Here is a 92,539-nt window from a genome sequence, read left to right on the forward strand (position 1 = left end):
TTTCGCTATCCCTCTCGGAGTTCTGATCTGTCGCGCCCCGTCGGCACGACAACCGTGCGGAGCCTATAGCGCGCCGGATGCCGCCCGCAGGATCGGTTGTCGCCCGCCGGTTATCGCTGTGCACAGCGCGACGGCGGAACCTTCACGGCCACCTCGACGAACCGCAGGATGTCCGGTCCGAGGCGCCACCCGGGTCGCACCGTCGCGTCGATCGTGTTCTCGTCGGCCGGCGATGACGCCGGGACGAGTGAGACCGCGCGATGCTGCGTCGGATCGAAGGCAATGCCGGGTGGCGCATCGAGGCGTTCGACGCCGAGCGTGGCCAGACGCTCGATCACGACGCCACGTTCCCGATCGTCGGCGGCCACATCCGCCGCCGCGATGAGATCGTCGATGTTCTCGCCGGTCACCATGGTGTGCCCCTTTGCACTCGGGTCGGATCGGCTCAGGCCGGATCGACGATGCCGTCAGCGGACGTGTAGCTCTCGTCGGCCACGCCGTCACCGTCGGTGTCGACGGAGACCGTCGCGTTGTACTCCTCGTCGAACGTGATGACGGTGTCGATCTGCCCGTCGCCGTCGGCGTCGCTCTCCACCTGGTACGTCCGGAAATCGGCGCTCTCGTAGCGGACCGTGTCGAACGACCCGTCGAGATCGGTGTCCGCGTAGACCACCCGGTTTCCGTCGGCGAGCTCGACCTCGACCGATTCCACCACTCCGTCACCGTTCAGGTCGTTCGCGGTCTGCACGACACCGTCCGGGGTGACGGTGGTCGACGACAGCTCGCCGTCCCGCGGTGCGTCGACCGTGCCGTAGCCGGTGTGGATCCGATCCTGCGCGTTGGGTGAGTCCGGTGACGGCACCGGAACGGAGCCCGGTTGCGGCGCAGCAGGTTCGGAGGCCGGAAGGGACTCGGGCGCGCGCAGCTGGTCGGTCAGTGATACAAGCGGCGACGCGGGCGGTTCGGATTCCGTTGCGGCCGTTCCGGGTTGCGTCCGCAGTCCCTCGGCCGGAGAACTCGGCGAGTCCGGCGAGGGCTGCTCGGATTCGTCCGGGACGGAAGAGCTTCCGGCGCCGGATGCGGTGTCGAGTGCGGACAGGTCCACGCCGAACGGATCGGTTGAAGCGGCCACGGGGAACTCCTCGGGTTCGGATGGATCGGGGTGTCAGACCAGGTCGGCGTGGTCCCCGCCCGAGGACGCACCGGAATCGAACGCGCTGGTGTCGACGTAGTCGTCGGCGATGCCGTCACCGTCGAAGTCGACCGCACCGGTGTGCAGGTCCACCATCGCGTCGACCGAACCGTCTGCGTCCAGATCGAAGACGGCTTCGTCGAAGGTACCGTCACCGTCGATGTCGACGGCGTTGGCGTCGACGAGGCCGTCGCCGTCGGTGTCCATCCCGATCACATCGACGGTGCCGTCGGCGTCGAGGTCGACGAGTCCGGTGTCGGCGATGCCGTCACCATCGGTGTCGTACTCCTGGACGAGGACGCCGTTGGGATCGGTGAACTCGTCGAGCAGGACGGGCCCGGACGGGGTGCCCTGGGCGCTCCGGCCGGCGTCGAGGCTGTCGGTCGAGGTGGAGCCCGTGCTGACCGCGTTGCTGTTCGAGGCGGAGGCCGACGACGCGCTGTCGGAGGAATCGGAGGCGGACGAGTTGCTGCCGTAGGACGAATCCGAGCCGGAGGCCGCCGAGGAGCCGTAGGACGAGTCCGAGCTGGACGAGCCGGACGAGTCGTAACGCTCGTACCGTTCGTAGGACTCGTAGCTGGTCGAGCCTTCCTGAGCGGCCGAGGACGAGCCGTAGGAGGCGTCGCTGTCGAAGGACGAGTTGTTGCCGTAGGAGGAGTCCGAGCGGTCGCTCGCCGTGGACTGCGAGTCCTGGCGGTTCGCGTTGCTCGAGCCGGTGATGTCGGAGAAGGATCCGCGGTTCGCCATGTCGGTGTTGCCTTTCGCTCGTCGGGTGTTGCAGATATGAGCGCTCGGACAGCGGGAAGGTTCCGGGAAAGCGCCGACTTTTTCGCCGCGACCGCGTCCGAGTGGGGAAACCGCAGCTGACACCGGGTCGGCACAGTCATGAATGTGACGCGGATCACTTCAATGACCTTGTCGGTCGGACTGTTTCGCAACGGTCCGGAACATTCCGGGTATCCCGCGCATCGAACCCGAGACGTGAATGCGACCGCGTTCATCCGTACGACTGCACCAGGGGTGTCCGTGCGGACCCTGCACATCCGGGGTCCCGTGTGGCATCGGGAAAGGGGGGAGCGATGACCGGCAAACAGGATCCGTCGCTGTGGGAGATGCTCGGTCTGGATCGCAACGACACGATCCCGGTACTGCTGGAGGAGTTGTGGGAGCGCATCCTCGAGATCGCCACGGATCCGGACACTCCGGAAATCGGCATCGACCTGATTCCCGACGACGACATCGACATCGGCAACATCGATGACGACGACCTCGACTCCGGCTCGATTCTGCTCGGGGACGACACCGACACGGACCCGCTCGGTTCGCACGGCGACTACAGCTGGACCGGCGTCGAAGGCCTCGAACACGACGGCCTCGATCCGGGCGCTCACGACGCGACGCTCGATCCCGGGACGGGTAGCGACGACCTGGCCTTCTGACGTGGCACTGCTCGGGACCCACCGGCCGGCCGTCTGCGACCCGTCCGGGGACTCGGTAGCGTCGTGTCATGAATTTCGAGGAGGGTTCGCCGCCCGGACCTGCACGCGTCACCCGTTCGACACTCGCCGCTGCACTTGCGACGGCCGTCTCGCTGGCCCTCCTCGCCCTCGTCGCCGTCCCGCTCAGGGACTCCGTCTATCGTGCGGTCGCCGGCACGATCGAGCCCTCACCCCTCGCGCCGTTCGCCGCCGTCGTCGCGGAGAAGGGACCGCTCGTCCTGGTCGCGACCTTCGTGGTCCTGGCCGCCTGGACGTGGCAGCGTGATCGCCGGGCCTTCGGGACACTCGTCGCCGGCGGAGCCGGGGCGGTCGTCGCGTACCTGACCAGTGAGGCCGTGAAACTGGTCATCACCGAACCCCGTCCTTGCCGGGCGGCGGACGTGACCACGGTCCTCGAGTGTCCTGCGATCGGGGACTGGTCGTGGCCGTCGAACCATTCGGTGATCGCCGCGTCCCTCGCAACCGCCTGCATTCTCGCGGTACCCCGCATCTTCTGGTTCGCGGCGCCGGTCGCTGTACTCCTCGGTTTTTCACGGGTCATGGTGGGCGTGCACTACGCGCACGACGTGCTGTCCGGCTTCGCTCTCGGGGTTCTGGTCGTGACGACGGCGGTCGTCGTGTTGCAGCCAGTCGTCGATCGGGTGTTCACCGTGCCGCGGGAACCCCAGCGGGTCGGCTGACGCTTCGGGCGCCGGAAGTGCTACGCCGCGCGCGAATTCCGGTGTCCGGTTAGCATGAGCGCTCGTCGTAGGTCGGGGGGACTGATGGTGCGTGCGCTGATCGTCGGATTGTCGTCGGCTCTGGTGGCCGGGGTGCTGGTCGGTGTCGTGTCCCGAATCCTGATGCGTGCGGCCACCGTTGCGGTCGGGGGAGAGCCGCACTTCTCGTGGGACGGGTCGTTGTTCATCGTGCTGCTCTACGCGGCCGCAATGGTTCCCGGCGGCCTGCTGGCGGCAACCCGGCATCGCTATCGGTGGCTGTCTGCGGCCGGGGTGCTTTTCCTGTTCGTGCCCGCGACCGGCATTGCGAGCGAGGAACTCACGAATCTCGACCGGTTGAGCACGCTGCGCCTGTGTCTCGTGGGGGTGCTGGGCTTGTCGATCTATGCGAGCCTGGTGGTGCTGCCGTTCGTCACGGTCCTGGTGTTGCGGCGCCTCGAGCGAATCTTCGGGTCGCCCCGGCGTTTTCCCGACCCCGCGCCGGTCGGGATGCAAAGATGACGTCGCCAAACCGAAACGGTCGCGAGGAGCCACGGATGGAGCCCATCGTCGAGACAACGCTGGGGCGGGTGCGTGGGACGACCAGCAGCGGAATTTCCGTGTTCAAGGGGATCCCGTACGCGGCCCCGCCGTTCGGCGATCTGCGGTTCGCGGCGCCCGCACCCGCACGGCCCTGGGACGGGGTGCGGGACGCGTTCGAGTTCGGTCCGACCGCGCCGAAACCGCCCTACCACCCGCCGCTGGACCGGCTGCTGCCGGACCCGTCGATTCCGGGCGAGGACATCCTCAGCCTCAACATCTGGACTCCCGACCTCGAGATGTCGTTGCCGGTGCTCGTGTGGATCCACGGCGGTGCCTTCGTCCACGGCAGCAGCGCGGTGCCGGTCTACGACGGCGGCTCGTTCGCGCGCGACGGTGTGGTGTTCGTGTCGATCAACTACCGGCTCGGCGTGGAAGGCTTCGCCTACCTCGAGGGCGCTCCCGCCAACCGGGGGCTGCTCGATCAGGTCGCGGCGCTGCGCTGGGTGCGCGAGAACATCGCCTCCTTCGGCGGCAACCCGGACCTGGTGACCGTCGCCGGGGAGTCGGCGGGGGCGATGAGCGCGGTGTCGCTGGTGGCGATGCCGGACGCCGAGGGCCTGTTCCGGCGTGTCATCGCGCAGAGCGGCGCCGGGCACTCCGCGATGTCTCTTGCCACGGCCAAGCGGATCTCCACCGCGCTCGCGGAGGACCTGGGGGTCGAACCGACCCGCGAGGGCTTCGCGAGCATCGACCCCACCGACCTGGTGGTGGCGCAGGACGCGCTGTCCCGCCGGATCCTCGCCCAGCCGGACCCGCAGCAGTGGGGTGAGGTGGCCGCCGACTCGATGGCGTTCGAACCGTGTGTGGACGGGACGGTGCTGCCGGGACGGCCGATCGACCGGATCGTGGCCGGCGCGTCGTCCGACATCGATGTCCTGATCGGAACGAACGCCGACGAGTACAGCCTGTTCCTCGTGCCGGGCGGTGTCGATCAGGGCATCGACGAGAACGTGCTGCGGATGATGATCGGAGCGTACGGACTCGACGTGGAGGCCGCCCTCGCCGCCTACCGGGAGTCGCGGCCGGATGCGACGCCGGGGCAATTGATGACCGCGGTCCTCGGTGACTGGATGTTCCTGATCCCGGCGCTGCGTGTCGCGGAGGCACGCGCGGTGCAGCTCCTGTCGACCTATGTGTACCGGTTCGAGTGGCCGTCGAGCCTGTTCGAGGGCCGGTTGGGTGCGACCCATGCGCTCGAGCTCGGTTTCACGTTCGACAACCTCGGGGTCGAGGGAGCCGAGCGGCTCGCCGGACCGCATCCGCCGCAGGTGCTGGCCGACGACATGCACCGGGCGTGGGTGTCGTTCGTGAGCACGGGTGGGCCGGGCTGGAGTCCGTACGGCGAGTCCCGCACGGTGATGTGCTTCGGCGCGGAGTCCGGGCAGCTGGAGGATCCGGGTGCCGACGTTCGCGTGCTCTGGGAGGGAATCCGGTAGTCCTACCCGGAAGCCGAGCCCACAAACTTAGGTGTGACTCACTTCACGGGTCATCAGGTTCCGTCGTCGGGAGGGCACCTGTTACCGTATCGATACCGCTGACCGCAGCTGAATCAATCGCTGCGGTCAGTTGTTATTTGAGGGGTATTTTTCGTCAGATCCCGGTTGTCGCACGCGGATACGCGGCCTCGACGTCGGTCAGCACGTTGATCAGATACGGCACGTCCGCCGCGAAACCCCGATCCAGCGCCGGCCCGATCCGCCGCGGGTCACGAACCGGTTCACCGGCCGCACCGAGCGCCGTCGCCACCTCGTCGTACCGGGTGTCCGGCGCCAGATCCGCGGCCACGTCGTAGCCGTACAGCAACCGCATGGGTCCCTTCTCCAGCCCCCACGCCGAGTTGTTGCCGACGACGATCACCACCGGCAGCCTGTGCCGGACGAGTGTGTCGACGTCCATCAGCGACAGGCCGGCGGCACCGTCGCCGAGCAACAGGACCACCTGGCTCGACGGGCGCGCGATGCGCGCGGCGATCGCCGCACCCAGGCCGGCGCCGAGACACCCGTACGGGCCCGGATCGAGCCACTGGCCGGGCCGCTTCGGTTCGACGAATTTGCCTGCGAACGAGACGAAGTCGCCGCCGTCGCCGATGACGACCGCGTCCTCGGCCAGTCGCGGCAGCAGCTCCCCGTAGATACGGGCCGGGTGGATCGGGTCGGAATCGGCGCCGAGCAACACCGCGTCCCGGGCCGTCGCCGCGTCGACCTCGCTGCGCAGCCGGCTCACCCAGTCGCCGGTGTCGGGCCGGGCGGGCAATGCGGCGAGGATTCCGTCCAGGCACGCGGTGAGGTCGCCGGACGCCGAGCCCGCGAGGCTCGCGTGCGCCGACACCTGACCCGGGCTGTCGGCGATGTGCACGACCTGCGCGTCGGGTGCCCCGTCCCGACCCCCGAACCGGCCGTAACCGAGCCGGAAATCCAGCGGCGTTCCGACGACGATCGCCAGGTCACAGGTGCCGACGGCGGTCCCGCGCGCTTTCGTCACCAGCAGCGGGTGCCCACCGGGGATCGTGCCGCGACCCATGCCGTTGGTGATGGCGGGGACCTGGAGTTCCTCGACGAACCGCAGCGCGGCCGCCTCGGCTCCGTCCGACCACACGTCGGTGCCGAACACTACGAGCGGTCGCGACGCGGCGGCCAGCAGGACGGCGATCTCGGCCAGCGAATCGGGGTCGGGGTCGATCCGAACATGTTGGGGCGGTGCTATTTTCGCCGAAGTTCGGCCGAACAGTTCGTCCATGGGGACGTCGACGAACGCCGGTCCGCGATGCGACGAACCGGCCGCGGTGAACGCAGCGTCCACGGTCGGGACGATCCGGTCGACGGTGCGCGCGGTCTCGGACAGCTTCGTGACGGTGTGCAGCAGCGGCGGCTGGTCGAGTTCCTGCAGGCTGCCCGTACCCCAGCGGCCGTTGGGTGCGCGTCCGCCGAGCACCACCAGTGGCGATCCGGAGAAGTGCGCCTGGGTGACGGCGCTGATCCCGTTCGTGACTCCCGGGCCCGCGGTGAGGACCGCGAGCCCGGGGTGGCGTTCGAGTTTTCCGGTGGCCTCCGCGGCGAACACCGCGGTCTGCTCGTGCCGGACATCGATCAGCCGCATCGGCGACTCGCCTTTGACGACGGCGTCGTACAGCGGGAAGACGTGTGCGCCGGACAGGGTGAACATCGTCCGGACACCGTGGGCGTGGGCCACCGCCGCGGCGAGATCGCCGCCGTGTCCCTCGATTCCGTCGTGTCCCTCGATTTCACCGCGTCCCTCGGTTTCCGGGGCCATGCCGGAAGGCTACGGGCGCATCCGGCGCGATGCGGCCGATTTCGGGGGAACGCCGATGTCGGGGGGACACAGCGCCCTGCCCGTTCGGGTCACCACCCGGGGAGGGCCGGCAACACACTCGGGGGAGTGTTGCTCGTGTCGGAGTCGGCTCTTTCCGTCTGGATGCTGCGACCCCACGCCTGGCACCGCTGCCGGGTGCCGGCCGGGTCGGCGGCGAAGTCGACGGTCCATCCGGATCCGGTGAACAGATCGGTCGCGGGCGACTGCCATTGCCGTTGGCTCGACGTCTGTTTCGAATCGGCCGCCGCGTCGGCCGCTGCCGGCTCGATGGCATCCGCGGGCGCCATGGTTCGCGCGAACCGGACCAAGGACTCGATCTCCGTCGTCTTCGTGAAGTGGTATCGCCCGTCGGGCCACTTCTCCGCGAGTTCGGACCGCTCCGTGCACACGGCAGCCTCGAAACCGGTGTCGGTCGGTGTGATGGACAGGACATGCGCGCGGAGCGTCCCGACGGGCTGCCGGTCCCGCAGCGGTGTGATCATGCCCGCGGAGGCGGGATTCAGTGCCGCCGCGAATCCGGGATAGGAGTTCTCGATGCCCACGTAGCGGGCGACGAACCTTGCTTCCTCGGCGGCACGCACGAGTGTGCCGTGTTCGTCCTGCAGGTAGACGCCGGGCTCTGCCGACCACACGACGGTCGCGCCCTGGATCTGCTCGGGTGGCCGATACTGCTCGGCCGCCTCGGCCGGTGCCGCGTCCCCGGGTTCACCACCCGAGCAGGACACCACCATCAGGGACGCGCCCACCGCGAGCGTCGCGCAGCCCGTCATCCGGCGGAGCGACCGCCCCCGGCGCGCTGGTGCGGACTTCGACCTGTCCATTCGACCCCTCTCCACATCGCAGTCGGATCACCGCGGTTGATTACGCAGTTGGATTCCTCGGAGGGATTGGACGCATCGGCGAACCGAATGGTTCCGCGCGCCGGCCGGATTTTTTCGGCGGTCGTCCGGGACGGTGTTCTCCTCACGCGAACCGCGCCGCGCCGGCGAGGATCGCGTCGCGGATGCCGGTGGCGCGGTGCGCGGTGCCGATCCGGCTCATGAGGTGCGAGGCCGTCACCAGCCGCTGGGTGCGGCGGCGGCGCTCGCGGTCGTAGCGGCGGAGCGCGTCCGGCACCGGATGCCGGGTGAGCAGGGTCGCGAGCGTGGCTCCGTCGACCATCGCTTCGCACGCACCGCGACCCAGGTTCGGTGCCATGGCGTGGGCCGCGTCGCCGATCAGTGCGACGGTGCCGGACACGTAGGACGGCAGCCTCGGCGACTCGTACAGGTCGTGATGGAGCACCGTGCCCGGCTCGACGCGGTCGAGCACGTCGCGCACCGCGGGATGCCAGTGCCGGTAGCGCTCGCGCAGGTCGTCGAGGCCGCCCGTGGATCCGGCAGGGGCGCGGACGGCGGCGAACCAGTTGGTGAGGTCGCCGTCGCGTGGGGTGATGCCGAAGAGCGCGCCCGGCCCCCAGCTTTCGCTCGTGTCGTCGGTGGTGCCGGCTACCCAGCCGCGCCACGCGGTCAGCCCGGTGTACACGGGCCGGTACGCGGGCCCGAACAGAAGGTCGCGGGTGGGACTGCCGATGCCGTCCGCCGCGATCACGACGTCGTAGCCGGCGAGGTCGCCGGGTGCAGGCGCCGGCCGGCCGAAACGGATCGTCCCGGAGGGGACGCCGCCCGCGAGGAGACCGAGGAGGACCGGGCGCGAGAGCAGCACCGCGGACCGGCGGATCCCCTCGAGCCGTGCGATGACCCGCCCGTCCCACCTGCGGAACGTCCCCGACGCCTGCAGCACACCCTGCGACTCCGCGGCACCGCCGAGGCCCGCGGTCTCCAGAGCGTCGAGGGCCTCGGGCCACAGCCCCAGCGCGGTGCCGGATTCCGGCAGCGCGTCGGAGCGTTCGAACACGTCGACGCGCCAGCCGTGGCGCAGGAGTGTGTTCGCGGCGGTGAGACCGCCGATGCCGCCGCCCAGAACTGCTGCTTTCCCGCTTCTCGGAGTGGTCATGGACCGAACGTACTACATCTGTAGTGTTCAGTCACTACTGTTGTAGTGTCGCGGTGTAGTGTCACGCTGTGTCCGACAAACGCAGCACCGTCCTCGACGCGGCGATCGACCTGCTCGGCAGGGAAGGAATGCGCGGCCTGACCCACCGGGGTGTGGACGCGACCGCGGGTGTCCCGGCCGGCTCGACGTCCAACTACTTCCGCACCCGGCGCGCCCTGCTCGAAGGTGTGCTCGACCGGCTCGTCGACCGCGACCGTGCCGACGCGGCCGCGCTGGTCGGGCCGGCACCGCGGACCACCGACGAACTCGTGGAGCTGCTGGTCGGCTACGTGCTCACCGCGACCGGACCCGACGTGGTGCGCACCCGGGCCCGCTACGCGCTGTTCGTCGAGGCGGCCGCGGTCGCGGAGTTGCGCGCGGCGGTGCAGCTGCGGCGCGACGAACTGCGGGCCTGGGGAACGGGCATGCTCACGGCGCTGGGGGTCGGGACCGACGACGCCGAAACCTGTGCGCGGGTGCTCATGGACTATCTCGACGGGGTGATCCTGCATCGGCTCACGTCGGACGACGACTCCGACCCGCGCGAGGGCATCCGCCGGGTACTCGGGTCGCTGTTGTGAGCGGCGGTTGTGCTCCGTTTCGCCGTGTCACCGCCGCGCTACGGCCGTGTTAACGAAACATCACCGCAGCTCAGGGGATAGGTAGGGCAGCCTTCCTTGCATTACACCCGCATTGTTGACATATCGTCTGTCCGAGACGGTGGACGCACAACGTCCCCACCGGCCGGAAGTTCCAGGGCCCGAGCTGCCGAAAAAAAGGCACCCGCATCGTCGCGGAAGGGCGGATACTGACGGTTATCGGTGCCGATCCACCTCGTGTCGGTACTTGCTCAGAGCAAGTAGATGGCCATCAGCGCTGCTGGTCGTCGGTGCTATCACATGCAACGAAGGCTAGGTATGAAGCATCTTCCCGGGCCTCAAGGGCTCTACCACCCGGCGAACGAGCACGACTCCTGCGGCGTCGCTTTCGTCGTCGACATGCACGGCCGCAAGAGCCGCGACATCGTCTCCAAGGCGATCACCGCGCTCGTGAACCTGGAGCACCGCGGCGCGGCGGGTGCCGAGACGAATACCGGCGACGGTGCCGGCATTCTCATCCAGGTTCCGGACCGGTACTTCCGTGAAGTCGTCGACTTCGAGCTGCCCGAAGCCGGTGCGTACGCGACCGGTATCGCGTTCCTGCCTCAGGACGCTGCCGCGGCCGACGCCGCGCAGGCGGCCGTCGACAAGATCGTCGCGGAGGAGGGCCTCGAGGTCCTCGGCTGGCGCGAGGTTCCCGTCGACGACTCCGACCTGGGGTCGATGGCCAAGTCCGCCATGCCGACGTTCCGGCAGATCTTCATCGCTTCCGGCGCCCGCACCCTGACCGGGCTCGAGCTCGAGCGCCGCGCCTACGTCGTGCGCAAGCGCACCGAGCACGAACTCGGCAACGAGGGTCCCGGCGAGGACGGTCCCGGCAGCGAGACCGTGTACTTCCCGAGCCTGTCGCCGTCGACGTTCGTCTACAAGGGCATGCTCACCACCCCGCAGCTCGAGGGCTTCTACCTCGACCTGCAGGACGAGCGCGTCGAGTCGGCCCTGGGCCTGGTGCACTCGCGCTTCTCCACCAACACGTTCCCGTCGTGGCCCCTGGCGCATCCGTTCCGCCGCGTCGCGCACAACGGTGAGATCAACACCGTCACGGGTAACGCGAACTGGATGCGTGCCCGCGAGGCGCTCATCGAGTCCGAGATCTTCGGCGGCCGGGACAAGCTCGACAAGATCTTCCCGATCTGCACCGAGGGCGCGTCCGACACCGCGCGTTTCGACGAGGTGCTCGAGATGCTGCACCTCGGCGGCCGCAGCCTTCCGCACGCCGTGCTCATGATGATCCCCGAGGCGTGGGAACGTCACGAGAGCATGGATCCGAAGCGCAAGGCGTTCTACGAGTACCACTCGGCGCTCATGGAGCCGTGGGACGGCCCGGCGTCGGTGTGCTTCACCGACGGCACCGTCGTCGGCGCCGTGCTCGACCGCAACGGCCTGCGTCCGTCCCGCGTGTGGGTCACCGACGACGGCCTCGTCGTCATGGCCTCCGAGGTCGGCGTGCTCGACATCGCCCCGGAGAAGGTCGTGCGCAAGATGCGCATGCAGCCGGGCCGCATGTTCCTCGTCGACACCGCGCAGGGCCGCATCATCGACGACAACGAGATCAAGAACGAGCTCGCGTCCGAGCACCCCTACCAGGAGTGGATCGACCAGGGCATCGCCCGGCTCGAGGATCTGCCGCCGAGCAAGTACACCTACATGTCGCACGAGCGTGTCGTGCTGCGTCAGCAGGTCTTCGGCTACACCAACGAAGAGGTCAACCTCCTCGTCAAGCCGATGGCCGCCACCGGTGGCGAAGCCCTCGGCTCGATGGGCACCGACACCCCGATCGCGGTGCTGTCGTCGCGTCCGCGGATGCTGTTCGACTTCTTCCAGCAGCTGTTCGCCCAGGTGACCAACCCGCCGCTCGACGCCATCCGCGAGGAGATCGTCACGAGCCTCGGCGGCATGCTCGGTCCCGAGGGCGACCTGCTGAACCCGACCGCCGACTCGTGCCGTCAGATCCTGGTGTCCGCACCCGTGATCGACAACGACGACCTGCAGAAGCTCATCCACGTCAACGACGACGGGCAGTTCCCGGGCTTCAACAGCGTCATCATCCGCGGCCTCTACAAGGTCGCCGACGGTGGCGAGGGCCTGAAGGCCGCGCTCGACTCGATCCGCAGCCAGGTGTCGGAGGCGATCGCGGGCGGCGCCCGCCTGATCGTGCTCTCGGACCGCGAGTCCGACGAGACGATGGCCCCGATCCCGTCGCTGCTGCTCACCTCCGCGGTGCACCACCACCTCGTCCGCGAGAAGACCCGCACCCAGGCGGGCCTGCTCGTCGAGGCCGGCGACGCCCGCGAGGTGCACCACATCGCCGCGCTGTGCGGTTTCGGTGCCGCCGTGGTCAACCCGTACATGGCGTTCGAGACGATCGACGAGCTGCTGCAGAACGGTGACCTGCCCGAGGGCATGACCCTCGAGAAGGCGATCCAGAACTACATCAAGGCCGCCTCGAAGGGTGTGCTGAAGGTGATGTCCAAGATGGGCATCTCCACGCTCGCGTCCTACACCGGTGCGCAGCTGTTCCAGGTGATCGGCCTGTCCCAGGAGCTCGTCGACGAGTACTTCACCGGCCTGCAGTCGCAGCTCGGTGGTGTCGGCCTCGACGAGATCGCGCACGACGTCGCGGTCCGGCACGCCGCCGCGTTCCTGGATCGCCCGTCCGAGCATGCGCATCGCGAGCTCGAGGTCGGTGGCGAGTACCAGTGGCGCCGCGAGGGCGAGTACCACCTGTTCAACCCGGACACGGTATTCAAGCTCCAGCACGCCACCCGCACCGGCCAGTACTCGATCTTCAAGGAGTACACCCGCCTCGTCGACGACCAGTCGAAGCAGCTCGCGTCGCTGCGCGGCCTGTTCGAGTTCCGCAAGGGCCTGCGCCCGGCGGTGCCGATCGAGGAGGTCGAACCGGCCAGCGAGATCGTCAAGCGGTTCTCGACCGGCGCGATGAGCTACGGCTCCATCTCCGCCGAGGCCCACGAGACCCTCGCGATCGCCATGAACCGTCTCGGCGCCCGCTCCAACTCCGGTGAGGGCGGCGAGGATCCGGCGCGCTTCACGCCGGACGAGAACGGCGACTGGCGGCGCTCGGCGATCAAGCAGGTCGCGTCGGGTCGCTTCGGTGTCACCGCGCACTACCTGACCAACTGCACCGACATCCAGATCAAGATGGCGCAGGGTGCCAAGCCCGGTGAGGGCGGCCAGCTTCCGCCGCACAAGGTGTACCCGTGGGTTGCCGAGGTGCGTGGTTCGACGCCGGGCGTCGGCCTGATCTCGCCGCCGCCGCACCACGACATCTACTCGATCGAGGATCTCGCGCAGCTCATCCACGATCTGAAGAACGCCAACCCGCAGGCCCGGATCCACGTGAAGCTGGTGTCCGAGCTCGGTGTCGGCACCGTCGCGGCGGGTGTCTCCAAGGCGCACGCCGACGTGGTGCTCATCTCCGGTCACGACGGCGGCACCGGTGCCTCCCCGCTGACCTCGCTCAAGCACGCGGGTGCCCCGTGGGAGATCGGCCTGGCCGAGACCCAGCAGACGCTGATGCTCAACGGTCTGCGCGACCGCATCGTCGTGCAGGTCGACGGCCAGATGAAGACCGGCCGTGACGTGATGATCGCGGCGCTGCTCGGTGGTGAGGAGTTCGGTTTCGCGACCGCTCCGCTGGTGGTGTCCGGCTGCATCATGATGCGCGTGTGCCACCTCGACACCTGCCCCGTCGGTGTGGCGACGCAGAACCCGGTGCTGCGCAAGCGATTCACCGGCAAGCCGGAGTTCGTCGAGAACTTCATGCTCTTCATCGCCGAGGAGGTGCGTGAGCTGCTCGCCGAGCTGGGCTTCCGCACGCTCGACGAGGCCATCGGCCAGGTCGAGTTCCTCGACACCACCAAGGCCGTCGAGCACTACCGGGCGTCGAAGCTGGACCTGTCGCCGCTGCTGACCAAGGTCACGTCGCCGATCTTCCCGGAGCAGGACCTGCACTGCACCAAGGAACAGGATCACGCTCTGGACAAGGCGCTCGACAACGAGCTGATCGCCAAGGCGCAGCCCGCGCTCGAGAGCGGCGAGAAGGTCGTCATCGAGACGCAGGTGACCAACGTCAACCGCACCGTCGGCACCATGCTCGGCCACGAGGTCACCAAGGTGTACGGCGGAGAAGGCCTGCCGGACAACACGATCGACATCACCCTCACCGGCTCGGCCGGTAACAGCTTCGGTGCGTTCGTGCCCAAGGGCGTCACGCTCCGCCTGTTCGGTGATGCCAACGACTTCGTCGGCAAGGGCCTGTCGGGTGGCCGCATCATCGTGCGCCCGCCGCACAGCGCCGCACCGGGATTCGTCGCCGAGGACAACATCGTCGCCGGCAACGTCATCCTGTTCGGTGCCACCGGTGGCGAGGTGCTCATCCGAGGTATCGCGGGCGAGCGGTTCGCGGTCCGCAACTCGGGTGCCACGGCCGTCGTCGAAGGCGTCGGCGACCACGGCTGCGAGTACATGACCGGCGGTAAGGTCGTCATCCTCGGCAAGACGGGCCGCAACTTCGGTGCGGGTATGTCCGGCGGTGTCGCGTTCGTGTACAACCCCGATCGCGACTTCGAGGACAACCTCAATACAGAACTGGTCGATCTCGAGGACCTCGAGGGCGAGGACTTCGCCTGGCTCAAGGGTGTCATCGAGCGCCATCGTGACGAGACGGGCTCCGAGGTCGCAGCCCGCATCCTGGCCGACTGGTCGCAGCAGGTCAGCCATTTCGCGAAGGCCATGCCTCGCGATTACAAGAAGGTACTCATGGCAATCAAGGACGCCACCATTCGTGGTGCGAACGTTGACGAGGCGATCATGGAGGCGGCTCGTGGGTGATCCAAGCGGCTTCCTCAAGCACGGTTCGCGTGAAACGCCGGTTCGCCGGCCGGTTCCGCTGCGGCTTCTCGACTGGAAGGAGGTGTACGAGCCCTTCTCTCGTGACACCCTCCAGGTCCAGGCGAGCCGCTGCATGGACTGCGGTATTCCCTTCTGCCACAACGGTTGTCCCCTCGGGAACCTGATTCCCGAGTGGAACGACCTGGTGTACAAGGGCAAGTGGAACGACGGCATCGAGCGTCTGCACGCCACCAACAACTTCCCGGAATTCACCGGGCGGCTGTGCCCGGCCCCCTGCGAGGCGTCGTGCGTCCTGGGCATCAACCAGGATCCGGTGACCATCAAGCAGGTCGAGGTCGAGCTGATCGAGAAGGCGTTCGAGGACAATCGCGTCGTCCCCGTTCCGCCGTCGAAGCTGACCGGCAAGAAGGTCGCGGTCGTCGGTTCCGGCCCCGCGGGTCTGGCTGCGGCGCAGCAGCTCACCCGCGCCGGCCACACCGTGACGGTGTTCGAGCGCGAGGACCGCATCGGCGGCCTCCTCCGCTACGGCATCCCGGAATTCAAGATGGAGAAGCACTTCATCGACCGCCGTCTGGCACAGATGGAGGCCGAGGGCACCATCTTCAAGCCGGGCGTGAACGTGGGCGTGGACATCAGCGCCGACGAACTGCGCGAGCAGTTCGACGCCGTGGTCCTCGCCGGTGGCTCCACCGTCGCGCGCGACCTGCCGATCCCGGGTCGCGAACTCGACGGCATCCATCAGGCGATGGAGTTCCTGCCGCAGGCGAACCGGGTGCAGCTCGGCGACCCGATCACCGACGAGAACGGCCTGCCGCCCATCAACGCGAAGGGCAAGAAGGTCGTCATCATCGGCGGTGGCGACACCGGCGCCGACTGCCTGGGCACCTCGCACCGCCAGGGCGCGGTCAGCGTGCACCAGTTCGAGATCATGCCGCGTCCGCCGGAGCAGCGCGCCGAATCGACGCCGTGGCCGACCTACCCGCTGATGTACCGGGTGTCGTCCGCGCACGAAGAGGGCGGCGAGCGCGTGTTCTCCGTCAACACCGAGCAATTCGTCGGTGTCGACGGCAAGGTCACTGCCCTCGAGGCGCACGAGGTGAAGATGGTCGCCGGGCGCTTCGAGAAGGTCGACGGCACGGATTTCGAGCTCGAGGCCGACCTGGTTCTTCTCGCGATGGGCTTCGTCGGCCCGGAGAAGCCGGGCCTGCTCACCGATCTCGGGGTGGACTTCAACGAGCGCGGCAACGTCGCCCGCTCGACCGAGTGGTCCACCAACGTCGACGGCGTGTTCGTCGCCGGCGACATGGGCCGCGGTCAGTCCCTGATCGTCTGGGCCATCGCAGAGGGCCGCTCCTGCGCGGCGGCGGTCGATCGGTACCTCGAGGGAGCAACGGCGCTTCCCGCACCGATCACCACCAGCACGATGCCGCAGCGCTGAGGTAGCAACTCGCCGATCAGGGCGCGTACCCGGGAATCCCGGGGACGCGCCCTGATCGTTTTGCAGGCCGTTCGGTCACCGGGCCGTTATCCTCGAGCGCATGACCGTGAGGCACAGGATCACGAAGCGATCACTGTCGGGTGCGGTGACCCTGCTCGGTGCGGCGGCCGTGGCCGTGGTCACCGGTGCACCCGCCTCGGCAGACGCTGCCGAGCCCGCCTCCGGCGATTGCGTGCAGAACCTCGGCGGACCGGTGGTCGTGGACGGCGGCGACCCGGTCGCGCCGATCTCCAGATTCGAGGACTTCCGCCTCCTCGGACTCGACGGCGGCGCCGGTAACGCGTGCATCACGAACCTGGGACCCGGCACGGTCTCGGTGACGCGACCGGTGGGACGTGTGGACGGCCGCACCACCGTCTCCTCGGCACCGGTCGAGATGCGGGTCGACGGCGGCGTCGGCAACGTCGCGGTCACCAACGTGGGCGTGGGCGTGGTCACGGTGAACCGCCGCTGGATCGCGCCGGGCCCCGCCGCGGTGCACGAACCTGCGCCCGAAGGGATTCCGGAACTGATTCTCGACGCAGGGCGCGGAGGCGTGTTCGTCACGAACATCGGCGCCGGCTCGGTGACGGTCGCGGACTGGAACGCCGCCGACGGGCCGCTGCCCGCCGAGATCCCGGCGCCGCCCGGCACGGTCGTCACCGACCCGATCACCGGCAACGTCTACGTCACGAACCTGTTCGGACCGGCCGTCACGGTCGTGCACCGTGCCGGCGCCCAGGCCCGCGTCGTCGACCGCAGCGTCGTCGGAAACACCCTCGACTACGGAACCGGGAACGTGTTCGTCACGAACATCGGAGGAGGTCCGGTAACCGTAATCCGGGAATGACATTCCGGGTCACGTCCTGTTCACGGCCGTGACATGTCGGGTCGGGACAATCGGCCCGGAGCACAGCGAACGAGTCGACAGGGGGAGCCGCGTTGAGGCTGAATCGAATGTTGACGATGATGACGGCCGCAGTGGGGACCGTGCTGGCGTCGGTCATGACAGTACCTGCGGCACAAGCAGATCCGGGTTGGTGTCCGACGTTGAACGTCGTCGCGGTGCCGGGGACGTGGGAGACGTCCAGCACTCCGGATCCGGCGCGCGGCAACGGTATGCTCGCCGCTGTCACCACCGGCCTGCCCCCGGGCACGCGAGTCGACTACGTGCAGTATCCGGCGACCGCGTTCCCGTGGGAAGGCGACGTGTACGGCGCGTCCCGTCAGCGTGCCGTCGACAATGCGCGCGGTCTGATCGCGGCGACCGCCGCTCAGTGCGCCTCCACCCGCTTCGCACTCGTCGGCTACAGCCAGGGCGCCGACGCCGCAGGCGATCTCGCCGCGGAGATCGGGACGGGACTCGGGGTGGTGCCGCCGCACCGGCTCGCCGCGGTCGGGTTGCTCTCGGATCCGCGACGTTCCGAAACCGACATCCTGGTCGGCCCGCCGGTCGCCGGTAACGGTGCCGGAGGCCCCCGCCTCGGCGGGTTCGGATTCGTGACCCCGAACGTGCGGACGATCTGCGCGGTCGGCGACCTGTACTGCTCGACGCCGAAGGACGACTTCGTCACGCGCCTGGCGGGTTTCCTCGCAGTCGCCGCCGGCAGCACCCCGGATCGCTTGGAGAGCTACCGGCGCGAGGCGGAGGGTCTGTACAACGACATCATGTCTGCGGGCGGGCTACCGACCCTGCAGTTGCAGATCACCCCAGAGGCCAACGACGAGCGTGAGGACGAGATCCGCCGGTTCTTCGAATCGCAGGTGCACCAGGACTACGGCACCTACATCGTCGACGGCCGCGGCACGACCGCGACCACCTGGCTACGGAACTGGCTCGCCTCGAAGGCGTAGGGCGGCTGCGCCGCCCGTGTGCCTTTGTGGCGGCCCCGACCGCCACAAAGGCACACCGGCTCAGTCGATTTCGAACCGCGAACCGACGCGCATCGCACGCGGGGCGAGGCGGCTGATCCACTTACGGGCCTTGGCTTCCGGCGCGACCGTCACGATCGGCTGATTGTGACGGACCGCCGCGACCATGGCGTTCGCGACCCGCTCGGGCGGGACGCCGAGTTTGCGGTATATCGCGGACGTCCGCGAGCGCCGTGCCTTCCGGACCTCCGGATTGGGCTCGACGAACGCGATGCTGCTGTTGAAGTTCGTCGAGACCAGGCTCGGGCACACCGCGGTCACACCGATGCCGTATTCGAGCAGTTCGGCACGGAGGCAGTCGGAGAGCATCAGCACTGCAGCCTTGCTCGTGGCGTACGCGGCGATGCGCTTCTGCGGCATGAACGCCGCCGCGGACGACACGTTCACGATGTGCCCGCCGGTGCCGCGTTCGATCATCTGCTTCGCGAACACGCGGCTCCCGTAGACGACGCCCCAGAAGTTGACGTCCATGACGTGCTCGAACACTTCCTGCGGCGTGTCGACGAACGATCCGATCATGCCCAGTCCGGCGTTGTTGACGAGGACGTCCGGCACGCCGTGACGCTCACGGACCTTCCTTGCGAACTCCTGGACCTGTTCCTCGTCGGTCACATCGACGAGGTAGGCGTGGGCGCCGCCGCCGAACACCGCCGCGGCACCACCGGCGCGTGGGTCCGGGGTGTTCACGAGGTCGACGGTCTCGCGCGCGGCCTCGAGGTCGATGTCTGCGACGACGACGATCGCACCGGCTGCCGAGAACGCCTGAGCGGCGGCCCGGCCGATGCCGCTGCCGCCGCCCGTGACCACGACGAGAGTCCCGGTCAGATCGCGCAGGCGCAGGTGCAGGGCCGCGCCTTTGCGCCAGCGTCGAATCTGGGACGTACGCGGTGTCATGCGTCCATCTTCCCGTGGCCGGCCGATCTTGGCAGGCGTGACGGAAAGCTGCGTTATCCGGACTGCAGGGAAGGCGAAAGCGCCGGCAGTCGCGTGGACTGCCGGCGCTTTCGTTCACCGACGGGGGCGGGTGCAACCCGCCGATGTCAGCGGTTGTCGTCGTAGCGGTTGTCGTCGTAGCGCGGTGGCGACCCGAGGTCCATCGGCCCGCTCCGGAACTGGTCCTGCTGCGTGGGAATGGGCTGCGACGGCCACTGCGTCCCCGGCGGCACCGGCTGTTGATGCTGTGCCGGTTGCTGGTGCTGTGCCGGTTGCTGGTGCTGTGTTGCCTGCTGCGCCCACGCGGTGGCCTGATCGACGTGCCGTGCAGGCTCGTCCGGCGACCGCAGACGTCGCGGACGCTCCGTCATCGGCTCGGGAGTGCTCTGCTGCACATCGGTGAGCAGGGACGCGGGGAAGTAGATCGACGCGGTGATGCCGGCGTTCGTCTCCGAATCGAAGGTCGGACGCAGACGCACGCTGATGCCGTTGCGGGCCGCGAGGCGACCCACCACGAACAGACCCATCTGACGCGGTGCGTGGATCTCGGCGCTGTCACCGGCGGCGAGACGCGAATTGATCTCGTTGAGGATCTCCGGGGAGGCGCCGATACCGCAGTCGGCGATCTCGAGCAGCAGACCGCCACCGACCGCAGCGGAGAACTCGAACGTGACGGTGCTGTTCGGCGGAGAGGCCCGCAGCGCGTTGTCGACGAGTTCGGCCAGCAGGTGGACGACGTCGGAGACCGCGCTGCCGACGAGGTACCCGTGCGGAGTGTTGCCGATCCGCACCCGCTGGTAGTTCTCGACCTGGGAGACCGCACCGCGCAGAACGTCGCCGAGCGGAGCCGGGGCGCTGCGGGTACGGGGACGGGTGCCGGAGAGCACGAGGAGCGAGTCGCCGGTGCGTCGCATGCGCGCGGCGAGGTGGTCGAGCGCGAACAGGCTCTGCAGCCGGACCGGGTCCTTCTCCTCGTACTCGAGCGAGTCGATGAGCGACAACTGCTGCTCGACGAGCGTCTTGTTCCGCCTCGCAAGGGTTTCGAGCATCGTGGAAACCTGCTGCCGCAGATGCGCCTGCTCACCGGCGAGCCGCAGCGCCTCGGAGTTCATCGAGTCCACGGCGCGGGCGAGCTCACCGAACTCCTCGTCGGTGTGCACATCGATCGGTGCCAGTTCCACGGAGGTGACGTCCGCGCCGTCCTTGACCGCGGCGATCGCGGCGGGCAGTTCGTGGTTCGCGGCGCCGAGCACACCGTCACGCAGGCGGCGCATCGGCACGGACAGGGCTCGTGCCACCAGGAGCGCGACCGCGAGCGCGACCGCGAGGATCGCGAGAACGATGATGCTGTCGCGAATGGCGGCGGACCGTGCGTCGGAGGTGAGCCGGTCCAGTGTCGCGGTCATGCGCTGGATGGCCACGTCGTTCGTTTCCTGATACGGCGCGTACGCATTGAGCATGGAGTCGCGCAGTTCGAGGCCGGCCTTGAGGCTGGGTACGAAATTGGTGATCAGGGACCGTTTCTGGGCGACGTTCCCGAGCATGACGTCGACCTGGCCCGTGTCGAGGGAGGTTCCCCGGAGCAGCCCGAGCGTGCCCTCCTCGATGTTCAGGGCGTTGAGCGCCATGAGCTTGGCCGCGTCGGGGTTGGTCGCGAAGACGGCGAGCGAGGTCATCTGGTCGAGCATCGTCCGCTGGGCGTTCCAGGCGGTGAGCATGTTCGTGCCGTCGGTGAGCACCTCGGTGTTCTCGGTGAGGTCGAGCAGCATGCGGAAGGTCGCTTCACATTTGATGAGGAAGTCGACGGTGCGCTTCTTGAGCTCGTCCCGCGAGATGGAGCCGTCCTGGATCGTGTTGTAGAGCGCCTGCCCGTCGTCGGCGACCGTGGTCAGCCTCTCGGTGACATTCGGATCGAAATTACCTGCGACCGTGAGGTTCCGGACGTTGGCGATCGCCGCCGTGACGTTCTCGGGGCTGAATTCCTCCTCGATGGCCAGGCCGAGACTGGTCGCGGTCGCCGGGGCGACGACGATGTTCGAGAAGTCGAACAGCACCGGGATGATTTCCATCTGCTCCGACAACGAGTCGAAGCGGCGCGCTTCGTCGAGCTGCGTCGACACGCGCAGCGCACCGAGCGCGACGGCTGCGAGGAGAGGAATCGCGAGCACGACGGCGAGCTTGTAGGACAAGCGCCAGTTCATCAGGCTGAGGGAGCGGCTCTTTCGTTGCCCCATTGATTGCGTCATCCTTCCCCGGGGGATGCGTCTCGGGTAGGCAGTGGGCGCACCCTTCGGCATGTCAGGTGCTCGTTATACAGGATGACAATGCCTGTTGTACATACGATTTATAGGTTCGCTTACGGCGACCTCGCAGAATCCCGTTCTGGCGGAGTGACGCCCGTCACAGCAGTTCACACCCGGAGCAGATCCCGCACGTGTCCGGTCTCGTTGATCGACGCCGCGCGGCGGGCTCCGTTGCGGGAGACCAGGACCCGGGTCACCGAGGTGTACTCGATCGGGAACTCTAGCGGTCGCGCGAGGCCGAGGATGTTCTGCAGCACGGCATTGACCACACCGCCGTGCGCGAACACCGCGACCGTGTCCTCGTGTGCGCACGTGCCGACGATCCGGTCCACCCCGCGCAGGACGCGCGTGCGGAAGGCTTCCTCGTCGACGAATTCGGGCAGCAGCCCCGCACGGATCCGTTCGAAGGCCGCGGGTGCGAGCTCGCGGGCGTCGTCGAACGGGATGTAGTGGTCGAGGTCGTAGTCGTACTCGGCGAGGTCGCCGATCTGCTCCACCGGAAGGTCGCGTTCGACCGCGAGCGGTGCGGCGGTTTCGAGCGCGCGGCGCTGCGGACTGCTGAAGATCCGGCGGATGCGATAGGGCGAGAGGGCCTCGGGGAGGCGGGCGGCCTGAACGTGGCCCTCTTCGGCGAGCGCCGGGTCGGCGCGGCCTTCGGTGACCCGGCTGTGCACGGGAAGAGCATGGCGAATCAGAAGCAACTGCACACACCCACAGTGCCACGAGGGCCGAGCGATCGCTCGGTGAGGTCCGTGTTTCACGTGAAACCCGGCGATCACCGTCCGCGGGGTTTGGCGAGCGGGAAGGCCAGCGATTCGCGGATGCTGCCGCCGGTGATGAGCATGACGATGCGGTCCACGCCCATGCCCAGTCCGCCGGTCGGGGGCATCGCGTGCTCGAGTGCCTGGAGGAAGTCCTCGTCCAGTTCCATGGCCTCCTCGTCACCACCCGCCGCGAGCAGTGACTGCTCGGTGAGCCGGGCCCGCTGATCGATCGGGTCCGTCAGCTCGCTGTAGGCGGTGCCCAGTTCGATGCCCCACGCGACGAGATCCCATTTCGCGGCTACGCCCGACTTCGTCGGGTGCGGCCGGGTCAGCGGCGAGACCGACGTCGGGAAGTCGGTGTAGAACGTCGGGAATTCGGTGCGGGACTCGACGAGATGCTCGTACATCTCCTGCGCGGTGGCGCCGGCGTCCCACGCCGGGTTGTAGGGGATCTCGCGGTTGTCGCACAGCCGTCGCAGTTCCTCCACCGGTGTGCTCGCGTCGATGTCGACGCCGAGCGCCTCCGAGATCGCCCCGTGGAAGGTCTTCACCGGCCACTCTCCGGAGATGTCGATCTCCACCGGCTTCCCGTCCGGACCGGGCCGGACCAGGATCTCGCGACCGTGCGCCGCGACCGCGGCATGCTGGACGAGCTCGCGTGCCATCACCCGCATCTGCTCGTAGTCGCTGTGCGCCTCGTACGCCTCGAGGATCGTGAACTCGGGATTGTGCTTGAAATCCGCGCCCTCGTTGCGGAACACCCGGCCGATTTCGAAGACCTTCTCCATGCCCGCGACGCACAGCCGCTTGAGATACAGCTCCGGGGCGATCCGGAGATACAGGTCCAGGTCGTAGGCGTTGATGTGGGTGACGAACGGCGCGGCGTTGGCACCTCCGTGCACCGACTGCAGGATCGGGGTCTCCACTTCCAGGTATCCGCGCGCAGCGAGTTGGTCGCGCAGGGACCGCACGACGGCGCTGCGCGCGGTCAGCAGCCGCCGCGCACCCGGATTGATCGCGAGGTCGACGTAGCGTTGCCGCACCCGAGCCTCGGGGTCGACGAGCCCGCGCCACTTGTCGGGCAGCGGATGCAGGCACTTGCCGTCGAGGCGCCAGTCGTCGACGAGCAGCGCGACGTCTCCGTTGCGGCTGCGTCCCATCGTCCCGCTGACCTCGACGAGGTCGCCGAGGTCGAACCTGAACCTGCGGCCGCCGACGGCGCCGCGGTCGACGAGGAGCTGGACGTCGCCGGACCAGTCCCGCAGCACCGCGAACAGCACCCCGCCGAAGTCGCGGATCCGCAGCAGCCGGCCCGCGACGCGGACCGCCGTCCCGGCGGGTGCGTCGTGGGCGGTGACCGCGGTGTGGGTGGGACGTACGGCCACCGGATACGGATCGATGCCCGCGTCGGCCAGCGGTGCGAGTTTCGCCATCCGCACCCGGACCTGCTCGGGGCGGCGGGGCCCGACGGGCGCGGCGGCGACGGGGGGAGCGGCGACGGCGGCAGCAGTGGTGGGGGCACTGCCGTCGTCGTGCAGCGTCCCGGATTCGGCGAGCGCGGCCGGGGCGTGGTCGTGGGTGCCGGTGTGGTGCACGGCCTTCTGCCGCCGGAAGCTGGGGACGGTGAGGAAACCCTCGGCGATCGCGGAGGCGATGCCCACACGGGGCAGCTCACGGTTCTCCCGGAAGCACAGGTACCGGGGCGCCCACTGCGGACGGTATTTCAGGTTGGAGCGGTACAGGGCCTCGAGCTGCCACCAGCGGGAGAAGAACAGCAGGATCGACCGCCACAGGCGCAGGATCGGGCCCGCCCCGATCCGCGACCCCTCCTCGAACACCGACCGGAACACCGCGAAGTTCAACGAGATTCGGGTGACACCGAATTCGTTGCCGTGGGTGGCCAGTTCCGACACCATCAGCTCCACCACGCCGTTCGGGGCGGACGGGCTGCGCCGCATCAGGTCCAGCGAGATGCCGTCGGTGCCCCACGGCACGAGCGACAGCAGCCCGACGGTCTCGCCGTGGATGTGCGCCTCGACGAGCAGGCAGTTGCCGTCGAGGGGATCACCGAGCCGGCCGAGCGCCATGGAGAAGCCGCGTTCGGTCTCGGTGTCGCGCCACTCGTCCGCCAGCCGGATCACCTCGGCCATCTCGTCGTCCGTCAGATCGCGGTGCCGCCGGATTCGTACCGCCACGCCCTGTTTCCGCGCGCGGCTGACGGCCTGGCGGACGGGCCGCATCTCCCTGCCGGAGAGCGTGAACTCCGAAGTGTGCAGGATCGCTTCGTCGCCGAGTTCGAGCACCGACAGCCCGGCCCGGTTGTACGCCGTCGCGCCGGCTCGGCTCGCTCCCATCACCGCCGGTGCCCAGCCGTAGCCGCGGGCCAGCGCGAGCCACTCGTCGATCGCGTGCGGCCAGGCCTCGGGGTTGCCGATGGGGTCACCGCTGGCCAGGCACACCCCGACCTCGACGCGATAGGTGACGGCGGCCTTCCCGCTCGGGGCGAACACCACGGCCTTGTCCCGGCGGGTCGCGAAGTAGCCGAGCGAATCGTCGCCGTCGCGGTCGAGCAGACCGCGGATCGCGGATTCGTCGCTGCCGGTGAGCGCGTTCTCCGCGCGTTGCGAGCGGAACAGGACGACGACCGCCGCCAGCAGCGCCAGCGCACCGAGCAGGCCCAGCAGGGTGTTGACGAAACCGTTTGGGCGACCGCTGAACTGGTCGTTGTCGAGGATCGTCAGCGCGGTCACGCGGTTGAACGCCCACAGCAGTCGTTCGTCGCCCGGCAGCGAGCCGGGGAACAGTTCGACCAGACCCCAGCCGATCAGGGTCCCGAGTGCGAGTCCGCCGACGAGCACCGCGAGTGCCTTCCACACCGCTCCGCGCCGGACCCGCGTGTAGAACTGCGGGTATGCGGCGATGAGGATTCCGACGACGGCGAGATGCACGACGAGCGCGACGGCTGCGTTCGGGTTGCGTTCGGTCACCGCGACCACGGCGTTGTCGATCGTGAAGGCGATGAGGTAGACGGTCAGGATCCACCAGGCGATGCGTTTTCGTCCGGCCAGAGCCGCCGCGAGCAGACCGACGACCAGTGCGTACGAGAGGCTGGTGTCCGGTGCATCGAAGTAGTAGGTGTCGATGTACTCGCGCGGCACGTGGATCCAGTAGCGCAGGGTCGGCGAGATCGACCACAGGGCCACCAGTACGGCGAAGACGCCCAGGACCGTTCCGGTTACGTGTGGGACAGAAGCGAGTCGCCCCCCGGTGGTCGCGGCGGGCAGTCGCGTGGAGACGGCCGGTGGGACGGTGACATCCGCAGGCATGATCACGACGTTAGCCGCGCTGCCGGAAGTGGGCTGTGAAACCAGAGGATTCGGGCGCATGTGCCGGGGTGGGCGTCGCCACGACGCCCACCCCGGGGGTGATGGAGTTCCGGTGGTCAGACCCGGCTGCGGCCGGTCACGAGCTTGACGAGGAACAGGAGGATGCACGCACCGACCAGGCAGGTGACGAAGCTGAACAACCAGCCGCCGCTCTCGACGTCGGCGCCGAGGAGGCTGAAGATCCAGCCCCCGAGCAGGCCGCCGACGATGCCGACGACGATGTTGAGCAGGATGCCCTGCTGGGCGTCGGTACCCATCAGTTTCGAACCGATCCAGCCGGCCAGGCCGCCGATGATGATCCAGGCGATGATGCTCATTGACAACATAGCGTCGAGTCTCCTTTTTCCGTTATCGGTGTCGCGTCGGGGATTCCCCGGCCGAAGCGTCGATATACCTTGTGATGCAATATATTTCGAGTTTCATTCGGATGGTGGTCAACCGCCGATCATCACCGACGCGGTGAGGATGCATCCGGCGGTGGCGAGCGCGACCAGGGCGCCGAGGGGCGCCGAGTGGGTGAGGACGGCGGCCGGGATTCCCGTCACGCCGATCCCGGCGAGAGCGAGTGAACCCGAGAAGCCAATGGGGTGATCTGCGAGGCGGGTGGGGGATCCGTCCGGGCGGGCTTCGACATCGTTCCCGCGTGAGGTGATCGGGCGTCCGGCGATTTCGGCGTGCATAGTCGTCCTCTCATGCACGGCGCTCGTGTGCGCCATCGGGGGCGTACCTGCTGTATGACCGGAGGGATGCCCGTTTCGTGACGGATCGATACCTGCGGGAAGGCCGATGCGTTCGAATTCAGGCGGAGGCCGGGCGCAGTGCCTGACGTTCCGTCTCGGACAGTCCTCCCCACACGCCGTGCGGTTCCCGGACGGCGAGTGCGTGTTTCAGGCAGGCCACTCGCACCGGGCAGCTGATGCACACGGTCTTCGCGGCGATCTCGCGGCGGCGGCGCTCACGGCGGGACTCGCCGGTAGGGGCGAAGAACACTGCCGAGTCCGTGCCGCGGCAGGCCGCGCGCAGCTGCCATTCCCACTCGCTTTCGACGGGTCGCAGACGGGGATTTCGATACTGTCCGATTCGCTTGCTGCGACCGGTGTTCTCGGCCATTTCCATACCTCCGGCTCGATGGGGAAATCGAAATTCGCTTTCGAACAGGTGATTACTTGTAGGGCACTCGCCGTCGGCATGTCAAGCTCGAAAAATAGGTTTGAAGTGCAGAAACAGGGGTACGGGCCCGTCGTCGAATTTCGATGTGTGGAACGGCCGCGAGCGGGGTAAACGGCGATGATCACGTGTAGCCTTCAGCGAATGGAATACCCGGATGTTGCACCCGAATCGCATCTCGGACTCGCCGTGGAGGTCACGGACAGTGTGGTCGTGCTGCACGTGAGTGGGGAGATCGACATCGTCACCGCGCCGGCGTTCGAGCAGAAACTCGCCGAGTTGGCCTCTCTGTCCGGTACCTCCGCGTCCGATACCTCGGTACTGGTGGTCGACCTGCTCGGCGTCCGGTTCCTGTCCTCCGCGGGTCTGGCCGTGCTGATGCGCACAGCCGACGAACTCGAAGGCCGTTCCCGGTTCCTGATCGCCGCTACCGGCCCGGCGACCGCGCGGCCGATGACGCTCGTGGGCATGGCCGAGACTCTCGAGATATTCCCGACGGTGGAAGCGGCACTGACGACGGTATGAACGAGTGCGAAAGGCGGGTCGTGGCGGCTACGGCGGATCGGCACCTGGTGATCGAAGGCGAACGCGCCGACCCACACGTGCTCGCGACGGTGCGGCGGCAACTCGCGGAATTCGCGCGGGTGATCGGGTTGCCGCCGGACACCACCGGCGATGTCCTGCTCGCCACCTACGAGGCGCTGGCGAACATCGTCGAACATGCCTATTCGCCCGGCGACCCGGGCACGTTCGATCTCGTCGTCGAACACAGTGACGAGGACGCGGCGCTCACCGTCACCGTCGTCGATCGAGGGTCCTGGAAGCCGGAGGCCGACAACAGCGTGACGAGGCGCGGTCAGGGACTCCGGCTGATCAACGCCCTCAGTGAGTCCGTGCGGGTCGACCGTGGAGACGGGGGAACGCAGATCCGGATGCAGTGGCACTACAGGCCGACGCGGGGCGGTTGAGACGGGCGGCGTCGGGGTACGAGTTCACATAATCTCGACTCGAGGAGGGCCCATGAAGAAGATCATCGCTGCTGCACTGGTCGCATCCGGAGCCGTACTGTCACTGGCCGCCTGCGGCGACGACGACTCCGACTCCGCATCGGTCACCACCGACAATTCCGTCGAAATGCAGACCCCCACGGAGGAGGAGACCACTGCCGGCGAGACCACCGCCGACGAGACCACGGTGACGTCCACGGACGAGCTGGGCGCGTTCGACCAGGCCAAGCTGAGCGCCTTCGTCGTCGCGTTCCGCACGGGCTACTCGGACCTGTCGGAGAACCGGGACGACGCCAGCATCGAGAACATCGTGATCACCTCGTGCAACGATCTGGCGAGCGGTGCCGACGAGCAGCAGGTCACACAGCAGATCATGACGCTGGCCGCCAACAACGACGTCCAGCCGACGCCCGAGCAGGCCGAGCAGATCTACGACCTGGTCACGCCTGCCTGTCCCTGACCTTCGCTTTTGCCTCGGCCGCGCGGCCGTCTCCGGTCATGTCCGCTTCCTGACGCGCCCGGAGGCGGTCGCGTTCTGCCGTGAGCGCGGTGTTCGTGTCTTCGAGCTCGAGAATGCGGGAGATGCCGGCGAGGTTGATGCCCTGGGCGACCAGCGCGACGATCCGTTCCAGCCGGGCGAGGTCGTCCCCGCTGTAGCGGCGGGTGCCGCCGGCGCTGCGGGCCGGGGTGAGCAGACCGTGCTGTTCGTACAGCCGCAGGGTCTGGACTCCCACTCCGGCCAACTCGGCCGCGACCGAGATTGCATACACCGCCTGGGACGAACCGGGCAGGTGGTCGCGTCGATCCGAGTTCATGACATCCCTTTCTGATCGAACTGTCAGATTACCTGATGCCATCCCTTGCGCTCTTCTATCTTCGGTGGTACATAATATCTATGTCAGATGACATAGGTTATCTGAGTTCCTTCAAGTGAGAATGGAGTGAACCGGAGGTGGCGACCATGTTGATGCGCACCGATCCCTTCCGCGAGCTGGACCGCCTGACCCAGCAGGTATTCGGTACGCCGGCACGCCCGGCGGTCATGCCGATGGATGCTTGGCGGGAAGGTGACGAATTCTTCGTGGAGTTCGATCTGCCGGGTATCGACGCGGACTCCCTCGATCTCGACGTCGAACGCAACGTGGTCACCGTGCGGGCGTCGCGTCCCGAGCTGGATGAGGGACGAACCATGATCGCCGCGGAACGCACGCGCGGTGTCTTCAGCCGGCAGCTGTTCCTCGGGGAGAATCTCGACACCGACCGGATTCGTGCGGAATATCGTAACGGCGTGCTGCGACTGGCGATCCCGGTGGCCGAGCAGGCGAAGCCCCGCAAGATCGAGATCGCGCGGGACAGCGAGCGCCAGGCGATCAGCGCCTGATCGCCCCCGGTTGCTTCGGGAGATCCGATGACGACCGTTGCAGTTCCTGATCTGTCATCGCTCGACAACCGGTTGCTCGTGCCCGACCTGGATCTTTCCGGGTTGCTCGGCGAGATCGAGACCTTCGACCGAGAGATCCCGGCACCGCCGGAACGATCCATGAGAGTGTCCACCGCGCTGCGGGATCGCGACGGGGAAACCGGATTGCGGTATCCCCCCGTCCTGCAGGGCAGACGACCGAGGGGGATACCACCCACCCAGCGGAGCCCTCCGGAGGGGTGACGGCCTTCGGCCCGTACGAAGGCCCAGCCCCGAAGAGGAGCGCCGGTATCGGCTCGACCGAGAGTGAGGTGATGCCAGTCGCCGGCCAATGCGTACCTCATTCGTCTTGCCTCTCCTCCCACGGGTGGGCCCGGACGACATCGTGTCTCCGGGTCCACCCGATTTTTCTGCCGGAGCGCCACCGTGCGGACGGGGCCCGGAGCGAGGAAAACGGAAATTTCCGAAAAAGGAGGAATAAGTGGCCCGGAATGGGGGTATCAGGGGGCGTTCCTGTGGCACAGAAGGGAGGCGAACGATGCAGACGAGGCAGGGGAAGGCGCCGTGGAAGACCGCTCGGAAGTCGGTGGTGAAAAGCATGTACGCGCTGTACGGGATCTCGTACTTCCGCGGTCACGGTCCGGAAGCGGGTGCGCGGGCGCGCACGGAGCGAGCAGGAGGGGCGATCTCGTGGGCGTAGCGGATCCCGAAAAGGTAGCAACTGGCGACTTGCCCGAAATCACACCGGGCTCGCAGTTGAGGCTCGATGTCGACTTCACCGAGGGTGTCGCCGTGCTGCACGCGGCCGGCGAGATCGATGTCGTCACCGCCCCGGCGTTCGAACGGAAACTGACCGAGTTGGCCGCGCTGTGCGGCACGTCCACACTGGTGGCCGACCTGCTGGATGTCCAGTTCCTCTCGTCGGCCGGGCTCGCGGTGCTCATGCGCACAGCCGACGAACTCGAGGGCAGATCCCGGTTCCTGATCGTCGCCGACGGTCCGGCGACCGCGCGGCCGATGGTCCTGGTGGGGCTGGCCGAGGCTCTGGAGATCTTCCCGACCGTCGAAGCTGCCTTATCGACCGTATGAGCCACCAGGGACGACAGGCTCCACCACCGGCGTCGGTTCACACCGGCGGCGGTGATCGATGCCTCTGCCTCGACAGGCTTCCCGCCGACCTGACCGCGCTCGCCCCGATCCGGCACCGGTTGGCACAGTTCGCCCGCGAGATCGGCCTCCCCGCGGACACGACCGGCGACATGCTCCTGGCGACCTACGAGGCGCTGGCCAACGTCGCCGAGCACGCCTACCCGCCGGGAGAGCCGGGCACCTACGATCTGCATGCGGTCGATCGTCCGGAGGGCGTTCTGACGGTCTCGATCGTCGATCGGGGGACGTGGAAACCGGAAGCCGACAACAGTCGTACGCGTCGCGGTCGGGGCATACGCCTGATGCACGCCTGCAGCGACAGCGCCCGCGTCGAAACGGGCGACGAAGGAACCCGAATTCATCTGCAGTGGAACTACGGGACGGACCGCACTTCCCTGCCCGAGTCAGAACAGCAGGTAGAACCTTGACACAGACCGCATCTCGTCCGATGCCGTCCGCACCCGAACCGGAGCCGGGCGGCGCCGCGATTCCGACGACATTGTCGGTGCCCGCGCTGCACGCCCAGCTGCCCGTCATCCGCATGCTCACCGAGGTGGTGGCGATGCACAGCGGGTGCACCCTCGATCAGGTCTCCGATCTCAAGCTGGCGGTCGACCAGATCTGCACGCTCCTCATCGACGCGGCCGCACCGGCGACCGAGATCACCTGCCGATTCCACGGGGGTCGCGAGGTGTTCGACATCGAGGTCACCGCGACGACCGTGCGATCCTGGCGACCGGAACCCGACAGCCTCGACTGGCGGATCGTGGAATTGCTCGCGGACACCGTGTCTGCGAGCGAAACCCCTGCGCCGAACGGGGAAACCGCGGAATCGACGGTGAAGTTGAGCATCGGGATGCCGACATGACGCTTGCCGAAATCGATTCTCCCTCTGCCGGAGCCGGTCCGGCGAACACCCGAAGAATCGACGAAGTGGAACTCGCGGAGCTGTTCGTCGCCCTGCGTGGATGCACCCCCGGTTCCGCCGAGGCCACCGCCCTTCACGAGAAGATCGTCACGGCCGCGATGCCGCTGGCGCAGAACATCGCTCAGCGATTCGCCGGCCGCGGTGAGGACATCGACGATCTGAACCAGGTCGCCTATGTGGGGTTGCTCCACGCGATCGACCGGTTCGACGCCGAGAAGGGACGCGGTTTCGCCGCGTACGCGGTCCCCACCGTCATGGGCGAGATCCGTCGCTACTTCCGTGACCACGCCTGGTCCACGCGCGTACCGCGGCGGCTCAAGGACCTGACCGTGTCCATCAACAAGGTCACCGACGACCTCTCGCAGCGGCTGGGCCGGTCACCGACGGCAGCGGAGATCGCGGCCGAGATCGGTGCCGATACCGGCGAGGTCATCGAGGCGCTCGCCGCCCGCAGTGCATATCAGCCCGCCTCCCTGGACACGCCCCTCGATCTGTCCGACGACGGTTCGGGTGCGACGCTGGCGGACACGCTCGGCGAGGAGGACGAGCAGCTCGCGAAGTCCGAGCGCTATCTCCTCCTGAAGCCGCTGCTCGAGCGCGTCCCGGAGCGCGAGCGGCACATCCTGATGCTGCGGTTCTTCGAGGAGAAGAGCCAGTCGGAGATCGCGCGGGAGATCGGTGTCTCCCAGGTGCACGTCTCCCGGTTGCTGGCCAGGACCCTGGCGGACATGCGGTCCCGGCTGTCCGAGGAGTAGGCGACCGTCCGGTTCGGATGTGCCGGGCCGGGGTACCCCCGTCACCGAAGAATGCTGCTCTCACGGAGGCTGTCGTGACCGCTGACTCGCACCGCGACGAATCGGACTTCGTCGTGGTGGCCAACCGTCTTCCGGTGGACCTGGAGGAGCAGCCCGACGGTTCGAGAGCGTGGCGGCGCAGCCCCGGCGGCCTCGTGACGGCCCTCGAACCGGTTCTCCGGAGTCGGAACGGAACCTGGGTGGGATGGCCCGGTGCCTCGAAAGGCGAGATCGAGCCGTTCGTCCTCGACGGGCTGCGGATGTATCCGATCCACCTGAGCAAGGACGAGGTCGAGGGCTACTACCACCGATTCTCGAACAGCACGCTGTGGCCGCTGTACCACGACGTCGTGGTCAAACCGACCTTCGACCGCAGCTGGTGGGGCACCTATCGGGAGGTGAACCTCCGATTCGCCGAAGCCACGGCGCGCGCGGCCGCACCTGGAGCCACGGTATGGGTGCACGACTACCAGCTCCAACTGGTGCCGGCGATGCTCCGGGAGCTGCGGCCGGACCTCAAGATCGGTTTCTTCCTGCACATTCCGTTCCCACCGTCCGAGCTCTTCGCGCAGTTGCCGTGGCGGGTCGGCGTGCTGCAGGGGATGCTCGGCGCCGATCTGGTCGGATTCCATCTGCCCGGCGGCGCGGAGAACTTCCTGGCGCTCGCGCACCGTCTGCTCGGTCTCGAGACCCAGCCGATCCGCGACGGTGTGGGCAGCGTGGAGTGCGGCGACCGGACCGTGCGGGTGGGCGCATTCCCCATCTCCATCGACTCCGCGGAACTCGTGGAGCAGGCACGCAGCGAGAAGATCCGTGCCCGGGCCGCCGAGATCCGGGAGGAACTCGGGGACCCCGAGCACCTTATGCTGGGGGTGGACCGCCTGGACTACACGAAGGGCATCGATCTGCGCCTGCAGGCGATCGGCGAGCTCTACGACGACGGTCGGCTCGATCCGGCGAAGCAGGTGATGATCCAGCTCGCCACCCCCAGCCGGGAGCAGGTGGAGCAGTACGCACTGATGCGCGACGCGGTCGAGCTGCAAGTGGGCCGGATCAACGGTGAGCACGGACAGCTGCACCGTCCCCCGGTGCACTATCTCTACCAGCCCGTCGACCGCGAGGAGCTGATCGCCCTGTTCGTAGCTGCGGACCTCATGCTCGTCACCCCGCTGCGGGACGGAATGAACCTCGTCGCAAAGGAATACGTGGCCTGTCATCCTGACCACACCGGCGCGCTCGTGCTGAGCGAATTCACCGGGGCGGCACACGAACTGCACCAGGCGTACCTGGTCAATCCGCACGACCTCGACATGGTCGAGGACGTCATCGTCGAGGCGCTCGACGCCGACCCGGCCGCGCGCGAGGAACGGATGGCCGCGATGCACGAGCAGGTGGTCGAGAACGACGTCCATCGGTGGGCGGCAAGGTTCCTCGACGCCCTGCGCCGCTCCGGTGACTGACGGTCCGGCGATCACCGGGACCGTGACGTCGCGTCAGTGCCGGGGCAGGCGCACGACCTGGACGAAGAAGTTGTCGATCTGCCGCACCGCCGCGATGAACTGGTCCAGATCGACCGGCTTCGTGACGTAGGCGTTGGCGTGGAGCTTGTAACTCCTCACGATGTCTTCCTCGGCACCGGACGTGGTGAGGATGACGACCGGGATGTCCGCCAGGTCCGGGTCGGACTTGATCTTCTCGAGGACCTGGCGGCCGTCGTACTTGGGCAGATTCAGATCGAGCAGGATCAGATCGGGACGGACGGCGTCGGCGTATTCGCCTCTGCGGTACAGGAAATCGAGCGCCTGTTCCCCGTCGCGCACGACGTGCAGCGTGTTACCGACCTTGTTGAATTCGAAGGCCTCCTGGGTCATCAGGATGTCTCCCGGGTCGTCCTCGACGAGCAGGACGTCGATGGCGTGGCCTACGGGGTTCATGGGTTCGTTCCTTCGGTCGGTGTGGCAGCGACGGGCTGCGCGTCATCGGTGGGTGGGTTCTCGGCGACCGGCCGGGCGACCGGAAGGGTGAAACAGAAGCGGGCGCCGGTTCCGGAACTCGGGTCGAGCCGGATCTCACCACCGTGGTACTCGACGATCTTCTTGCACAGGGACAGCCCGATCCCGGTCCCCGAGTACTCCTCGCGGGCGTGCAGTCGCTGGAAGATGACGAAGATCTTCTCGGCGAATTCTTCGGGGATACCGATTCCGTTGTCCTGCACACATATCCGCCACATGTTGCCGTCCTGATCCACGGTGATGACAACCCGCGGTTCAGTATCGGGGCGGCTGAACTTGAGCGCGTTGCCGATCAGGTTCTGCCAGAGCATCGACAGCAGGGTCGGGTCCCCGTCGACCTCCGGCAGCCGCTCGGGCCGCTCGATCCGCGCGCCGGTGTCCTCGACAACAGCGGTGAGGTTCGCCAGCGCCTTGTCGAGCGGGCGGTCCAGGGGGAGTCGCACGAATCCGTCACCGACGCGGCCGACCCGGGAGAACGCCAGCAGGTCGTTGATCAGTGCTTGCATCCGGCGCGCGCCGTCGACGGCGAAATCGATGTATTGCCGGCCGCGGTCGTCGAGTACATCGCCGTAGCGTTTCTCGAGCAACTGGCAGAACGAGGCGACCTTACGCAGCGGCTCCTGCAGGTCGTGGGACGCGACGTAGGCGAACTGCTCGAGATCCGCGTTGGATCGACGCAACTCCTCCGCGGTCGCATCGAGCTGGCGGGTCTGCTCCTCGAGCTGCCGCTGACGATCACGGACGACGTCGAGTTCGGTGACGATGCGGCGGCGCATTCCCTCGATGTCGGTCGCGAGGGATCGGATGTCGGCGGGCCCGCGGCCGGCGTCGACCCGATGCTCGAATTCGCCCTGCGCGACCCGGCGTGAGGACGCGGCCAGCCGCGCCAGCGGCTCGGTGACCGCAACGCGCACGAGCACGGCGAAGATGCCTGCCGCGACCACCAGCACGATGGCCAGGGCCGCGTACACGACGTTGCGCATCGTGCGCGCGCGATCGATCTGCGCCCGCGCGTCGTCCACCGCCTCGGCCAGGTGCCGGTTCTGCTGGTCGAAACTCGCGCGGACCTCGTCGAACAGGTCCCGGCCGCGCTCGTAGAACGCCGGATCGGGCGCCGGAGTGGCGAGCAGAGGTTCCGCGAAGGTGGACTGCCATTCCTGTGCGGTCCGTTCGAGGGCGTCGAGATCGGCGAGCAGGTCGGCCCGGTCCTCGAGCAGTTCCCGGATCCGGTTCTCGGACTGCTGCTCGATCTGCAGGCCGTCCCGATAGGGGGCGAGGAAGGTGTCGTCCGCGGTGAGGGCGTAGCCGCGCACGCCGGTCTCCTGATTCACCAGTGCACTCTGCAGCTGATAGGCGGCCGAGCGGGCCGGCATGAGGCGGTCCGTCAGGTCGTCGGTGACGCGCGAGTTCGCGCCGAGCGCCGCGGCGCCCGCTATGGCGCCGGCGATGACGAGCAGCGTCATGATCGCCAGGATCAGATTGAACCAGGCCTGCACCGTCAGTTTCGTGCCCGCGGCGGCCTGTGGGGTCGGAATCGTCACGAGCGGCCGTCTCCGTCCGCCCATTGCACGTGCAGGACCGCGACATCGTCGCTCAGCCCGCCGTGCGGTGCCGCGAGCGCCTCCACGCGGGCGATCAAGGAATCTACGAATTTCTCTCCACTGCAGTCGCTTCCGAGTTCGCGGGCGAACTCGAGCAGGCCGTCCTCGCCGAGCCGGTCCAGTTCGTCGATCCTCGCCTCGAACAGTCCGTCGGTGAACAGCACCAGTCCGGTCCGTTCGTCGATCTCGATCGTGGTCTTCCGCCACGTGCCGCTCTGCTTGCGCAGGCCCAGCGCCGGTCCGCCGGGTACCTCGAGCCACTGGACGTCGTCCGGGGTGCGCAACAGGATCCCCGGATGCCCGGCACGCACCACCTCGATCGAACGGCGGTCGGCGGAGAGGACCACGCTGGTCGCGGTCGCGAAGATGTGCGACCGCGGGCGTTCGGCGACGAGCAGTTGTTCCAGTGTGTTCATCTTCGTCTCGACATCGACACCGCCGAGAACCATTGTGCGCCAGCCTATTCGCAGGTTGACACCGAGCGCCGCCTCGTCGGCGCCGTGGCCGCAGACGTCGCCGATCAGCACGTGGACGGCGCCGTCACGGGTTTCGACGACATCGTAGAAGTCGCCACCCAGCAGACCGCCGGCCCGGCCCGTCCGGTACCGGGTCACCACATCCACACTTTCGCTGCGCAGCAACGGAACCGGAAGCAGACCGCGTTCGAGCCGGGCGTTCTCGCGGGAGCGTTGTTCACTCGCCTGCAGCGCGGCGGCCGCGTGTTCGGCCCGTTTGCGTTCGATCGCGTAGCGCACCGAGCGGGTGAGCAGCTCCGCGTCGACGACACCCTTGATCAGATAGTCCTGGGCGCCCTCGGCGACCGCGGTGAGTCCGGCCTGTTCCGCGGCGAGGCCCGTCATCACGATCACCGGCACACCGGGCGCGTACTTCAGCACGGCCTCGAGAGCATCGAGACCGTGGGCGTCGGGCAGGTTCAGATCCAGCACGATGCAGTCGGGCCGGGTTGTGCCGAGCCGGGTGCGGGCCTCGTCGAGCGACTGTGCCCAGACGATGCCGAAGTCGATCACCGCGTCCGAGGCCATCTCCTCGACGAGCAGAGCGTCGCCGGGATCGTCCTCGATCAGGAGCAGGGACACCACGGCAGCTTCGGACCTGCCCAAGCTGCCATCGGTGTTCAACACATGTCCTCCTGCGCTCGTCGCGTGACGCCCGCCGGGCCCTTCCGGACCCGGCGGACATGGTGAACCTTTATCGAATCTAGCCGTTGACGGCCGGTTCGGGATCGCGAGTTCCCGTCCCGGAGTCCGCCCCGTCCCGCGACGCGAGCTTGCTGGGCCACCAGATCCGCTTGCCGATGTCGATCGTCAGCGCCGGTACCAGCAACGATCGCACGAGCAGCGCATCGAGGAGCACACCGAACGCGACGATGAAGGCGATCTGTCCGAGGAACAGCAGCGGGATCACCGCGAGCGCCGAGAACGTGGCGGCCAGGACGACACCGGCCGACGTGATGACGCCACCGGTCACCGTCAGCGCACGCAGCGTGCCCTCCCGGGTACCGACCCGCGCGCTCTCCTCACGGACTCGGGTCATGAGGAAGATGTTGTAGTCGATCCCGAGTGCGACGAGGAACACGAACCCGAACAGCGGCACGACCGGGTCCGCGCCGGGGAAGTCGAGCACGTGGTTGAACAGCAGCGACGACACCCCGAGCGTTGCCGCGTACGAAACGATCACCGTGATCATCAGCAGCACCGGTGCGACGATGGCCCGCAGCAGCAGGATCAGGATCAGCAGCACCACCGCCGTGACCACCGGGATGATGACGGTGCGGTCACGGGTCGCGGTGTCCTTGGTGTCGAGATCGACGGCGGTGGTACCGCCGACGAGGGCCTCCGCCTCCGGAACGGCGTGCACGGCGTCGCGGATGCGTTCGACGGTGTCCTCGGCCTCCAGCGAATCGGCGGGATCGGAGAGTGTGGCCTGCACCGCGATCCGGCCGTCGACGACCGTCGGGGCACCGTCGGGGCCGGCCAGCGGGGTGACGGTGGTGACGCCTTCGACGCGAGCGGCCGAGGTGACCGCCTCGAGTGCGCCTTCGCGGGCGACGATCACCGTGGGCGAACCGCTACCGGCATCGAAGTGTTCGCCGAGGATCTCCTGACCGGACGACGAATCGGTCTGGAGCAGAAACAGATCCGACGATGCGATGCCGCTGGCCTTGAACTGCGGCAGCAGCAACGCGAACCCGACGAGGACGACGCTGCACACCATCCAGATCGGCCGCGGGTTGGCACCGACCTTCTGCGCGATCGAATTCCAGAACCGGTGCGCCGACGCGAGATCACCGCGGTCGGCCTGGGGATCGGCCTTCGGGCGGGACGGCCAGAACGCGGATCGGCCGAGCAGCACCAACGCGGCGGGCAGGAACGTCATCGACGCGACGAACGAGGCGGCGATACCGATCGCGGCGACCGGTCCGAGACCGCGGTTCGAGTTCAGATCCGACAGCAGCAGGCACAGCACACCCGCGATGACCGTCGCGGCGGACGCGGCGATCGGCTCGAGCGTCGACCGCCACGCGGTGCGCATCGCCTCGTACTTGTCCTCCACCGCACGCAGTTCCTCGCGGTAGCGCGCGACCAGCAGCAGGGCGTAGTCGGTGGCGGCACCGAACACGAGGATGAACAGGATGCCCTGACTCTGCCCGTTGAGGGCGATCGTGCCGGCGTCCGCGAGCATGTATACCGCGAGGCTGGCCAGAGCGAGCGCGAACACCGCCGAGATGATCACGACGAACGGCAGGATCGGGCTGCGGTAGACCACGAACAGGATCAGCAGCACCACGCCACCCGCGACGAGCAGCAGAATCCCGTCGATTCCGGCGAACGCAGCGGACAGGTCGGCGATCTGCCCGGCCGGGCCGGTGACGTGCACGGTCAGCCCGTCCGGTGGGGAGGCCAATCGGTCGCGCAGTTCCTCGACCACGTCACCGATGTCACTCTCTGCATCGACCGGGACTATCAGCTGGGCGGCCTGACCGTCCTGGGACGGAATCGGGGGCGGACCCACCGACTCGGCGGCGAGAAACGCCAGGTCGTCGGGGGTGATCCCGGATTCGCGTTCGGCGACGACGATGGCGGGTACCGCGTTCGTGGACGTGAACTCCGCATACAGCTGATCCGCTCGGGTCGATTCGGCCGATGCGGGCAGGAACGCGCTGTTGCCGTTCTGCGCGACCTCGCTGAGCTTCCCGGCGAACGGACCGCCGCCCCCGGCGATCGCGAGCCACACGAGCAACAGCAGTGCGGGTAGCAACCAGCGGAGTCGCCTCGTCGGGCGCTTCGGTGGTGTCGTCGTGGTCGTCAAGCGTTCCTCCTGAAGTCGGTGGCCCTTCGCCGTGTGAACTATCCTGCCGTGCCCGCGTGGACGAGGGGCATTCGGAGCGAATCCGGCCGCGGATGGGTGTCGCCGGGCTCCCTTTTCGGGACATGAACCGCGTTAGGGTGTGGCGTGGCCGCCACACCGTCGTCCCCGGACCGGTCCCGCACCGACCTGATCGCCCGGTTGCGCGCGGCCGGGTGCGTGTTCGCCGAGGAGGAAGCGGACCTGCTCGCCGTCGCGGCCCGAAGCCCGGAGGAACTGTCCCAACTGGTCGGGCGACGCATCGACGGCATGCCGCTCGAGCACGTCCTGGGCTGGGCCGAGTTCTGCGGACTGCGCATCGTGGTCGAGCCGGGGGTGTTCGTGCCGCGGCGCCGCACCGAGTTCCTCACCCGCTGCGCGGCCGAGAAGCTGATGCCCGGCGACGTCGTCGTCGACACGTGCTGCGGTTCGGGTGCGGTCGGGGCGGTGCTGGCTCACTCGGTCGCGGGGGTAGAGCTGTACGCCGTCGACGTCGATCCGATCGCCGTGCGGTGCGCCCGCCGCAACATCGAGCGGTTCGGCGGCCGCGTGTTCACCGGCGACCTGTGCGCGCCGCTACCCGCGTCGATCGCGCGGCGCGTGGACGTGCTCGTGGCGAACGCGCCCTATGTGCCGTCGCACGCGGTCGCGTTCATGCCGCCCGAGGCGCGGTTGCACGAACCGCGGGTCGCGTTGGACGGGGGCGGCGACGGACTGGACGTGCACCGTCGGCTGGCGGCCGAGGCCCCCGGTTGGCTCGCGCCGGGCGGGAGGCTGCTGATGGAGATCGGGGAATCCCAGACGGACACGGCGATCGCGATCTTCACCGAAGCCGGTCTCGCTGCGACAGTCCGGGTTTCGGAGGAGCACGACGCCACCGTCGTCGTCGGTACCCGTCCGTCGTAGCGCGCGCAGCCACCGACGGCCGAGACAGGAGCGCGATGCATGCCGCGCGCTGCTGTCTTCCCGGCGCGCCGGTAGCTGTGGCCGGATGATCTACCCATGCGCCGGTCCGGGAGTTGGGTAATTCGCCCGACGCGGCGGATCGACCTGCGCTCCTAGCGTGAGAGACGTTCACAGCAGTACTCACGCGGAGGTTCCCATGACCACCGAACATGTCGAAACCGTCATCATCGGAGCAGGCCAGGCCGGCCTGTCCACGGGATATCACCTCCGTCGCCGGGGGCGGCCGTTCCTGATCCTCGATGCGAGCGACCACATCGGGGACCACTGGCGCAACCAGTGGGACACCCTCCGGCTGTACACCCCGACGAAATACGACAGTCTGCCGGGACTGCGCTTTCCGGGTGGGTCGTGGACGTTCCCCGGCAAGGACGACGTCGCCGCCTACCTGAACTCGTACGCCGAGACGTTCGAGCTGCCGGTCCGCATGCGCACCCGGGTCGAGCGGCTCTCCGCCTCGGACGACGGCTACGTCCTCGACTGCGGGGACCGGAGGATCACCGCCGAGAACGTCGTCGTCGCCACCGGCACTTTCGGACGCACACCGAAGCTGCCGGACTTCGCCGTCGACCTCGATCCGTCCATCCGGCAGCTCCACTCGAGCGAATATCGCCGTCCCGCGCAGCTTCGGCCCGGGCCGGTCCTCGTCGTCGGCGCCTCCCACTCGGGCACCGACATCGCCTACGAGGTCGCCGCGACCCATCCCACGACCCTCTGTGGCCGAGATTGCGGCCAGCTCCCGGTCCGCCCGGAAAGCCCGGGGTTCCGGGTGGTCTTCCCCGCGCTCGTGTTCGTGGCCAAGCATGTCCTCACGCGGCGGACCCCGATCGGACGCAAGGCGATGCCCGAGATCCGATTCCACGGTGGGCCGATGATCCGGGTCAAGCGGCAGGATCTCCGTGATCGCGGTGTCACGCGCGTGCTCGACCGGGTCGTGGGCGTCCGCGACGGGCTTCCGCTGCTCGCCGACGGGACCGTCGTCGACGTGACAAATGTGGTGTGGTGCACCGGTTTCCGTCAGGTCTTCGACTGGATCGATCTGCCCGTGTTCGGAGACGACGGCTGGCCGAAGGAAATGCGAGGCGTGGTCGCGGACGCACCGGGTCTGTACTTCTGCGGGCTCTCGTTCCAGTACGGATTCGGTTCGATGGTCCTGCCGGGTGTCGGCTACGACGCCGAGTTCCTGGCCCGGACGATCTGTGCGCGTCGCGCCGAGGCGGCTTCGCAACCCGCCGCTGCCTGACTCCACCGCGCGTATCCTCCGAGATGGAGGACGCGCGATGGGCATCGTGGAGGATCTGGCGCGGGCACGCGAGGCGTTCGAACGCCGCGAATGGGCCGTAGCGTTCGATCGGCTCTCCTGCGCCGGTGCCCTCGACGCCGGCGACCTCACCGACCTGGCCACCGCGGCCTTCCTCTCCGGTGAAGTCGACGCCGCCGTCCGCGCGTTGCAGCGCGGCTATGCGGCCGAGGTCCGGCAGTGCAACCCGCTCGGCGCGGTTCGGTTCGCCTGCTGGTTGTGCCTCGTGCTGAGCCTGCGCGGGGAGATGGCCGTGGCCGGCGGCTGGGTGGCGAGGGCGCAGCGCCTGCTGGGGGACCGGACCGACGACGTGGCAACGGGCTTCCTCTCGTTGTTCGAGATGCATCGACACCTCGCCGGCGGCGATCTTGCCGGTGCGGAGGTCGCTGCGAACCGGATGAGCGACGCCGGGTACCGGAGCGGGAACGCCGACCTGATCGCGTTGGGCCTGATGGACCGAGGGCGCCTGCTGATGTATTCCGGGCACGTAGCCGAGGGGCTCGATCTGCTCGACGAGTCGATGGTGGGCGTGGCGGCCTCCGAGGTGTCGCCGATCGTCGCGGGAATGATCTACTGCTCCATGATCGAGGGCTGCCAGGAGGTGGCCGACTTCGTCCGGGCCGAGTCGTGGACGTCCGCCCTGACCAGATGGTGCGAAGCCCAGCCGTCGCTGGTCCCGTTCACCGGCCAGTGCGCGGTCCATCGCGGGCAGATCCTGCGATTGCACGGGGAATTCACGGAAGCAATCGACGAATTCGCTCACGCCGCACAGAGGTACGCGGAAACAGGCACCCCGGGCGCTGCCGGGCTCGCGCTGGCCGAACAAGGCGACGTGCTACGGATCCGGGGCGAGTACGACGAGGCCGAGGCCGCGTTCACCGAAGCATCGGTTCTCGGCTACGAACCCCAGCCGGGTCTCACTCTCCTGTGGTCGTGCCGGGGGAGAACATCCCAGGCTGTCGCGGCAGTCCGCAGGCTTCTCGCGGAAACACCGGATCCCGTCCGGCGATCGCGGGTGCTGCCTGCCGCCGTGGAAGTGCTGACCGGCGGGCACCGGATCGACGAGGCCCGGAGTGCCGCCCGGGAGTTGACGGAGCTGTCCACCGGGTTCGGGTGCATCGGGTTGCGGGCGATGGCCGCGTACGCCTGCGGGATCGTCGAACTCGCCTCGGGCGAAACGGAATCCGCGCTCCGATCCGCACGGGACGCCTGCCGGATCTGGACGGACCTCGACGCACCCTACGAAGTCGCCCGGTCGCGGGTGCTCATCGGGACCGCGATCCGGGAGATCGGCGACGAATACTCGGCGCGGACGGAATTGACCGCGGCCCGTGGGATATTCGACCGGTTGGGTGCCGTACCCGACGAGCGGGACGTCGACCGGATGCTGCGGCACGGCCTGCCGGGCGGGCTGACGGAACGCGAGGTCGAGGTGCTGCGACTCGTGGCCACCGGCTGCAGCAATCCCGAGATCGCCGAGCGGCTGGTGCTGAGCGAGAAGACGGTGGCCCGGCACCTGAGCAACATCTTCACCAAGCTGGACGTCACCTCCCGCACCGCGGCCGCGGCCTACGCGCACGAGCACGGGTTGTTGTGATCCGTCGTGCGCTCGCAGCCGCCGACGGGCGAGACAGCAGCGCTATGTATGCCGCGCGCTGCTGTCTTTGCGTCGCGCGGCTAGCTAACGGCCGCGCCGACAGCGCCGGATCAGGTCAACGGCAGTTCGGCGAAGATGGCCGACGGCTGGGTGGATCCGCCGGTCGGTTCGACGCTGAAGCCCAATGCGGTTGCGCCGGAGAGGTCGTCGAGCACGGCCGTCGTCGACGGTGCGACGTCGTCGGGGGTCATGGTGCCGGCGGAGGTCATGCCCTCGGGGCTGATCAGCCACATCTGGTAGACGGTGCCCTCGCTCGGCGGGGTCACGTTGTTCATCACCAGGACCCCGGCGTCGACCTCCTTCGAGTAGACGACGGTCGCGGTGCCGCCGCCCTCGATGGAGCCCGACGTGGTGCGCACGTCGTCGGCCGCGAGGATCTGTGCGGACGTCGGCGGCGGGGTGACGTCCTGCCGGACCCACGATCCGACGCCGATGGCACCGACCGCGACGATCACGGCTGCCGCGGCGGCCAGCAGGAAGTTCCGTCGCCGATTGCGGTACTGCTCGAGCGAAATCGGGGGAGGTGTCGCCTCCGGCGCGGAAGTGCGTGTGGTTTCGATCGTTTCGAGCAGACGCTGCCGGACGCGTTCGGGTGGTTCCACGGCGCCGACGCCGGAGACCTGCGCCATCGCCTCCCGGACCTCCCGGACCTCCCGCTCGAATGCGGCGGCCACCTCGGGGCTCGCGGCGGCGACGCGCGCGTCGATCTCGTCGCGCTCGGAATCCGAGACCGCATCGAGGGCGTAGACGGCGGCGAGATCGAGAAGGTCGTCACCGCCGAAATCGGCATGGGTGCTGTTCGTCATCGCTGCTCACCCCCAAGGCAATTCCGCAGACGGAGCAATCCGTCCCTGATTCTCGATTTGACGGTCGGAAGCGAGGCGGACAGTTGTTCCGACACCTCCCGGTAGGTCAGGCCGTTGTAGTACGCGAGCTCGACCGACTGTCGCTGCAGATCGGTGAGCGTGCCGAGACAGTCCGCGACCTGCTGCGTGTCGTCGCGGCGCACCACCTCCTCGCTCACCGCGTCGAACGCCGGGTCCGTGGACAGTGCCCCGTAGCGGGCCTCCCGGTCGGCGCCGGACTGTTCGGAACGGACCCGGTCGACCGCCCGGCGGTGAGCCAGGGTGATCAGCCACGACAGTGCCGAACCCTGGGCGGGATCGAAGCCGGAGGCCGTGCGCCACACCTGCAGGTAGACCTCCTGCAGCGTTTCCTCGCTGTATCCCGGATCGCGCAGCACCCGCAGCACCATGCCGTAGGCGCGGGCGCGCGTCAGGTCGTAGAACTCGGCAAAGGCCGACCGGTCCTCCGTCGCGACCTTCGCGAGGAGTCCGTCGAGTGTGTCGGTGCCGCCGCCGACGTCCGTCATCGGCCGTGTCCGCTCATCGCCGGAAAGCCTAGCTGGGCGAATCGGGCAGCTCAACTCGCTCCGGCGACGGAAACGTGCGGGGTCAGCCGGTGGCGCGGGGGCGAACATGGTGATCAGCTCCGTCGAGCGTGCGGCGCGGGGGCCGCGGAAGGAAGTACGAGGTGCGCTGCTGGTACTCGGGATAGCCCGGGCGCTGGGACATCGACCGCTCCAGCAGCCGCGCACCGGTGGCGTACACCAGGAAGTACGTCATGATCGCGGGCGAGGCGACGGTGAGCACCCCCGGCCAGACACTCGCGGCGATCAGCCACAGGCCCCACCACACCGTGGCGTCACCGAAGTAGTTCGGATGACGGGTCCACGCCCACAGACCGCGATCCATGATCCGGCCCCGGTTGGCGGGATCGGCCTTGAACGCGCGCAGCTGCCGGTCACCGACTGCTTCGAACACGAACCCGACGACCCACAGCACCACACCGGCGACCAGCGCGACCGTGCCGAGACCGCGGGTGGGTCCGGCGACCGCGGACACCTGGATCGGCAGGGAGACGAACCACTGCGCCGCTCCCTGGGTGACGAAGATCTTCCGCACCACGATGCCGACGGATGCGCCGCCGGCCCGGTTCAGCAGAGCCGTGTACCGCGGGTCCTCGCCCTTGCCCGCGGACTTGCGGTGCATGTGCCAGGTGAGCCGCACACCCCACAGGGCGACGAGCACGAGCAGCAGCACACGGCGGGCCGGGTCGCCGCCGCCGAGCGCCGCCGCGACCGCGGCGACGTACACGAAGCCGGCGCCCCACGCGACGTCGACGACGTTGAACCGGCCGATCCGGCGCCCGACGGCGAACGTGCCCGCTTGCAGGACCGCGAGCCCGGCAAGGCTCACCAGCGTGACGGTGAGGAAACTGCTCCAGGCGTTCACGGCCGGGCCTCCTTCGCGAGAACGATGTGCTGGACGTCGAGATAGCCGGAGCGGAAACCGGCCTCCGAATAGGCGAGATAAAAATCCCACATCCGGCGGAAGGTCGCGTCGAAGCCGAGCGCCGCGACCCGGTCGCTGTTCGCGGTGAACCGTTCGCGCCACAACCGCAGCGTCTCGGCGTAGTGGACGCCGAAGCTCAGACGGTCGACGGTGCGCAGCGACGTGTGGTCCCGGGTGATCGTCTCGATCGCCTCGGTGGACGGCAGCAGCCCGCCGGGGAAGACGTACTTGTGGATCCACGTGTAGGTGTCGCGAGTCGCCAGCATCCGCTCGTGTGGCATGGTGATCGCCTGCAGGGCCACGCGCCCGCCGGGGCGCAGCAGCCGGTCGAGGACGCGGAAGTAGGTGGGCCAGTAGTCGTAGCCGACGGCCTCGATCATCTCCACCGACACGATGGCGTCGTACTCGCCGTCGATCGCGCGGTAGTCGAGCAGATCGATCTGCACCGCCTCGGTGAGCCCGGCCTCGGCGATGCGGAGGCGCGCGAGTTCCTGCTGTTCGCTCGACAGCGTCACCGATCGGACCTGCGCCCCGCGTTGTGCCGCGCGCAGGCTCAATTCTCCCCAGCCCGTGCCGATTTCGAGAAGGCGTGTGCCGGGTCCGACGCGCGCGGCGTCGAGCAGGCGGTCGATCTTGTGTCGTTGTGCCTGCGCGAGGTCGTCCCAGCGGGCCGGCATTTCGTCGAACAGTGCGCTCGAGTAGGTCAGGGTCTCGTCGAGGAACGATTCGAACAGGTCGTTGGACAGGTCGTAGTGGCGGGAGATGTTCGAGCGGGTGTTGTTCTCCGAGTTGTGTTCCGCAGCAGGATGCCCCGAGACGAACAGGCGGCGCAGTCGCTGCAGTGGACGCGGGATCAACCGGTCGACCTCGGCTGCGAAGGGAGTGAGCACCGCGACCGGGTCGGGTGCCGTCCAGTCCCCGGCCATGTAGGCCTCGCCGAATCCGACGAGTCCGGCGGTCCCGAGGCGGCGGGCGAACTGCTCGGGCCGGCGGATGATCATGCGCGGCAGGATCCGTCCCCGGGGCGTCGCACCGACCACGGTGCCGTCGGGGTACTCCACGCGCACGTCCAGCCGGGACGCGGCACTGCGGAACAGGCGGTCGGCGACCGCACCGGCCACCCGTGCGTGCCGGTCGGTGCGGACTGCGACGATGTCGGGCCAGCGCTGCGAGTTCACGGCGGGTGCGGTGTCGTCGAGTTCCGGTGCGGTCATCGGACTTCCTCCAGGAGACGGTGGCCGGTGGGCCGGGGGACGAGGGGCAGTCTGCGCAGCCACAGGGCGATACCCTGTCGTCGGATGCGGGCCGAGACCACGAGCGGCGCAAGGGGGTTGGTGAGCTGTGCGGCCGCGACGGTGGCGGCGGTCGCCCGCCGCGCCCGGCCCCGCATCGTCGCGGTGAACGGCACCGACCCGTCCCGGTGCAGGACGACCGCCACCGTCAGCTCCTCCCCGGGTTCCGGGACGGACAGGTGGTAGCGGCCGTCGACGGGGTTGAACGGGGAGACGTAGAACGTCTTGTCGACCTCGGCGCGACCCGCGGCGTCGGTGCGCATCAGGTAGCAGTGGCGGCCGCCGTACGTGTTGTGCACCTCGGCGACCACGCACACGAGAGCGCCCGTGTCGTCGTGGCACCAGAACAGGCTCAGGGGATTGAACACGTAGCCGAGCACCCGGGCGTTGAGCAGGGCGGTCACCCGCCCGCCCCGCAGGTCGACGCCGTGCTCCGCGAGGTAGGCGTCGAGGGCGTCGCGCAGCGACCCCCACGGCCGCGGATCGTCGAAATGGTCGGCGGGATCGAAACGCGCGAAGGGCCGCAGCCACAGCGGCAGCCGGGGCAGGTCGTCGAGGTCGACGAACCAGCTGTAGCTGCGGTATTCGAAGCCGTGCCGGATCGGGGCGTGGCGGGTGTGCCGGATCCGGGTCCGGTAGAGCGACGGGGTGGTCATGGCGCGAGCACCTCCGCCTCGGCACTCCGGAACTCCGTGGGGGCGCTGTCCCATTCGGCACCGAGACGACGTGCCGCCTCGACGCCGGAGCGCGCGCCGTCCTCGTGGAATCCCCAGCCGTGATACGCGCCGGCGAAAGCGAGTGTGTCGCTGCCGAGTTCCGGAAGACGCTGCTGGGCTGCCACCGATTCCGGTGTGTACAAGGGGTGTTCGTAGGTCATCTCGGCGATCACCTTGTCCGGGTCGACGCGGTCGGCGCCGCCGAGCGTGACGAGGAAACGCCGATCGGTGACGGTGGAGATCCGCATCAGCCGGCTCATGTCGTAGGTGACAACCACCGAGCCGCTGCCGTCCCCGTCGCGGGGGATCAGGTAGTTCCACGACGCCCGGGCGCGTTCGGCGCTGGGCAGCAGCGAGGTGTCGGTGTGCAGCTGGGCGTGGTTGACGGAGTACGGCATCGCGCCCAGGACCTGCTGCTCCAGGTCGGTGGGCCGGGCGAGCATCGCCAGGGCGTGCCGCGGGTGGGTCGCGATGACCGCAGCGTCGAAGGCGCGCGCGTCCCCGTCCCCGGCGACCAGGCGGATACCGTCGCCGGTGCGTTCGACGTGGTGCACGGGGGTGTGGACGAGCACTTCGTCGATCCCGGCGGCGATCTTCTCGACGTAGCGGGCCGAGCCGCCCGCCACGGTGCGCCACGTCGGCGATCCGAAGACGGTGAGCATGCCGTGGTGTTCGAGGAAGGTGAACAGATAGCGTGCCGGATAGCGGGTGGCCTGCCCCGGATCGCACGACCAGACCGCCGCGACCAGCGGCGTCATGAAGTGCTCCTCGAAGTACCGCGAAAAGCGATGCCGGGCGAGGAATTCCGCGAGCGTGACGTCACCGGGGTCGCCGGTCTCGGCGAGCAGGCCGCGGGCGAGGCGATGGAACCGGACGACTTCGCCGAGCATGTGTAGGTAGCGGGGGCGGGTCAGCGACCGCAGGCCGGGGAACAGGCCGGGCAGACCCTTCGCGCCCGCGTATTCGAGACCGGTCGCGTCGGATCGGATGGACATCGACATGTCGGTGTCCTGCGTGGCGACGCCCAGTTCGTCGAACAGGCGCAGCAACGTCGGGTAGGTGCGGTCGTTGTGCACGATGAAGCCGGTGTCCACCGGCACCCGCACCCCGTTCCCGAGGTCGACGTCGTGCGTGTGGGCGTGGCCGCCGAGACGCGCGTCGGCTTCGAACAGGGTGACGCGGTCGCGGCGGGAGAGGACGTGGGCCGCGGTGAGGCCCGCGACGCCACTGCCGATCACGGCGACGGAACGGGGCCGGTCATGCTTCACGGGAGCCTCCGGGGGAGTGGGTGGGCGGGGTCAGGGCGTCGGACAGGAAATCGGCGGTCAGCGCGTGCCAGCGCTCGGGCCGGGTGAGCAGGAAGTGACCGGCCTCGGGGAAGGGCAGCCAGGTCGCATCCACGCCGCGCCGGCGGGCGGCCTCCGTCTGGGCCTCGGCGACCGACGGGTCGGTCCACGTGTCCGCGGTGCCGTGCGCGACCATGAGCCGCCGGCCCGGCGGGATCAGGGCGCCCTCGTTGTCCGGCCACCACGGGGCCAGCGCCACCACCGCCTCGACCTGCGGGTGCGCGGCGAGGTGTGCGACGGCACGCCCGCCCATCGAATGCCCGACGAGGCCGATGGGCGCATCGGGCCGGCGGCGGCGGATCTCGTCGAGGGCGCGCAGACCGTCCTGCACGGGGCTGCGGACGGTCCCGTTCCAGCCCCGCACCGTGTACTGCACCTGGCGGACGGTGATGCCGGTACCGGAAAGACGCAGTCGCAGAGACTCGGTGAGCAACGACATGCGCAGCTGCGACAGGTGCCACCACCGGGCGGTCGCGGTACTCACCGGCTTGCCGCCGGGCAGCACCAGCACGTGGGCACGGACCCGGCTCGAAGGAATCTCCATGACCGCCATTCGGAGCCGCGGGTACGGCGGATGGCTCACCGCAGAAACCTGCCCCGGAAACGGACCTCGAAAAAAACTTTCGAATCCGACCCATCCGCCCCCCGACCGGGGGCGAATGACCGGTGACACACCCGATCGACGGAGCCCCCGGGCCCTCGCCACGGAAGGAAGACGAACGATGGCTATTCGAACGCGAAAGAGCATGGCACTGATCGGAATCGGCGCCGCAGCAGTGATGGGTCTGTCGGCGTGCTCGTCCGACGACTCCGATACGGACTCGACGACGACCTCGGCTCCCGCCGCGATGACGACGGAAACGATGACCACCGAGCCGGCTGCGGCAGCGGGACCGGTGGGGCCGGGATGCGCCGCCTACGCCGAGCAGGTGCCGACCGGACCCGGGTCGCTCGAGGCAATCGCGCAGGAACCCGTGGCCACCGCCGCCGGGAACGTGCCGGTGCTGACCACGCTGACCGCGGCGCTGTCCGGGCAGCTCAATCCGGACGTGAACCTCGTGGACACGCTCAACGGCGGTGAATTCACCGTGTTCGCGCCGGTCGACGACGCGTTCGCCCAGGTCGATCCGGCCACGATCGAGACGCTGAAGACCGACTCGGCGCTGCTGACCGACATCCTGACCTATCACGTGGTGCCGGGCGAGATCGCGCCCGCCGACATCGCCGGTGAGCAGACCACCGTCCAGGGCGGGACCGTGACGGTGACCGGGTCGGGCGAGAACTGGAAGTTCAACGACGCCAACCTGATCTGTGGTGGAATCGAAACGGAGAACGCCACCGTCTACCTGATCGACGGAGTGCTGCTGCCTCCGCAGCAGTAATTCCGGTACCCGGACCGACGAAAGGAGATCCCGTGAAACGAACGATGTTCGGACTCGCCGCGGCGGCACTTGCCGCGGCGGGTTCGGCCCTCGTCGCCGCGCCCGCTCAGGCGGCGCCGCTGACTCCCGTTCCCCGGCTCGACGTGACGCAGTACGTCGGCGGCTGGTACCAGCTCGCCGCCAATCCGGCGCCGTACAACATCGACTGTGTTCGCGACACCACCGCGCAGTACACCTTGCTCGACGAACGCAATGTGCGCGTGGAGAATTCGTGCACGACGATCACCGGTGAGCGGCGCGGGATCGTCGGCAACGCCCGCGTCAACGACACCGCGTCGCTGCACGTGTCGTTCCCGGGTGTGCCGTTCCAGGACTCGCTCGACGGTCCGAGCAACTACATCGTCACCTACCTCGCCGACGACTACTCGTGGGCCCTCGTCGGTGACCCGAGCCGGGTGTCCGGATTCGTGCTGTCGCGCTCGCCGGTGGTGGATGCCGCTGCGTGGCAACAGATCCGCACGGTCGTCGAGGACGCCGGGTACAACTCGTGCCTGATGCTGACCTCCCCGACCACGGAAGGACTGCAGGAGATCAAGCCGCTCTGCACGGTGTAGCGGAAGGCACGGTGTAGCGGAAGATACCGGCAGCGGAGGATCCGGCGCCGGGATCGCATTCGATGCGGTCCCGGCGCCTATCTCGGCCGAGCTGGACCGAGCAGCCTGGCGGACGACGTCCGCCCGCTCGCCGCCGAATCAGGGCCGAGCGCGTCTGCATCGAGCTGTGCCAAGAACGCCTCCGCCATCAGTGCGATGGCATCGGCGAGCTCGTTCATCTCCTCACTCATCGATCGGCCGGCCTCGGCTTGTCTGCCGAGGAAGGCCCCGTCGATTCCAGCCATGCAGAATCGCTCGAACTTGTCGGCGACCGCCTTCGCGATCTCTGGCCCATGGCCACGGAACGACTCGCGGATCATGCGGTTCACGTGGCTCCGGCCCTCGCGGCGCACGCTCGCGATAGTGTCTGCAACCTCCGCCTCACCCGTGTCCTCTTCCTCGCTGAGGATGAGCAGCATGTGCAGTCGGAGAAACTCCTCTCGCTCGGTCAAGACCGCGGCTGCGCGATTGAGGAACCAGCTCAGCCGCTCCCGGGGCGTGCCGTCGACGGGCGGATTCGTATGCGGGTCGCCCAGGGCTTGGAAGAAGTCCTTCATTCCCGTTTCCATCACTGCCGAGAGCAGTCCGCTCTTGGTGTGGAAGTGGTGGAGGATCACACTCTTTGCCAGCCCTATCTCGGCGCTGAGAGCCGACAGCGACGTGGCAGCGTAACCGCGCTGCCCCATAACCCGGGTGGCCGTCTCCAGGATTTCGTTGCGGGACTGCCGCCCTCGCCGGTTGCTGACTCGCTGCCTTTCCACGTGCAAATTGTAGGGCGGACTTGTCGATGCCCGGATCTCGCACTCTCGGCGCACCAGCACGGTAAGCCGCGAAATGGAACCAAATTCTGCACTGCGGAATTTGTGCACCAACGGTTGACGGCGCGATCGGAAACTGTGACGCTCCTCACGAAGTTATCGACCGATTGGTCGAACAATGGAGGAGTGATGAATGCCTGACCACTTCGATGCCGATGTCGCGATCATCGGCTATGGCCCGACCGGCCTTGCGGGAGCCCTCACACTGACCAACAAGGGCGCGAGTGTTATTGCGTTCGAGCGCGATACGGACATCTACGCCCGCGCTCGTGCGGTAACGATCAACGACTGGACGATGCGGATCTTTCAGGAGCTCGGGATCGACGAGCGAATCGAGAAGGTCATCGAGCCGGAGGACAAGCTGCGCTGGGTGACCTATGACGGCCAGGAGATCATGCGCGTCCAGCATCCGCCGTCCGAGTTGGGTACGCGCAACACGAAGCCGCGCTTCTTCAACATCTATCAGCCGACGATGGAGGCCGAGCTGCGTCGCTGCGCCGAGGAATACGACGCCCTCGACGTGCGATTGGGCGCCGAGGTGATCGGCGTGGACCAGGACGAAACCGGCGTCACGATCACCGCCCGCGACCGCAAGACGGGTCGGGAGACGAGCACCCGCGCCCGCTACGCGATCGCGGCCGACGGTGGCTCCAGCCCGACGCGCAAACTGCTCGGAATCCCGATGCTCGGCGATACCGCCCCGACCCAGTGGATCGTCATCGACTGCAAGACCAAGCGCTTCTGGCCCGACAGTGATTGCCCGACATTCTGGTCGGACTCCGAGCACCCTGTCGTCGACATATCGCTCTCCGGCGGCCACCACCGCTGGGAGATCGCGCTCAGGCCCGGTGAGACCGAGGCCGACTTCCCCTCCACCGCCGAGGTGTGGCCGCTACTGCACGCGCTGGGCAAGTCCGAGGACGACGTCGAGATCGAGCAGTATGCCTTCTACCACCACCACGTCCGCGCCGCGGAGTCGTGGCGCCGCGGACGCATCTTCCTCGCCGGCGACGCAGCCCACCTGATGCCGCCGTGGGCCGGGGCCGGCATGCAGTCCGGCATCCGCGACGCCCACAACCTCGGCTGGAAGCTTGCGCGGGTCCTGCGTGGCGAGCTCGGCGAAGAGTGGCTGGATACCTACGAGGCCGAGCGACGCCCCAACGTCGAGTTCTTCACCAACATTGCCATCGCGCTCGGCCGGGTGATCATGCAGCAGGCGACGCCGGAGGAAATCGAGGCGATGGACGCCGTCCCGGAGAACACCGTGACGCCACCCGAGCAGCCGATCTTCGCACCCCCGGTGTTGGAAGCGGGATGGCTGCGCGGTGAACTCGGCGATGCGAGCATCGTCGGCCGGATGCTGCCGCAGCCCCACATCGGCGACCACGTCGGTACGCGCGCCCGCGTCGACGAGTTGATAGGGCACGGCTTCGTCCTGATCGGCGCCGAGGTCGACCCGGCAACCCTGCTGAGCGCCGAGGAGAAGTCCGAGTGGGATGCCCTCGGCGCGACCTACCGCACGGTGCGATCCAAGATGTCCCACACGGAGGGCCCCAACGATCTTGTCGACCTCGAGGACAGGCTTCTTCCGTGGTTCGAGCGGTACGGCGTCAGGGCGGTCGCGGTTCGTCCCGACAAGTTCATCGCCGCAGCCGACAAGTCCGGTCTCGCGGTCCCCGCGCTCTGAGAGGAAAGAACGATGACTGGAGTCAAGGAGCTCGCCTACGTCGTCTACGAGGTCAGCAAACTTGCGGAATGGGAGCACTTCGCCGGCGACCTGCTCGGCATGCAGGTGGCCGACAGGAACCCTGACTCGATCAGCTTCCGCACCGACGACAAGGCCTACCGCTGGTTCTGCACCCAGGGTCCGGCCGACGACCTGGCCGCGACCGGCTACGAGGTCGAGAACGATGCATCGCTCGATACGATCGTCGAGAAGCTCCGGGGTGCCGGGGTGGAGGTCACCGAGGGCGACGCAGCACTCGCCGCCACCCGCAAGGTCGACCGCATCTTCATCACGGCAGACCCGATCGGGAACCGGATCGAGCTGGTCACCGGCTTCGCCGACGCCGCGACGCCGTTCCACTCCGGCACGATGCTCGGCACGTTCGTCACCGGGCAGGGCGGGGCCGGTCACCAAGTGTTGATGTCCAAGGACGTCGACCGCGAGGACTACCTGGCGTTCTATCTGGACCTGCTCGGCTTCAAGATCAGCGACTTCATCGTCGAGGAACTTGCGCCGGGGATCGTCGCCGATGTCGTGTTCCTGCACTGCAATCCGCGGCACCACACCCTGGCGTTCGGCAACATGCCGAACCCGAAGCGCACCCACCACTTCATGATCGAAGTCACCGACATCCGTGACGTGGGCCTGGCCTACGACCGCTGCATGGATGCCAAACAGCCCTTCGAGATGACGCTCGGCATGCACCCCAACGACCGCATGTTCAGCTTCTACGTCCGCACGCCGTCGGGCTTCTCCGTCGAGTACGGCTGGGGCGGTCTACTCATCGACGACGAGACCTGGGAGGTGCAGACCCTCGGTCAGCTGAGTGCCTGGGGACACCGCCCACCCGAGATGGTCCACGCCCTGCTGGGCCAGGCCCCGTTCACCAACACGCCCCCGGAAGGTGCCCACTGATGACCCTCATCGAGGCGGACGTCGCCAAGGACGTCGATACCGAGAACTGGACCATCCACTACAACGAGGCCGGCCCGGCCGACGGCCATCCGGTGATCCTGATTCACGGGGGCGGCCCCGGCGCCACCGGTTGGAGCAACTACAACCCCAACATCGAAGCTATCGCCGCTGCGGGTCTCCGCGTCATCGCCCCGGACCTCCCGGGTTGGGGAGCCTCGAGCGCGGTCGACTTCTCGACCTACGACCAGGTGCAGGCGGTCTGCGAGCTGCTCGACGCCCTCGGTATCGAGAAGGCGGCGTTCGTGGGTAACTCGATGGGCGGCCACACTTCACTGCGGATGGCCATCGAGCACCCGGACCGGGTCACGCACCTGATCACCATGGGTGCCCCCATCCAGATGAAGCCGATCCTGTTCGGTGCCGGCGGCGGCCCATCCGAAGGACTCAAGATCATGGCTCAGACCTGGTCGGACTACAGCCCCGAGCAGATGAAGCGGCTCGTCGAGATCATGGTCTTCGACAAGGAGCGGTTTGCCACTCCTGAGCTGTGCCTGCAGCGGTCCGAGGCAGTGGCCAAGCGCCCCGAACACGCCGCCAATGTGCTCGCGGCCGCCCCGAAGGCACCCATCACGATCTGGGTCGATCCCAACCGGCTCTCGGAGATCACGGCACCCGCGCTGCTGATCCACGGCCGCGACGACCGGGTCGTCACGTTCGAGACCGCGCTCGTACTGGCGGCGAACATTCCTGACTCGCGCGCGCATGTCATCAACCGCTGCGGCCACTGGGCGCAGCTCGAGCACGCTGACGAGTTCAACCGCCTCGTGGCGGACTTCGTCCGCCACCACTGAGGGCTGCGGGCGGTCCCCGAAGGGATCAGGAACCGCCCGCGAAGGGGATGAGGCCACTCCTCGTCGTACTGCTTGTGCACACCAGAAACCGGAGGTCCGTGTGATCAAGGTGCAGACGCTCAACAACATCGCGCTCGCAGTTCCCGACCTCGAGCAGGTCGAGGACTTCTACCGCGACCGCTGGGGGCTGGCGCCCGTCCGCGGCGACGGCGACGCGCAGCGTCGCTATCTCCGAGCCCAAACCTCCGCCCATCACGGGCTCTCCCTCGAGCAGGCGCCCGCCGGCGCCACCCGGGGGGAGTTGGTGCACGTGTCCTTCGACGTCGCGACCCGTGCCGACCTCGATGCAGTGTTCGAGCAGGCCGTCGCCGCGGGCGGCCAGGTGGAACGTGAGCCGGGGGACGCGGTCGGGCCCGGGCATGAGGCGAGTGCTGCCGTTCGCGACCCAGACGGCAACCTCGTCCAGTTGCTGTACGGCGCGGCTGTCACCGAGGAGAGCCACCGTGCGCGGATCGTCGCGCCCCGCAAGCTCGGCCACTTCGTGCTGAACACGCCGCAGCGCGCGGTACTCGAGCGCTTCTACGGCCGGCTCGGCCTGCGGGTCAGCGACCGGACCGCGCGCGGCATGTCGTTCATGAGGTGCAACCGCGATCACCACAGCCTCGCCGTCTGCGACTCCGAACGGACGGGGATCCAACACATCGCATTCGATGTCGTCGACATGGACAGCGTCATGACGGCACTCGGCGCGCTGACCCGCGAAGGGACGCCCTGCGTGTGGGGTCCCGGCCGACACGGGCCGGGAAACAACATCTTCACCTACTACGCCGACCCCGCGGGTGTGTTCATCGAGTACTACGCCGAGCTCGAGCAGGTGGAGGAGGAGGTGGACGCCCCTTTGGAGGCCATCTTCTGGGGCGAGGAATGGAAGGGCGACACCTGGGGATACGCCGGTCCGCCCCCTCCCAACTTCACGAAGTGAAACAACAACATTCGAGGGAACACGAGGTAGTGACGATGACTGACGCGAAGGGCGGCCGAGTGATCACCGCATCCGAGATCAGCGGAGTGTACGGGATCATCCCGACACCCGCGCTGCCAGGTTCCGACCGGATCGATGCCCGGAACACGGTGGATGTCGAGGAGACGGCGCGACTGGTCGATCAGCTCGTGCGCGACGGCGTCTCCGGCATCATCGCGCTGGGAACAACGGGCGAGTGCCCGAGTCTGAGCGAGGACGACTTCGATGTCGTCGTCGACACGATTGTCGAGGCCGTCGACGGTCGGGTGCCGACGTTCGTGGGCGCGACCGGCTCGGGTGGCCACAGCACCGCTCGTCGTCTGCGAAAGGTCGCCGAGTCGGGAGCCGACGGCACCCTGCTCGGCCTACCGATGTGGCAGCCGCTGACCACCGCGATGGCGGTGGACTACTACGCCCAGATCAGCGAGGCGTTCCCGGACCTGGCGGTCATGGTCTACGCAAACGCCCGAGCCTTCCGCTACACCTTCCCGGTGGAGTTCTGGGAGGGCATCGCGGCCCAAGCTCCCACGGTCACCTCGGCAAAGGTGTCGAAGGCGCCCGATCTGGAGCGAATGCTCGAGGCAACCGAGGGCACGGTGAACTTCCTGCCCAGCGACATGGTCGTGCACGACTTCGCGAAGCGAGCGCCCGCGACCACCACGGGCTGCTGGGCCACCGCCGCAGCAATGGGACCGGAGCCCTCGATCGTGCTGATGGACGCGCTGCAGACAGGTGACGCTGCAGCCGTCGAGAAGGCGGTGGCCGACATTGCCTGGGCCAACGAGCCTGCGGCCCACCTGTTCGCCGACCAGGAGCTCTTCGCCTCCTACAACCTCCAGATCGAGAAGACCCGGATCGCCGCCGCCGGCTACTGCCGGCCCGGCCCGATCCGGTCGCCCTACAACCACCTGCCGGAGCCCTACGCCGCCGCGTCCCGCGAGTGCGGGGAGCGCTGGCGTGAGCTGCGCGCCCGCCTGACGAGCGCAGCCACCGCGTCCTGATGACCCGAATCACAACGATGAACCTGACGAGGCAGAGAACCCATGCCATCCTCCATGACGAGCACGTCGCCCTACGAGTCGGAGTACGCACCCCACGAGAAGACGCTGGCCGCGATCCGGTCGCGTGACTGGGGTCTGCTCATCGACAACGAGCTTCGCCCGGCCGTGAGTGGCGCCGGCTTCACAACCGTCGATCCGGCGACCGAGCGGCCATTGGCGGAGGTCGCCGACGGAGGTGCGGCCGATGTCGAGGCCGCTGTCCGATCGGGGCAGCGCGGCTTCGAGACCTGGCGCCGGTACTCGCCGCAAGGGCGCGCGGCCGCGGTTCGCGAACTCGCCGGTCACATTCGGACGAACGCCGACGAGCTCGGTCTTCTCGACGCGCTCGATGGCGGCAGCCCGGTGACCTCGATGCGCAAGGACGCCCTCTCGGCAGCTGACATGCTCGAGATGTTCGCCGACTGGGCCCTGATGATCAAGGGCGAGACGTACCCCGGCGCCGGGGCCGGTTTGCACTACTCGCGCCCCGAACCGTACGGCGTCGTGGGCCGCATCATCCCCTTCAACCACCCCATCTTCTTCGGAGCAGGCAAGCTCGGCGCACCACTGATGGCCGGTAACGCAGTCATCCTCAAGCCTCCGCCGCAGGCACCGCTGTCTGCGATCCGGCTCGGTGAACTCATCGCAGAGGTCCTGCCCCCGGGCGTGGTCAACATCGTCAACGGCGCCGGCCCGGAGCCGGGAGTGGCGATCGCAGCCCACCCCGAGATCGAGCGCATCGCGTTCATCGGCAGCGAGCGCACCGGCCGCGACATCCAGCGGGTCGGCGCCGGCGCCGGCGTCAAACACGTCAGCCTCGAACTGGGTGGCAAGAACGCCATGGTCGTGCTCGCAGATGCCGACATCGAGGCCGCGGCCCGGGGCGCCGTCTTCGGCATGAACTTCACCGCTACTCAGGGCGAGTCCTGCGGGTCGAACTCCCGGCTGCTCGTCCACCGCTCGATCGCCGACCAGGTGGTCGCACGGGTGGTCGAACTTGTCGAACAGATCAAGGTCGGCGTGCCTGTCCTCGAATCGACCGAAATGGGTGCGTTGGTCTCCCGCGAGCACTTCGAGCGGGTCAGCGGCTACATCGAGGCCGGGCTCGCCGAGGGCGCTGTCCTCGCCACCGGCGGCGGGCGACCCGACCACCTGCCGGAGGGCCTCTTCATCGCCCCGACGGTGTTCGACGAAGTCACCCCCGACATGACGATCGCGCAGGAGGAGATCTTCGGGCCGGTCCTGTCGGTGCTCACCTTCGACGACGACGACGAGGCGGTCCGCATCGCCAACGGAGTCCGGTACGGACTGACCGCCAGCGTGTGGACGCAGGACATCGACCGTGCACACAGGTTCGTCGACGATCTCCAGGCCGGCTATGTCTGGATCAACGACTCGTCGCGCCACTTCCCGGGTCTCCCCTTCGGCGGTGTCAAGGCTTCGGGCCTCGGCAAAGAGGAGAGCCTCGAGGAGATCATCAGCTTCACCCGATCCAAAACGGTCAGCATCCCGCGCAGGGGGCATTGACGATGCTGCACCACGTAATCGAGCTCCGCTTTCACGAGGGCACCACCGACGAACAGATACAGCGGATGGCTCACGGCCTGCTCGGCCTGCGGGACCGGATCGCCACGATCCGGTCGATGAAGATGGGCAGAGATCTGCGAATCCGGCCGGACAACTTCGAGTTCGCTTCCCTCATCGAGTTCGACGACGAGGCAGGCTACCTGGAGTTCCGGGACCACCCGGCCCACCGACAGTGGGTGCGCGATCAGGTCCAGCCGATCATGGCTCAGCGCGCCGGCGTCGTCTTCCTCAGCTCGTGACCGCCCCGCTCAGCTACACCCACGCGAAGGAATCGACAGCATGACCACCCTCGAAGGCACGTCGGTGGGCGACCTGGTCGCCGCCAACCACATCCTCGTCCGTCAGGGCGTCCTCGATGCGTTCGGCCACGTCAGCATGAGGACCGCACCGGGCGCCGACACGTTCTGGCTCTCACGCAACCTCGCACCGGGATCGGTGACGGAGTCCGACCTTCTCGAGCACGATCTGGACGGCGACACAGACGACCCTCGGAGCCCCTATCTGGAGCGGTTCATCCACGCCGAGATCTACCGTCGTCGGCCCGATGTGATGGCGGTCGTACACAGCCACTCGCCCGCCGTCGTCCCGTTCAGCACCGTCGCGGTGCCGTTGCGGCCGGTCATTCACATGGCCGGATTCCTGGACCCGCAGCAGACACCCGTCTTCGAGGTCGCCGACGTCGCCGGTGACGCCACCGACCTCCTCATCACCTCCTCGCAGCTGGGCGCCGCTCTCGCCGAGACCCTCGGTGACTCCTCGGTGGCACTGATGCGCGGACACGGCTCGGTCGCAGTCGGCGCTTCGGTGCCCGAGGCCGTCTACCGGGCGGTCTACACCGAGGTCAACGCCCACGCGCAGGCTTCAGCCCTCGCCCTCGGTGAACCGCGCTACTTGACCGCCGGTGAGGCAGCGGCCGCGAACGAGACCGTCGGCGGGCAGGCAACCCGCGCGTGGAACGTCTGGCGCGCGCAAGCGATCGCGTCGCCTGCAGGGCAGGTGTGACGTCGCCATGCAGTTCCATCACCACGGCTACATCTCAGGCGACCCCCGCGTACAGCCCGCCGCCGGCGTCGGGCTGACCCGGCCGAGTGGCCTACCCGACACGGTCGACGTGCTCATCGTCGGCACCGGTCCCGCCGGCATGATCACCGCAGCTCAACTCTCCCAATTCCCCAACATCACGACGCGGGTCGTCGAACGCCGCGCTGCCCGTCTGGAAGTCGGACACGCAGACGGTCTCCAAGCCCGGAGTTTGGAGACCTTCCAGGCGTTCGGATTCGCCGAACGCCTGGCCGCCGAGGCGCACCATGTGACGGAATTCGCCTTCTGGCAGCCGGACCCGGCCGATCCCACAAAGATCGCCCGGGCCGGCCGGTCACTCGACGACCCGAAGGGGCTCAGCGAATTCCCGCACATCCTCGTCAACCAGGCACGCGTACTGGACTACTTCGCCGAGTTCATGGCCAACTCGCCCAGCCGCATGAAGCCGGACTTCGGACTGGAATACAGAAGCCACGAGACCGTTTCGGGCTCGGAGTATCCGGTACACGTCACCCTTGCCCATACCGCCGGGGAGCGTGCAGGAGAGACGTTCGAGGTCCGTACGAGGTACCTCGTAGGGGCCGATGGTGCCCACAGTCGAGTACGCCGGTCGATCGGTTGCCGATTCGAGGGCCACAGCGCCAACCATGCCTGGGGTGTGATCGACGCCCTGGCCGACACCGACTTCCCCGACATTCGACTGCTGTCGACCATCCAGTCGAGCACCGACGGCAACATGATGGTGATTCCCCGAGAGGGAGGATTCCTGTTTCGGTTGTACGTCGACCTCGGTGAAGTCCCCGACCAGGCGAGCGCTGTCCGGGCCACGCCCGTCGAGACCGTCATCGCGAAGGCCAACAAGATCCTGCACCCGTACTCGATCAACGTGAAGCAGGTCGCCTGGTTCAGCGTCTACGAAGTCGGCCACCGGCTGGCCGAGCAGTTCGACGACGCACGGCGCGACCACACCGGCGACCCACGCCCTCCACGGGTGTTCATCCTGGGCGACGCCTGCCATACGCACAGCGCCAAGGGCGGACAAGGCATGAACGTCTCGCTCCAGGACGGCTTCAACCTGGGTTGGAAGCTCGGCCACGTCCTGGACGGGCGTGCCCCCGAGTCGCTGCTCTCCACCTACGATGCCGAGCGCAAGGCCATCGCGAAGAACCTGATCGACTTCGACAAGGCCTGGGCGGCAATGATCGCCAAACGCGCCGACGAGCTCGACGACGTCGCGGAGGTGCCGACGTTCTTCCGGAGCACGGAAGAGTTCCGCACCGGATTCCGAACCGAGTACCCGCCATCGATGATCGTCGGCCGGCCGACGTACCAGGACCTCGCGAAGGGATTCCCGATCGGGCAGCGCTTCGCGTCGGCCAGGGTCTCACGGGTGGCCGACACCAACCCGGTCCACCTCGGTCATCACGCCAGAGCCGACGGGCGCTGGAGGATCTACCTTTTCGCGGATGAGTCCGCCTCTGGTCGTGATTCCGCTCTCGAGAACGCGGCACGGTGGCTCACCGCGTCCGAGCACTCGCCGTTCGCGGAGCTTCCCGATGGCGTCCGACCGAACGACCGGTTCGACCTGAAGGTCGTCTACCAGCAGGACCACCATGCGATCGAGCTCGGCCGCGTGCCGGACATTTTCAAGCCGAGAGTCGGGCCGTTCGACCTGGTCGACTACGAGCATGTCTACGCCGCGATCCCTGACGACGACATCTTCGAGTCCCGCGCGATCGACCGCGGTGGTGTCGTCGTCGTCGTGCGACCCGACCAGTACGTTGCGCACGTGCTGCCTCTGGCTGCGCCCGATGGACTGGCCGCTTTTTTTGCGGGGCTGCGCCTTTGAGATCCGACGCCTTTGAGATCCGACGCCTTTGAGATCCGACGATGTGAGGACGCCGCGGCGGTCGGTCTCATCCGCCCACGCTCACCTCCCGGCGCGCAGCCCCCGCGATGTTCTCGAGCATGCCCTTGAAGATGATTCCGTGGAACGGCAGTAGCGAGTACCAGTACAGCCTGCCTGCAAGACCTTTGGGGAAGAAGATCGCCCGCTGATGCAGCCGCGTCCGGTCCGGGCCCAGCGGTTCGAGGCGCCATTCCAGCCACGCCCCGCCCGGCGCGAGCATCTCGGCGCGCAGCCGCAGCAGTTCGAAGCGGTCGATCCGCTCGACGCGCCAGAAGTCCAGGGCGTCGCCGGTGTGCAGTGTGGTCGGGCTGCGGCGCCCCCGTGTCAGGCCCACCCCACCCGCGAACCGGTCCAGCCAGCCCCGGATCGTCCACGCCAACGGGAAGGAATACCAGCCGTTTTCGCCGCCGATGCTCTCGACGACCGGCCACACCTCCCGCGCGGAGCAGTCGCAGTCCAGGCTGCGTACGTCGGTGAACACCACCTCCCCGGCCCAGTCCGGATCGGACGGTAGCGGGTCGGCGGGTGCGCCGACCGGTGAGGCGTTCGCCCACGTGGTTTCCACCTCGCCGCGATCGATGCGGCGCAACGCCAGCGCGACCGCGTCCCGGTATCCGGTGGTGCCGCCCGGTGGGGGCGGGATCACCGCGTCGATGTCGTGCTCCGAGACGACCGCATCGGTGCTCAACGATTCGATCAGTGCGCGCCCCAGCGACGGGGGAATGGGGGTGACCAGGCCGATCCACAAGCCGGCCAGTCTGGGCGTGAGGACCGGCAGCACCACGATGCGTCGCCGCCGCAGCCCCGCGACCTCCGCGTAGACCTGCAGCATCTCTCCGTAGCGCAGCACGTCGGGGCCACCGATGTCGAAGGTCCGGCTGCGCGGCAGCGGTGCGTCGGCGGCCGCGACGAGATAGTGCAGCACGTCGCGCACCGCGATCGGCTGGATCCGGTTGTTCACCCAGCGCGGTGTGGTCATCACCGGCAGACGGTTGCCGAGGTGGCGGATCATCTCGAACGACGCCGAACCCGACCCGATGACGACGCCCGCCTGCAGCACGAGCGTGGGTACCCCGGAGTCGAGGAGGATCCGGCCGACCTGTTCCCGCGACCGCAGGTGCGGCGAGAGATGGCCGGAATTCGGGTGCAGGCCACCGAGATACACGATCCGGCCGACACCGGCTCGTCGCGCCGCTGCGGCGACGTGCTCGGCGGATCGCTGTTCGGCCTCCTCGAATTCGCCTCTCCCGCCCATGGAATGGACGAGGTAGTAGACGACGTCGATGTCGCGGCACGCGGCCTCGACCGAGTCCGGGTCGTCGAGATCACCCTGCACCACGTCGACGTCGCCGGCCCACGGGACGTCACGCAACTTGTCCGGGGTGCGGGCCAGCACCCGCACGCGGTGCCCGGCGGCTACGAGCCGAGGGGCGAGCCGGCCGCCGATGTATCCGGTGGCGCCGGTGACCAGGATGCGCAACGGGTCCGTCATTTCTGCTCGACGATGTGCCCGAGTTGATGCCGCAGGCTGTCCTCGAGGTGGGGACGCCGGAAGGTGTGCCCGGCCTCGAGCAACCGGCGCGGCACGACGTGCTGGTCGGCGAGGGCGAGTTCACGGGCACCCTGGTCGCCGAGAAGCAGTTTCGGACCGAACGACGGCACGGGCAGCAGGGCCGGCCGGTGCAGCACGCTTGCCAGGATCCGGGTGTAGTCCTCGTTGCGGACAGGTTCCGGCGCAACGGCATTCACGGGTCCGGACAGAGACGGGTCCGCGAGCGCCCGGTGGTAGACGTCGATCAGATCGTCGATGTCGATCCACGACAGCCACTGCCGGCCGTCGCCGAGCCGGCCGCCGAGCCCGGCCGCGAACAGCGGACGCAGGATCTGCAGGGTGCCGCCGCGCGGAGTCTGCACGATGCCGGTGCGCACGTGGACCACGCGCAGGCCACCGGCCTCGGCGGGTTTGGTCGCGGCCTCCCAGTCTGCGACCAGGTCGGCGAGGAAACCCGAACCACGGGAAGCGTTCTCGTCGAGCATCTCGTCGCTCCGGTAGTAGCCGTACAGGCCGATCGCGGATGCGCACACGAACGAGGCCGGCCCGTTCGCGGTGTTGGCGGCGCATTCGGCGAGCAGCCGGGTCGGTTCGATCCTGCTGTCGCGGGCTGCGGCCTTGTGCTCGTCGGTGAAGCGGCCACCGATGGACGCACCTGCCAGGTGCACGACGGCGTCCACGCCTTCGAGCAGATCGTCGGCCGGTGCCTGTGGATCCCATTGCCTCTCGTGGTGGTTGCGGGTGGGGCGGCGCACGAGCCGGATCACCCGGTATCCGCCGCTGGTCAGGAACGCGGTGAGTGCGCTGCCGACCAGCCCGGAGGTCCCGGTGACCGCGACCGTCACCGGTCGCACGCCCTGCGACTGGGCCCAGCGGTGTGCGTCCAGGTCGTCGGCGATCTGGCGGTGCCGGTAGCGGAAGGTCTGCAGCAGAAGCTTTTCCGGGATCGGAGTGTCCACCCGGTCGACGATGCGGGTGCGGCCGCGGCCGACCGCTTCGAAGATGTGCTCGTGCCGCCACGACGCGACGAGACCGGCGGGCAGCGAGGTGAGACCGTCGCGGCCCAGTTCGTCGACGAAGCGCGCGGGCGGATCGTAGTCTTCGGGCCGGTGGTCGGCGATCCACCGCAGGCCACCGGGAAGGCCCAGCACCGCGCGGCCGTCGGCGAGCGAATCCGCCTCCGCGATCACCCGCATCGGCTGCCACGGCGGCATCAGCCGCTGGATCGCACCCGGCCGGGCGTGCCAGGCGAAAACGTCGTCGCGCGGCACGTCGACGATGCTCGAATACTCGATGCCCATGGTCCCCTCCGTCTCAGCTCCGTCGTATCCGATGGTTCCGTATCCGGTGGTTCGGGGCGGCGGTCTCACCGGATGGGTGGATCTACCGTCTCGCGATCTCGCCGTACCGGGCCAGCGCGACCTGCCGTTCGTGTGTGTGGTCGACGATCGGGTCCGGATAGCCCGGAGACGATCCGTTCGGGGACGATCCGGTCGGCGGCCGGTGCACCCCCTTGCCGGGAATGCCGCGCAGTTCGGGTACCCAGCGGCGTACGTAGTCACCCGCCGGGTCGAACTTCTCGCCCTGGGTGGTCGGGTTGAACACCCGGAAGTAGGGTGCCGCGTCGGTGCCGCACCCGGCCGTCCACTGCCATCCGTGCTGGTTGGAGGCCAGATCGCCGTCGACGAGGTGATCCCTGAAGTGCCGGGCGCCCCACCACCAGGGCAGGTGCAGATCCTTCGTGAGGAACGAGGCGACGATCATCCGCACCCGGTTGTGCATCCAGCCCTCCGCGAGCAGCTGGCGCATGCCGGCGTCGACGATCGGGAATCCCGTGCGGCCCTGCTTCCACGCGGTGAACGCGCGGTCCGCTTCCGGGCCGGTGTCGTAGCGGATGTCGTCGAACCGGTCGTTGTAGTTGCGGCGGGCGGTGTCCGGCCGGTGGTGCAGCACGTCGGCGTAGAAGTCGCGCCAGCACAATTCGCTGCGCAGGGTCGTCGCGCCGGGATCGGACCGGTCGCGCAGGTCGTGCAGCAGCGTGCGCGGATGCACGCACCCGAACTTCAGGTAGGGAGACATCCGGGTGGTGCCGTCCCGGTCCGGGCGGTCCCGGTCGCTGTCGTACCGGTCCAGCGCGTCGTCGCGGAACTGTTGCCAGCGTTTCTGCGCCGCTGCCTCTCCGGCGGGCGGCAACGTGACCCCGAGGCTGTCGTCCTCGGCCGGTATCGACGTTCTGCCGTCGACGCCGTCCGGGTCGATCCACGCCACCGTCGACGCGCCGGTACGGGCCGGTGCCCGCCACCCGTGCTCGAGCCACGCTTTCCGGAACGGCGTGAACACCCGGTACGCGCTGCCGTCGCCCTTGAGGATCCTGCCCGGTGCGACCGCGTAGGGCGATCCCGTCCGCGTGAGCGGCACGTCGCCGAGGGCATCCTCGACGGCCCGGTCCCGGCGCGACCCGTACGGGGCGTAGTCGGCGCTGATGTGGACCGACGCCGCATCGAGGTCGCGGGCGAGCCGCGGGATCACCGTCACCGGATCCCCGCGGAGGACGAGCAGGCGTCCGTCGAGGTCGTCGTCGAGAGCGCGCAGGCAGCGCAGCAGAAAGGCGGTGCGCGGGCCGGGCCGCAGCAGCCGGTCGTCGAGCACGAACACCGCGGCCGCGCTGTCGGCCGCATCGGCGGCGGACAGCAGGGTGGGCAGGTCGTGCAGCCGCAGATCGCGGCGGAACCAGACCAGTGCGGGGCTACTCACCCGTTCAGTGTGCCCGGATCGGATCACGACGACACACGACTTCGGCGGCCCCGTAGACCCCGCAGACGAGGTAGACAGCCGCGCGATGAAGGCAACGCGCGGCTGTCTTTCCCTTCTGCGGCTACACCCGGGGCCGCGAATCGTCGATCCATCCTGTCTCGGAGAGAATGGGAGACATGTCCGACGCCTACGAAGTACCCATCCGCGACGAGTCGATCCGGCTCGGCCAATTCCTGAAGCTCGCGAATCTCATCGAATCCGGGGCCGAGGCGAAGGAGGTCATCGCGGACGGACTGGTCTCCGTCAACGGTGAGGCGGAGTTCCGGCGCGGCCGGCAGTTGCACGTCGGTGACATCGTGGAGATCGCCGGGGCCAGCGCACGCGTCACGCGCGACGCGTAGCTACGCGGCGCGCGCCGCGACCCATGCGGCGATCTGCGTGCGCGACCCGAAACCGAGTTTCGCCAGTATCCGCTCGACGTGACCGTCGACCGTCCGCGGTGAGATCACCAGATGTTCGGCGACCGCGCGGTTGCTCAGGCCCTCCGCGATGAGCGCGGCGATCTCGAGTTCCCGTTTCGTCAGGGGCGAAGCACTCGCCGGTGCGGTGGCCTCGGCGGCGGCTTCCCCGAGCGCGAAGACCACCGCTTCATCGATCGTGGTCCCCGCATACGCGGAGGCGAGTTTGCCGAATTCGGCTTCGCCGAGCGCGTCGACAGCGCGCTGCCGCGCGGTACGCGAATCGTCGGTGACATGGGGGCCGAACGCCGAGATGTCGGTGCCCAGCCGTGTCCACACCGCGTCGGCCGCGCCGAACAAACGCGCCGACATCCGGGGATCGGATCCCGCACACGTCCACGCCAGCACCTCGATCGACAGTGCGGTGCAGATTTTGTCCTTGTAGGACCGTTGGATACGCAGGGCGGCACGGGCCGCGTCCACGACCGCGCCGGGTGCCCCCTGATGCAGATGCACCAGGCTCGAAACCCACAGCGAATAGGCACGATTCCAGTTCTCGCCGTAGCGCTCGGACAGGTCGAGGACCGTCTTGCAGGTGGCGAGCGCGTCGTCGGCACGTCCGTCGTAGATCTGCGCCATGGCGAGCTGGAACGACGCGGTCAGCACCGCGGCGGTGTCCTCGTGGGAGCGGAGCACCGCGATCGCCGACTCGTACAGGTCGATCGCCTCGGTGGTGCGGCCGCGGAACAGCAGGTGCAGGGCCGTCCAGTGGTCGGCGTGTGCGCCCAGGTGATCGTCACCGAGAGTTACGGCAAGAGAACGGCATTCGGTCAGGTGTCGCTTGGCCCCATCGTGATCGCCCTGGATCAGCGCGATCCAGGCAGCAACCCACAGGGCATCGCCGCGGGCGCGGACCGGATCGGTGACGTGCTGCAGGATGCGCTCGAGGCGGGTGCGGCCGTCGGCGAGGTTGCCGCCTGCGATCCAGTGATAACGCAGCGCCACGGCGAATTCGGCGGTGGTCGGCGACGACGATTCCTCGCGCAGCGACCAGTCCAGCGCCGCAATGTGATTCGGATGGTCGATGCGCAGGTTCGTGAGGATTTCCCGTTGCGTCGATCCGCACCAGTCCTGCGCGGAGCGTGCGGCTCGGGCGGCGTAGTGGTCGCGATGCCGGCGATACAGGTCCGCGGTCTCCCCGGACGTCTCGGCAAGTTCGGCTCCGTATTCGCGCACGGTCATCAACTGGGTGTACCGAAGGTCTTCGGTGGCGCGGTCGGTGCCGACGAGGGACTTGGCGACGAGCCGGTCGAGCAGATCCACGATCCCGTCCACCGGAAGCACACCGAACCCGCACACCGCCTCTGCCGCTTCGAGATCGAACGAGCCGGGGAAGACGGAGAGGCGTGCCCACAGCAGCCGCTCGTCCTCCGAGCACAGGTCGTAGCTCCAGTCGATCAGAGCGCGGAGGGTCTGCTGCCGCGGCAGGGCACTGCGATTGCCGCCGGTGAGCAGTGCGAACCGCCGGTCGATCCGCTCGACGAGTTGCGAGGGCGACAGCGACCGCAGCCGGCTCGCGGCGAGTTCGACGGCCAGCGGGATGCCGTCGAGGGACCGGCACAGCTGGGCGATCGCGTCGGCGTTCGCGTCGGTGAGCTCGAAGTCGGAGACGGTGTTGTGGGCGCGTTCGACGAGCAACGTCACCGCCTCGAACGGCGCGATGTCCACCGCCCGGTATCCGGTGCCGGGCGGGGGAGTGCCCAGCGGTGGCAGCAGGTACGTCTGTTCCCCGGCGATGCCGAGCGGTTCGCGGCTGGTGGTGACCACCCGGATCTCCGGTGCTGCGGCCAGCAACGACGTGACCAGCGCGATCACCGCGGAGAGCAGGTGCTCGCAGTTGTCGACGACGATCAGCATGTGCCGGTTGCGGGTGTGCTCGGCGAGCTTGTCGAGCACCGGACGGTTGGACTGGTCGGTCACGCCGAGGGCCGCGGCGGCTGCGGACGGCACCGTGTCCGGGTCCCGGACGGCGGCCAGATCGATCCAGCGGACCGAATCCCGGAACGCGCGCGCCGAGCGCACCGCCAGCTCCTCCGCGAGCCGGGTCTTGCCGACCCCGCCGGGCCCGACCAGCGACACCAGACGGGCCTGCTGCAGGCATGCGCGGGCCGCGTCGAGTTCACGGCGACGCCCGACGAAGCTGGTCAGAGACCTGTGCGGGACGGTGGTGGCGGACAGCGCCGGACTCCCTTCCGAGATGCCGAAGGACCGAGGCCGAAGATACCCGATCAGGCTGTGACCCCCAACACAGGTAGCTACGGGGGTGTTCTCCCCCATGTGGGGTGGGTGTGATCCACGTCATGGTTGTCGTGTCCGGATCGGCACCCCTCGAGTGCCTTCCCCCGTGATCCACGAGGAGCCAGCATCATGTCCTTCGATCGTTCTTCCGCCTCTCCCGACGTCGACGCGGTCGTGGTAGGGGCCGGGTTCACCGGCCTGTACGCGCTGTACAAGATGCGCGACGAAATGGGCCTGACGGTCCGGGTTTTCGACACCGCCGACGATGTAGGCGGCACCTGGTACTGGAACCGGTATCCCGGTGCGCGCGTCGACATCGAGTCGGTCCACTACTCGTACTCCTTCTCGAAGGAACTGCAGCAGGAGTGGCAGTGGAGCGAGCGGTTCGCCGCGCAACCGGAGATCCTCGACTACCTGCGGCACGTCGCCGACCGCTTCGACCTGCGCAAGGACATCACGTTCGGTACCCGCATCACCTCCGCGGTGTGGGACGAGGACCGTCGCGTGTGGAGGGTGGGCACCGAGTCCGGTGACTCGATCACCGCGACCTATCTGATCTCCGGGGCGGGCAACCTGTCGGTGCCGAAGAAGCCGGAGTTCCCGGGCATCGAGAACTTCGCCGGCGAGGTGTACCTGACCGGCAACTGGCCGCACGAACCGGTCGATTTCACCGGCAAACGCGTCGGGATCATCGGTACCGGGTCCAGCGGCATCCAGGCGATCACCGAGATCGCGAAGCAGGCCGGGCATCTGTCGGTGTTCCAGCGCACCCCGAACTATGCGACGCCGATCGGCAACACCCCGGTCACCGACGACGAGATCGCGCACGTCAAGGCGCACTACGACGAGATTCGCGCCGCCTCCCGCAACCACTTCCTCGGCGTTCCGTACGACCAGGTGCAGGACTCCGCGCTCGCGGTCTCCGCCGAGGAACGCCGACGTGTGTTCGACGAGCGTTGGGACGCAGGTGGATTCCGGTTGTTCATCGACAGCTTCCGGGACATTCTGTTCGACAAGGAAGCCAACGACACGGTCGCCGAGTACATCCGCGAGCGCATCTACGAGCGGGTGAACGATCCCGAGGTCGCGAAGCTGCTCGCGCCGACGAACTACCCCTACGCGACCAAGCGTCCGCCGCTCGAAACGAACTACTACGAAACCTACAACCGCGACAACGTCACCCTCGTCGACGTCGCGAGCGCGCCGATCCGGGAGATCACCGCGACCGGTGTCCGTACCGCGGCCGCCGATCACGAACTCGACGTGATCGTCCTGGCCACCGGATTCGACGCGATGACCGGGCCGCTGCTGGCGATGGGCATCGTCGGCCGCGACGGCGAGCGGCTCGAGGACAAGTTCGCGGGCGGACCGCGCACCTATCTGGGGCTGATGATGCACAAGTTCCCGAATCTGTTCCTGGTCACCGGCCCGCAGTCTCCGTCGGTGCTCTACAACATGCCGCTCGCGATCGAGGACCACGTCGACTTCGCCACCGACGCCATCGCCCATCTGCGAGAGCGCGGTCTCGACACGATCGAGCCGACCCTCGAGGCCGAGGACACGTGGGTCGAGCACTGCGCCGAACTGGCTGCGGCAACGCTGATGCCGAACACCGACTCGTGGTACATGGGCGCGAACATCCCGGGCAAACCGCGGGTGTGCATGGTCTACCTCGGTGGAGCGCCCACGTACCGGGCCAGGTGCGCCGAGGTCGTCGAACGCGGCTACGAAGGCTTCGACCTCGGCGGTGGTGAGCAGCTCGTCGCCCGCGCGTCCTGACGAAGCTCCGATCATTCAGCAGCACAACACTTTCGAAGGAAGGCAGACGGATGGCACTGGACGAGCACGTCGCGCGGTTGATCGCGGGACTGCAGGCGCAGGGACTGAAATCGTTCGAGCAGATGTCGGTGGACGAAGCGCGCGGAGTCGTCGCGACGTTCACCGGGCTGCAGGCGCCGCCGGAGCCGGTCGCGCAGGTTCACCGGGCGCACTACAGCAGCGCCGGCCGGGAGCAGGATCTGCGAATCTATGTTCCGGAGGGTGAGGGACCGCATCCGGTGGTGCTGTACTTCCACGGCGGCGGATTCGTGGCGGGGAGCCTGGACGTCGTGGACGAGCCGGCTCGCGGAATCGCCAACGCCACGGGCGCCATCGTGGTGACCGCCGCGTACCGGCTCGCGCCCGAGCACCGGTTCCCGGCCGCACCCGACGACGCGTGGGCCGCGCTGAAGTGGGTCGTCGCCAACATCGCGGACTACGACGGCGACCCGGACAACCTCGTGCTCGCGGGCGACAGTGCCGGTGGCAACCTGGCGGCCGTGACGGCGTTGCGGGCCCGTGACCAGGGCGGACCGCGTCTGCGCGGGCAGATGCTCGTGTACCCGGTCGTCGATCCGGAGGCGCAACTGCCGTCGCGGCGGGAGTTCGCCGAAGGGTACGTGATCACCGCGGCGGGGCTGGACTGGTTCTGGGAGCAGTACCTCTCCGCGCCCGGAGATCTGCAGAATCCCTATGCGGTGCCCACCCGCGCGGACAGCCTGGCAGGTCTGCCGCCGACGCTGATCCTCACCACGGAGAACGAGGTGGCCCGCGACGAGGCCGAGGAATACGGCGCCCGTCTCCACCGGGACGGTGTCGACGTGACCACCGTGCGATTCGACGGCCTCGTGCACGGGGTGTTCTGGATGTCCGGTGCGGTGCCGCGCAGTCGTGAACTACTCAGTGCGGTAGCCGAATTCGTCGGCACCGTCACCGCATCCGCTCAGCCCTCGGCGCGGACGACGACGCCGTCGCTGTCGCTGTAGACGATCTCACCCGGGTTGAACGTGACCCCGCCGATCTCGACGGGCACGTTCTTCTCCCCGGACCCGGTCTGGGTGCTCTTGCGCGGGTTCGTGCCCAGGGCCTTGATGCCGATCTCGAGCGTCCGCAGGATCGCCGAGTCGCGGACCGCGCCGTTGACGATGACCCCGGCCCAGCCGTTGTCGACGCCGCGGCCGGCGATGATGTCGCCGACGAGCGCGGTGTGGATGCTGGCACCGCCGTCGACGACGAGGACGCCGCCGTTGCCCGGCTCGCTCAGGGTCTGCTTGACGAGCAGGTTGTCCTGGAAGCAACGGATCGTGGTGATCGGCCCGCAGAACTCGGTGTGCTTGCCGAACTGGATGAACTGAGTGTCGCAGCTGCGGATATCCGGACCGATCTCGTCGGCCAGATCGGCGGTGGCGGTGAACTCGGGCTTGGTTGCTTCGCTCATGTAGCAGAGGATAAGTCCCAGCTCATACGGTCAGATGATCGTACTCATAACCGGTCAAAGCGGTAGATTCTTGTATTCTTACCGGACAGCGCTAGGGCTGTACGACGGGACTACAGGACGGTGAAATGCCACTCGACGGACGCTCGACGGTTGTTCGCGTGCCGAAGGCCGGCGAACTGATCGCGGCGAGCCTGCGCAGGCAGATCATCACCGGTGAACTCGAGCCCGGCGAGCCGCTGCCGAACGAAGCGGCCCTGATGGAACGGTTCGGGGTGTCCCGTCCGACGCTGCGCGAAGCGTTCCGCATCCTCGAATCCGAAGGCATCATCACCGTCCTGCGCGGCGCCCACGGCGGCGCCCGCGTCCAGGCACCGGACCGCTCCACCGCCGCCCGCTCGACCGGTCTGCTGCTGCAGTACCGGGGCGTGCCCCTCGCCGATGTCTATCGGGCCCGCACCGAACTCGAGGTCGCGGCGGTCGGTCTGATCGCCGCGAACCCGGACGATCGCGTCGACACCCTCGCCGAACTGGTCGAACGCGGCGCGGAACTGACCGGTGACCCGATCGGGTTCGCGCGGTACGACACCGAGGTGCACCGCATGGTGATGGAACTCGGCGGCAACGAGACGATGGCGGTGCTCGCGGGCATGCTGCTCGACATCATGGACGCCCACAACGCCCTCTACATCTCGACGCGCAGTGACGTCTCCGACCGTCCCGGCGCGTCCGTCGCGCTGCGTGCGAACCGCAAGCTCGTCGAACTGTTGCGCAACGGGGAACCCGGTGCTGCCGAAGCCTTTTGGCGCAAGCATCTCGACAGCGTCGAACGGGTCATGACCGGGGATTCGGCGACGACCCTCGTCGAGGTGCTGTCCTAGAGGGGCGACGCGGTAGCGGTCAGCCGGTGAAGGTCAGCCACAGCAGCGTCGCATTCAACGCGACGATCAGACCCACCGTCAGCCAGGCGGCCGCACTCGTCGCCGGGAGATTGCGCTGCGCGCCCATCAACTCCGGATCGGAACTGATCCGCACGAGCGGCACCAGCGCGAACGGAATGCACATGCTCAGCACTACCTGACTGAGCACCAGGGCGAACGTCGGATCGACACCCGCCGCGAGCAGGATCAGCGCGGGCACCATCACGATCAGGCGTCGCACGACCGGCCGGAGCCGGATGTGCAGCAGACCCGCCATGATCTCGGCGCCGGCCGCGGATCCCACCGCCGTCGACGCCAGGCCGGACGCGAGCAGGCCGATCGCGAAGACCACGCCGATCGTCGGGCCGAGGGAATCGGTGATCGCGGCGTGCGCACCCTCGATGCTGTCGGTGCCCTCGCGGCCACGCAGCGCCGATGCGGCGAGCAGCAGCATGCCGATGTTCACGCTGCCCGCCACGACCAGGCCACCGGCGACGTCCCAGCGGGTCGCCCGCATCACCCGGTCCAGGCGGGGCCCGGGTTCGACCCTGCCGTGCCGCGCGCGGGCGAGCGCCGAATGCAGGTAGATCGCGTGGGGCATCACCGTCGCACCGAGCATCGACGCCGCCAGCAGGACCGTGTCGGTTCCCTCGAAGCGGGGTACCAGCCCGGCCGCGGCGTCGGTGAACGACACATCCGTGAACGCCAGGCCGGTCAGGAACCCGACGGTGATGATCGCCAGCAGCGCGACCACCACGAACTCGAAGGAACGCTGTCCGCGACGGTCCTGCACCGACAGGATCGCAATGGACACGGCACCGGTGATCAGCCCACCGACGAACAGAGGCAATCCGAACAGCAGGTGCAGGGCGAGGGCACCGCCGATCACCTCCGCGACATCGGTGGCGACCGCCATCACCTCGGCCTGGACCCAGAATGCGCGGCGCGACGGGGTGCGCAGGCGCATACCCAGCAGTTCCGGCAGGGAACGCCCGGTCACCACGCCGATCTTCGCGGACAGGTACTGAACGAGGATCGCCATGATGTTGGCGACCACCAGCACCCACAGCAGCAGATATCCGTAGCGGGCACCGGCGGTCAGATTGGCGGCGACATTACCGGGGTCGACGTACGCGACGGCCGCCACGAAGGCGGGCCCCAGCAGGAGGAAGAGACGCGACTGCTGCGTCCGAGTGTCGATAGAGGTCACCGACCGAATCGGCGTTCGTACTCCGCGCGCTCGCGGTCCGCCCGCTCCCGCGCCTTCGCGCCGAGCAGGTCCGGGTCCAGGCCGTGCTGCTGCAGCCGGTGCCGCTGCCAGATCGGCCGCAGCGCGACCGCGAAGTAGATCCACGGAAGCAGCAACAGCAGCATCATCGCGATCGGAATCCACACCGGGCCCGGAATCAGCAGGAACAGCAGCAGGAACGGGATGATCGGGGTGATCCAGCGCACCAGATAGCGTCGCGTGTTCCCGGGGCCGAGAACGTCGTCGCGGACCCAGTCCTGCATTTCTGCGGGCAGCCGACGACCGAAAACGTAGCCGATGAGCTGGATTGGATTCGGTCGTGCACTACTCATGTGGACCAGGATAGTGGTCTAGCCGTAGAGGCCGGAGATGCTGTCGGCGAATCTGTCGACCACCACCTTGCGCCGAAGCTTCATGCTCGGGGTCAGATCACCGGCCTCGATGCTGAGTTCGCGGTCCAGGATCGTGAACTTCTTGATCTGCTCCCACCGGTTGAGCTGGGCGTTGAGCTCGTCGATGTACGCGGCGATCAGCGACTCGGTCTTCTCGTGCCGCGCGATCTCCGCGAACGACAACCCCTCCAGTCCGTTCTTCTTGGCCCACTCGCCGATGGCCTCGGCGTCGAGCGCGACCAGCGCCACGCAGTACGGCTTGGCCTCGCCGTGCACGACGATCTCGGCGGCGTACGGGCAGATGCCCTTGAACGTCGCCGCGACCGCGGAGGGTGCGACGTACTTGCCCTGCGACGTCTTGAACATGTCCTTCTTGCGATCGGTGATGCGCAGGAAGCCCTCGTCGTCGATCGAACCGATGTCGCCGGTGTGGAACCAGCCGTCGGCGTCGAACGCCTCGGCGTCCGCATCGGGACGGTCGTGGTAGCCGCTCATGACGCCGGGGCCCTTGATCAGGATCTCCCCGTCCTCGGCGATCTCGACGTCGGTGCCGGGGAACGGCCAGCCGACGGTGCCGAACCGGTACGCGCTCGGGCGGTTGAGGAACGACGCGGCGGACGTCTCCGACAGGCCGTACCCTTCGAGCACCTTGATGCCGACCGCGTCGAACCACTGCGCGACCTCGGCGTCGAGCGGGGCGGAACCGGAAACGAAGAAGCGGAGCCGGCCGCCGAAGCGTTCCCGGATGGTCGAGAAGACGAGCTTGTCGGCGATCTTGTATTGCACCGTGTCCAACGCGGACGGGGATCGGCCCTCCTGGTTGGCCTTCGATACGCGCAGCCCGACCCCGATCGCCCAGTCGAAGATCTTCTTCTTGACGCCGCCTTCCTCCTCCATCATTCCCTCGATGCGGGCGTGGGCCTTCTCGAAGATGCGGGGGGCGGCACCCATGAACGTCGGGCGAACCACCGCGAGGTTTTCGACGATCTTGTCGACGCGGCCGTCCACGACGGTCGGGAAACCGATCTGGATGGGTACGCTCAGCAGCACCTTGCCGAACACATGGGACAGCGGCAGCCACAGATACTGCAGGTCGTCGGGGTGCAGGATGCCCAGCGAATCGACCGCGGCCGCGGTGTACGTCCACGCCGAATGCGGCAGCCGCACACCCTTCGGCTTGCCGGTGGTTCCGGACGTGTAGATCAGCGTCGCGAGATGCTCGGGCTTGATGTTGTGGATCCGGTCGAGCACAGCGCTGTTCTGTTCCTCGAGCAGCTTGCGGCCGAGGTCCTCGAGTTCGGACAGGCCGATCACCCAGTCGCCGTCGCCGCTGCCGTCGATGACCACCACCTTGCGCACGTCGGACAGTTCGCTGCGGTGGGCGGCGAGCTTGCCGACCTGTTCCTGGTCCTCCGCGATGACCACGCGGCTGCCGGAGTTCGAGACGATGAACGCGACGTCGTCGGCGTTCGTCGTCGGATACACGGTCGTGGTGGCGCCGCCTGCGCACATCGTGCCGAAGTCGGCGAGGATCCATTCGTACCGGGTCGACGACGCGAGTGCGACACGATCCTCCGGTTCGATCCCCAGGGCGATCAGGCCGCCGGCGATGAGACGCACGCGGTTGACGGTCTGCTCCCACGTGACACTCGCCCAACCGCCCTTGCCGTCCGGGAAGCGGAACGCCTCGTCGTCGGGATTGCTGGTGACGCGGTCGATGAGCATTCGCGCGAGCGACGGCGACCGCTGTTCGATCTTCGAGAAGTCGACGGGCTCGTCGGATTTGCGAAGGACGGTCATGCGCCCAAGTCTAGGAAGCCTGGTCGGCTCCGTCTCCGCTTCCGACAACCTCGATGCGCACAGTGGGGCGACACCCGCGCTGCGGGTCACGCGCGGGTGTCTTGTGGGGCGGCGGATGGTGGTGGGGCGGCTGTGGCCGGTTCCCGGCCGATGGCGAGCGCCATGAGCGCGGCGATCGCGCACAGGGCCCCGGCGACGTAGAACGCGGCGTCGTACCCGCCGAGACGGTCGCGCACCAGGCCCGCCAGGAAAGCGACCAGTCCCGCACCGATCTGGTGCGACGCCAGCACCCAGCCGAACACGATCGGGGCATCCGGACCGAAGTGCCGGCGGCACAGCGCGACCGTGGGCGGGACGGTCGCGACCCAGTCGAGTCCGTAGAAGACGACGAACGCGATCATCGGCGGGTGCACGGTGTTCGCGAACAGCAACGGCAGCACGAGCAGCGAGATGCCGCGCAGCAGGTAGTAGATGCCGAGCAGGCGGCGCGCGTCGAACCGGTCGGTGAACCAGCCGGAGGCGATGGTCCCGACGACGTCGAAGATCCCGATCACCGCGAGCAGGCTCGCCGCGGCCGTCGGGGGCATGCCGTGGTCGTGGGCCGCGGGCACGAAGTGCGTGCCGACGAGGCCGTTGGTGCTGGCACCGCAGATCGCGAATGTGCCTGCGAGAAGCCAGAAGACGCGGGTGCGCGCGGCGGTCGCGAGGACCCGCAGGGCACGCAGTCCGGCGTTGCCGGTGCTCGGCTCGGCACGCAGGTAGTCGGGGCCGGCGCCGTAGGGGACGGTGCCCACGTCCTCGGGCCGCTCGCGCAGGAACAGCACAACGAGCGGCACGACGGCGAGCGCCGCGAACGCCACCGTCAGCGCGACCGCCTGCCAGTTGTACTTCTCGGCGAGCAGCGCCAGGACCGGAAGGAACACGAGCTGGCCGGCCGCGCTCGCGGCGGTGAGGATGCCGGTGACCAGGCCGCGGCGCGCGACGAACCAGCGATCGGTGACGGTCGCGACGAACGCCAGCGCCATCGACCCGGTGCCCAGCCCGACCAGCACGCCCCACAACAGGATCAGCTGCCAGGTGGCGGTCATGAAGACCGTCAGTCCGCTGCCGGCGGCGACGAGCCCGAGTGCGGCGGTGACGACCGCGCGCATCCCGAAGCGTTCCATCAGGGCCGCGGCGAACGGCGCGGTGAGACCGTAGAGCACCAGATTGATCGACACGGCCGCCGAGATGCTCGCCCGGGACCAGCCGAAATCCGCGTGCAGCGGCTCGATGAGCACGGACGGCGCCGCCCGGAACGCGGCGGCGCCGACCAGTGCCAGGAACGCAACGGTCGCGACCACCCAGGCGAAATGGATTCGGTGGGTGGTCGGGGGAGGAGCGGCGGTCTCGATCGTCACGGCGATCATTGTCTCCGGTAACGACCGCTCGGTGCCAGTGGCAGAAATGCCATACGTCGCCCGAATTCTGCCACGGGCGACCCGAGTTGCGATGGGCGGTGTGTTTCCGCCGTTCGCTCACTCCTGCTCGATCACTCCTCGAAGTAGCGGAGGATCACCTCGACGACGACCGCGGGACGCTCGCTGCCTTCCAGTTCGATCCGTCCGTCCACGGTGAGCTGCACGCCGCCCTTGGGAAGTTTCTCGAAATCCTTCAGGGTTGCGTCGAGGCGGACCTTGCCTCCCGCCGGCACCGGGTTGGTGAAGCGCACCTTGTTCAGGCCGTAGTTCACGGCCATGGTGGCGCTGTCCACCTTCAGGATCTGCTCCCACATGGGGATCAGAAGCGAGAGGGTGAGGAAGCCGTGCGCGATCGGGCCGCCGAAGGGGCTCTCGGCCTTGGCGCGCTCGAGATCGATATGGATCCACTGGTGGTCGTCGGTGGCGTCGGCGAAGGTGTTGATCCGGTCCTGTTCGACTGCCATCCAGTCGCTGGTGCCGAGGGATTTGCCGACGAGGGGCTCGAGGTCGGTGAGGGTGGCGACGTGCGTGCTGTTTGCCATGTGTTTCCTCCTGCTCGTCCTGCTCGTCGAGTCCGAAGGACTCGGAAAGCATTCTGTGCGAAGACTTGCTTCGCCCACACAACTTTCGAGCAGTCGAAGGGTCACAGATGGGGCACGGTGGTGATGACAGGCGGCGGTGCAGGACAGACGCCGCCGATGCGACCAACCGCTGCCGAAAGTTGTGGAGGACGGCAGGTGTGAATTGCGCTGTGCGGGGCATCCTCCGGTATGGAACCGAATCGACGAAGTGGGAGCCCCGAGTCGATCCTCGGGGGCCGATTGCTTGCCTTCGCCGGTGACGGCGACATCGTAGGCCTGTCCCAGTACGTGACCGCGCTCGTGTACGGCGCGGCACCGGGTGACGCCTCGTACGACGACGTGCTCGAGTGGGTGGTCACCACGATCGCCGACGTGATCACCGACAAGATCGGGCCGATCATCGACAGCGAGGTGGACGGGGTCACCGGATACGCGGTCACGTTGCGTACCCCGGACGGAATCCAGCTGGCGATCGACGATCTGCCTGTCCCGGAACGACATGTGTGGAAGGCGATCGCCGAGGTCCTCGACGGTGACTTCCCGAGGGCCCACGGCACTCTCGCCCCGGTCGAGCACGGAAGTGAACCCGGCGAGCAGGCCCATGCGCTGATCGAGGCCGTCAGCTGGCTCGACCGGCTGCTCGACCTTCCCGCCTTGAACGGTCCGTACACGGTTCCCGAATAGGGAACACGTCGACGCCGGTCACGCGGGTCGGTGATCAAAGCCGTTCTGCGCGTGGAGCGGTGACCGACTCCGGAATCTCGACGAGCGACCGCTCGGTCGAATCCTGCGTCCGCACCGACTTCACGCCGATCAACGTCCGGCAGTCCGGCGTGACGAGCCAGATCCGGCCGGCGTGCTCGACCTCGAACAGTCCGTCCGCGCGTCGGGTGACGATGCCGGCCGGAAGCTGGGCGGCGCAGGACCGTACAGCTGCGTGAAGTTCGTCGTCGGGGGCATCCAGCAGGCCCTCGAGCTTGGCGAAGGACCGCTGAACCCGGGCGGTCAGATACACCTCCGAAGCATCGAAAACGTCCGCGAATCGCTCCAGGGGCACCGGTTCTCCCGGCTCCCGGCTCGGGCCGGCCGACGGCTGTCGCGGAATGTGGCGCCGGAAGCGCGACGGAACATTGCTCTTGACCTGTTCCCAGGTGCGCTCCCGGTGGACGGTGGAGTAGGCCGTGATGGCCGAGCGGTCAGGGGAGAGCACCAGGTCGTAACCCTGACGGGACAACCGCACGAAACCGTTCGCGGAGATGCTGGACGCGGACTTGACGAGAAAGTCCTCGAGCATGGCGCGCAGCTGCACCTCGGCGCTGCGCGCACTCCCGCCGTGATGGAACCGGAAGCTGTCCACGGCTCGGGTCGTGACATGGACACCGGGAATCTCGTCGAGAGCCACATCGGTGATCGCCACGGGCGCCGCGCGGATGTGGGTCGCGGTCCCGCGCGGCGACCCGTAGGTCTCCGGAGCCGCCGACGTGTTCGAGCGGACGAAGCCGGGGCAGTCGTCCTGACGGCACCAGCCGTCGAGGTTCTCGGTGACGTTGGTGCAGGCGGTGCCGTCCCGGTGAAAACGCGTGCAGCGGGTCATGAGGTGAATTGTGCCGAGAACCACCGACATTCGGAAGCGGTGGTTCTCGGCACGATTCGGCTGCAGCCGGGTGGCCGGGGACGGCCTCAGGCCGCGACCTCGACCCCCAGCGCCTCGAGCAGGATGCGACGGTACTCGGCGGTCTCCACGACCCGCGAGGCGCGCGGATGCGGGAGATCGATGGTCAGTTCCACCGCGAGCCGGCCGTGGTCGAGCACGATGATCCGGTCGGCGAGAGCGATGGCCTCGTCGACGTCGTGGGTCACCAGCAGCACCGCCGGCTGATGCTTGGCGCACAGCTCCTGGAGCAGCCCGTGCATCTTGATCTTCGTGAGCGCGTCGAGCGCGCCGAACGGTTCGTCGGCGAGCAGCAGTTCCGGTTCCCGCACGAGCGACCGCGCGAGCGAGACACGTTGCTGCTCACCGCCGGACAGCTCGTTCGGCCATGCCGTCTCCCGGCCTGCGAGCCCCACCTCGGCGAGGGCCTTGCGGCCGCGCTCGGCGGCGTCGGATCCGTCGAGGCCCAGGATCACGTTGTCGAGCACCCGCGCCCACGGGAGCAGGCGCGAATCCTGGAACACGACCGCGCGCTTCTTCGGCACGTCGATGGTTCCGGATCCGGGGACGCCGTGGTCGAGTTCGGCCAGCGCCCGCAGCAGCGTGCTCTTGCCGGATCCGCTGCGTCCGAGCAGGGCTACGAATTCGCCGGCGCGGATCTCGAGGTCGATACCCTGCAGGACCGCGCGTCCGTCGAAGCCGCGGGCCAGGCCCGAGGTGCGGACGGTCAGCTTCCGATCGTCTTGCGCCATGCCAGCGCCTTCCTTTCTGCCGAACGGACCAGCAGGTCGCTGCCGAATCCGAGGATCGCGTAGACGACGAGGCCGACGATGATGACGTCGGTCATGCCGTAGTTGCGGGCCTGGTACATCAGGTACCCGATGCCGCTCGAGGCGTTGACCTGCTCGACGACCACCAGTGCCAGCCACGAAATTGTCACCGCCAGGCGCAGGCCCGTGAAGAAGCCGGGCAGTGCCCCCGGCAGGGCGATCCGCCGGATGAACTGGGTCCGGGACAGATCCAGCGTCTCGGCGAGTTCGACGAAACGGGAGTCGATTCCACGCAGCGCCGAGTAGGTGTTGATGTAGACCGGGACGAACACCGACAGCGCGATGAGAAGGATCTTCATCTCTTCGCCGATGCCGAACCACAGGATCGCGAGGGGCATCAGGGCGAGGGTCGGGATCGACCGCTTGATCTGCACGGGGCCGTCGATCAGCGCCTCACCGATGCGGGACAGACCGGCGATCAGCGCCAGGACCAGACCGAGAGCGACGCCGATGACGCCGCCGATCAGTGCGCGCTGGACGGAGGTCCACAGGTTGGACTGCAGGCGTCCGTCGGCGATCAGATCGCCCGCGGTGGTGACGACCGTCCACGGTTCGGACAGGGTCTTCGGGTCGAGCACCCCCGTCGCCGACGCGATGATCCAGGCCACCAGCAGCAGCACCGGTCCGATCGCGAGACCGAACTTGATGGGCTTGCCCGGAGCGAGACGACTACGGGTGTTGCGCGGCTGCAGGTCGGGCCCGGCGATGCGTTCGGGCTTCTGGTCGGTGTCGGCATCGCCGGCCAGACCACTGCCGAAACGCCGGGGTTCGACGACGGAGGTGCTCATCGACCTTGTCCTTTCGACTCGTCGGTTCCGGTCAGACGCCGGCCGACGCGAGTTCGCGCGCGTACTGGCTCGCCGGACGGGGCAGACCGTAGTGGTCGCGCAGGGTGGTGCCCGAGTACTCGGTGCGGAACAGGCCACGCTCCTGCAGGATCGGCACGACCGTCGAGATGAACGCCTCGAGACCCTGCGGGTATTGCGGCGGCATGATGTTGAAGCCGTCCGCGGCGCCGCCCCGGAACCACTGCTCGATGGTGTCGGCGATCTGAACCGGAGTTCCCGCAACGACATTGTGGCCGCGCGCCCCGGCGAGCTTGTGCAGCAGCTGGCGCAGCGTCGGCTGCTCCCGCTCGACGATCTTCGCGAAGACGAGCCGGCGGCTGTTGTTGTTGTCGGTGATATCGCCGGAGCCGGCGAACAATTCGGCCGGCACCTTCTCGTCGAGCCCGAGACCCGAGATGTCGATGCGGCCCATCTTCTGCAACTGGCCGACACCGTATTCGACGATGGTGAGCTCGTTGAACTCGCGGTGCAGATCCTTGGCCTCGGCCTCGGTGGCGCCGATGAACGGGCTCAGCCCCGGAAGGATCTTCACGTGGTCGGGGTTGCGGCCGAAACCGGCTGCGCGCGTCTTGATGTCGTTGTAGAAGGCCTGCGCGTCCTCGATTCGCTGATGGGCGGTGAAGATCGCCTCGGCGTAGGTGGACGCGAAATCGCGTCCGTCGTTGGAGGATCCGGCCTGCACGAGCACCGGACGCCCCTGCGGGGAACGCGCGGAGCCGAACGGGCCGCGCACCTTCACGTACTCACCCTCGACGTCGATGCGGTGGATCTTGTCGGTGTCGGCGTAGACGCCCGCTTCCTTGTCGATGACGAGGGCGTCGTCCTCCCACGAATCCCAGAGCTTGATCGCGGCGTCGACGAATTCCCGTGCGCGGGCGTAACGCTGGTGGACATCGGGGTGGTCGATGAGGCCGAAGTTCGCTGCCGCCGCGTCGGTCGCGGTGGTCACGATGTTCCAGGCGGCGCGACCGTTGGAGATGTGGTCGAGCGAGGAGAACAGGCGTGCCAGGTTGTAGGGCTCGTAGTAGGTGGTCGACGCGGTCGCGATCAGGCCGAGGCGCGAGGTGACCGTGGCCACCGCGACGAGCGTGGTGATCGGCTCGAGACCGTAGTCGGGGCGGTACTTCACCTCGGTGCGCAGGGCGGGGCCGTCGGCGAAGAACACGGCGTCGAGCTTCGCGCTCTCGGCGAGGCGGGCGAGCTCCTGGAAGTAGGTGACGTCGTAGATGCGCTCGGGCACGCTGCCGGAGTGGCGCCACGAGGCCTCGTGGTGGCCGGTCGGGTAGATGAAGGCGTTGAGGTTGAGCTGGCGGTTCGTCATGTCGAATTCCCCTCGGAAGATCAGCTGCGGGTGTGGGCGGCGCCGGACTCGGCGACTGCGGCGGTGACGACCTCGTCGAAGCGCAGGTCGAAGGCGTCGGCGGCCTCGACCGGCTTGGGCAGTTCGCCGGCGGCATCGATCACGTCGATGGTGTGCTGCTGGATCGCGATGAGATCCTCGTCGAGATGCGGGAAGGTGGTGATCCCGGCGGTGTCGAGGATGCGTTCGCCGTCCTCGACCGTCAGGCCCTGGCTCTTCACGAAGTAGGTGTCGATGTACGCGTCGCGGTTGTCGTTGGCCCAGGCGACGGACTTGATGTAGGCGGTGACGTAGGCGCGGATCGCCGCGGCGGTCGCCGGGTCGGACAGGGCCTTCTTGCTCGAGTAGAGGTACGAGATGCCCTCGCTGAGGTCCTCGATCTCGGGACGCGGTAGCGACGTCGCACCCGGGGTCTGCATGTATCGGGAGAAGACCGGCTCGCTCATGGGAGCGGCGTCGATCTGGTTGGAACGCAGCGCATCCGGGAAGTCCGGCAGCGACATCGGAACGAGCTCGACGTCGTCGACCGAGAGGCCGGCCTTGTCGAGGCCGCGGAGGACGAAGGCCTGCTGTGAGGTGCCCTCGGCGTAGCCGATCCGCTTGCCCTTCAGATCCGCGAGGGACTTGATGTCCGAGGCATTCGGGGCGATGCCCATGTTGAGGCCGTTGTTCGTCTGCATGGCCGTGACGACCTGCACGTCGTCGCCGGCGACCAGGGACTGGACGGTCATGATCTCGCCGGCCCACGCGACGTCGACCGCGTCGGCGCGGAACGCCTCGAGGATCGAGGGCGCACCCTGGAAGGTCGCGAACTCGTACTCGAACGGCAGCGCGTCGAGCTGTCCGGAGCCGGTGAGGAGGGACAGCTGCCGTTCACCCTGGTCCGCGATGACGAGCTTGGTGCCCGCGGGGATCTCGGTGGGCAGCGGTCCCTCGGCGGCCGGTGAATCGCCGGAGGAGCCGGATCCACAGGCGGCAACCGCCGTCATGACGAGGGCGACAGCGGCTGTGAATCCAGCACGACGTAGGCGAGACATACGAAGCCTTCTCTTTCCAGCGATGAACAGGGACGGGCGACCGGGAGGGCCGGGCCCGATGACCATCTTGGGGAAGGGATCGTCAGCGGAACAGAATTATCGTCAGCGTGATCTGAAGGCGTGCCTTCCGCTCGGCGGGGTGTGAACGGCCTCGCTTCCCCGTCGGACAGCCGCGCGCGACCGGCTGCGCGCCGCTGTCGTATCGCTCGGCGGATCCAGGCTCGCGTAGAGCTGCGGGGGCGGAATTGTGACAGCGGCCACCCCCGCGCGCTAAGTTTGGTGTTACTCGGAAAACTACTCACCGGTAGGGGTGCGATATGCCTGCTCCCAGCGCTGCGACCTTCACGCGGCTCGCGGACCTCATTGCCATCGACGACGTCGCGCAGCGGACCACGCGTCCGGTCGTGGAGGCCTTCAGCGGCCGGGAGATCGCCACGGTCCCGGTCGGCACCGCCGACGACGCGAAGGCCGCGATCGAACGTGCCCGCATCGCGCAGGCGGCGTGGGCGGCCCGGCCGGTCGCCGACCGCGCGCGCATCTTCCACCGCTACCGCGACCTCGTGTTGCGCCGGCGCGAGGAACTGATGGACATGGCGCAGGCCGAGACCGGCAAGTCCCGCGCGTCCGCGCAGGAGGAGGTCGTCGACATCGCGATCACCGCCCGCTACTACGCGCGCACCGCCGAGAAGCTGCTGCGCCCGCACCGCGCCACCGGCATGCTGCCCGGACTGACCAAGACCGTCGTGCGGCATCATCCGAAGGGTGTCGTCGGTGTCATCGCGCCGTGGAACTACCCGATGACCCTCGCGGTGTCCGACGCGATCCCCGCGCTGCTCGCCGGCAATGCCGTCGTCCTCAAGCCGGACAGCCAGACCCCGTACTGCGCGCTCGCGTGCGTCGAACTGCTCTACGAGGCCGGACTGCCGCGTGATCTGTTCGCGGTCGTGCCGGGGCCCGGCTCCGTCGTCGGGACCGCCCTCGTCGAGAACACCGACTATCTGATGTTCACCGGGTCGTCGCAGACCGGCCGGATACTCGCCGAGCAGGCAGGGCGCCGCCTCATCGGCTTCTCCGCCGAACTCGGCGGCAAGAACCCCATGATCGTCACCGCCGGCGCGAACCTCCGCGAGGTCACCGACGCCGCCGTGCGCGCGTGTTTCTCGAACTCCGGCCAGCTGTGTATCTCCATCGAACGCATCTACGTCGAGAAGTCCATCGCCCCCGAGTTCACTCGCATGCTCGGCGACCGCGTCCGCAAGATGACAGTCGGCCCGGGGTACGAGTTCGGGATCGAGATGGGCTGCCTGATCAACGAGACGCAGGTCAAGACGGTGTCGTCGCACGTCGACGACGCGGTGGTCAAGGGCGCGACCGTCGTCGCCGGTGGTAAGGCGCGTCCCGATCTGGGTCCGCTGTTCTACGAACCGACCGTGCTCACCGATGTCCCCGAGGACGCCGAGTGCTACCGGGAGGAGACGTTCGGTCCGCTCGTGTCGGTGTACCCGGTGGAGAACGTCGACGAGGCGATCCGTCGCGCCAACGACACCGAATACGGCCTCAACGCCTCGGTGTGGGCGGCGACCAAGGCGCAGGGCGAGGCGATCGCGGCCCGCGTCCGCGCCGGCACGGTCAACGTCGACGAGGGCTACGCGCCGGCGTGGGCGAGCACCTCCGCGCCGATGGGCGGCATGGGCATCTCGGGTGTCGGCCGACGGCACGGAGCGGACGGACTGCTCAAGTACACCGAATCGCAGACGATCGCGACCACCCGGATTCTCAACCTCGGCGGTCCGCGCGGATTGCCGCCGAAGCTGTGGAACAAGATCATTCCACCGTTCATCCGGTCGCTGCAGTGGCTGCCGGGCAGGTAGCCGCCGACGGCGTCCGGTTCTTGGGCCGCAGTCACTTTCGGCACAGGCCCCGCCGGTCCCTGTCGGGCGAAACCGAAACTACAGGGTCCGGCGGGGAGGGCGCGGCCTTCCGCGTCGAGACCCGTCCTCGGTCCACGCGCATCTCGGTTTCAGGGCACGGCCACAGCGAACGAGACCCGCGATTCCCGGTGATTCACTAGACTTCGCTTCGATTGGTTTCCGCCGGACGGAGCAGCCATGAAGCTGGGAGCGGTGGCACAGAACCCCATCGAATCGATCATGAAGCGGCTGAACGTGGTTCCGGTGCCGCTGCTCGAAACACAGATGGCGTTCACGCTGTCTCGCCTGGTCATGGTCGCCACCAAATTGGGCGTGTTCGATGCGCTGGCCGCCGGCCCGCTGCCGGGGGCACGGGTCGCCGACGAATGCGACACCAGCCGGATCGGCACCGAGAAGTTGTTGTTCGCTCTGGCCGGCGCCGGGTACCTCGACGCTTCCGACGGCGAGTATGCGTTGACTCCGGTCTCGCGTAAGTGGCTGGTCACGGCCGGGTCCCACTCGTTGGCCGACAAGATGTTGTTCCAGTTCCTCGAGTGGGACTGGCTGGCGCGCACGGAAGACTATGTCCGGACCGGCGATCCCCTGGACGTCCACACCGCGATGACTGCCGACGCCGACTGGGACATCTACCAGCGTGGGATGCGCGCGATGGCTTCCACCCCCGCCCGTGAGCTGGTGCGACGTCTCAAACTGCCGAAGGGTGCCCGTGCCATGCTCGACATCGGTGGATCCCACGGCTACTTCTCGGTGGCCCTGTGCCGTAAGCACAAGCGTTTGCGGTCCGTGATCCTCGATCTGCCCGAGGCGGTGGCGCAGGCTGCGCCCATCCTGGCCGCCGAAGGGATGGGAGATCGGGTGGTGCACCGGGCCGGGGACGCCCTCACCGACGATCTGGGCGAAAACGCCTACGACCTCGTTCTCGTCTCCGGGCTGGTGCACCACTTCTCCGACGAGCAGAACCGTGAACTCGCCGGCCGGGTTTCCCGCGCCCTGCGCCCGGGCGGCGTGCTTGCCGTGCAAGACATTTTCCGGCCGTCCACCCCGAAGCAGGCGGGTCAGATCGGCGCCCTGCTCGAGTTCTATTTCGCGCTCACCAGTCGGTCCGGAACGTGGTCGATCGAGGACATGACGCGCTGGCAGCAAGAGGCGAACCTGCAACCCCGCAAACCCATCCGTTATCGCACCGTCCCCGGTTCCGGTGTTCAGGCGGCCGTCAAGCCTCGCTGATCGAGAATCCTTGCCCGGCAAGGTCTTCGGGCAATGAGAGAAGCAATGAGCGCGTGCGTGAACGCCCGTCCCGGCGGCGAGTGCCGCGACCCTTCAGGAACCGGTGGTCGCGGCCTCCACCGGAAGCTCCTTCCGGCGCTCGATCGTGGTGGCCAGCGGCTTCTCCACGACGAAGCACAGCAGCAGCATCGCGACGAGCGCGAGCGGGCTGATCCACAGGAAGATCGGGGTGAGTGCTTCGTTGTACGCCTCGACGACCGGTAGCCGCGCGGCGTCGGGAAGTTGCCGGACGGCCTGGGGTGTCAGGGAATCGGCGACGATGCCGGCCGGGGCGCGTTCGGCGATGAGCGTGGCCACCCGGCTCGCGAAGACGCTGCCGACGACCGCCGAGCCCAGCGTCGCGCCGATCTGCCGGAAGTAGTTGTTGCCCGCGGTCGCGGTGCCGACCTCCTCGATGGGGAACGAGTTCTGGACGACGAGCACCATCAGCTGCCCGGTCATGCCCAGACCCACCCCGATCACTGCGATGAAGCAGCCGAGCACCCATGTCGGGGTCGTGACGGTCAGTTGCGACAGCAGCACCAGCCCGGTCGCGATCAGTACCGAGCCGACGATCGGAATCGCCTTGTAGCGCCCGGTGCTCGTCACCACGCGGCCGGCGATCGTCGAGGTGAGGAACAGCGAGCCCATCATCGGCAGCATCAGAAGACCCGCCACGGTGGCGCTGACGCCCGTGGCCATCTGCAGGTAGGTGGGCATGTATCCGGCGACACCGAACAGTGCGACGCTCACCAGCAGACCGGACACGGTGATGAGGTCGAAGTTGCGGTCGCGGAACAGGTGCAGCGGCAGCACGGGTTCGACGGCGCGGGACTCGACGAACACGAACAGCGTCGCGGCGGCGACGGTGCCGGCGATCAGGGCGAGGATCGTCGGGGACGTCCACGCGTAGGTCGTGCCGCCCCACGTGCCCACGAGCACGATGCCGGTGGTGGTGACGGACAGGACCGCCATGCCGGCGACGTCGATCGACGGGCGGGGGCCGGTTCTCGCAGGCAGTCGCAGGAACACGATCGCCGCGGTCGCGGCGAGCAGGCCGAGCGGCACCGTGATCCAGAAGACCCACCGCCAGCCCGGGCCCTCGGTGAACCAGCCGCCGAGCAGCGGGCCGGCCACCGACGACAGCGCGAACACGCCGCTCATGATGCCCATGTACCGGCCGCGTTCGCGGGCCGGGATGACGTCGGCGATCGCGGCCTGCGACAGGATCATCAGACCGCCGCCGCCGACACCCTGGATCGTGCGGCCGACGATGAGCCAGGTGATGTCGCCGGCGGTCGCGCTCACGACCGAGCCGACGAGGAAGACGCCGATTGCGCCGAGCAGCAACGGTTTTCGGCCGAAGAGATCGCCGAGCTTGCCGTACGCGGGCATCATGATCGTAGACGCAAGGATGTAGACGGTGATGACCCACAGCATGAGGTCGGCGCCGTGCAGTTCGCCGACGATCGTCGGCAGCGCGGGGTTGAGCACGGTCTGGTTCAGCGAGGCCAGCAGCATGGTGAGCATGAGCCCGGCGAACAGGAACACCAGCCCGCGTGGTGACTGGGAAGCGGGGGCGTCACCCGAGTTTTCGGCCATGGAAATTTACAGTACTGCAAAAATAGACCCGGTTGAATCGTTCCGTGCACCCTGAGCGGATGTCCACCGGCGTCGCGTCCGCGGTCGCTAGCCTTCACAGGTGACCGCCGACCTGCACGTCCTCACACAGTCACTGGTCGGTGTGCTCGTCCTCCTCGTCGTGGCCACCGCGGTGCTGTGGGCGTACGGGGTTCCGCACCGGTTCGCACCGGCACTCGCGATCGCACGCGGGGCCGTCCAGCTGGCTCTCATCAGCCTCGTGCTCAGCGGCGTCATCACCGACGGCCGCTGGGTGGCGGTCGTCCTCGCGTTGATGTTCGCGGTCGCCACGTGGACCGCGACGCGCCGGATCGGCCGCGGCACCGCCACACTCGGGATCGTCGCGGTCGCGATCCTGGCCGGCGCGGGGGTGGCCCTGGCGATCGTGTTCGCGACCGGTGCCATCGAACTGTCACCGCGCTACGCACTCGCCATCGGCGGCATCGTCATCGGCAACGCCATGACCGTCGCGGCCCTGGCCGGGCGGCGTTTCCTCGAGATCGTCGACAGTCGATGGGAGGAGGTCGAAGGATGGCTGGCGCTCGGCGCCACCCCTCGCCAGTCGACGGCCGAACTCACCCGGGTCGCGGTCCACGCCGCGCTGATCCCGGCGACCGATCAGACCAAGACCACCGGCCTGGTGACGCTCCCCGGCGCGTTCGTCGGCGCGATCTTCGGGGGCCTGTCGCCGCTCGAGGCCGGACGGTTCCAGATCGTGGTGCTCGCGTCGATCATGGCCGCCGCGGCGATCACCGCGGTCGTCGTCGCGCGCGGTCTCGGTCCGATCCGGTCCCGGCCGACCGTCCCGGCCTGACCGCGCTCAGCGGGACGCGGTTGCCCGGAACCCGGTCACTTCACGGAACACCTCGAGCGCCCGGTCGACGAGCGTCTCGATGTCGGCCTCCGGCTCCGCGATCGACGAGCGCATCGCGAACCGGATGATCGCGCCCGCCGACAGAACCAGCATCTGCGCGGCCTCGCGGGTGCCGACGCCGCCGGTGACGGCGCGATCCGACTCGGCGAGTTTCTCCGCAACCAGATCCGACACCAGCGACTGCGCGGTGTCGACGTGCGCGATGCGGCGGCGCGCCAGCTCCGGATGACGGCAGGTGAGCTCGGCGTTCCGTTCGCGCTGCTCGGGACTGGGGCCGGAACTCTGCAGCACGTCGAACAGCAGGCGGGTGACCTTCTCCACGGCGTCCTCGTCGGCGCCGAGGGTGAACTCGGCCGCGGTGCGCTCGTCGATCGCCGGGGCGCGCAACCCGAGGACGGCGTCCTCCTTCGACGCGAAGTAGTTGAAGAACGTGCGCGCGGAGACATCGGCCTCCGCGACGATCGACTCGATCGTCACGTCGGAGAGCCGGTCGTGGGCGAGCGCGGCGGCGGCCGCCGCCGAGTGGATCGCGGTCCACGTCCGCGCCCGCTTGCGCGAACGCAGCGAGAGCTTCGGCCCGGTATCGGTCACGAGTGTCCTCCAGCCATCGGTATCACCGTAGTGCAGGGCCGCGGCGCTGTGGCGACGGTGCAGCGGCTATGCCGCTGCGGGTGTGCGCCGGTCCTCGGGCACTCGAACGGACTCGCGGCGCGCGACGTGCCGCAGCAGCGGAATGCTCCCGGCTCCGGCGACCAGCGGGAACCAGTAGGTGCACAGGCGGTAGATCGCGACGGCCGCGGCGGCCGGTCCGGCGTCGAACCCCAGCGCGACGAGACCGGCGACCAGACCGGCCTCGACGATGCCGATACCGCCCGGGGTCAACGGGATCTGCCGGGCCACCTGCGTCGCCACGTGCAGCGTGGCGAGGGAGGCGACTCCCGCCTCGATACCGACGGCGAGGCACGCCGCGATCAGGCACAACAGGTCGAACATCCATTTCGCGGTGGTCAGTGCGAACACCCGGTGCCACACCCTCCGCGGGAGCCGCGCGACCTCGGCGAGCGTGTTCGCGAGTTTCGCCTTCCAGCCGGCATCCGGGGGGATTTCGACGGTCGGGGCGGGGGCGCGTCGCCGGGCCACCTCGGCGGCAGCCACGACCACGGCAATCCCGGCGGCGACGCATGCCGCGAGGACGACGTGGAGCACGTCGTCGACCATCCACTCGGCCAGCCGCGGACTGACGGTCGCCGAATAGACCACGCCCAGGGCCAGCATCGACACCCCGGCGGACAAGGTCAGCGCTACCACCGCGTGACCGGGTGTCAGGCCCGCGACCGTGAGCCAGCGGTAGTTGTAGCCCGCCGCGAACGCGCCACCGGCAGGCAGTCCCTGCGTCACGGCGGTGGACGCGTAGGTCACCAGCTCCGAGCGGCGCCGCGACATCTCACCCCCGAACGCGGCGACCACGACGTTCTGCAGGCGGGCCAACATGTGCATCGCGACCATCTGGACGGCAAATGCCCCGATCACCCACTGCACGTGCGCGTCGAGCACGGCGTCGCGGATCGTGGACAGGGCGGGAAGCTGGGCGCGGAGGATCCAGGCGGCTGCGGCGACGACCGCGAGCCCGACGAGAACACGCGTTGCAGGGTGCCGGGCCACGGTGTGCAGCCTCGAGCGGCGGCGAGTCTGCGCTGCCGTCGTCGCGGTTCTCGGCATCGGGTCGTCTCCTGGATCGGTCGGCCGATCGTAACTCTGCAGCGGTGCAATCTTTTATTTCTGTGACATTTCATACGAGAGCCGGGGGTTGCACGGTTCCGGTACCGAACACCGGGTATCCAGCAGGTATGGCCAAACATCCCGGCGCCGAGCAGTACCTGCCGGCGAGCGTCGACCTCGACGCCCTCGCGTCCGCGGCCGCCGGATGCCGCGGCTGTGATCTGTACCGATACGCGGGTCCCACCGTGTTCGGTGCCGGACCCGCGACCGCGCGGCTGCTGCTCGTCGGCGAACAACCCGGGGACCAGGAAGACCGCGCCGGCGAGCCCTTCGTCGGGCCCGCCGGACACCTGCTCGACCGTGCCCTCGAGAAGGCCGGGATCGACCGCGGCGACGTCTACGTGACCAACGCCGTCAAACACTTCAAGTTCGCCCGCGAGGCCGGCGGGAAACGGCGTATCCACAAGAAGCCGTCGCGCGGCGAGGTGATCGCGTGCCGGCCGTGGCTGTTCGCCGAACTCGAAGCGGTCCGTCCCGACGTGCTGGTGTGCCTCGGGGCGACGGCCGCGCAGGCGCTGCTCGGCCCGTCCTTCCGCATCACCGAACATCGCGGCCAGGTCCTGCACGCCGACCCCGAACTGAAGTTGCCGTCCGACCCGCAGATCATCGCGACCGTGCATCCGTCGGCGATCCTGCGGATGCGCACCGGCCGCGACGACGCCCTCGAATCCCTCGTCCGCGATCTGCGGCGCGCGGCGAGTCTCGCCGGCTGACCGAAGCCGGTGCGATCAAGGGGAGGTCGCGAGGGCGGCGGCCAACCCGAACGCGACCGAGGTCGCGCACACCTCGAGCACGGCATTGCGCAGCGACACCTCCGCGGTCGCGCGGTGCGCGGTCGCGGAGGGCACCCACGTGCGACGCCACCGCGCCCCCAGAGCCACCAGGCCGGCGAGGACCACGGTCTT

General features: G+C 68.3%; 85 protein-coding genes and 1 pseudogene. 41 read left to right on the forward strand and 45 right to left on the reverse strand.

The annotated features are described in order from the left end of the window. Positions 1-110 precede the first annotated feature (110 nt). Genes ACN675_RS04405 through ACN675_RS04415 form a run of 3 tightly spaced genes read right to left on the reverse strand, consistent with a single transcriptional unit; the run spans position 111 to position 1,939 of the window. Positions 111-413 (reverse strand): nucleotide exchange factor GrpE, encoded by a 303-nt coding sequence (locus ACN675_RS04405; RefSeq protein ID WP_420749698.1) that lies wholly within the window; start codon positions 411-413, stop codon positions 111-113. Between the two features lie 32 nt (positions 414-445). After that, positions 446-1,132 (reverse strand): hypothetical protein, encoded by a 687-nt coding sequence (locus tag ACN675_RS04410; protein ID WP_420749699.1) that lies wholly within the window; start codon positions 1,130-1,132, stop codon positions 446-448. Between the two features lie 33 nt (positions 1,133-1,165). Continuing rightward, positions 1,166-1,939 (reverse strand): hypothetical protein, encoded by a 774-nt coding sequence (locus ACN675_RS04415; RefSeq protein ID WP_420749700.1) that lies wholly within the window; start codon positions 1,937-1,939, stop codon positions 1,166-1,168. 332 nt (positions 1,940-2,271) lie between these two features. Here ACN675_RS04415 and ACN675_RS04420 point away from each other — a divergent pair, with 332 nt between their 5' ends. The 4 genes from ACN675_RS04420 (at position 2,272) to ACN675_RS04435 (ending at position 5,428) form a co-directional block, all read left to right on the forward strand. Next, positions 2,272-2,631, forward strand: coding sequence for a hypothetical protein (locus ACN675_RS04420; RefSeq protein ID WP_420749701.1), 360 nt, complete (start codon positions 2,272-2,274; stop codon positions 2,629-2,631). 68 nt (positions 2,632-2,699) lie between these two features. Next, the gene (locus ACN675_RS04425; protein ID WP_420749702.1) at positions 2,700-3,371 is read left to right on the forward strand and encodes a phosphatase PAP2 family protein; all 672 of its coding nucleotides are present in this window, start codon (positions 2,700-2,702) and stop codon (positions 3,369-3,371) included. Positions 3,372-3,425: 54 nt separating this feature from the next. Next, on the forward strand, positions 3,426-3,911 hold the full coding sequence (locus tag ACN675_RS04430) for a hypothetical protein (protein WP_420749703.1): 486 nt from the start codon (positions 3,426-3,428) through the stop codon (positions 3,909-3,911). 35 nt (positions 3,912-3,946) lie between these two features. After that, positions 3,947-5,428 carry a carboxylesterase/lipase family protein gene (locus ACN675_RS04435; RefSeq protein WP_420749704.1) on the forward strand — a complete coding sequence of 494 codons (1,482 nt, stop codon included), beginning with the start codon at positions 3,947-3,949 and terminating at the stop codon, positions 5,426-5,428. A gap of 154 nt (positions 5,429-5,582) precedes the next feature. Here ACN675_RS04435 and ACN675_RS04440 read toward each other — a convergent pair whose 3' ends face one another. The 3 genes from ACN675_RS04440 to ACN675_RS04450 all read right to left on the reverse strand — a co-directional run bounded on the left by ACN675_RS04440 (position 5,583) and on the right by ACN675_RS04450 (position 9,317). After that, a complete protein-coding gene (locus ACN675_RS04440; RefSeq protein ID WP_420749705.1) occupies positions 5,583-7,262 on the reverse strand; it encodes an acetolactate synthase in 1,680 nt (559 codons plus the stop codon). Positions 7,263-7,351: 89 nt separating this feature from the next. Continuing rightward, complete coding sequence (locus ACN675_RS04445; protein ID WP_420749706.1) at positions 7,352-8,092, reverse strand: hypothetical protein; 741 nt, start codon at positions 8,090-8,092, stop codon at positions 7,352-7,354. Positions 8,093-8,285: 193 nt separating this feature from the next. Beyond that, on the reverse strand, positions 8,286-9,317 hold the full coding sequence (locus ACN675_RS04450) for an FAD-dependent monooxygenase (RefSeq protein ID WP_420749707.1): 1,032 nt from the start codon (positions 9,315-9,317) through the stop codon (positions 8,286-8,288). Between the two features lie 68 nt (positions 9,318-9,385). Here ACN675_RS04450 and ACN675_RS04455 point away from each other — a divergent pair, with 68 nt between their 5' ends. The 5 genes from ACN675_RS04455 to ACN675_RS04475 all read left to right on the forward strand — a co-directional run bounded on the left by ACN675_RS04455 (position 9,386) and on the right by ACN675_RS04475 (position 18,221). Then, positions 9,386-9,937: a TetR/AcrR family transcriptional regulator gene (locus tag ACN675_RS04455; protein ID WP_420749708.1), complete on the forward strand. Its 552-nt coding sequence runs from the start codon at positions 9,386-9,388 to the stop codon at positions 9,935-9,937. Between the two features lie 336 nt (positions 9,938-10,273). Beyond that, positions 10,274-14,869, forward strand: coding sequence for a glutamate synthase large subunit (gene gltB, locus ACN675_RS04460; RefSeq protein WP_420749709.1), 4,596 nt, complete (start codon positions 10,274-10,276; stop codon positions 14,867-14,869). After that, positions 14,862-16,328 carry a glutamate synthase subunit beta gene (locus ACN675_RS04465; protein ID WP_420749710.1) on the forward strand — a complete coding sequence of 489 codons (1,467 nt, stop codon included), beginning with the start codon at positions 14,862-14,864 and terminating at the stop codon, positions 16,326-16,328. The genes gltB and ACN675_RS04465 overlap by 8 nt, the downstream gene beginning before the upstream one ends. Positions 16,329-16,428: 100 nt before the next feature. Further along, on the forward strand, positions 16,429-17,217 hold the full coding sequence (locus ACN675_RS04470) for a hypothetical protein (protein ID WP_420749711.1): 789 nt from the start codon (positions 16,429-16,431) through the stop codon (positions 17,215-17,217). 119 nt (positions 17,218-17,336) lie between these two features. Beyond that, a complete protein-coding gene (locus ACN675_RS04475; RefSeq protein WP_420749777.1) occupies positions 17,337-18,221 on the forward strand; it encodes a cutinase family protein in 885 nt (294 codons plus the stop codon). Between the two features lie 60 nt (positions 18,222-18,281). On the opposite strand, the gene ACN675_RS04480 is transcribed toward ACN675_RS04475, so the two are convergent. From ACN675_RS04480 to ACN675_RS04510, 7 genes are all read right to left on the reverse strand, one after another. Continuing rightward, positions 18,282-19,193, reverse strand: coding sequence for an SDR family NAD(P)-dependent oxidoreductase (locus ACN675_RS04480; RefSeq protein ID WP_420749712.1), 912 nt, complete (start codon positions 19,191-19,193; stop codon positions 18,282-18,284). Positions 19,194-19,339: 146 nt separating this feature from the next. Further along, positions 19,340-21,466: a sensor histidine kinase gene (locus tag ACN675_RS04485; protein WP_420749713.1), complete on the reverse strand. Its 2,127-nt coding sequence runs from the start codon at positions 21,464-21,466 to the stop codon at positions 19,340-19,342. 176 nt (positions 21,467-21,642) lie between these two features. After that, positions 21,643-22,242, reverse strand: coding sequence for a histidine phosphatase family protein (locus ACN675_RS04490; protein WP_420749714.1), 600 nt, complete (start codon positions 22,240-22,242; stop codon positions 21,643-21,645). Between the two features lie 68 nt (positions 22,243-22,310). Next, positions 22,311-25,625, reverse strand: a complete 3,315-nt coding sequence (lysX, locus tag ACN675_RS04495) for a bifunctional lysylphosphatidylglycerol synthetase/lysine--tRNA ligase LysX (protein ID WP_420749715.1) — start codon at positions 25,623-25,625, stop codon at positions 22,311-22,313. 116 nt (positions 25,626-25,741) lie between these two features. Continuing rightward, the gene (locus tag ACN675_RS04500; protein WP_420749716.1) at positions 25,742-26,011 is read right to left on the reverse strand and encodes a GlsB/YeaQ/YmgE family stress response membrane protein; all 270 of its coding nucleotides are present in this window, start codon (positions 26,009-26,011) and stop codon (positions 25,742-25,744) included. 108 nt (positions 26,012-26,119) lie between these two features. Next, positions 26,120-26,365: a hypothetical protein gene (locus ACN675_RS04505; RefSeq protein WP_420749717.1), complete on the reverse strand. Its 246-nt coding sequence runs from the start codon at positions 26,363-26,365 to the stop codon at positions 26,120-26,122. A 118-nt stretch (positions 26,366-26,483) separates the two neighbouring features. Beyond that, positions 26,484-26,795 (reverse strand): WhiB family transcriptional regulator, encoded by a 312-nt coding sequence (locus ACN675_RS04510; RefSeq protein ID WP_420749718.1) that lies wholly within the window; start codon positions 26,793-26,795, stop codon positions 26,484-26,486. Between the two features lie 201 nt (positions 26,796-26,996). On the opposite strand from ACN675_RS04510, the gene ACN675_RS04515 reads away from it, so the two are divergent. The 3 genes from ACN675_RS04515 to ACN675_RS04525 are packed head-to-tail and all read left to right on the forward strand — an operon-like array spanning position 26,997 to position 28,319. Further along, positions 26,997-27,377 carry an anti-sigma factor antagonist gene (locus ACN675_RS04515; protein WP_420749719.1) on the forward strand — a complete coding sequence of 127 codons (381 nt, stop codon included), beginning with the start codon at positions 26,997-26,999 and terminating at the stop codon, positions 27,375-27,377. A gap of 20 nt (positions 27,378-27,397) precedes the next feature. Then, entirely contained in the window at positions 27,398-27,820 is a 423-nt protein-coding gene (locus ACN675_RS04520) for an ATP-binding protein (RefSeq protein ID WP_420749720.1), read from the forward strand. A 52-nt stretch (positions 27,821-27,872) separates the two neighbouring features. Continuing rightward, complete coding sequence (locus tag ACN675_RS04525) at positions 27,873-28,319, forward strand: hypothetical protein (protein WP_420749721.1); 447 nt, start codon at positions 27,873-27,875, stop codon at positions 28,317-28,319. On the opposite strand, the gene ACN675_RS04530 is transcribed toward ACN675_RS04525, so the two are convergent. Beyond that, positions 28,300-28,674 (reverse strand): MerR family transcriptional regulator, encoded by a 375-nt coding sequence (locus ACN675_RS04530; protein WP_420749722.1) that lies wholly within the window; start codon positions 28,672-28,674, stop codon positions 28,300-28,302. The two genes, ACN675_RS04525 and ACN675_RS04530, sit on opposite strands and share 20 nt — an antisense overlap. A 146-nt stretch (positions 28,675-28,820) precedes the next feature. Between ACN675_RS04530 and ACN675_RS04535 the strand changes: the two genes are divergently transcribed. From ACN675_RS04535 to ACN675_RS04560, 6 genes are all read left to right on the forward strand, one after another. Continuing rightward, positions 28,821-29,240 carry an Hsp20/alpha crystallin family protein gene (locus ACN675_RS04535; RefSeq protein ID WP_420749723.1) on the forward strand — a complete coding sequence of 140 codons (420 nt, stop codon included), beginning with the start codon at positions 28,821-28,823 and terminating at the stop codon, positions 29,238-29,240. 768 nt (positions 29,241-30,008) lie between these two features. Beyond that, positions 30,009-30,368 carry an anti-sigma factor antagonist gene (locus ACN675_RS04540; protein WP_420749724.1) on the forward strand — a complete coding sequence of 120 codons (360 nt, stop codon included), beginning with the start codon at positions 30,009-30,011 and terminating at the stop codon, positions 30,366-30,368. Beyond that, positions 30,365-30,856: an ATP-binding protein gene (locus ACN675_RS04545; protein WP_420749725.1), complete on the forward strand. Its 492-nt coding sequence runs from the start codon at positions 30,365-30,367 to the stop codon at positions 30,854-30,856. Before ACN675_RS04540 ends, ACN675_RS04545 begins: the two co-directional genes overlap by 4 nt. Next, on the forward strand, positions 30,853-31,296 hold the full coding sequence (locus ACN675_RS04550) for an anti-sigma factor (RefSeq protein WP_420749726.1): 444 nt from the start codon (positions 30,853-30,855) through the stop codon (positions 31,294-31,296). Before ACN675_RS04545 ends, ACN675_RS04550 begins: the two co-directional genes overlap by 4 nt. Beyond that, positions 31,293-32,111, forward strand: coding sequence for a SigB/SigF/SigG family RNA polymerase sigma factor (locus tag ACN675_RS04555; protein WP_420749727.1), 819 nt, complete (start codon positions 31,293-31,295; stop codon positions 32,109-32,111). Before ACN675_RS04550 ends, ACN675_RS04555 begins: the two co-directional genes overlap by 4 nt. A gap of 17 nt (positions 32,112-32,128) precedes the next feature. Next, entirely contained in the window at positions 32,129-33,610 is a 1,482-nt protein-coding gene (locus ACN675_RS04560; protein ID WP_420749728.1) for an alpha,alpha-trehalose-phosphate synthase (UDP-forming), read from the forward strand. Positions 33,611-33,643: 33 nt separating this feature from the next. On the opposite strand, the gene ACN675_RS04565 is transcribed toward ACN675_RS04560, so the two are convergent. The 4 genes from ACN675_RS04565 to ACN675_RS04580 all read right to left on the reverse strand — a co-directional run bounded on the left by ACN675_RS04565 (position 33,644) and on the right by ACN675_RS04580 (position 39,027). Further along, positions 33,644-34,084 carry a response regulator gene (locus ACN675_RS04565; RefSeq protein WP_420749729.1) on the reverse strand — a complete coding sequence of 147 codons (441 nt, stop codon included), beginning with the start codon at positions 34,082-34,084 and terminating at the stop codon, positions 33,644-33,646. Next, a complete protein-coding gene (locus tag ACN675_RS04570; RefSeq protein WP_420749730.1) occupies positions 34,081-35,727 on the reverse strand; it encodes a sensor histidine kinase in 1,647 nt (548 codons plus the stop codon). The genes ACN675_RS04565 and ACN675_RS04570 overlap by 4 nt, the downstream gene beginning before the upstream one ends. After that, entirely contained in the window at positions 35,700-36,905 is a 1,206-nt protein-coding gene (locus ACN675_RS04575) for a PP2C family protein-serine/threonine phosphatase (RefSeq protein ID WP_420749731.1), read from the reverse strand. Before ACN675_RS04575 ends, ACN675_RS04570 begins: the two co-directional genes overlap by 28 nt. 76 nt (positions 36,906-36,981) lie before the next feature. Then, a complete protein-coding gene (locus ACN675_RS04580; RefSeq protein WP_420749778.1) occupies positions 36,982-39,027 on the reverse strand; it encodes an MMPL family transporter in 2,046 nt (681 codons plus the stop codon). A gap of 210 nt (positions 39,028-39,237) precedes the next feature. Between ACN675_RS04580 and ACN675_RS04585 the strand changes: the two genes are divergently transcribed. From ACN675_RS04585 to ACN675_RS04595, 3 genes are all read left to right on the forward strand, one after another. After that, positions 39,238-40,035, forward strand: a complete 798-nt coding sequence (locus ACN675_RS04585) for a putative protein N(5)-glutamine methyltransferase (RefSeq protein WP_420749732.1) — start codon at positions 39,238-39,240, stop codon at positions 40,033-40,035. A gap of 196 nt (positions 40,036-40,231) precedes the next feature. Further along, positions 40,232-41,335, forward strand: coding sequence for a flavin-containing monooxygenase (locus ACN675_RS04590; protein ID WP_420749733.1), 1,104 nt, complete (start codon positions 40,232-40,234; stop codon positions 41,333-41,335). Between the two features lie 37 nt (positions 41,336-41,372). After that, the gene (locus tag ACN675_RS04595) at positions 41,373-42,989 is read left to right on the forward strand and encodes a LuxR C-terminal-related transcriptional regulator (protein WP_420749734.1); all 1,617 of its coding nucleotides are present in this window, start codon (positions 41,373-41,375) and stop codon (positions 42,987-42,989) included. Between the two features lie 110 nt (positions 42,990-43,099). Here ACN675_RS04595 and ACN675_RS04600 read toward each other — a convergent pair whose 3' ends face one another. The 7 genes from ACN675_RS04600 to ACN675_RS04630 all read right to left on the reverse strand — a co-directional run bounded on the left by ACN675_RS04600 (position 43,100) and on the right by ACN675_RS04630 (position 49,301). After that, positions 43,100-43,855: an anti-sigma factor gene (locus ACN675_RS04600; RefSeq protein ID WP_420749735.1), complete on the reverse strand. Its 756-nt coding sequence runs from the start codon at positions 43,853-43,855 to the stop codon at positions 43,100-43,102. Beyond that, positions 43,852-44,421, reverse strand: coding sequence for a sigma-70 family RNA polymerase sigma factor (locus tag ACN675_RS04605; RefSeq protein ID WP_420749736.1), 570 nt, complete (start codon positions 44,419-44,421; stop codon positions 43,852-43,854). Before ACN675_RS04605 ends, ACN675_RS04600 begins: the two co-directional genes overlap by 4 nt. 82 nt (positions 44,422-44,503) lie before the next feature. Continuing rightward, positions 44,504-45,343: a DUF1295 domain-containing protein gene (locus ACN675_RS04610; RefSeq protein WP_420749737.1), complete on the reverse strand. Its 840-nt coding sequence runs from the start codon at positions 45,341-45,343 to the stop codon at positions 44,504-44,506. Then, entirely contained in the window at positions 45,340-46,617 is a 1,278-nt protein-coding gene (locus ACN675_RS04615) for a class I SAM-dependent methyltransferase (RefSeq protein WP_420749738.1), read from the reverse strand. The genes ACN675_RS04610 and ACN675_RS04615 overlap by 4 nt, the downstream gene beginning before the upstream one ends. Then, positions 46,614-47,351 carry a DUF1365 domain-containing protein gene (locus ACN675_RS04620; protein ID WP_420749739.1) on the reverse strand — a complete coding sequence of 246 codons (738 nt, stop codon included), beginning with the start codon at positions 47,349-47,351 and terminating at the stop codon, positions 46,614-46,616. Before ACN675_RS04620 ends, ACN675_RS04615 begins: the two co-directional genes overlap by 4 nt. Then, a complete protein-coding gene (locus ACN675_RS04625) occupies positions 47,348-48,679 on the reverse strand; it encodes an NAD(P)/FAD-dependent oxidoreductase (RefSeq protein WP_420749740.1) in 1,332 nt (443 codons plus the stop codon). The genes ACN675_RS04620 and ACN675_RS04625 overlap by 4 nt, the downstream gene beginning before the upstream one ends. After that, positions 48,669-49,301 carry a dienelactone hydrolase family protein gene (locus tag ACN675_RS04630; RefSeq protein ID WP_420749779.1) on the reverse strand — a complete coding sequence of 211 codons (633 nt, stop codon included), beginning with the start codon at positions 49,299-49,301 and terminating at the stop codon, positions 48,669-48,671. The genes ACN675_RS04625 and ACN675_RS04630 overlap by 11 nt, the downstream gene beginning before the upstream one ends. A gap of 178 nt (positions 49,302-49,479) precedes the next feature. Between ACN675_RS04630 and ACN675_RS04635 the strand changes: the two genes are divergently transcribed. Beyond that, on the forward strand, positions 49,480-50,139 hold the full coding sequence (locus ACN675_RS04635; protein WP_420749741.1) for a fasciclin domain-containing protein: 660 nt from the start codon (positions 49,480-49,482) through the stop codon (positions 50,137-50,139). Between the two features lie 32 nt (positions 50,140-50,171). Then, positions 50,172-50,753 carry a lipocalin family protein gene (locus tag ACN675_RS04640; RefSeq protein ID WP_420749742.1) on the forward strand — a complete coding sequence of 194 codons (582 nt, stop codon included), beginning with the start codon at positions 50,172-50,174 and terminating at the stop codon, positions 50,751-50,753. Positions 50,754-50,830: 77 nt separating this feature from the next. Here ACN675_RS04640 and ACN675_RS04645 read toward each other — a convergent pair whose 3' ends face one another. Continuing rightward, on the reverse strand, positions 50,831-51,553 hold the full coding sequence (locus tag ACN675_RS04645; protein WP_420749743.1) for a TetR/AcrR family transcriptional regulator: 723 nt from the start codon (positions 51,551-51,553) through the stop codon (positions 50,831-50,833). A 190-nt stretch (positions 51,554-51,743) separates the two neighbouring features. Between ACN675_RS04645 and ACN675_RS04650 the strand changes: the two genes are divergently transcribed. From ACN675_RS04650 to ACN675_RS04690, 9 genes are all read left to right on the forward strand, one after another. Beyond that, positions 51,744-53,297, forward strand: coding sequence for a bifunctional 3-(3-hydroxy-phenyl)propionate/3-hydroxycinnamic acid hydroxylase (locus tag ACN675_RS04650; protein WP_420749744.1), 1,554 nt, complete (start codon positions 51,744-51,746; stop codon positions 53,295-53,297). Positions 53,298-53,309: 12 nt separating this feature from the next. Then, positions 53,310-54,251 carry a VOC family protein gene (locus ACN675_RS04655; protein ID WP_420749745.1) on the forward strand — a complete coding sequence of 314 codons (942 nt, stop codon included), beginning with the start codon at positions 53,310-53,312 and terminating at the stop codon, positions 54,249-54,251. Beyond that, a complete protein-coding gene (locus tag ACN675_RS04660) occupies positions 54,251-55,102 on the forward strand; it encodes an alpha/beta fold hydrolase (RefSeq protein WP_420749746.1) in 852 nt (283 codons plus the stop codon). Before ACN675_RS04655 ends, ACN675_RS04660 begins: the two co-directional genes overlap by 1 nt. Before the next feature lie 100 nt (positions 55,103-55,202). Beyond that, positions 55,203-56,084 carry a VOC family protein gene (locus ACN675_RS04665; protein ID WP_420749747.1) on the forward strand — a complete coding sequence of 294 codons (882 nt, stop codon included), beginning with the start codon at positions 55,203-55,205 and terminating at the stop codon, positions 56,082-56,084. A 35-nt stretch (positions 56,085-56,119) separates the two neighbouring features. Then, positions 56,120-57,124 (forward strand): dihydrodipicolinate synthase family protein, encoded by a 1,005-nt coding sequence (locus ACN675_RS04670; protein ID WP_420749748.1) that lies wholly within the window; start codon positions 56,120-56,122, stop codon positions 57,122-57,124. A gap of 54 nt (positions 57,125-57,178) precedes the next feature. Beyond that, complete coding sequence (locus ACN675_RS04675; protein WP_420749749.1) at positions 57,179-58,690, forward strand: aldehyde dehydrogenase family protein; 1,512 nt, start codon at positions 57,179-57,181, stop codon at positions 58,688-58,690. Positions 58,691-58,692: 2 nt separating this feature from the next. After that, a complete protein-coding gene (locus ACN675_RS04680) occupies positions 58,693-58,989 on the forward strand; it encodes a Dabb family protein (protein ID WP_197250239.1) in 297 nt (98 codons plus the stop codon). 40 nt (positions 58,990-59,029) lie between these two features. Then, positions 59,030-59,752, forward strand: a complete 723-nt coding sequence (locus tag ACN675_RS04685) for a class II aldolase/adducin family protein (RefSeq protein WP_420749750.1) — start codon at positions 59,030-59,032, stop codon at positions 59,750-59,752. Positions 59,753-59,759: 7 nt separating this feature from the next. Beyond that, the gene (locus ACN675_RS04690; RefSeq protein WP_420749751.1) at positions 59,760-61,640 is read left to right on the forward strand and encodes an FAD-dependent monooxygenase; all 1,881 of its coding nucleotides are present in this window, start codon (positions 59,760-59,762) and stop codon (positions 61,638-61,640) included. A 67-nt stretch (positions 61,641-61,707) separates the two neighbouring features. Here the strand turns inward: ACN675_RS04690 and ACN675_RS04695 are convergent, their stop codons facing one another. The 3 genes from ACN675_RS04695 to ACN675_RS04705 form a co-directional block, all read right to left on the reverse strand. Next, positions 61,708-63,192 carry an SDR family oxidoreductase gene (locus tag ACN675_RS04695; protein ID WP_420749752.1) on the reverse strand — a complete coding sequence of 495 codons (1,485 nt, stop codon included), beginning with the start codon at positions 63,190-63,192 and terminating at the stop codon, positions 61,708-61,710. After that, positions 63,189-64,553 carry a TIGR01777 family oxidoreductase gene (locus ACN675_RS04700; RefSeq protein WP_420749753.1) on the reverse strand — a complete coding sequence of 455 codons (1,365 nt, stop codon included), beginning with the start codon at positions 64,551-64,553 and terminating at the stop codon, positions 63,189-63,191. Before ACN675_RS04700 ends, ACN675_RS04695 begins: the two co-directional genes overlap by 4 nt. Before the next feature lie 82 nt (positions 64,554-64,635). Further along, positions 64,636-66,006, reverse strand: a complete 1,371-nt coding sequence (locus ACN675_RS04705) for a cryptochrome/photolyase family protein (protein ID WP_420749754.1) — start codon at positions 66,004-66,006, stop codon at positions 64,636-64,638. A gap of 167 nt (positions 66,007-66,173) precedes the next feature. Between ACN675_RS04705 and ACN675_RS04710 the strand changes: the two genes are divergently transcribed. Beyond that, on the forward strand, positions 66,174-66,407 hold the full coding sequence (locus tag ACN675_RS04710) for an RNA-binding S4 domain-containing protein (protein WP_420749755.1): 234 nt from the start codon (positions 66,174-66,176) through the stop codon (positions 66,405-66,407). Here ACN675_RS04710 and ACN675_RS04715 read toward each other — a convergent pair whose 3' ends face one another. Further along, a complete protein-coding gene (locus tag ACN675_RS04715) occupies positions 66,408-68,672 on the reverse strand; it encodes an ATP-binding protein (RefSeq protein ID WP_420749780.1) in 2,265 nt (754 codons plus the stop codon). It lies immediately after the preceding gene. Between the two features lie 219 nt (positions 68,673-68,891). Between ACN675_RS04715 and ACN675_RS04720 the strand changes: the two genes are divergently transcribed. Both ACN675_RS04720 and ACN675_RS04725 read left to right on the forward strand, forming a co-directional pair. Then, positions 68,892-70,541, forward strand: coding sequence for a flavin-containing monooxygenase (locus tag ACN675_RS04720; RefSeq protein WP_420749756.1), 1,650 nt, complete (start codon positions 68,892-68,894; stop codon positions 70,539-70,541). A gap of 50 nt (positions 70,542-70,591) precedes the next feature. Beyond that, positions 70,592-71,566, forward strand: a complete 975-nt coding sequence (locus ACN675_RS04725) for an alpha/beta hydrolase (protein WP_420749757.1) — start codon at positions 70,592-70,594, stop codon at positions 71,564-71,566. On the opposite strand, the gene rraA is transcribed toward ACN675_RS04725, so the two are convergent. After that, positions 71,524-72,018, reverse strand: a complete 495-nt coding sequence (gene rraA / locus ACN675_RS04730) for a ribonuclease E activity regulator RraA (RefSeq protein WP_420749758.1) — start codon at positions 72,016-72,018, stop codon at positions 71,524-71,526. The genes ACN675_RS04725 and rraA overlap by 43 nt on opposite strands. A gap of 125 nt (positions 72,019-72,143) precedes the next feature. Here rraA and ACN675_RS04735 point away from each other — a divergent pair, with 125 nt between their 5' ends. After that, the gene (locus ACN675_RS04735; protein WP_420749759.1) at positions 72,144-72,896 is read left to right on the forward strand and encodes a FadR/GntR family transcriptional regulator; all 753 of its coding nucleotides are present in this window, start codon (positions 72,144-72,146) and stop codon (positions 72,894-72,896) included. Positions 72,897-72,915: 19 nt separating this feature from the next. Here ACN675_RS04735 and ACN675_RS04740 read toward each other — a convergent pair whose 3' ends face one another. The 5 genes from ACN675_RS04740 to ACN675_RS04760 all read right to left on the reverse strand — a co-directional run bounded on the left by ACN675_RS04740 (position 72,916) and on the right by ACN675_RS04760 (position 78,378). Beyond that, positions 72,916-74,154: an Nramp family divalent metal transporter gene (locus ACN675_RS04740; RefSeq protein WP_420749781.1), complete on the reverse strand. Its 1,239-nt coding sequence runs from the start codon at positions 74,152-74,154 to the stop codon at positions 72,916-72,918. Continuing rightward, entirely contained in the window at positions 74,142-74,516 is a 375-nt protein-coding gene (locus ACN675_RS04745; RefSeq protein WP_420749760.1) for a DUF5313 family protein, read from the reverse strand. The genes ACN675_RS04740 and ACN675_RS04745 overlap by 13 nt, the downstream gene beginning before the upstream one ends. 18 nt (positions 74,517-74,534) lie before the next feature. Continuing rightward, on the reverse strand, positions 74,535-76,376 hold the full coding sequence (locus ACN675_RS04750; protein WP_420749761.1) for an AMP-dependent synthetase/ligase: 1,842 nt from the start codon (positions 76,374-76,376) through the stop codon (positions 74,535-74,537). Between the two features lie 86 nt (positions 76,377-76,462). Further along, complete coding sequence (locus ACN675_RS04755) at positions 76,463-77,776, reverse strand: MFS transporter (RefSeq protein ID WP_420749762.1); 1,314 nt, start codon at positions 77,774-77,776, stop codon at positions 76,463-76,465. Between the two features lie 131 nt (positions 77,777-77,907). Beyond that, positions 77,908-78,378 (reverse strand): MaoC family dehydratase, encoded by a 471-nt coding sequence (locus tag ACN675_RS04760; RefSeq protein ID WP_420749763.1) that lies wholly within the window; start codon positions 78,376-78,378, stop codon positions 77,908-77,910. Between the two features lie 228 nt (positions 78,379-78,606). Between ACN675_RS04760 and ACN675_RS04765 the strand changes: the two genes are divergently transcribed. Beyond that, positions 78,607-79,101, forward strand: coding sequence for a hypothetical protein (locus tag ACN675_RS04765; RefSeq protein WP_420749764.1), 495 nt, complete (start codon positions 78,607-78,609; stop codon positions 79,099-79,101). Positions 79,102-79,135: 34 nt separating this feature from the next. Here ACN675_RS04765 and ACN675_RS04770 read toward each other — a convergent pair whose 3' ends face one another. From ACN675_RS04770 to ACN675_RS04790, 5 genes are all read right to left on the reverse strand, one after another. Continuing rightward, complete coding sequence (locus ACN675_RS04770) at positions 79,136-80,011, reverse strand: hypothetical protein (protein ID WP_420749765.1); 876 nt, start codon at positions 80,009-80,011, stop codon at positions 79,136-79,138. A gap of 86 nt (positions 80,012-80,097) precedes the next feature. Then, the gene (locus ACN675_RS04775; RefSeq protein ID WP_420749766.1) at positions 80,098-80,820 is read right to left on the reverse strand and encodes an ABC transporter ATP-binding protein; all 723 of its coding nucleotides are present in this window, start codon (positions 80,818-80,820) and stop codon (positions 80,098-80,100) included. Further along, positions 80,796-81,686, reverse strand: a complete 891-nt coding sequence (locus ACN675_RS04780; RefSeq protein ID WP_420749767.1) for an ABC transporter permease — start codon at positions 81,684-81,686, stop codon at positions 80,796-80,798. Before ACN675_RS04780 ends, ACN675_RS04775 begins: the two co-directional genes overlap by 25 nt. 31 nt (positions 81,687-81,717) lie before the next feature. Continuing rightward, on the reverse strand, positions 81,718-83,067 hold the full coding sequence (locus ACN675_RS04785) for an LLM class flavin-dependent oxidoreductase (RefSeq protein WP_420749768.1): 1,350 nt from the start codon (positions 83,065-83,067) through the stop codon (positions 81,718-81,720). Positions 83,068-83,087: 20 nt separating this feature from the next. Next, on the reverse strand, positions 83,088-84,095 hold the full coding sequence (locus tag ACN675_RS04790; RefSeq protein ID WP_420749769.1) for an ABC transporter substrate-binding protein: 1,008 nt from the start codon (positions 84,093-84,095) through the stop codon (positions 83,088-83,090). A gap of 365 nt (positions 84,096-84,460) precedes the next feature. On the opposite strand from ACN675_RS04790, the gene ACN675_RS04795 reads away from it, so the two are divergent. Both ACN675_RS04795 and ACN675_RS04800 read left to right on the forward strand, forming a co-directional pair. Further along, complete coding sequence (locus tag ACN675_RS04795) at positions 84,461-86,014, forward strand: succinic semialdehyde dehydrogenase (RefSeq protein ID WP_420749770.1); 1,554 nt, start codon at positions 84,461-84,463, stop codon at positions 86,012-86,014. 237 nt (positions 86,015-86,251) lie between these two features. Continuing rightward, positions 86,252-87,301, forward strand: coding sequence for a methyltransferase (locus tag ACN675_RS04800; protein WP_420749771.1), 1,050 nt, complete (start codon positions 86,252-86,254; stop codon positions 87,299-87,301). Positions 87,302-87,394: 93 nt separating this feature from the next. On the opposite strand, the gene ACN675_RS04805 is transcribed toward ACN675_RS04800, so the two are convergent. After that, entirely contained in the window at positions 87,395-88,942 is a 1,548-nt protein-coding gene (locus tag ACN675_RS04805) for an MDR family MFS transporter (RefSeq protein ID WP_420749772.1), read from the reverse strand. A gap of 100 nt (positions 88,943-89,042) precedes the next feature. On the opposite strand from ACN675_RS04805, the gene ACN675_RS04810 reads away from it, so the two are divergent. Continuing rightward, positions 89,043-89,795, forward strand: coding sequence for an ABC transporter permease (locus ACN675_RS04810; protein ID WP_420749773.1), 753 nt, complete (start codon positions 89,043-89,045; stop codon positions 89,793-89,795). A 6-nt stretch (positions 89,796-89,801) separates the two neighbouring features. Here the strand turns inward: ACN675_RS04810 and ACN675_RS04815 are convergent, their stop codons facing one another. Beyond that, positions 89,802-90,446: a TetR/AcrR family transcriptional regulator gene (locus tag ACN675_RS04815; RefSeq protein ID WP_420749774.1), complete on the reverse strand. Its 645-nt coding sequence runs from the start codon at positions 90,444-90,446 to the stop codon at positions 89,802-89,804. 66 nt (positions 90,447-90,512) lie between these two features. After that, the gene (locus ACN675_RS04820; protein WP_420749775.1) at positions 90,513-91,574 is read right to left on the reverse strand and encodes a lysylphosphatidylglycerol synthase transmembrane domain-containing protein; all 1,062 of its coding nucleotides are present in this window, start codon (positions 91,572-91,574) and stop codon (positions 90,513-90,515) included. 128 nt (positions 91,575-91,702) lie between these two features. Here ACN675_RS04820 and ACN675_RS04825 point away from each other — a divergent pair, with 128 nt between their 5' ends. Next, complete coding sequence (locus tag ACN675_RS04825; RefSeq protein WP_420749776.1) at positions 91,703-92,347, forward strand: UdgX family uracil-DNA binding protein; 645 nt, start codon at positions 91,703-91,705, stop codon at positions 92,345-92,347. 15 nt (positions 92,348-92,362) lie between these two features. Here the strand turns inward: ACN675_RS04825 and ACN675_RS04830 are convergent. After that, positions 92,363-92,539, reverse strand: a pseudogene (locus ACN675_RS04830) (copper resistance protein CopD); the annotation flags it as partial.

Origin of the sequence: Rhodococcus sp. O3 (genome assembly GCF_048897285.1) — a bacterium.
Lineage (GTDB): Bacteria > Actinomycetota > Actinomycetes > Mycobacteriales > Mycobacteriaceae > Rhodococcus.

Excerpts from the sequence above, each read along its gene's own strand:
- ACN675_RS04785 (WP_420749768.1), bottom strand. The coding sequence starts at position 83,067 with ATGACGAACCGCCAGCTCAACCTCAACGCCTTCATCTACCCGACCGGC.
- ACN675_RS04590 (WP_420749733.1), top strand. The coding sequence starts at position 40,232 with ATGACCACCGAACATGTCGAAACCGTCATCATCGGAGCAGGCCAGGCC.
- ACN675_RS04700 (WP_420749753.1), bottom strand. The coding sequence starts at position 64,553 with ATGGGCATCGAGTATTCGAGCATCGTCGACGTGCCGCGCGACGACGTT.
- ACN675_RS04475 (WP_420749777.1), top strand. The coding sequence starts at position 17,337 with ATGACGGCCGCAGTGGGGACCGTGCTGGCGTCGGTCATGACAGTACCT.
- ACN675_RS04675 (WP_420749749.1), top strand. The coding sequence starts at position 57,179 with ATGACGAGCACGTCGCCCTACGAGTCGGAGTACGCACCCCACGAGAAG.
- ACN675_RS04500 (WP_420749716.1), bottom strand. The coding sequence starts at position 26,011 with ATGTTGTCAATGAGCATCATCGCCTGGATCATCATCGGCGGCCTGGCC.
- ACN675_RS04825 (WP_420749776.1), top strand. The coding sequence starts at position 91,703 with ATGGCCAAACATCCCGGCGCCGAGCAGTACCTGCCGGCGAGCGTCGAC.
- ACN675_RS04450 (WP_420749707.1), bottom strand. The coding sequence starts at position 9,317 with ATGACCACTCCGAGAAGCGGGAAAGCAGCAGTTCTGGGCGGCGGCATC.
- ACN675_RS04605 (WP_420749736.1), bottom strand. The coding sequence starts at position 44,421 with ATGACGGACGTCGGCGGCGGCACCGACACACTCGACGGACTCCTCGCG.
- ACN675_RS04620 (WP_420749739.1), bottom strand. The coding sequence starts at position 47,351 with ATGACCACCCCGTCGCTCTACCGGACCCGGATCCGGCACACCCGCCAC.
- ACN675_RS04485 (WP_420749713.1), bottom strand. The coding sequence starts at position 21,466 with ATGGGGCAACGAAAGAGCCGCTCCCTCAGCCTGATGAACTGGCGCTTG.
- ACN675_RS04405 (WP_420749698.1), bottom strand. The coding sequence starts at position 413 with ATGGTGACCGGCGAGAACATCGACGATCTCATCGCGGCGGCGGATGTG.
- ACN675_RS04735 (WP_420749759.1), top strand. The coding sequence starts at position 72,144 with ATGCCACTCGACGGACGCTCGACGGTTGTTCGCGTGCCGAAGGCCGGC.
- ACN675_RS04600 (WP_420749735.1), bottom strand. The coding sequence starts at position 43,855 with ATGACGAACAGCACCCATGCCGATTTCGGCGGTGACGACCTTCTCGAT.
- ACN675_RS04525 (WP_420749721.1), top strand. The coding sequence starts at position 27,873 with ATGAAGAAGATCATCGCTGCTGCACTGGTCGCATCCGGAGCCGTACTG.
- ACN675_RS04690 (WP_420749751.1), top strand. The coding sequence starts at position 59,760 with ATGCAGTTCCATCACCACGGCTACATCTCAGGCGACCCCCGCGTACAG.
- ACN675_RS04750 (WP_420749761.1), bottom strand. The coding sequence starts at position 76,376 with ATGACCGTCCTTCGCAAATCCGACGAGCCCGTCGACTTCTCGAAGATC.
- ACN675_RS04435 (WP_420749704.1), top strand. The coding sequence starts at position 3,947 with ATGGAGCCCATCGTCGAGACAACGCTGGGGCGGGTGCGTGGGACGACC.
- ACN675_RS04530 (WP_420749722.1), bottom strand. The coding sequence starts at position 28,674 with ATGAACTCGGATCGACGCGACCACCTGCCCGGTTCGTCCCAGGCGGTG.
- ACN675_RS04820 (WP_420749775.1), bottom strand. The coding sequence starts at position 91,574 with ATGCCGAGAACCGCGACGACGGCAGCGCAGACTCGCCGCCGCTCGAGG.
- ACN675_RS04565 (WP_420749729.1), bottom strand. The coding sequence starts at position 34,084 with ATGAACCCCGTAGGCCACGCCATCGACGTCCTGCTCGTCGAGGACGAC.
- ACN675_RS04430 (WP_420749703.1), top strand. The coding sequence starts at position 3,426 with ATGAGCGCTCGTCGTAGGTCGGGGGGACTGATGGTGCGTGCGCTGATC.
- ACN675_RS04720 (WP_420749756.1), top strand. The coding sequence starts at position 68,892 with ATGTCCTTCGATCGTTCTTCCGCCTCTCCCGACGTCGACGCGGTCGTG.
- ACN675_RS04445 (WP_420749706.1), bottom strand. The coding sequence starts at position 8,092 with ATGACGGGCTGCGCGACGCTCGCGGTGGGCGCGTCCCTGATGGTGGTG.
- ACN675_RS04770 (WP_420749765.1), bottom strand. The coding sequence starts at position 80,011 with ATGACCCGCTGCACGCGTTTTCACCGGGACGGCACCGCCTGCACCAAC.
- ACN675_RS04805 (WP_420749772.1), bottom strand. The coding sequence starts at position 88,942 with ATGGCCGAAAACTCGGGTGACGCCCCCGCTTCCCAGTCACCACGCGGG.
- ACN675_RS04545 (WP_420749725.1), top strand. The coding sequence starts at position 30,365 with ATGAGCCACCAGGGACGACAGGCTCCACCACCGGCGTCGGTTCACACC.
- ACN675_RS04440 (WP_420749705.1), bottom strand. The coding sequence starts at position 7,262 with ATGGCCCCGGAAACCGAGGGACGCGGTGAAATCGAGGGACACGACGGA.
- ACN675_RS04650 (WP_420749744.1), top strand. The coding sequence starts at position 51,744 with ATGCCTGACCACTTCGATGCCGATGTCGCGATCATCGGCTATGGCCCG.
- ACN675_RS04680 (WP_197250239.1), top strand. The coding sequence starts at position 58,693 with ATGCTGCACCACGTAATCGAGCTCCGCTTTCACGAGGGCACCACCGAC.
- ACN675_RS04795 (WP_420749770.1), top strand. The coding sequence starts at position 84,461 with ATGCCTGCTCCCAGCGCTGCGACCTTCACGCGGCTCGCGGACCTCATT.
- ACN675_RS04555 (WP_420749727.1), top strand. The coding sequence starts at position 31,293 with ATGACGCTTGCCGAAATCGATTCTCCCTCTGCCGGAGCCGGTCCGGCG.
- ACN675_RS04635 (WP_420749741.1), top strand. The coding sequence starts at position 49,480 with ATGGCTATTCGAACGCGAAAGAGCATGGCACTGATCGGAATCGGCGCC.
- ACN675_RS04765 (WP_420749764.1), top strand. The coding sequence starts at position 78,607 with ATGGAACCGAATCGACGAAGTGGGAGCCCCGAGTCGATCCTCGGGGGC.
- ACN675_RS04670 (WP_420749748.1), top strand. The coding sequence starts at position 56,120 with ATGACTGACGCGAAGGGCGGCCGAGTGATCACCGCATCCGAGATCAGC.
- ACN675_RS04685 (WP_420749750.1), top strand. The coding sequence starts at position 59,030 with ATGACCACCCTCGAAGGCACGTCGGTGGGCGACCTGGTCGCCGCCAAC.
- rraA (WP_420749758.1), bottom strand. The coding sequence starts at position 72,018 with ATGAGCGAAGCAACCAAGCCCGAGTTCACCGCCACCGCCGATCTGGCC.
- ACN675_RS04595 (WP_420749734.1), top strand. The coding sequence starts at position 41,373 with ATGGGCATCGTGGAGGATCTGGCGCGGGCACGCGAGGCGTTCGAACGC.
- ACN675_RS04745 (WP_420749760.1), bottom strand. The coding sequence starts at position 74,516 with ATGAGTAGTGCACGACCGAATCCAATCCAGCTCATCGGCTACGTTTTC.
- ACN675_RS04470 (WP_420749711.1), top strand. The coding sequence starts at position 16,429 with ATGACCGTGAGGCACAGGATCACGAAGCGATCACTGTCGGGTGCGGTG.
- ACN675_RS04630 (WP_420749779.1), bottom strand. The coding sequence starts at position 49,301 with ATGGAGATTCCTTCGAGCCGGGTCCGTGCCCACGTGCTGGTGCTGCCC.
- ACN675_RS04615 (WP_420749738.1), bottom strand. The coding sequence starts at position 46,617 with ATGACCGCACCGGAACTCGACGACACCGCACCCGCCGTGAACTCGCAG.
- ACN675_RS04800 (WP_420749771.1), top strand. The coding sequence starts at position 86,252 with ATGAAGCTGGGAGCGGTGGCACAGAACCCCATCGAATCGATCATGAAG.
- lysX (WP_420749715.1), bottom strand. The coding sequence starts at position 25,625 with ATGCCTGCGGATGTCACCGTCCCACCGGCCGTCTCCACGCGACTGCCC.
- ACN675_RS04535 (WP_420749723.1), top strand. The coding sequence starts at position 28,821 with ATGTTGATGCGCACCGATCCCTTCCGCGAGCTGGACCGCCTGACCCAG.
- ACN675_RS04505 (WP_420749717.1), bottom strand. The coding sequence starts at position 26,365 with ATGCACGCCGAAATCGCCGGACGCCCGATCACCTCACGCGGGAACGAT.
- ACN675_RS04415 (WP_420749700.1), bottom strand. The coding sequence starts at position 1,939 with ATGGCGAACCGCGGATCCTTCTCCGACATCACCGGCTCGAGCAACGCG.
- ACN675_RS04725 (WP_420749757.1), top strand. The coding sequence starts at position 70,592 with ATGGCACTGGACGAGCACGTCGCGCGGTTGATCGCGGGACTGCAGGCG.
- ACN675_RS04660 (WP_420749746.1), top strand. The coding sequence starts at position 54,251 with ATGACCCTCATCGAGGCGGACGTCGCCAAGGACGTCGATACCGAGAAC.
- ACN675_RS04560 (WP_420749728.1), top strand. The coding sequence starts at position 32,129 with ATGTGCCGGGCCGGGGTACCCCCGTCACCGAAGAATGCTGCTCTCACG.
- ACN675_RS04695 (WP_420749752.1), bottom strand. The coding sequence starts at position 63,192 with ATGACGGACCCGTTGCGCATCCTGGTCACCGGCGCCACCGGATACATC.
- ACN675_RS04655 (WP_420749745.1), top strand. The coding sequence starts at position 53,310 with ATGACTGGAGTCAAGGAGCTCGCCTACGTCGTCTACGAGGTCAGCAAA.
- ACN675_RS04710 (WP_420749755.1), top strand. The coding sequence starts at position 66,174 with ATGGGAGACATGTCCGACGCCTACGAAGTACCCATCCGCGACGAGTCG.
- ACN675_RS04760 (WP_420749763.1), bottom strand. The coding sequence starts at position 78,378 with ATGGCAAACAGCACGCACGTCGCCACCCTCACCGACCTCGAGCCCCTC.
- ACN675_RS04510 (WP_420749718.1), bottom strand. The coding sequence starts at position 26,795 with ATGGCCGAGAACACCGGTCGCAGCAAGCGAATCGGACAGTATCGAAAT.
- ACN675_RS04420 (WP_420749701.1), top strand. The coding sequence starts at position 2,272 with ATGACCGGCAAACAGGATCCGTCGCTGTGGGAGATGCTCGGTCTGGAT.
- ACN675_RS04775 (WP_420749766.1), bottom strand. The coding sequence starts at position 80,820 with ATGGCGCAAGACGATCGGAAGCTGACCGTCCGCACCTCGGGCCTGGCC.
- ACN675_RS04780 (WP_420749767.1), bottom strand. The coding sequence starts at position 81,686 with ATGAGCACCTCCGTCGTCGAACCCCGGCGTTTCGGCAGTGGTCTGGCC.
- ACN675_RS04425 (WP_420749702.1), top strand. The coding sequence starts at position 2,700 with ATGAATTTCGAGGAGGGTTCGCCGCCCGGACCTGCACGCGTCACCCGT.
- ACN675_RS04790 (WP_420749769.1), bottom strand. The coding sequence starts at position 84,095 with ATGACGGCGGTTGCCGCCTGTGGATCCGGCTCCTCCGGCGATTCACCG.
- ACN675_RS04480 (WP_420749712.1), bottom strand. The coding sequence starts at position 19,193 with ATGACACCGCGTACGTCCCAGATTCGACGCTGGCGCAAAGGCGCGGCC.
- gltB (WP_420749709.1), top strand. The coding sequence starts at position 10,274 with ATGAAGCATCTTCCCGGGCCTCAAGGGCTCTACCACCCGGCGAACGAG.
- ACN675_RS04570 (WP_420749730.1), bottom strand. The coding sequence starts at position 35,727 with ATGGGCGGACGGAGACGGCCGCTCGTGACGATTCCGACCCCACAGGCC.
- ACN675_RS04515 (WP_420749719.1), top strand. The coding sequence starts at position 26,997 with ATGGAATACCCGGATGTTGCACCCGAATCGCATCTCGGACTCGCCGTG.